Source organism: Marinospirillum celere (assembly GCF_900112235.1).
GTDB lineage: Bacteria > Pseudomonadota > Gammaproteobacteria > Pseudomonadales > Halomonadaceae > Marinospirillum > Marinospirillum celere.
Genome location: NZ_FOLH01000001.1, coordinates 513,620 through 628,962, shown reverse-complemented (window position 1 = coordinate 628,962; position 115,343 = coordinate 513,620). Strand labels below are relative to the sequence as shown.

The window sequence follows — 115,343 nt, the reverse complement described above, 5'->3', positions numbered from 1 at the left end:
AGAAGGCTTTAAACCCGAAGATCTGTTGCTACTCACCCCCTTCAAGGTGGAAAACAGCCACACCCTGCAAAGCTTTTTACAAGACAAACCGCAATACCTAAGCCGCGTGAGCAACATCTCCGCCGCTAAAGGCCTGGAAGCACGCGCGGTACTGCTACTTGATATAGGTGCCAGCGAATGGGCCAGCAAGCCACAAGTCGAGTATGTGGGGGCTTCAAGGGCCAGAGTGGTGTTGAAGATTTTTAAGAAGAGCAGTTAAGGTCTAAATGGAAAGGTGAGCGAACAAGAAAACTACCTATGCGAGAAACAGCAGCAGTAACAATACCAAGACACTGTGTTTAAAATTGCACTGCAAAATAAAGTCATTTATAAGATGTTATTAGATAACTACGAAAAATGAAGAAGCATCAAACACAATAATTTTAGGCTAAGATAATTGGAGCTAGCATGGACCTCAAAGGCGCAGCAATAAGAAGTTTTTACAATCTAACACAAGATATGACAACGAACGAAAACCAAAATTCATCAAAAACAATAAAAATACCTCACTACCAGAGACCATACAAGTGGCACGATGAAAACATAGTAAAACTCATACAAGACTGGAGCAATGAATCCGGTAGCAAATACTTTTCCGGCTCAATTGTAACCGTAGCTAAGCCAGAAGAGCATGAGCTAATAGATGGGCAGCAGCGTTACACAACAATATTTCTAGCAAACTTCATCAAGTTTTTACTTTCGCGCTTCTCTATACAAAAATCAATTACAGTAACCACCAACATAATTAACGCCCCCGCAATTGTTCCTGGCTACATAAAATCTAGAGATTACTTATTCAAATCCAATGATACAAACAACCTCGAAGAAACCATCAACGAACAAATAAGCGAAATATTTAGCAATTTAAACACTCCAAATGCCGAAGAACATATAAGCTCACTACTAAGGCAGATTGGCTTGCCAGCAGTCGATGAGGACAGTGAGAATTACAAAAATGAACACAAGATGAAACAAGAACAACTGTTCCAAGAAAATGAACTATCAATTAAATACGATAGAAGCTCATTCAACGACCACTTAATAGACGTATTAAGTCAGTGCAGAATCGTGATGGGACAGAATAATAATCTAGAAATCGAGCTCTACCATGATATTGGAAGCTTAGATTCGGAGCATAAGAAAAAGTACGCACAAGCAATACTATGCATTTTTGATGAATTTAATAGATTGGCTTTAGCCGAAGGCGAAGCACAAAACTCATTTCAAAAAGCAAGAAGAATAATAAATAAAATTGATGCATTTCTAGATCAGATATCTTTATGCGTAATTCAAACAGGATCTGCAAACGATGCATATACTTTATTTGAAGTTTTGAACGATAGATCACTTGCCCTTGATGATCTAGACCTAATAAAGAATCAATTTTATAAAAAATATGTGACATCTAACTATGAAGTGCTAAGTGAAAATGAAATCGATAAATATATCCAGCGCATGGATGAGTTATGGGTTGACAAAATCTTCAGAAATGCCGCAGACAGCAAAAGAAAACTAATTGCATACCTGGCAATTGTTTATATCACCGGTGACTCCTCGCTACTCTTTAACCGTGGCGAAGGATATAGGAGGTCTATACAGCGCCACTTAGAAAATAAAGACAATTATAGCACCGAAGACTTTGAGCGCCACTTCAATATATTCTACATTGTAAGGGTCTTGCTTGACGAAACTGACGCAAGATTTAAGTCAAGGGACTCACATGCCCTTACTGCTGAATTCGACACCTCCGCAACTAACTTTAAAAAAACAACTTTATTTTTGCTAGCACTTGGTCAAGAGGGTGTTCTCAGCGGTCTTTTCAATTTCACATTAAAATGCATAGAAGAATCAGTTGGAGTAAATCCGAGACACGAGGGCATAAACAGTATTGCTTTTCTCTTATCAAAAAATGATCGAACAAATCCAGGGAATAATTACAATGAAATGTTAACAAAAATAGAAAGCCAGTCAAAACACGTCTGGAGTTCTGCAATGTTACATAGCTCTGCCGAGGGGCCTAGAAACTTTTCAGTAAACATGATTAATCACTTTAACAGCACATCGGCAGCCGGAACGGCGCCAATGACATTTGATAGCGCAGAACCGACCGAGGAATTTAAAGCCTGGCTTTCAGACTGGAAATACAAAAACAAGAATGCACACTTAAAGATAAAAATACTATTTGCAAAGCTTATAAAGAGCCATCTAAATGACGATGGGCATCTAAACACAGCAACCATTGCTTTGAATATAAACAACGCTTCGAAGCTACAACTAGACCATATGGAGGCAAGCAATCCTGACCCACACCATATGAGTGCATATTTCACAGATGAGGACAGAGACTCTTTTGTTCACAGTTTAGGGAACATGATGCCTTTACCTGACAGCGAAAATAGAGATAAAAATAACAAGCCTTTATGTTTCTCATTCGAACACTTCAGGGAAGCAGGAATCTCACAGGGGCACTTTTTATATGATGAGGCTTTGAGTATTTTTGACAATAACTCCAAAGAAAATACTCAAGGAGATAGGGTGCCAGTCCAAAGTTTTTTTCAGCAGCGTAAGAGCAGACTGATCGAGCTTTTTGTAATGGCTGTCAGAATAAACTGATTACTACTTATGACATGTAACGCAGTACTTAGCCTGACCATAGACATCATCGATGTCTATGGTCTCTTTTTCTGGTCTCAAGGGATTGATTGCCTTGCGTGACTGAATTCGAGCTACCCGCTTTTCATGATCTGCTTTAATTTGCTCAATCCTTTCTGGCTTCATTAGCTCAGTCAGCGGTTCGCCTTCCGTCCAGGTGAAGGGTGACCCATGATCCAGAGAGTTTTTTTCGTAGCTCATGGCCTCTTGAAATGCTTCTGGGTGGCGCTCCAACAGCCCCACCCACTCGATCTTTTGCTGATAGAAGCAGAAAGTGCAGCCGCTTCGTGAGCGCCATTCATAGTAGGTTGGCCAACCTAGCCCTGAGTTTTCTAGGATTTCTGCAACTGCAGGCTTGTCGATGCCATCTTCTCTAAAAGGAAGGTGAATCTTCAGCTTTTCTTGCGTTGCGTTGTAGCCTTCTCGATAAGGCTCATCAGACCTGATGGCAACATAGCTATGGATGATTTTGCCTTCTTTAAGCATGGGTTTAACCCAATCCTCAAAGGGCTTCAACTTCATTTGGCGGGTACACCACCTAGTTTGAGCAGATGGCAAGAAGTTATTGTACTGTTTGAGCCAGTAATCAAAGTCCCTATTTGGGTTTAGTCTTAGAATTGGCTTGCCGAGGAAGCCTTCTAGCTTACCTAAATACTCATATACTTCTGGCAGCTCTTTACCAGTGTCAGTGAAGAAGTAGTCGATATCCAGTTCAGGGTGATTCTGTCGCATATAGATAGCCAAAGCAGCACTATCTTTGCCGCCTGAAAGCCCTAAAACATGCTTTTCATTACTCATTACCCAACTCCTCACTACCTATATATTCACCGCTAAGCTCAGCCAAGGCAGCTAGTAGAATTTCTTTTTTGATGGATTCAGGCGTCGCTATCTGTTTCAAGCGACTCACCAAGTCATCAACCTCTTTCTGCTCACTCTCAGCAATATGAAAATCATAGTGCAGAGGCTTAGCTCGCCCCTCTTGTGACAGGATAACTGCCAGTGATTTGCGTTTGTCTTTTCGACCCTGAACATGCGCATAGCTTTCTGTTCTGACGAACTTTTGTGCCAGGTTAGCAATCTCGATAAAAGCGCCATCAAGGTCCGCATCGACCCAGTCGCGTGGCGGTTTGTTGGCTGCAAGGCTTCCCAGCCCTTCCACAGCGACATCGCTACCATCAAAAATAGTCATCCTTCCAATAAACGCATCGACACGAAAATCGCCTGACATCTGTTTAATGTTGGTTGCACGATCATTGAGTTCTTTCAACGCTTGGGCTGAATCACTAGGTACGTGAAGCTCTGTCAACAATAAGCCAGCCATACGCTGAAGCATTTTAGGGTAAGCTTCCACCAACTCGGTTAGGGCTTCATCAATGGTATTCGTGACCGCCTTGGCCAAAGCTGGATCTTGAATATCAACGTTTTCACTGTGAAGTGAGGGTAAGTCATTGAATAAAAGTTGATTCGGGTCGCTCGCATGTTTGAAGACACTGCGCGCCTTGATTGCAAGCGCTGAAAGACGGCTAGTACGCTTGGTCCACTCAGGTAGACGGTCAAAAACTGAAACAAGGCCACGCCCGATATCGATCGGAGCAAGCTCTTGCAAAGGGTTATTAGGATCGAGCCTGCGCACCAAGTCTGCCAGGCTAGAGAGCAGATGCTTGGAAACATGCGTCAAGTCCATCCAACGCAACTGTATTGAGTCTGGATCTTTGGAAAGATAATCGACCTCAAGATCAGTAAAACTAGATTGAAAAATTCCTTCGCGATAAAAAGCAAGATGCTCTCGATTTGATAGAATGAAAGCTACGGCAAGTACCGGCATCAGCCCTTTTTTTACACCATAGGGCTCTGACTCCCATAGGGCATAAATCTCACTCATAGCGACACTGCGCTCAGAATCTTGCTCAAGTAGCTCGGCAGCCGCTTCCCAAGCGGGCAGCAAACGGGCTGCGTCTTTTTCTTTGCTAGGCTTTACAAACCCATAACCCTGCTCACCCTGGCAGTAAAGGCCGGTATTTGCTAAAAGTGACTCAAATAGCCCCCCTTCAGCAGGATAGCCGACTATGCCTAGGCGCTCTTCGCCGTTGTTAAGCACCATGGCTCTTGTTAAAGCATTCTGAGCAGCAATGGCATTGCTCGATGGCTTGTTACGGTTAAGCAGTTCGTTGCTTATTTTTGGGGAGCCATAATAGAGGGCATCAGCAACGTCAGAAGCTTTGTTGTTCAAGCTCTTAATGCTGAGGTTTTCGAGATGGGTACCATCTTTAAACCAAACCGCGTTCATCATGGCCGTCTGCAACTCTGCTTCCAGCTGATTTTGAAGCAGAATTAGCCTGCTAGTAATTTCACGGCGGGCTACCATGTCCCCCTGGATTTCAGTAGACTCGTCTCGCACCTTCTCAAGGGCTTTGAGCTCTTTAGATAAATCAATAATGGTCCAGGCCTGTGTGGGATAACCCAAAATAACCTGCTGTCCTCGTTCTTTTGCAGCAATTGTGGCCTCTACACAAAGCTCTTTTGCCTCTTCAGTACTTTCATTGGAAGTAGGTAGTGCAAGGTAGTAGAGGCCAACGACACCCTTCTCAGGCACAAAATTTAAAAGTGCCTGACCAACGCCTTCCAAAGAGCCTAGCTTTACATCAAACCAACGCAAGGCTCCTGTTTCAAAATAGTGTCGTTTGGCTAGAACAGGCTGAAGCCCAGCCATCTGTTGCAGCAGCTGAAAATCAACATCACTCACCTCTTCACGCGCTTTTTCAGTTGCTTTTTCAACATCAAAATCGCTACCCGCAAAAATTGCATAAGCGCGGGTATGTTTTCGGTAGATAATGAATGACCAGGATTTAAGGTCAGCTAGCGCTTCGTCTACGCGCTTTTTAGGCACATTAAGCGACTCACGTAGAAGCTTGGAGGTCGCATAGAGGCCAGAGCGCTCGCGGAAAAGGTCTATTACAGCAATTGTCTTTAAGAGATCAACATGAGCACTCGAGTTCGTTTGCGCTTCACACCGATCTACAACTTCGGCAGCCATCGCCCAGCGATGCCCATCAGGAGAAGCAATAATGGTTGGCTCAAGATTAATTCTTAAATAATCCCACAAGCGCGCTGGGGAGTACCTTTCTGCAGGTTCAGCTGAGGCACGAAGATAGTCCTGAAAGCCTTCAGGCTCAGCAGAGTTCAGAAAACCAAAAAGACTGCGCTGGTTTTGGCCGAAACGTCGGCGAGAAATCGGCCCTAGAAGTGCGGCTACTACAGGGTGGAGTGGCCAGGTATCTTCAAGCAACTGCGCAATATCATCACCAACCCCTGGCTTGTTTTCCTTCATTACTCCAGCCGTAGAGAGGGCCGCAGCACTCGCCCGCACGCCTTTATGTTTAGAGTGAATGGCACGAGAAAGTAAGTCGATCTGCTCTTCACCTGCTGTATTGACAGCTAAGTCAGCAAAACGCCCCTGAATCTTAGACCACTCATCACGAGCATCTCTCGACAAGCGACTTGCATACTCTTCAAATGACTGGTGAAGTATGCCTACAACAACAAGCCGGCCATCAGAGCGAGTTGCAGCCTCGGCAAGCAACTGGAAAAAGTATAAATCCTCGCCCCTGCGAGCGGCTGCCTCAAGAAACTTACCCATCTCATCAATAAAGATAACTAGACCGGATTTCTTGGCGAGGGTTGTTAGCGTCTTAATTAAACTTTTATCTGTCCAGCCAGTTGAAGGCACTGAGTTCACAAAACCCTCTTCGATGAGGGAGTCACCAATAACGCTGTGCACAGATGCTCGCTGGCCAACTACTGGCAGTATCTGCCACTGCCCCATACCTACGGGCAAGGCTTTCCATACGGCTTCTGCAGCGGGCTGCCCAACTGCTAGCGCAGCTTCCTTTCGGGTGTTCTGATCATTAGAAATCAAGTGACTCAAGGCAATAACCAGACTTGACTTGCCACACCCGTAGGGGCCTGTCCAAGTGAAGGCTGTTTGACCATTGCTAATATGCTCAGCCATTCTGATCAGAACATCAGCAGATGATTGCGGACAGATAAAGCCACTTAAAGCATCCTTATCTTGCATATCCGAGTCGATACGAATTGAGCGCTGAAACCTTCTTTCAACGTAAACTTCGCTGGCTAAACTCATTGGCCCCTTGCTCCCTGATGTTCAGTTGAATAATCCTCAGCTAAATAGAAGGAAATATCGATATCGGATGGCGGCTTACTGCGAACAAGTTGCTTCAGGCCAGCTGTCTCTGACCACCGAATGCCCCCATGAGTGAAAGCATCAATACGTGAGAGGCGATCAACCAGATCATCTTCACTGAGTTGAAAAACCTTGCCAGGTGAGCCTGGCTTGTGAGCTATAGCCTCAAAAGATAGCGTATTTGCACTAGTGCTCTTAGCCCAAAAATCAATAAGCGCAAAGGTAAAAATCCCATCACCTAGTGTCACTTTAGGGCCACGAATTATTCTAAAACCATCTTTTTTACCGATAGGCTTGATTAGACTGAGTTCTGTTAAAGGTGACTCCATGGTATCTTCATGTGTCTGCTTATTCGTGGCTGGCTTGGCTACATAGGTTCTAACGAAGCAATCAACATCTCTTTTAATCGTTGATGGCGTTACTCGTGACCAGTTACGTTCCTGTCCCAGCTTAACAAGCGCACTGACAAGTGTGTCTCGCTCAAAATGATCACCTGAAAAATGGTTAAACACCCAAAACCAGGTTGTTAAATGGGGGTTTGAGGCCAGCTTCCAATGAAGCAGCCAAAGAGTGGAAGGGTTTTCCATGAATGGGTCCATCCCCCCCTCAGCAAAAATCTTGTCACCTACAAAACCAGGCTCAGCCGCAGCCCCTTTACGTCCTGACTGAATGACATCGCATTGAGTTGCCCAGTGTCGAATTGATGCCACCATGTTCTTGCCCACGCCAAACCGAGCGATAGCAGATACATCATTGAAAATAGAGTGATTTTCATCCAGATCTCGAGTTTCTTGAACCGCGTCGTAGGCTTTTTTTAGCCATCCATAGCGCATTGGGAAGGTTTCGTGACCTGAAAGCTGAGGCACATAGCCCGTTTCAAAAAGTGAACTGCTAAGCATTTTTTCCCCTGGAGGTTGTGTCCAGGCTAGACATTAACGACTAAAGAAACTAAGGTCAACAACTGGAAGCATCCTCCAGTTGAAACAAAAAGAGCAGATAATGGCTATCGAAAAGCACGAACCTATTTATTTTGACTACCAAGCCACTACTCCTGTCGACCCAAGGGTTTTCGAAGCCATGAAACCCTATTACAAGGAAGAATTTGGCAACCCCCACTCCGATGAACATAGCTTAGGTTGGAACGCCGCAAAGGCAGTAACCAGAGCTAAAGAACAGGTCGCCAGCCTAATAAATGCACTTCCAGAAGAGGTTCTGTTTACCTCAGGTGCAACAGAGTCGAATAACCATGTGTTTGCTGCAACAATGATGGCAAACAAAACAGACCGAAGGACAATACTCATCAGCTCTATCGAGCACAAGAGCGTAAGCGAACCCGCTTTCTTCTATGCAGAGCTTCTGGGCTACAAAATAGTTGAGTTACCTGTCCACCCAACTGGTCTCATCGACATGGAATGCTATAAGAAGTTATTAGACGAAGATGTTTTGTTGGTATCGATCATGGCCGTTAACAATGAGGTAGGTACAGTGCAAGATATTCCTGCTCTTTCAAACCTTGCACATGAGCAGGGTGTCCTTTTCCACACCGATGCAGCTCAAGCGACAACCAATCAACTTATTGATGTTTTAGCATGGGATGTAGATTTCATGAGTTTCTCAGCACACAAAATGTATGGCCCTAAAGGTATAGGTGCACTATTTATACACACAGCACTACTAAGCAGCCTCCCACCACTTCTTCATGGAGGTGGCCAACAAAATGGGCTTAGAGCAGGCACACTGCCAACCCCACTTTGTGTTGGGTTTGGTGAAGCAGCAAGAATCATAGCGCGCGAAATAGAAACAGATATCATTAAATATAACAATGCCAGAAAAGCACTAATAAACGGCCTAATCAAAAACAAAATTAAATTCAAGGTAAATGGCAACTCTAGCAACACTCACCCAGGAAATTTAAGCATCACTATATTAGGTTTTAACGCATCTGAGTTAGTGAATGCCATGCAACCATATTTCTGCTTATCTACTAGTTCTGCTTGCAATAGTGGTACGAATAGCTCAAATAGCACCACTTTACAAAGGATTGGGCTAAGCGAAGATGAAATCGCATGCACACTACGAATTAGTTTTGGCAAAGAAACAAATATCAAGCAAATAAACTTTTTAACAAAAATACTTGCAAGAAATACAAAAATTAAAAAGAAAGCAATACAATAAAAAAATGCCAATATTAAAAACCACATCACCACGATCAAAATCTATAACTATATAATCGCCAGACAACTTATTGACAATGGTATAAACACCCAAGAATCCACCTAAGTTTCAACCCATTTATTAAGCCATTAAAAATACAAAAAATTAAAACATCATTCAAAACACTCTAAACTTTTTATCAAACACTCACCCTTAAGAACGATAGCGCATCGCTCTTAAATCAAATAAAAGCTGAGCAAACCTAAAGCATACATGCATCTTGCAGTCAACCTGTGAGCCTAAGGCATTAATTGTATACACCAGAAAACTACAAGCCTGAAAATTTTAATAAATCATCAATTCTTGCCATCCACAATTTTTCAAAATACACAATTTTAATAACTTTATTTTTATCATCAAATTCCAGCAAGCTGCACTCCCTAGGCCTTTCTTCACACTCTATAAAATAATTAACCAAGGGATCACTGGCAAACTTTCTCTCCTCAATATTTGAGCCTGAAAACAAGCTTAAAACTTTGTAATTTTCATCATTAACTATAAACAGCAAGTTCAAATACTCACCGCTATAACTACTAGCTACCTCCAAGCATGCAAACATACTATACTCATTAATCCAAACTATATCAGAAACAACAAAATCCTCTTTTTTTAAAACCCAATCACCTGTCTCAATTTTTATAATTGCAAAACCTCCATCTTGCCCTTCTGCAAGTGAGTAAGCAAGGCATAAAAAATTATCATCTAAAAGATATGCACTTACACCTTCATATAAGCTTGGATTAGGGTAAAGATTGAGAAGAATTTCATGCGAAGTCAGGGTGAGCTTTACACAACCATCATCTTTAACTTCAATCCATTTGACGTTATCGAAAATATCAATACCATAATCTTCTGCAAGCGAGTACGGGTCAACTTCAGGTGAATGGCGATGTATTTTTTCAATCACACTAATAGGCAGTTTTTCTTTGGCCCTATCTATGTTTAATGACAAACCATACAAATCATCTGGACAGAGATTTCCTAGCATCAGCATAGTTATTACACCTATTAGTTAAAACCCTTTAACTTCTTTTAAAAAAACAATAATTTAAAACATCTTAGACAGAGGAGTAAAGCTACTAGCCAAGTATTTGACGGGGGTGCCATTGAGCCTACCGCCTGGGTAGTAGAGTGAATCTGTTATGATTTTTTCAATGCTTGGGAGTTCTGAGTGCGGGTCTATCGCACTTAACCAAGCTGGCATCTGTAACTGGCTGATTTCCTCTATCATTTTTACCTTCCTGGATTTTTTTGGGTTCATTAAGATGCGATTTGGTGACATCTAGTATGCAAATTTTTGCAGGGCTGCGCTAGTGTACCCAATGGTTTTTTACTAAAGCAATATACCCGCAGGGTTGCGCAGATCTGAGGTAAGTAGATGTTAAACAGGTCACAGCCTATCAAAACTAAAGCGAAAGCCTGGCTGCGTCGCCGGGGGTTGATTCGTCAGTAGGGTGATAAGTATTCTAGCTTTGCTGAGCTTTCACGCAATGATTGGTATTACCAGCAAACCTCATCCGGTTTTTCATGGTCAGGGGCGCGGCAATATCTGTAATCAGGGCGAGCAAGGCGGTTTGCAGTTAGAGCTGACGCCTTTTTTAAGGCTTAACCCGCTCGCTTTCTTCAAAAGACGCCGGTTGATTAAGGTACTAAGCCACCAACTAACCGGCATCTAACTTGCGACTCAGTTCGTCGCGCCCTTCCCTCATAATGCTTCCATCAACCAACAAGAGGGTTTGGGATGGAAGCTATTATTTGGTTAGTCTTGCTGGCGTTTTTGGTGGGTCTGGTGGTGGCTACAGCCAAGAACAAGCTGGTTTTTTATAACTCTATGGGCGATTTGGTTTTATCCTTCGCGCCTTGGGGTGTGATGCTTATAGGTGCAGTCATTATTGGCTTCATGACGCCTGAGCAAAGCCAGGTGACTCAGCGGGAATGGCAGGCCTGGTTGGAGCGTAAAGATCATCTTATGGATTGGACGATGATTGCTGGTTTGGTGGTAGCCGGTGGTGTTGCCTTGCGCAGCATGGTGATCAACCAGGGCTTTTTTACCGGGCTGCTGGTTGCGCCTTTTAAGGTGCTTTATGCCCTGTTTTTGCCTTTGGTGGCTTTGGCTTCCATTGCGCAAATTTTCGGGAAGGAGAAGTCGCTGGGTATGCGTGCCCTTTGGGTAACGATTTTCGGCCTTTTCTGGTGGCTGACGGATATTCTGGTGAACGGTGACCGGGTGGCTATGGAACGCACTGCTCGCAAGTGGGAGCTGTTTGATGACTAACTCTGATTTGCACTGGGATATTATCGGTGATGTGCATGGCCAGTTGCCGCTGTTGCTTCAGTTGCTGAAGGAGTTGGGTTATGAAGCTTTGGGTGATCACTGGCGGCATTCGCAGTGTCAGGCGGTATTTGTGGGTGATGTGCTGGATAGCGGCCCTCAGATGGGTGCGACTTTGCAGCTGATTCAGCGCATGGTGCAGGCCGGTGCTGCGCGTATGGTGGTGGGTAATCATGAGCTGGAGCTGCTGGCTTTTCTTTACCGGCGTGGTTTTACCGAGTTGGCTGAAGCTGACCCTGAAGCCGTGTTGGAGTGCCTTTTGAAGAGCCTGGTGAGTGACTATATCCGCCTGGCCAGTGATCTTTCCGACCAGCCCGAAGTGCTTTGGCAGCTGCTTTGTTGGCTACAGCAGCAGCCCTTGTGGATTGATGAGCCAGAGCTGAAGGTTGTGCATGCCTGCTGGGATACGACAGCCCTTCAGACGCTACAAAAGGCAGGTGTCGCATCCCTGAAGCCCCGCGTTCTTCAAGCCTGGCTTGCCAAGGAGGAGCCGGTTTATTCGGCGTTGGAGTTGTTGGTCTGTGGCTGCCAGCAGCTGGATGCACGGCGGCAGAAAATTCGCTGGTGGCCGGATGCGCTGGCCGACTATGCACAGTTAAATTTAGCGGAAAAGCAGGCCCCAGCCGCCCTGTCCTCTAGCAGTGAGCCTGTATTTTTTGGTCACTACAGTCTGAGTTATCGCAGTGAACTGACCGTCATTAGTGACTGGCAAGTCTGCACAGATTTTGGGGCAGCCTGCGGTGGACCTTTGGTTGCTTATCGGCATCGTCGTCAGCAGCCGATCAATAACCGACATTTTCATGGCGTTTTTTTGCCGTGCTGCTAGTGCCGGGTGCCTAACAGGCTTTCCAGAAGCTCTTCATCGGTCATATCTTCATGGAAATAGACCTCTTCCATCCCAGGGATGGCCAAGACCTCTGAAATCGTTTTCGCCTTGCTGACCAGCTTTTGAGCTTCTTCATCACTTATTTCTTTGGTTTTTTTCTCATGCTTTTTTTTACTCATCGAAATACCCTCTTTAATATTTTTAACAGCTTTTGGCTGTAGAGCCATTAAAACCCAAGTGTGCGACAAGCATTGTCGCAACCACCCCATAAACTGAGTTTTAATTTTTGACCAAGGCTGGCATTATTCATCGACCTAGGGAGCCTCTGATCAACGTAATGAGCGCAGGTTAGGCAAGGCGAAATTGAACGAAAAAGCGGAGTTTACAAAGAGTAAATGAGCATTTTGAGGCCAATTTCAACACAGCATAAGCAAGCGCAATAGTTAATCAGAGGTTTCCCTGCAGAAGACTTTAACTTATACAGCACAAGGACGCCCCATGCCCGCACAGCTCGATTCTCTTCAACCTGGCCTGATGATTCTGCAAGGCAACCGCCTAGAAGATCTGCGCGATCTGCTGACAGAGTGGATTAAAACCCATCCGCTGCGCCCTCTGGAAGATGAAAGCATTCTGGTACAGAGTAACGGGATCGCCCAGTGGCTGAAGATGGCACTGGCACGGGATGACGGCGGTTGTGGCATAGCGGCGGCGATGCAGGTGGATCTGCCCGGGCGTTTTTTGTGGCAGGCCTATCGCAGCGTGTTTGATGATCTGCCGGAAATCTCACCCTATGACAAGGCCCCGCTGACCTGGCGGCTGTATCGATTGCTGAAGGACTGGCCAGCGCTGGAAGAACGCGTGCAGGAATTGGGCGAAAACCCTGAACTGCTGCAGCCCCTGAAGGGCTTTTTAAGCCAGGATGCTGACCCTCGCCGCCTGCACCAACTGGCCGCCAACCTGGCCGATTTATACGACCAATATCAGGTCTATCGCGCCGACTGGCTGGAAGCCTGGGAAGCCAACCTCCAGGGTGCTAAACAGGACGAGCTGATCACCGCCAAGGGCAAGCTGGAGCCTTTGGAAACAGCGGATCGCTGGCAGCCGCTGATCTGGCGTTTACTGGTTGCGGATATTCAACATGATTCCAGCCTGGATCAGCTAGGTAAAAAACGCTTTGCCGCAAACGAAACCGACTGGACCCGCGCCAGCCGGGCCAGCATTCACCGCGCTGTGATCAAAAAGTGCAAAGAATTTTCACCCGAAAACCGCCCCGAAGACCTGCCCCGGCGAGTGCTAGTGTTTGGTATTTCTTCCTTGCCGCGCCAGACGCTAGAGCTGTTTCAGGCCCTATCGCCCTTTACTCAAATACTGGTGTTTGCCAGCAACCCCTGCCAGCACTACTGGGGCGACCTGGTGGAAGACAAGGAGCTGCTGCGCCGTGAATACCAGCGCATTACAGAGCGTAAAATCGACGCCAACCTCAGCCCTGAAGACCTGCACCTGCAGGGCCACCCGCTCTTGGCTTCCTGGGGCAAACAGGGCCGCGACTACCTGCATCTGCTGGATGAACAGGACGAGCCAGAAAGCTACCGCGAACAAGTACAAGAGGCCGTACAGCAGAATATTGACCTCTACCGCGACCCGCTGGACGAAAGCGACAACCTGCTAAGCCAACTGCAATCCGACATTTTTGACCTGCGTCCCTTGTCAGAACGCCAACAGCAAGACACCCCAATCGACCCAGAGAAGGATCGCAGCCTGGAGTTTTTGATTGCCCACTCCCCCCAGCGCGAAGTGGAAATCCTGCACGATCAGCTGCTGGCTACCTTTGAACAGGCCCAAAAGCAGAGCAAACGCCTGCCCCCGCGTGAGGTGCTGGTGATGGTGCCGGATATCAATGTCTATGCGCCCCACATTCAAGCGGTGTTTGGGCGCTATGCCGGTCAGGGTGAGGAACGTGACCCCCGCTTTCTGCCCTTTCATATTGCCGATCAGGGCCAGCGAGGGCAGAACACCCTGCTGATCGCCCTGGAAAAACTGCTGCAACTTCCCAGCTCGCGCTTTGCTGTCAGTGAGTTGCTGGATCTGCTCGATACGCCTGCACTACGTCAGCGTTACCGGATTGCCGAAGCTGACCTGCCGCGCCTGCGTGAATGGATTCAGGGCGCGAATATTCGCTGGGGCCTGAATGCCGAACAGCGCGCCGACCTGGGGCTGCCCAAGCAAGAACAAAACACCTGGCTGTTTGGCCTGCGCCGCCTGCTGTTGGGCTTTGCCAGTGGCAGCAGCCCAGCCTGGAAAGGCATAGAACCCCATGATGAGGTGGCTGGCCTGGAAGCCGCACTCTTGGGGCCCCTGGCGCAACTCTTAAAAGACCTGGAAACCACCCGCGACCTGCTGAAAGAAAACCACACGCCCGCTGGCTGGAGCCAGGCGTTAAAAAACCTGATCGCGCGTTTTTTCACGGATACCAGCAAAGCCGATACCTGGGCGATCACCAATCTGGATATTCAACTGGAAAAGCTGGAAAAAGTCTGGGAGTACGGCAAGCTAACCGATGAGACCCTACCACTGGAAGTCATCCGCGAAGAACTGCTCAGCGCCCTGGATCAGCCCACCCTGACCCAGAAATTTCTGGGTGGCTCGATCAACTTTGCCACCCTGATGCCCATGCGCGCCATACCTTTCCAACAGGTCTGGCTACTGGGTATGAATGACGGCGACTACCCGCGTAGCGTGCGCCCTGCTGATTTTGACCTGATGGCCAAAGACTACCGCCCCGGTGACCGCTCCCGCCGTGAAGACGACCGCTACCTCTTTCTAGAAGCCCTGCTTTCCGCACGAGAAAAGCTGGTCATTAGCTGGGTCGGGCGCAATATTCGCGACAACTCCACCCGCCCGCCTTCCGTGCTGGTCGGACAACTGCGCGACCACCTGGCCGCTGGCTGGCAGGCAGCAGGCGATCAGCCTCTGCTGGATGCACTCACCACCGAACATCCTTTGCAGGCGTTTAGCCCTCGCTATTTTGTTGAACCCGATCAAGATAGTGCAGCCGCAGCCAAGGATCAGCGGCTGGTCACCTTTGCCCATGAATGGCAGCAGCTATTTATCCAGAACCCTGAAACCACGGCTACTGAAACCGACACCCTACCGGCCTGGTATCCAGAAGCCAGCCTAGCCCTGCGCCAGCTTAATGATCTGTTGCGCTGTCCTGCTGATGCCTTCTACAAGGATCGCTTGAAAATCTACCCGGAGCGTGAAGCGGAACAACTACAGGAAGTAGAAAACTTTGCATTTAGTGGGCTGGAAGCCTGGGTGTTACAGGATCAATTAATTCAACAGACCTTCCATCCAGAAACGACTCCTCAAAATTATCCGCACCAGTTGGAACAGGCGCTGGACAAGCTGGTGCGCCAGGGCACCCTGATTGAAGGGGCTTTGGGTCGACATCAAAGTCAGCAGCTCACCGAACCTTTGCTAGAGCTATTTGAAACCTGGCAACAAGAACGCAACGAGATGCTGCCTCTGGAAAAACCAATAACCGATTTGCTGAGTTTCTCAGTAGAAGGCAAGACCATCTCGCTGGAGTTAAGCAGCCCCTATTTGCTGGTCAACTCAGATGCCAGCCAGTACAGCCAATTAATTGTACAAACCAGCCGGGCTATTGAGAAAAGAAGCAAGTCCTACGCCTGGCGGAATCTGACACGGCCCTGGTTGCACCACCTGGCTGCCCAAGTGCTCGTTCAGCAGCCGGTTACAACTCAGCTGCTGACGCCCAAGGGACAGGTCACTTGGCCTGGGCTTTCCATGGAAAAGGCTCAGGAGCAGTTATCCAGGCTAGTGACCCTTTGGTGGCAAAGCATGCAAAAGCCTTTACCCACGGCCTTGAGCACAGGGATGGCATGGGTTGCCAGCCTGCAGAAAGAGCCCGACAACCTGGAGCAAGCGGCTAACAAGGCCAGCGAAGGTTTTAACAAAGACTGCGCTTCTTCAGCTCGGCTGGGCCAGGTTTTCCCGGATTTTGACTGCCTGCATGGCCAGGCCGATTTTGCCTCCGCCACCGAGGCACTTTACGAACCCCTTTATCACGCCGTTAAAACGGAGGTTAACGCATGAGCCCATCAACTGAATCGCTTAACCCACTGACTTTTCCACTCAAGGGCTCGGCTCTGATTGAAGCCAGTGCCGGAACCGGCAAAACCTTTACCCTTGCCCTGCTCTATGTTCGGCTGGTTTTGCAGCAAGGCGGCGAGTTTGCTTTTGAGCAGCCCCTGCTGCCACCCAGTATTTTGGTTGTAACCTTTACCAAAGCGGCCACCAAGGAATTGCGTGATCGTATCCGTCAGCGCCTGGTTGAAACAGCCAGTGTGTTTCGTGCTGAAAAACCTGAGGAAGCAACCCGCGATTCCTTGCTTTTGGATTTACGCCAGGCAGTGATTGATGAAGGAAAGGCTGCCGGACAAACCGAACCCGAACGCACTTTGAATGCAGCGGCCTACCGGCTGGAATTTGCAGCTCAGTGGATGGATGAAGCAGCTATTTCTACCATACATGGCTGGTGCTACCGAATGCTCAAAGAGCATGCTTTTGACAGTGGCAATCTTTTCCAGCAAGAAATCATTGAAAGTGAAGTCGAGTTGCTACAACAGGCTGCCGAAGACTACTGGCGTCACTTTTACCTGCCACTTTCTGATGACGAGCTGAGGGAAGTACTGAGCTTCTTTGATTCGCCTACAGAAACACGCAAAAAAACCCGCAAGCTACTGGATCACCTGGAGCGACTAGAGTCTCCCCAAGCCCCACCCAGTAAACTTTTAGCTCAGGCTGAAGAGGAAAAACAGAACGTCCTCAAGCCATTAAAAGAAAAATGGCTCGAAACCTTTTTACCTGCACTTGAGGGGGCTTTTGATGAAGCAAATAAGATAAATGCTTATCAAAGAGCTAAACTAAAATCCAATCTTATAAAAGGACTGTTAGATAAGATTCAAAACTGGGCTGCCAGTGAGTCAGAGCACCCAGGCATTGATTACAGTGCCAAAACCTTTCAGCGAATGGCCTTAACTCTTGATGATGCTTGGACGGATAGGAGTGCTATCCCTTGGGACAATATTGGTTGCAAAGCACTCGCCGCCTTGCCCGAGCAACTAGCTGACTTGCCTTCTCCCTATGCTGACCTATTAAGGCATGCCGCTCACTGGATGGGTGCCGAAGTCCAGAAAACCAAGAGACAACAAAGCCAAATCAGCAATCAAGATCTTTTGCATCGGCTGGATCAGGCCTTGCAAGGTGATCGTGGTGAGCAACTGGCTGAATCCATTCGCAAGCAATTCCCGGTCGCTCTGGTCGATGAGTTCCAGGACACCGACCCTGTTCAATACCGTATTTTTGATGCCATCTACTCGATTAAAGAGCCAAAGCCAGAAACTGCCTTTTTTATGATTGGTGACCCCAAGCAAGCCATCTACTCCTTCCGAGGCGCAGATATTTTCACCTATCTGGCGGCTAAAAAAGCGACAGGTGAGCGTCAATATACGCTGGGTTACAACTTTCGTTCAGCGCCCCAACTCATCGCTGAGGTCAATCATCTTTTTGCTCTGGGTGAACAACGTGCGCGGGGTGCCTTTTACTTCAAGGAGCCGGAATCAAACCCAATTCCTTTTTTTGAAGTCAAACCCGGTAAAAAATCCAAACTTTGGCTCGAAGTAGATAGCGAAGAGCAAGCCCCCCTGAACACTTGGCTGATTACTAAAGACGAAGGTGAAGATCTTACAAAGAAGCGTTATACCCAGCAAATCAGTGTAATAACAGCCGCTCAAATCACCCGCTTACTGATCGCTGCCCAAAACAAAAAAGCCTGGCTTGTTGAACAGGATGACAACGGCCAAAAGCGTCGCTTGCTGCAAGCGGCTGATATTGCCGTGCTGGTTAGAGATAGAAATGAGGCCGATGCCATCCGCCAGGCCTTGACCGAAAAAGGCGTGCCCAGTGTTTATCTGTCGGAAAGAAGCAGCGTTTACCAATCGGATGCTGCCAGCGCCCTGCTCACTCTGCTGCAGGCGATTGCTGAGCCCTATAACGATGCACGCCTGCGCGCTGCCCTGGCTTTGCCTCAACTGGATCTTAGTCTGCAAGAGTTGAATCAACTCAATGAGGATGAGCTGAGCTGGGAAGAGCGGGTTCAACAATTTGTGGGCTACCACTACGACTGGAAAAAGCAGGGCAGCCTGGCTCTAATCCATAAACTGATTAAGGATTTCACCCTGGCTGAGCGGCTATTAAAGGAACCAGGCGGTGAGCGTCAAATCACAGACCTTCTACACCTTGCCGAGTTGCTGCAAAAAGCATCCATTGAACTGGATGGTGAACAGGCATTGATCCGTCACCTTCGGGAGCAAAATCAAAATCCGGATGAAAACAGCGAGGCCCAGCAAGTGCGCCTGGAAAGTGACCGTCAGCTGGTTCAGGTCGTCACTATTCACAAGTCTAAAGGCCTTGAGTATCCGCTGGTTTTTCTTCCCTTTGCAACCAGCTGCCGTCTCACTAAATCTACTGACATTCCGCTGGAAACGCATGATGAAGAAGGGCAGTTGCAGCAACATTTGCAAAGCAGCCCCGAAATTCTTGCCCAGGCTGATGCAGAGCGTTTAGCGGAAGATCTACGCAAGCTTTATGTTGCCCTGACGCGCGCCAGTTACTGCCAATGGGTGGGGCTAGGCGAGATCCAGGATCATCAACACAGTGGTATGGGTTATTTGCTTGGCGTCTCTGAAGAGCAGCCCCTTGCAGAAGCTGTTAAAGCAGCGAAGCTTTCGATTCAGGAAGTTGCTGCCAGTGATAAGGACTTTGAGCCTGAAACCAGCAAGAAATTAAAAGAGATCAGAGCACCTCAAGTTGGCAACCTCAGCAACTGGTGGATTGCCAGCTACTCAGCCATTCACTTTCAAAGTCAGGCCGGTGGCGCGCCTGTTGAAACAACTGATGCAGAGTCGCCTGCTGAAGGCTCGATTCCAGAAGTCACTTCTGAGCCGGAAACCGCCAAGGATGAGCAGACAGAGGAAGAAAGTCGTCGTGCCTCTGAAGGCAGGGATTTAGAAAACCAGGAGCCCAGAGATGCTCACCAAGGGCCGATTACCGCAGAGAATGTGCTGCATCGTTTTCCTGCCGGGGCGACCTGGGGTACGGTGCTGCACACGCTGATGGAATGGGCTGCCGTTCAGGAATACATCCCTGCCGAGGGGCCAAAAATCAAGGGCTTTGCTGCTGTCGTGAAGGAAAATGAGGAGAGTTTCCAGGGTTTCACCCGTTTTTGCAGCCGGCGGCGTATCCAGGAAGAGCAGGTTACTCCCCTCTGGGAATGGCTGATCAGCTTCCTGAGCACCCCCTGGAAGCTGGATAGTCTGGGGCAAGGCCAGGGCTTTGCTCTGCGTGAGCTCAAACCTGCTCAATTGGCGGTGGAGCTGGAGTTTATGATTGAAAGCCACTGGGTCAATGCGCCCAGCATGGATAAGAAAGTACGGGCACAAACCCTTAACCAGGTGGAGCGGCCCGTCGCCAAAAACAACCTGCTGAACGGCCTCTTAAAAGGCTTTATCGACCTGGTGGCTGAGCACGAGGGTCGCTACTACGTGATTGACTGGAAATCCAACCGCCTGGGTCGCCAGACCGAGGATTACACCCAGGAGGCCATGCTTAAGCAGCTGCTATCGCATCGTTATGATCTCCAGTATGTGCTCTACCTGGTCGCACTGCATCGGCTGTTGAAGGCCCGCCTGCCCAACTATGACTATGACCAGCATGTCGGCGGTGCCATTTATGTGTTTTTGCGCGGCACCCAAAACCCACAAACCCAGGGGCTGTTTTGTGACAAGCCGCCCAAGGCACTCATCGAAGAGTTAGATGCCCTCTTTGCCCCGAAAGAAAAAGAACAAGGAGCGACGCTATGAACGCATTAGTCACTAGACTGGAAGACTGGGTAGAAAAAGGTGCACTAAGACCCCTGGATTTGGCCCTGACCCGCTTTATTCATGAACAGGAACCCCAAGCCAGTGAAGCTTTGCTTCTGGCCACTGCCCTGCTAAGCGAGGCCAACGGCCATGGCCATGTCTGCCTGGATTTGCAGCAGGTGCTGGCCAAACCTGAGAAGCTGCTCAGCCCCGCTGATGAGCCGGAGGAAGCATCCCAGACATCGAGTATAGGGGGGCAACTTAAAGAACAGCTCAAAGGCTGGACGCTGGAAAGCTGGGTTCAAGCCTTACTAGACAGTGATGCAGTGGCCGATGAACGGGCGACTGATCAGCCTCAAGCTGCTTCCAGCCCCCTGGTTCTGGCAGGGAGTAAAGAGCGCCCACTGCTTTACCTGCGCCGCTACTGGATGTATGAGCGGCAGATCGAGCAAGGCATCACCCAGCGCCTGGCGCTTCAAACCCCCTGGTCGACTGAAAAACTGCGCTCCCTGCTGGATCAGTTGTTTAGTGACAAAAAACAAACGCCCGACTGGCAGAAGATTGCCTGTGCACTGGCAGCGCGTTCGGGCTTTGCCATCATCACCGGGGGGCCAGGTACAGGCAAAACCACCACCGTAGTACGCCTGCTGGCCCTGCTGCAAGGGCTACAACTTCAGGCCGGAAAACCACCGCTGAGCCTTCGTTTGGCTGCACCCACCGGCAAGGCGGCAGCGCGTTTGAGTGAGTCCCTGGCTGGTAGCGTGCAAAGACTGGATCTCGGTGCTGATCTGGCCAGAATCCAGGAACAAATACCCACCGAGGTTTCCACCCTGCACCGGCTTCTGGGCAGTCAGGCGAGAACTCGCCATTTTCGGCATCATGCCGGTAATCCTCTGGCCGCCGATCTGGTGGTCGTTGATGAAGCCTCCATGGTCGATGTGGAAATGCTGGCCAAACTGTTGGATGCACTAGCGCCCACAACCCGCCTGATTCTGCTGGGCGACAAGGATCAGCTGGCCTCAGTGGAAGCGGGCTCGGTACTGGGCAACCTCTGCCTGGAAGCAGACCAGGGCAATTACACCCCTGCCACTGCAGGCTGGCTAGAAGAGGCTACTGGCGAGCAACTGCCCCCAACCCTCTTGAGTGAAACAGGCAGCGCCCTGGCTCAGGCCACCACCCTGCTTCAACACAGTTATCGCTTTAATGACTATCCAGGCATTGGTGCCCTGGCTGTAAGCGTTAACTCGGGCAAGGCCAGTGTTGGAGAATTGAAAGGGATTTTTAATAGTTACGAGCGCAAAGCCAAGGAGGCGGCAACCAAACATAACAACCTGCAACTGATCAAACTAGATACCAGCCGCCAACAGCAAAGTGATTCAAAGCAAGCGGACCCCTGGGCTGCCTTAAAAAGCCTGGTTCGCGATGGCTATAAAGGCTTTCTGGAAACCCTAATTAACAAGCGCCCCACCGGCACAGCAAGTCGTGAAGAACTGGATGCCTGGGCATTGAGTATTTTTTCTGAGCATAAAAAATTCCAGCTTCTTACTGCCGTGCGCCGTGGCCCCTGGGGAGTAGATGCACTCAACCAACTGACACTTAGTGCTCTGAAAGAAGTTGAAAAACTCAAACCCCTGCTTGGAAACGGCAACTCACCCTGGTACTCAGGGCGGCCGGTACTGGTCACCCGCAATGACTACAGCCTGAAACTAATGAATGGGGATATTGGCATCTGCCTGGAATGGCCGACCCAGGATGAAACAGGACGCAAAGTGCTAAGAGTCGCCTTCCCCGATGGCCAGGGCGGCGTACGCTGGGTACTACCCAGCCGCTTACAAGGCGTAGAAACCGTATTCGCCATGACAGTCCACAAGTCCCAGGGCTCGGAATTCACCCACACCGCCCTGGTACTCCCTGACCGCCACAACCCGGTACTCACCAAGGAACTACTCTACACCGGCATCACCCGCTCCAGCCAAGCCTTCACCCTGGTCTACAGCGATGAAGGAACTCTGGAAACGACCCTTAAAGGCCGCGTAGAACGGGCAAGTGGTTTGGGGTAGAGGGGTGAAACTTACCGTTTTCAAAGTGGCCAACTTGTATTCTGCCATCTGGGGCAAGCTGCTTCAGCTCAGTGAAGAGGTCATCGGCCAACGTCACCTGCTTGACGAGTTTTGTCTCAAGCCTCAGCGATGAAGATGCCTTAGACATGAGCTTGCTTCATTCTGGTTGACATCAATCAATTGTAGCTGAGCTTTACAAAATTAAGAAACGCTTAAGCATCAAGGTCACTGACCTGAAAGATGCTAACAGCCAATCTACCTATCACAGTTTTTTAGAAGCAGAATCACACCTGGATAAGCGTAGTTGTCACCGCAGATATCCGGATTGTCGCTCAGTAGTTGATTACGCATTTCTTTGGGAAAGCACCAAGCTGCCGCGTGGTAATCATTGCCCGCAAGAACTTCATCAACCCAAGCTTCAATCCAGTCAGATGGTGTTTCTTCTGATTCCATACGGCTCAGGGCACGCTTAATTGTCAGGTTAGGCACGACAAACACTGCACCCAAGCCAGTCAACTCGTAGCTAGCTTTCGCACTCTTGGCATCCTTGACAGCAGCAGCCATACACTTGGAGACACTAGAGATCAAATCAGTATGCGCATCCATCGAAATCTTGAGCATTTTGGCCTCAACAATTTCTTCTGTTTTTTCGTCCTGACACAACCAAAGATCAATTCGGCCATTCCATTTGGGGCGATGCTTAACGCCCTTCACAGACTGGAACTCTTCTAAAGCAATACCGCCAGAGCGCCAAGCAGCAGAAGCGATGAGCCCTACATTAGCCTGTTCTGTATAAAGATAGGGGGCATCCTGTCCCTCATACACCCGACAATACCGCTCAACTTGTAAAACCCACTCCTCAAGTAGTCGTGGCCAATGACTCAGGCCGCGTTTTTGCTTGACATAGTAGCCGTTAATTGTGTAATTCATTTTTACCAGCTCGTTGATTAATGATATTTAGCGGTCAATTACAAGACATATTTTATTGGCTTTGGAAATTAAAAGTTTCTCCGCAAAAGATCCATGATACCTTCAATCAATTCATAATTATCACCCTCATCACACAAAACACCCGTCAGAAGGTTCATATCAGATGGTGGTATATGTGAAACAACCTTATAGTAATAAGGGATATTTTTTATTTCACTTAAAAAGCCTAGCGATTCGTTAGAGCCGGCTGAATTCTCTTTCTTATCTTTTAGTAGAGCAACAACAAAAATCACTTTGAAAGACTTTAACACTGCTTGCTTACCCATATGATAAAAATCGTTTTTTAATCTTTTGTAGCGCTCATCATTACCATTAAAAGCATCAGCATTGACAACGTATACAACCAAGTCAGAGTGATCTATTTTATCTTTTAGCACTCCCACGTCTGACTCATCATCAAACGACCAGTTATCACAAGTTACTATTACTTGAACTCCTCTCGAAGTTTTTAAATAAAAATAATTTTCCTCACCATTTGATAGGTGTTCGATCAACTTGGTTTCCCCTGATCCTCTAGGTCCAGTAAAAAGAATATTTTTTTTGTAATTACTAGAAGATCCCTGATCACGAGAAGCTAAATTCAAAATACCCAAACCCACTGATAGAGAGGACAGAGGAGATAGAGGAATACGAGAAACTAAATATGTGCTTCCTTGTTTCTTGCTAGCATTATTTTTTTCATTTTTATTCATGAATCTCAATTTTATATAGAATTTAATTTATGTGCTGCACAATTCAAAAGACAACATGAGCTAACAGCTCAACATCAAAATATCCTTCAGTCTCCATGCTAGCCTCAGCCTTGGCTCCAAATAACGAAGTCATATCAATATTAGCTGCCAGCTCAATATTTCTTCTTGATTCTGAGGATATATTTATTTTCAAAGACCTTTCTCTCACTAAATTATTCGAATTGGAGCGCAGGCTCAGCAAGTTCATGAAGTTCTCATCTTGGCTCAGCTTATATTTATAAATCAGCTTTCTAGCTGCATCTATTTGTGCTTCGCCACCTTCAAAAGTAGCCCCCATCTCTAAAAGGTTTTTAAGTTTTTCTTGTGTAGTGAACTTACCTTTAATGCCACCACCGATTTTTCCTTTTGGTGTTACAGCATGAGCGGACACACTAGCTAGTGCCTTAGAGTCATTAGTAGCGATATCAACTTGACTCACTTCTACTTTCTTAGCACCAAGCAGTTGGCAAAGCTCTAAAAATAAGTAGTTTTTTCTCACAGCAAACTGCGGCAGAGCTTCTTCACGAAATCCATATGAATCCATTTCAAATGGGTTTTGTACTAGAATCTTACCCGGTCTCAGCAAATCTTTTTCAATCAAATCAAGTAGGATTGGATTTTTAGGCGGGTTTTTGTAAACCTGATCTTCATCATATTTATAATAAGAAATCTCATCTGGCGCAAGTAAATCTTTAGCTTCCTGGCTCGACCTTAGCTCTTCAAGCTCATGTTCGCGTAAAACCAAAAGAACGCGGCGCTTATAAGGATTTGCTTCTAGTTCATTCATTATCGCCTCACCCCTTCAAATGATTTTCTATTTTTTCGATCAACGCTTTCACATATTTTTCTTTCTTCATCGAGCCGCAAACTACTTTTAGGTCACATGCTGAAACCTGGGCTACAGCTTTTTCAAAATCAGGAAGTTTTGTTATTGCTGAATGAACATCATCAAAGCTATTAATGTTACTTTTATTGTGTAACGGCTTCTCACAGTGAGTAACAATCAGCAAAATCTTATAATCTGCGTCACCTTCATCATGACCCACTTGCTTTCCAATGTGATAAAAATCACTCTTAAAGCGACTATACTGATTTTTATTACCTTCAAATGCATCATACCGAACAACATAAACAACTGTTTCTGAGTTAGCCACCTTTTTTTTAAGCTCACTAGCATCATTTTCTTTATCAAATGACCACTCATCTATCTCAATATTAATAATGGCGTTATTGCCAGCTTGTATCTTAAGTTTATTCTCACCATTCGCAATGTAGTTTATCAGCGTAGTTTTTCCAGATTCCTTCGGACCTGTAACCAAGACTTTATTATTAATTTCTTTTTTATTTTCGCTTTCATCCGAATCTGAAAATAAATAGTAGCTTGCAGCTGCAACAACTGCAGCGCCTGCGCCCCATAAAGCGATGGGTATTATAGGAAGTGGCATTTTTTTACTCCTCTAACAGTGCTCTTGTTAAAAAAATCCCAGGCCATCCTGCAGCATTCTTCCCGGTTAGGTTCGAAGAAGAGTGCAGGGTAGTGGACGGCGCGTTCTGTTGGGCATTCGTGCAGGGTGACGTCGTGCCAAGTTTTGCTGATACTGTTGGCTTGTAAGTGTTGGGTGACTTCCCAGCCAAGGAGATATTTTGTGCTGTTTGGTCGGGTGTTTGGATAGCTTGGTGGGTGCCTTTGGTAGACCTTTGTTGTAATGTGGTCTAAGAGGCACTGAGCGCTTTTAACACTAACCAACTCCGACAAGCCATCATCATTTGTGGGATCAACACGGCGTACAACCCATTCACAGTCGCATACCAATACGCGCGCGTCTGTTTCATTAGGTGAGGAAATGGCTGCGTTGTTTCGAGCTGAAGCTAGATGCGACATGCTTCCGTTCCCTTGTCGGCGGGTTTCCTATAGATGCAGGCATCATACGACATAGAAAAAGGCTTGTCAGCTATTAGAGCAGAGGAATTGGCACGTCATTTTGATATTGAAGACAGTAATCGCTTTAATAACCCTGCAGGCCCTTTCGGCTCTTCTACAACGCGCTTTAGCATTGGGCTGCCGCACTTAGGGCACTTAGTTGGCCACTCTTCAGGTGTCAGCACATCACTATAGGGTGCGAACCTTTTTTTCCAACCACACGACAGACAGTGAAAGGTATAGGGCTGCAGGGGTATTGGCATGAAATTATCCTTTTCATTCAGGCTTCGTTTGGCCATCTGATGGGTTTGGGGTGTCTTTTGCATTCCATGCCTGTTCGACTGCATCTGCAAGCTTCTCAATGCCCTCTTCCAGTTCATCGCAAACATCATCAATGACTTTCAGGCCCTTTTCACAAGCTTCTTCAAACTCATCCGGGTTTTTTAAAGCATCTTTCTCTTTCAGTATTATGTAGGTGAGGCCTGCACCAACCGCAGCACCAAGCATTGCAGCCAGAGTACACGAACTATCACGAATCATAGTAAGACTCCTTTTCGACTTTTAGTGACCAGCACCCAAGAGATGCTATAACGACCATTATCGATACTTAAGCGTCATTTTGTGTCGCCTTAGATACATTAGAGTGCATTATGATTTAATCACTTAACTGCCATCCCGTAGAAATCGTTAAGCTTGCTAAGTGTTTGTTTAATCTCCTCCACCCACTCCTGGGGCTCATGAACATGAATCTTGTCATTCAGCCCATGAATCCACCAGAGGGTTTCTTTGTCCTGCACTACATTGGCTTCCAGCCGCTCCCATTCACTCCCTTTTATCGGGGCGAGGGTTTGTTCTTCGCTCAACGGGGTTTCTTTTAAGATCCAAGCCAGTTGCGGGTGAACATCGGCAATCAGCTGGGTAGTGCCTTCCTCTGTTTTCCAGGTCAAAGCACCGCTTTGAATGTAGGCGTCTAAATCAAATTCAGGATGAGGGTTGCTGGGCCGATCTAACAAGGTCGCACTCTGTAATCGGTGCAAGGCAAAGTGGCGCAGGTTGTCATAACCTTCGACCTGAGCAATCAGGTAGCTGAGCGAATAGCGTGACACCAGTCCAACTGGATGCAGGGTAAAAGTCTTGGCTTTTTGCTGGGCGCGGCTTAGGTAGGTCACTTCAAGCTGTTGCTGATGCAAGAGGGCTTCGCTAACTTTCGACCAGATTTCATCTTTTAAGGGGGCTGGGATTAAAGCCTTGCCGTTGGGTAGTGCCCGTACCCGCTTGGCCCAGCCTGCCAGCTGGTTATGTTCTAGGCTATCGAGATGCTGACGAGCGGCTTGAAACTGTGGCTTGAGCTGGTCAGCAACGCTGGCTGGCAACAGGCTTCTCAGTTGTTCTTCTGCAAGGCAGAGGGTCAGAGCTGCGGGAGTGTCGAGCTCGGGCAGATTGATCTGGGCATCAGCAATGAAGCTCCAGCGAAACGGGCGCACCGATTCATCACAGATCAGCGGAAAGTGACTGGACAGTTTTTCTTTAAGATCACGCTGGAGTGAGCGCAGGTCAATACTAAATCCACGGTCGGCAAGCTTGCCTTGCAGTGTTGTTGTGGCAATGCGTCCGGGGTGGCGAGGTATTAACTGCAAGGTGGTGAGCAACCTGAGCAGTGTGTCCTTGCTTTCCGACATTCCTTAATCTCCTTGTCTGGGTAGGGAACACTCTAAAGACTATAATGCCTAAAATAAACATGTAAAACGTTATGAGGTGTCGTTCTTTAGTTTTACGTAAAAATATAGCAGCAAAACGACATTCAATGTCGCTTTATCCGGTAATATTGCATTGATCAATCAGCTTATGCTTTAAATAGAGCAGCTTGCCTCAACAGGATGTGAGATGAACCAAACCAGCTTTTCTAAGCCCAAGCCTTTGGCTATATCGACCCGGCACCGCATTATCCCTTGCCGACCTGGCAGCTCTGATAGTGCTCATCGCGTTATTATTGTTAATGGTTTTTTAACGCAGGACGATCAGGAAGCCAAAGATTGGCTGGAAGCCCTTTCTGCCTTCAGGCAGACTACGCCTGTTCACTATTTTACCTGGGAGTCCAAGTCCAAAAAGGAGCTTGTGGAGTTTGGCGCTGCCCTTGCTTCTGCCAAAGGTGCGCAGCGGCTGGTGCGTTTGGCGATCAACCCCTGGCATACGGCGATGTTGAATGCTCAGCTTGCCGGTCAGAAGCTGGCTGTGCAAATTCGCGAGCAAGGTGTGCCGGTGACTTTAATTGGCCATTCACTCGGTGCGCGAGTTGTGTTTTCTGCACTTCTGGCTCTGGCTGCTCAGCCTAAGCCCTGGGTTGATCATGCGGTACTGCTTGGCGGTGCGGTTGGCCGTAGTAAAGAGAAGAAGTGGTGTAAAGCCGCCTCTGCGGTGCAAGGTCAGTTGCATAACTGCTACTCGGACAAGGATTATATTCTCAAACATTTGTACCAATGGGTTAACCTGGGTATGTCGCGTCCTGCGGGGTTGGGTGAGGCAGTTGGCCCGACCGTCAATCATGACTTTTCCGATCTGGTTGAGGGACACACCCGCTGGATTGCTAACTTGCCTGAGGTTTTGAATCGCATCGGGCTTCGATAAAACAGGCAGGGTTTGAATGTCATTTTTTCTGCAAGGCATGGCGCTGGGTTTGTTTATGATTAGCCCTGTCATGCTGATGCTGGGGATTTATAACCCCGGCTGGGTACTGCCTAAGCACAGGAACCCTGGCCGCTTCCGGGTGATCGGCACCTATGCCTTTATGCTGCCCGTGATTAGTTTTTTCCTGGGGGTGAGTACCTTTTGGGGTGGTTTTGGCCCCACTTTGCTAGGCTGGTTAACGGGTGTTTTGATGCCAGTAATGATCAAACTACTGGTCGATGCCGGTTATGAGCAGGAATTAAATGCTCAGCGGCGCAAAACTCAAGATGACCTGGCTGAAAAAAGAAAGCAGGCCGCCATGCAGGAAAACCAGGAGAGAGGCACCTCTGAACTGAAGGCCAGTCACCTGACACGCCAGGATGACCCCCTACTCCATCGCCTGGCAGCCTTGAAGGAGATTTTGCGAGGCTACCCCCAGCTTTTAGAAAAGCCGCTTTACTTGCAGCAGCCGGATCGTTTTTACAGCCGTTACCTGCAACTAGCGAACTTGTTGGCCAGGCGTTTTCAACCCGATGAAATCACCGCCCGACGGCTCCGGCAGTTGGCTTTGCGCTCTTTGCAGTATGCCGTGGATCGTTTTGAGGCCATGGAGCCTTTGCTGGGCAGTTTGCAGGGCCTGGATCAAGAGTACGTCAAACGACGCTTGCAGGGGGCTCGCCATCAGGCTGAAAAGCAGGCATTGGAAGATCGTCAGCGCTTGATCGAGCAGTTGCACAATCGGCTTTTGGAATTGATGGCAGAAAATGAAATGGCACTAACGACTTTGGATACCACCCTGACCTCCCTGGCCAGCATTAATACCGATCAGCGCGGGGGCACAGAAGCGGCCAACCAGGCTCTCAATGAGTTGAAACGCTTCAGTGAGCAGTTAAATGAATACGATCGCTCGGTTATGAGCTAACACTGGATGAGGATATCAAATGCTTGCTTTGCCATCACCGGAAAGTATCGACCAACAAATCCAGGACGAGCTGGAAGCAGCTTCCCAACAGGCCATACCCGAAGTTAAACCGGATGCCTGGCTAAGTCAGTTACTGGAAAAGAGTACGCAGGATCAAAGGGACACGGTTGATCAGCTCGGGCTACCACTGCAACAAGAGGCGCGTCAGCAAAGCGAGCTGTTGCAGGCACCTTTGCCGGAACTGGCCGCAGCTGCACGTGATGGTGGCCCTGTTGCCCGGCTGCTGGAGCAACTTCAGCGCAAGATGCAGGCACTTGATCCCCAGCAGCAGCAACTGGAAGCGCGTGGCTTTCAGGCTTTGCTGAATCGTCTGCCGGGAATGCCCAGCCCTTTGCAGCGGTATTTCCGTCAATTTGAGACAGCTCAGGAGGCTTTGAATCAGATTCTGGAGGCTCTGGAGGCGGGTAAAGAGCGGCTTAAGCGCGATAACCTGACACTGGCCAAGGATCAAAAAGCCTTGAAGGACACCCTGACAGCCCTGCACCAGCAAATCCTTTTCACACGCGAAGTGGATCAGCATTTACAAGAGCGCATCACGACAGCCTCTGAGCCTGAAGAGCAACGCTGGCTGCAGGATGAATTACTTTTCCCCTTGCGGCAGAGAACCCTGGATCTTCAGCAGCAGATGAGCGTCTGCCAGCAGGGGGTTATTGCCCAGGAAATCATTATTCGTAACAATCGCGAGCTAATACGGGGTGTGGATCGCGCCCTGAATGTCACTCTCAGCGCCTTGCAGGTGGCCGTCACTGTTGCTCTGGCCCTCAGCAATCAAAAGCTGGTGCTGAATCAGATCGCAGCGCTCAACGATACCACCAACCAACTGTTGGCAGGCACCGCACAGCAGTTGCGTCAGCAGGGCGTGGATATTCAGAAGCAAGCCAGTAACACGCTGATTGATCTGGACACCCTGGAAAAGGCTTTTGAAGACATGCTGGGTGCCCTGGTTGAGCTACACACCTATCGCAAAGATGCCCTACCCCTGCTTGATGAACAAATCGATCGACTTGCGGCTTTGAATGCCAGGGTTGCCGCCACTTCTTAGCAGCTTATTAAACGGGCTAAAGCTGCAGAAGCAGCGAGCTTTACTCATAAAGGCGCTATTGTTTTGAAAATCCCGGATTTGCTCATATCTCTAACCAGCTCAAAAGCTTCCAGAGCCTGGATGGGATCAACAGCATCCAGATTGTTAAAGTTAATGGCGGCAAAGGCTATACGCTCTACCCGAACCGAAATCAGATAGTCATCTTCTTCATGCCCGGTGGCCGAATCCATACGCTGGGTGTAGCCGGACAGTGTAATAGTCTGAATGCTGGGCAGGCTCGCAAAAGCCGTACCCAACACTCTGAGCAGAACGGCATGTAGGTGATGAGCATATTCTTGGCGCAATTGGGTCTGACTTTTACTGGTGATCACCAAGCGTAATTCTCGCGCGCCAAGGCGGGCTTTCTTGTCAGGAAACTGATCCATCCCTGGCAGGTCAACATCGATCGCCAAGTGACGACCCTGCTCCCCCACTTCAAAATCAATCAGGGTTTCACGGGGCCAGTCCAGTGCACTAAGCTCAGCTTCGAGTACCTCACCCATTAACTTGGTTTCCGTTAATAGGCGCTGCGCAAAGGCGGCATCCTCCTCGGCCTGCCCTTTTAGGTGTTTGTCTTTTCGCTCTCGCCAACCCTGCATTTGTTTTTGGTACTCGGTTTCTACAGCCTCTTGTTTTAGCCGGTGTTGCTCTTGATCCACTTGCCATTGCTGATCCGCCTGTTGCCACTGGTGATGGGCTTCTTCCCATGTACGGGTTTTACTGGCAGCTCGTCCCGGCCAGAGACGCTCCCACCAGCGAATTTCAAAAGCAGGTGGTGGCGTGGGTCGACTGGGAATCGCTTCAAACCGTGGCTTTTGTGGGCTTGGCTCAGTAAACGGCAGGATTTCATAAGAGGGTGCTGGGGCATCCGGTGCAAGTGTATCCAGATGAAGGTTCTGCAGCAGGTCCATATCGCCATTGATTCGCTCACATTCTATTTCCAGCCACTCCTGAATGTCTTCGCGATAATCCTGCAGCAGACGTCGCCGTACATTACCGGTTATTTCTTGGTGATTTACATCCTCAATGCGCAACTGGCCCTTGTCATTCAGGATCAATCGAACGCGGGCCATTTCAGATGCACCATCTTGCAGCTCTTGTTGGTGCTGGTGACGGTACTGGCGGGCTTCTTCTTCCTGAGCTCTTTGGCGCTGACGCGGAGTTTTATCCAACCGGGTGCGGTAAGACAAGCCTGAACCAGGCAAACCCACATTGCCGTGCACGCCTCGCTGTCCGGCAGTTACTGTGGCACCACGCACACCAGCAGATAGACTGACACCCCGCTTACCAAAATTCAGTCGAATACCCGGAGCTATACGCAGATGCTGACGAAAACGAAATGCCATGGTTACTCCCCAGGCCTGGACTCATGCAAAAACTCAATTATAGTCGAATTTGAGCTACAAGAAGGGCAAGCCTGGACAGGACATTCATGCGCTGCCAAATCATCCTGTTTAGGAACAATCACTTTCTCCCACCCGCAACAAGAGCACTTAATCAAAAAAGATGATAATTTTGACGGCATATAAAATTCCTTATTTTCAACTCTTGAAGTAAACCTCTTGACTCAGCACCAAGTCGTCATAGAAAACTTGACAGCATTGAGAGATATTAAGTTAACAAATAACAATAGAGACTTCAGATAGAATAATAAGTCATGCCTGCGACAATCACCGACGCCTAAATGAAGAAGCAGGGTACACCTTGCTTGCAAGAGCCTTAAAAATGAGTGCCGATTTGATGACATTGCTAGTTTTGACAGTTGGGTGCATTCTAACCCCTATCTTTCTGTGGCTGGGTCTTCGACACCGCAGTAAAAAATAGCGGCACCAGCCAAACTGTGGCCCGATCACTCCAGCAAGTAGAAAGCATCTTTAGTTCTCAGGCAACGCAGGATATATTCCTCCCCATCCAGCAAACCTGCCAACATGGGCGCTTCCCTGCCCGGCTCCAGGGATTCTGCAACATCGCTACCCAAAGCAACCAGGTGGTTCAGAAACTTGCGCGTCTTGCCAAAGGTTTCCTGCTCCTTCTCAACGCCAGGAAGCACCTTCTGCCAAACGCTCTCAGAAATCCTGCAGATAAGACTGGGGTGCTCTCTGCGACTGGCTAGGGGTACACTAATGAACGTCTGCTTGTCCAAGTCGTGAAACTGGGCAGGTGTGCCTCGCCGCTCTTTAACAGGTAAATCAATCACTGCAGCTCTGGGCATTCTCTTCATCCTATGAAAAACACAAGTGCTTCTGATCATAATATGAAGTGTGCAAAAAAACGATCGGCTAACACTGGCTCTGTGCCCAAAGGTGTGCTCAGAATTGGGTAAGAGGTCAGTTTAAAAATTGATGGTAGAGGTCAGCGATTTCAGGTAAAGGTCAAAAGCGTGCCCATGAGTGTAAAGGTCATTTTTGAGTAAAAAAACAGAGGTCAGCGTCAGAAATGGGCACAATTTGGGCACAATCTGGGCACATCGAGCCCCAACGAAAAAACCGAGCACTGGGCTCGGTTTTTAAGTCTCTGATTTCTCAGAATTTTTTTGGTAGGACTAAGCGGACTCGAACCGCTGACCTCTACCATGTCAAGGTAGCGCTCTAACCAGCTGAGCTATAGTCCTAAAATCGGTTGAAGGCGTTGCCTTTCAATGGCTGCGTATTATAGGTGCGAGCGGCTGAATTGCAAGCCTTTTTTCTGATATTTTTATTTTTCCTTGCCAATTAATTTGGATCTGAACTATATTTTAGTTCGTATACAAACTAATTGGCCGAAACCCATGGATCAACGTCTTTTCTATTTGCTTAACATGGCCCGTCACCGGGTTTACCAACACGCTGATCATGAAGCACGTGATCAGCTTGGGGTGGGTGTAACTCAGTTGGGTGCCCTTTTTCTGATTGCTCGCAATCCTGGTTGCTTACAGAAGGATCTGGCCGATCAGCTCAATCTCAATAATCCAGCGCTCACTGGCTTGGCAGGTCGCATGGAAGAGAATGGCCTGATACGTCGCCAACCCTGCGAACAGGATAAGCGTGCTTCACGCCTGTATTTAACCGAGCTGGGCAGTAGCAAAATCCAACAGGCCCGGCCACTGATCGATCAGTTAAATGCCGCACTGACAGAAGGCTTCACGCCTGAAGAAATTCAGGTCGTGCTGCGTTTTCTTCACCATCTGCTAAAAAACTTCTAATTGGAGCTATTCCATGAACTCTCTTAGCAATGACAGCCGTTACCAGACCCTTGAGCTTAGTATCCGCGATCAGCGCTCGATCAGTCTGCGTTTGTTTGCAGCCTCTGGTGAGCCTCGCGCACTGGTGATTATCGCTGGTGCTATGGGTGTTCCTCAGGGATGCTATGAAAAATTTGCCTGTTTTCTGCAAAGCCAGGGGCTAATAGTCATAACCTTTGATTACTTTGGTACCGGTGATTCACTGCAGGGCCACCTGCGTGATTGCACAACGGATCTGATTGAGTGGGCGGAACAGGACTGTAGCGCGGTGATTCGTTATGCCCGAGAGCACTACCCCCAACTGGACACTCATTGGATAGGCCATAGCGTTGGCGGCCAGCTGCTGGGCTTGATTCCAGAAGTGAATCAGTTGTCCAAAGCCATCACCATTACCAGTGGTAGCGGCTACTGGCGTCAAAACTCCGCTCCGACTCGGCGTATTGTTTGGCTGCTGTGGTTTTTCATCGCCCCGGTGAGTGTTCGTCTGCTGGGTTACTATCCGGGTGGCCGCCTCAAGATGGTTGGTGATCTGCCCGGCCAGGTGATGCGCCAATGGCGTCGTTGGTGCTTAAACCCAGAGTATATGGTTAGCGCGGAAGGTCAGGAAGTCAGGGCAAGGTTTGATCAGGTGAAGATCCCTATTCATGGTCTGGCTTTCACGGATGATGAAATGCTCAGCCCCCTTAATATTAAGTCCCTGCATCGTTTTTTCACCCAGGCAGAGGTTGACCTTAAATTCCTGGCTCCCAAAGATATTGGTGAAAAACGTATTGGGCACCTGGGCTGGTTTCGTGAACGCTTTCAGGAATCCATTTGGAAAAATCAGCTACTGCCCTTGTTGAATACTTGATCATTCAAGGTAAGGATTAGATGCCGTAATCCCGTTCGACTTTGGAAAGCATTACCATGACAGCAATCCAGGCCATGCTGAGACTTAGCAGAAACAATAAATCGCCACCCACCAAAAAACCCAAACTGTAAGCCGGCGTTGCAACAAGCAGGGTTACCCAGAAACGCCAATGGTTTTTACCCAACAGCAGGTACAAGGGCACCACCAGCCCATAAAAGAAAAGAAATCCCTTGTAGATTACTTCAGCAAACAACAAATCCAACCAGGGCAAGGACTCGTTGACCAGAGCATTCAGCACAAAGATCAAAAGCAGCAGATAAAGGCCACCCAGTAGCAACAATGGTCGCCAGCTCGTATATGAGAAGCGCTGCATTTCTTTAAGGTGAAGTGCGCTTGTAAAGGCTGTCTGCATCACTATAAACGCCACTAGCGGCCAGAGTAGCGCTACATCCAGGCTTTTCCCTTCAATCAAATCCATCAGTGTCTGGCTGTAGAAGAAGACAAACATCAGCAAGAGGAAAAAGAAGCCACCAAAACCCAGCGTAAAACTCAACTTGGGATGAGGACTTTGTTGAAATGCCCGGTGAAATGTCAGGTCCAGATAAGGTGAGAAGGCAAATCCCAACACCAAAGGAAGCAAAGTATGCCATCCGCCTGGCTGTAAGGTGCCTGAAGCGAACTGAAAATTCATGGGTAGATAGCTAGCCCACAAGAGCATAGACAGTAAAAAGACCCCCACAGCCGCCCAAGTAATGATGCGATTGGCCTGATAAAAAAGACCAACCAGCAGTAACATTACCAGTAATAGCCACCAGCCAACCAAGGTGCTGATCCAGGCCACAAAAAACAGCTGAAATGCCAAAGTCACCTGAGAAAATAGCTTGAGCAGCGAGCGATGAGTGACCAAAAAAGCCTGCTGGCGTTGTCTGTTCATCACCCAACCAAAAGCTGCCGCACCCACTAGGTTGGCGAGTGTAAAAACAACCAGGCTGACCCAGCCATAATCGCGCAGCAGCAACACCGGCAAAAAAGCACCAATACACCAGAACCAGGAAGAAGCCAGATAAAACGCATACAACAGGGATGCAGGCACCTTTACTCCCCCACCGGCCAAACTTTGAAACTGATATTGCCTGAGCCTATGCGTTTACCCGTCGTGGTTTTTGAAGACGCCCGATAGAGCTTGATCGTCAGGTCCATTCTAAATTTTTCACCAGCGGCACGTTTTGCTTCCAGCTCGGCCTGATCATGATCCACCTTGAAAATCACCGGGTCACTGCTGGGTAACAAAAAACGGTAATCTAAACGAGTACAGACCATTCTATATTCGCCCTGGGTGAGCATAAAAAGATAAGCACCCGCGGCCAACTCACTGTTACCCAAAATCGCCGCACCCGACTGAGTACCGTACCAGTTGGCATTAAAGCGCTTTTTGGGCAGATAAGCGTAAAAATTGGCAGGGTCGTAATTCACCTTCAATCCACTACGAGCGATAAAAGGCATAAATACCAGGGCAAGCACCCGATTCAGAAAAGCGTACTTGATACTCAGCTTATTCAGCTTGATTTCCCAAGCAGGGGGTAAGGCCACAGCCATGAAGGCATCCTGTTAGCAGCGAAAACAACAATTTACCATGCCAAGCAAGCTGAGAGACTAGATCTGCACTTAATCAATAGGGCACCATGGTTTCGTAGTCTTCGGTGAAATCACCTGTGATCATCAGAATTTTCTTGCTCATATCCGGGTCTCCTATTGTTGTTGTACCCGGATTAAGCCTGCCACAAGGTTTCTAACCCGTGGTATTAGATGATTACTACCTGCCTTAATTTTTCAGTAAACGGGCCCGAAAGTTTCTGCCTTTCAATTTGCCCTGGGTCAGAAGTTCAAGCGCCAAGCGGGCTTGCTGGCGTTCTATGGCAACGAAAGAGCGACGGGCGGTAATTTGAATTTTACCAATTTGCTCGCCATCCAACTGGTCACTGGCCGTTAAGGCACCCAGAATATCACCAGGACGCAGCTTGTCTTTCTTGCCACCATCAATCAACAGGGTTTGCATGGGTGCTGGTTTGGGTTTTTGTTGGCCCTGGCCCATCGCAGGTAGATCTTCGGGAAGAATCGGTTGCTGCAAGTAGTCGGCCAAAGCATCCAAACGAAAGCTTTCAGCATCAGTGAACAACGTGGAAGCCACACCCTGCTCCCCTGCCCGTCCGGTGCGACCAACCCGGTGAACGTGCACTTCCGGGTCCAGCGATAGCTGATAGTTGAAGACCGCATCCAGGGCGGCAATATCCAAACCTCGCGCAGCGACATCGGTTGCCACCAGAATGCTGATGCTTTTGTTAGCAAACTGAATCAGGGTTTGATCCCGGTCTTTTTGCTCCATATCGCCATGCAGGGCCTGGGCACTAAACCCGGCTTGAACCAGGGAATCGGCTACTTCCTGGGTTTCTTTGCGGGTAGTGCAAAAGACAACACTGGAAGCCGGTGCAAAATGCAGCAAGAGCTGCTGGAGTGCATCCAAACGCTGTTTTTCACTTTTCAGTCGATAGAAGTGCTGGCGAATACTGCTGGAATCATGCTCAGCCTCTACCGTGACCCTTTCCGGCTTGTTTAAATAACGTGCTGCCAGACTGGCAATTTTTTCCGGAAAGGTGGCACTGAATAAAAGGGTCTGGCGTGTTTTAGGCAACTGTTCAACGATGGCATCCAGAGTGTCCTGAAAGCCCATATCCAGCATGCGATCGGCTTCATCAAGAACCAATAAATTGATTTTATCCAGGCGCAGGTTTTCTTTGCGCAGGTGATCGTCAATTCGCCCTGGTGTGCCAACCAGAATATGAGCACCCTGCTTCAGGGATTGCGCTTGAGGACCAAAAGGCTGGCCGCCGCAGAGGGTCAAGACTTTAACGTTGTGCAGGCCCCTTGCCAGGCGGCGGATTTCATTAGCCACCTGATCGGCTAATTCACGGGTTGGACAGAGTACTAGGGACTGAATATGGAAGTTTTCTACCTGCAATTTTTGCAGCAAACCCAAACCAAAAGCTGCGGTTTTTCCGGAACCGGTTTTAGCCTGGGCGATCAGGTCTCTATCCTGCAATAACAAAGGCAGGGATTCGGCCTGAATGGGTGTCATTTTCAGGTATTCAAGGCTGGCCAGGTTATCCAGCAATTCGGTGCGCAGGGGCAGTGTATTAAAAGCAGTCAAAGAAGTATCCGCTGGTCGTCAAATTTAGGGTTGTTAAGGTTTAATGCATGGATTTTCGTGACATCAGCTTTTCCAGCTGTTCTTTATCAGGGCGATGAATAACACCCTTCTCAGTAACAAGGTAGTCCACCAAATCAGCTGGGGTCACATCAAATACGGGATTGGCAACCGCCACTTCGGCACCTATCCTTTGATCCGCTACACAAAGCACTTCGTCGGCATCACGCTCTTCCAAAGTGATTTCATCACCGGTTTCCAATTCCATATCAATGGTACTGGTCGGCGCAACCACCATTAAACCCGCACCATGATGCAGAGCTTGAATGGCCAATTGGTAGGTGCCTATCTTGTTGGCAACATCGCCATTGGCAGTAATGCGATCCGCCCCAACAACCACCCAGCTAATAGGGTGGGTTTTTAGCTGATGAGCCGCCGCAGAATCAACATGCAATAACGCTGGAATACCTTCTTTTTCAAGCTCCCAGGCAGTTAAACGCGAACCCTGCAACCAGGGACGGGTTTCATTAACATGGACTCGCTCAATCAATTTTTTATCCCAGGCAGCCCGAATAACCCCCAAGGCTGTACCATAGCCCCCGGTTGCCAAGGCACCTGCATTGCAATGGGTCATTACATCACGACCATGATCTTGGTTGGATGCCAGCACTTCAGCCCCCAACTTACCCATCAACAGGTTGGCTTCCTGATCAGCCTGATGGATGGCTCTGGCAAAAGCCGCTAAGGGCGCAAAAGGATTCTGATCTGACTTTAAGGCATCCACTTGTCTACGCATTTGTTTGAGCGCCCAGGCCAGGTTAACAGCAGTTGGACGACTGGCCTCCAGAGCGGCCAAATCTTCTTGAATGGCTTCCTTCCAGCTTTGTGGCTGTTCGGCAAAACGCTGTCTGGCAGCCAAGGCAACGCCATAGGCTGCGGTAATTCCAATAGCCGGTGCACCACGCACCAGCATGGCTTTAATGGCCTCAACCACTTCTTCAACCCTGTTGCACTTCACCCAGACTTCCTGTTGGGGCAGAAGGCGTTGATCCAGCAGGTAAAGTTCTTCTTCCCGCCAGTCAATTGCCTTTACTTTCAGGGTTGAATCAGGTGTCATAGTACTTCCTTAAATCGTATTCATTAATGGCCACTAAACAGCGTGGCGCGAAAGTATACCGGAAAACCCATGCCCAAGACTGCAAAAGACACTGCAGACCAACTGCTTTTTCCGCAATGGCTGCTGACGCTGGATACTCAGGCGAAAGACCAAGGCCTGGAGCCCAAAGAAAATCAGGCGGTTGTTCTTTCAGGCACGAAAATTATCGATATCCTGCCGCAAAAGCAGGCTCTTCTAGCCTACCCCCACCTGCAACCTCAGCATTTGCAGCAACAGCTTTTGATGCCTGGCCTGCACAATATGCATGGGCATGCTGCAATGAGCTTGTTTCGCGGTCTGGCTGATGACCTTCCCCTGATGACCTGGCTGGAAGAACATATCTGGCCTGCCGAAGGACGCCATGTTAGCGACGAATTTGTTCGCAGCGGAACCCGCCTGGCAATTGCAGAAATGCTGCTAAGTGGCACCAGTTGTTTTAGTGATATGTATTTTTTTCCGGAAGTTGCCGCCGAAGTCGCTCAGGAAATGGGCATGCGAATTCAGGTGTGTGCTCCGATCATTGATTTCCCTAACCCCTGGTCTGAAAACCCGGATCAGGCGCTGGACAAAATACAGGCCCTGCATAGCAAGCATCAAGATTCAGACCTGGTCGAAGTCGCTTTTGGCCCCCATGCCCCCTATACCGTCTCTGACCCTACTTTAAAGAAGCTGGTTGAAATCAACCAAAAACTGGGGTTGCGTCTGCAGATGCATGTTCATGAGACGGCTTTTGAAGTGGACAAGGCAGTAGAAGATAACGGTATAAGACCTCTTCAACGCCTGGATAAGCTGGGGCTTTTGGACAGCAACTTTATGGCTGTCCATCTGACCCAGTTAAATGCTGAAGATATTCAGTTGCTGGCAGCAAGGGGCGTCACTGCCGTGCATTGCCCGCAATCCAACCTCAAGTTGGCCAGTGGCTTCAGCCCCATTGAACGGATGCGCCAGGCTGGCATTTCTGTTTGTTTAGGGACTGATGGCGCGGCCAGTAACAATGATTTGGACCTTTGGGCTGAGATGCAAACAGCGGCCCTGCTGGCTAAGGCTGTTGATCAAAATGCGGCAGCTGTTCCTGCCGGTTATACCCTGCAAATGGCAACCGTAATGGGCGGTCAGGCACTTAGCAGCCAGCCTTATAGCGGTCAGCTACGTAAGGGCTTTGCAGCAGACCTTTGTAGTCTTAAACTGGACACTCCTGATTGCTGGCCAAGCCATCATCTAATTTCCCAACTGGTTTATGGCCGTATGGCCGATAAGGTTCACCAGGTGTGGGTAGCCGGTCAGCAAAAAGTCAGTGAAGGCCGTTTGCTGGGCGTGGATCTACAGCAACTGGAAGATGAAGCCAAGTATTGGCAAAACCGAATTCAAGCGTCTTTTCAATCACAGGACACCCAAGCATGAACTCTGCAGAAAAACCCAGCAATGTTGATTCCAGTGAAATTGCCAAATTTGAAGCCTTGGCTTCGCGCTGGTGGGATCCTGAAAGTGAATTTAAACCCCTGCACGACATCAACCCCCTGCGCGCCAACTGGATTGATGAAAAGGCAGGCGTGGCTGGCAAGAAGGTTGCCGATATTGGTTGTGGCGGCGGTCTGCTTTGTGAAGCTTTAACCCAGCGTGGTGCGCAACTGACCGGCATCGACATGGGCGAGGCCCCTCTGGCTGTAGCTCGTTTGCATCAGCTGGAATCGGGCCTGGAAATCGATTATCGTCAGATGACAGCAGAGCAACTGGCTGAGCTGGAACCCGAAAGCTTTGATGTGGTGACCTGTTTGGAAATGCTGGAGCATGTACCTGACCCGGCAGCAGTCATTCAAGCCTGTGCACGCTTGGTCAAACCTGGTGGTCACGTCTTTTTCTCGACGATCAACCGCAACCCCAAATCCTATTTATTTGCGATTATCGGTGCTGAATATGTACTTAACATGCTGCCCAGAGGCACTCATGAGTACAACAAATTTATCAAGCCTTCAGAAATGGGCCAGTGGGTTCGTGCTGCGGGTATGGAAGTTGAAGAATTAATGGGAATGACCTACAACCCTTTAACCAAACGTTATAAACTGACTCCTCATGATGTTCAGGTTAATTACCTGATGCGAGTCAGCAAACCTCAATAATACTGGAGCCTGTGTAGTGCAAACCCTTGCTGAACAAAAGGAACCTCCGAGTTACAACGCCAGTGCTGAACAAAGCATTCAAGCTGTCCTCTTCGATCTGGATGGAACCCTGGTTGATACTGCCCCAGATCTGGCACTGGCGTTAAATCGTTTACGTGAAGAAAACGGCTTGGAGCAGCTGCCCTTTGAGAAAATCCGCGATCAGGTTTCCAATGGTGGCAATGCCCTCATTCAACTGGGCTTTAATGTTAAGGTTGGCGACCCTGATCACCCTTCGCTGCGCCAGCGTCTGTTGGACCTTTACCAGGAAAAAGTAGCCGAACACAGCCGTGTTTTTGAAGGCTTGGAAAAGCTGCTGGAACGCCTGGAAAAACAACCCCTGCCCTGGGGTATCGTCACCAACAAGCCACGCATCTACACGGACCTTTTGGTTAAGGCTTTAAAGCTGCATCCGCAGGTTGTTGTCTGCCCAGAAGACTTGGGCGTTAGCAAGCCTGACCCTGCCCCCCTGCTTTTTGCAGCCCGCCAGCTGGCGATTCCACCCGAAAACTGCCTGTATGTTGGTGATCATGCCCGAGACATAGAGGCAGGCGTTAATGCGCGGATGCAAACGCTGGTTGCAGGCTTTGGCTATATTGGGCTGAATGAGAACCCAGCCCACTGGGGTGCTGACTTTATTGCCACCAGTGTAACCGAGCTAAACAGCTGGATAGATAGACGCCTGGATAGCTAAGCAGCGGCTCTTAAAGGAACTGGACAAACAGAGGAATCAGAAAAGCACTGAGCAGGCCGGTCACGCCCATGGCCAGGCCAGCAAAGGCGCCAGCCAGGTTGCTCAGCGTAAAGCTTTGCGCAGTACCAAAGCCATGAGCAGCCAGGCCTAGCGCAAACCCCTGAGCCGCATGATCCTGAATTTTCAATAAACGAAAGATGGGTGGCCCCAAAACACAGCCAATCGCACCGGTAATCAAAACAATACCGGCGGCCAGGGCCGGGAAGCCGCCTGTCTGTTCTGCTATCCCCATAGCAATCGGCGAAGTCACCGACTTGGGCAGCAAGGACATGAGCGTGGCCTCTTCCCCGCCCAAAAGCTTAACCAACACTGCAGTAGAACCCACGGCAGTGATAATCCCGGCCACACAAGCCAGCATCAAAGGCAGAAACTCCTTCTTAATGCGCTCGCGATGATCATAAAGCGGCACGGCCAAGGCAACGATCGCAGGCCCCAGTAGAAAATGAATAAACTGAGCCCCTTCAAAGTAATCCGCATAGGCTGTTGAAGTCAGCAGCAGGAAGCCAATAATCAGTGCGATAGCGACCAAAACCGGATGTAACCAGGGAGTGCCGCCAGCGCGGCGATTCAACCAGACCGCAAACATAAAGGCGACCAGGGTTAGCAATAGATAGAGAACCTTACTAGCCGTCAGAAAAACCCAAATTTCTGAAAAAACTTCCGGTATTTCACTGATCATTGCTAGCCCCCAGGTATTTCTTCAGGCCCTGCAATACCAAAACGGTAACTGCAAGTGTCAAAGCAGTACTGACAATCAGGGTGATGGCAATGACCCCAAAATCCTGCTTTAAAAGCAGTCCATGATTGATTAAGCCCACCCCAGCTGGAACAAAAAGCAGGGGCAGATAGCGCAAAAGACCTTCGGAGGTTTGACGGGTGGGTTCAGGAACCTGTTGACGCAGCAAGAGAAATAGCAACAGGAAAGCCATGCCCAATACCGGGCCCGGGACCAAAATCCCGGTCACAAGGACCAGAATTTCACCCAGCAATTGAAAGCCAAGAAGTACAGCAAAACCTTGGAGCAACACTTTATTTTCTCACCTTCTTTACACGCTGGCGTTTAATTAAAGACCACGGTTTTATTGCCGTAAACCAAAACGCGATCTTGAAGATGCCAGGCCAGCCCTCGGGCAAGAACACTCTTTTCAACATCCCGGCCCAAGCGCACCATATCTTCAGCCGTCTGACGATGGTTCACCCTGACTGTATCCTGATCAATAATCGGTCCAGCATCCAGCTCTTCGGTGACATAGTGGCAGGTGGCACCAATTAACTTAACACCCCGCTCATAAGCCTGGTGGTAAGGCTTGGCACCGGCAAAAGATGGTAGGAAGCTGTGGTGAATGTTGATAATCCGGTGCTGATATTTTTCACACAAAGCAGGCGGAATAATTTGCATATAGCGCGCCAAAACAACGCAATCGGCTGCAAACTCATCAATCAGGGCTTCAACCTGAGCGTAGGCTTCCTGCTTGTTGTCCTTGTGGACGGGCACATGATGAAAAGGAATACCATGCCATTCAACTAGTTCACGCAGGGTTTCATGATTGGAAATAACAAGGGGAATCTCACAATCCAGCTCGCCACTTTGCCAGCGGTGCAGCAGATCAACCATGCAATGGGACTCTTTGGAACACATGAGCACGACCCGCTTTTTGATTTCTGAATCGCTAATATCCCATTCCATCTCATATTCGCGGGCAATGGGGCCAAAAGCGGTACGAAATTCATCCAAACCAAAAGGCAGTGAAGAAGCACGAATTTCGTGGCGCATGAAAAAGCGGTTGACTAGCAAATCTGAGTGATGGTTGGCTTCAGTAATCCAGCCACCATACATGGCCAGAAAGTTACTGACCTTGGCAACGATGCCAACACGGTCAGGGCAAGAAATAGTCAGAGTATAGGTGCGTTCCATCGGTTATCCGCTTTTTGATGATTCAAGTGTTCTTAGGAAAGCGCGCATTATAACCTGTTAGATCACAAGTGAATACGCCAGCAAACCAGCCAACAAGAGTGTCACCACGGCAAGCAGAAAACCCACGCCAGCCCAGCTTTGCATCAGATCTTCCAGGCGCTGTAAACGCCCTGTCCAACCCGACCAATTGACTTGTGGACAGCGCCAGGGCAACCTAAAACTTGGCAAAGTTGCTGGCAACCAAAGCTTCCAGCAAACAAGCACCAACCCAGCCAGCAAAACCGGCAACCAGGCTTTAACCCACCCCTCAAGAGAAAACCAACTGATTTCCAACAGGGACAGCGAGCCCAACCAGCCATAACCAACCGTAGCCAGAACACCCAGCCACCAGACCCCCTGTTCACTGATGGATAAACCAGGCTTAGAGGTGTCGACTGGCTGATTCGCCAACAAGACCAGTAAACGCCCCAGCAAGATGGCTGTTGCCAGGCTGGAGGCAAAAAGAATCCCTGCTGGCACTCCAACCAGGTCAAAGCTGATTTCCAGGCTGGATTTAACCCGATAGCCGCCGGTTAAAGGCACCCCAACCAGGGTTAGGGCTGCCAGTAGCAGGCCGGCTCTAACCCCCTGTTGTTGCGATACCTGCGCCCTTTGCGCCAGGCCAACACCCAAAAACAAAACCGCCTTGGCAAACGCATGGGTGGCAACCAACAAGAGCAGGCTTGCCAACACCCAAGCCTCCTGCTGAGGGTCATCCAAACCCAGAAGAACACCCAGTAAGGCGGTCATGAGTCCCATTTGGCTGATGCTAGACCAGGCCAAGAGGCTTTTTTCCTGCCGCTGCATCAAACCGCGAACAACCGCATAGAAGGCTGCAATCAATCCCAAAAGTAAGAGCCCCTCACTCCAAGACACTACAGCTGATTGTTCAGGGAAGAGTCTAATCCAACCCAGCACACCCGCTTTGATCATCAAACCTGACAGCAGAGCGCTGGCCGGTGCGGGTGCAACCGGATGAGCCAGAGGCAACCAGATATGAACACCCAGCATACCTGCCTTGATTGCCAAGGCCACGGCCAGTAACACCAGGGCAATGGAAGGTAAATCTTCCTGAGCCAGAGCCGCTATCGACAAATCAAAGCCGGCAAGAAACCCCAAGGCGGTAAAGAAGGCCAGCTCGCCAAAGAGGCTCATGCCCAGATACAGGCGTCCAGCAGCCAGGGCCTGAGGAGTGGCGGAATAGATCACCAGCCACCAACCCAAAAAACTCAGCAGAGCAAAGGCGATATAAAAGGTCAGCAAATCCTGGGCAAAAATAAGCAACAAATTCAACAACCAGCCCACCAGCAACAACAACTGAAGTTGCCGACCTTCCTGCCAGAAAATGCTTAGGGCCAGACCCAGCGGCCAGAGCAGGAGTACGGGCCAGAAAAGCTTTTGCCCTACGGCATCCAAATGCAGGGCTGCAAATACCTGAAACGGCTGCCAACCCAGCATCAGACTGCCAAGCAGCCAACTGCATAGCGCAGTAAACAGGGTCAGCCAAGCTAAGGATTGAGCCCGCCAATCAGGACGTGGCAGCGGCAAGCCTTTAGGAGTTTTTTTCCAGGCAAATTGCATCACCCGGAACAAGTAGATTGCAGTCAGCAGGGTTCCCAACAACAGCAAAAAAGCCGTCCAATAATCAGCAACCTGAAGAGCAGCTTGCAATAATTGCCATTTGCCAACGAAGCCCGCTGTCGGCGGGGCTCCCAGCAGGCTGATGCTAGCCAACGCAAAGCCGATCCAGGCAACAGGCAAGACACCGGCACTGCCTTCCAAACGCTTTAAAGAATCACTGCCATACACCAGTATTAAAGCACCGGCCGCCATAAACAAAGCCGCCTTGGCCAAACCATGCGCCAGCAGAAAGACCAGGGCACCCTGCCCTTGCAGGCTGGTCCAGACCGCCTGGGTTGTCTCAGGCACCAAGACCAGTAGCATCAGGGCAAAACCCAGTTGTGACAGGGTGGAATAAGCCAAAACCAGTTTAAGCTTGGGCTGCAAAAATGCCAGAACACCACCCCAGACCAGCGCCAAAGCCGTTAACAGACTAAATGCCCAGGTGACACGATCCAGAAGTAGCAGAAAAGGCCCCAGCCACAAGCGCCACAAGAGATAAACAGCCACCGCCACGACAACAGATGACAAAACTACACTAACCGGGGCCTGGGCCCTGGAGTGGGCATTGGGTAGCCAAAAATGCAGGGGTACTACCGCCGCCTTCAGCAACAAACCCAGCGTCATCAGCAAAGCAGCCAAACTGGTTAGGCCATCGGCTTCCAACAGGCCTTGTAACAAGAGCAGATCCAGCGTGCCTGTCTGACCATAGATTAAGGCTACGCCCAATAAATAAAACAAAGAAGCCAGCAAGGAAGCCAATAGATAATCCATGGCTGCCTTGCCTTCAGGATCATTGCGGGATTGAGCAACCAGACCCACCGCAGTCAGAGTCACCAGTTCCAGGGTGACATAGAGATTAAACAAGTCTGCAGAAATCACCAGGGCATTCATGCCGCCCCAAAGCAGCCACCAAAGCGGCCAATAGTAGTTGGAACCACCCAAGGAACGCCCCATTAGCAAAGCCGCCAGGCTGGCCAGGGCACTAATGCTATTTAAGGTAACCAGCATCCAGGCCGCCGGTTCATCCACTAGCCATTGAATGCCCAAAGGGGTTGCCCAACCCCCTACCGCCAAAGTCAAGGGCAGATCAACAGCTTGAGCACTCCCTGCCACGGTCACATAACAGGCTAAGAGCATCACAGGCAGCCCCAGTAACAGCAGCATACCTGGGCGTAGCAAGCGAATAAAAGCCAAGATGGCCAGTATCAGCGGCCAGCTAACCAGAAGGGCTAAAGCCAGCGGCCAGTGGGCGGCCAGAGGCAGCTCACTCATCAGCACCTCCTTGTTTTTGCGGCTGTCGGCGCCGCCGGGCATCGGCCGCATGTAAAATCAGGGCCAGGGCAACGGCAGTGGTACTGACAGACACCACTATGCCGGTCAGCACCATGGCATGAGGCACTGGGTCCAGGTCTTCTGCCTGACGAGCAATAACCACCAGGAGCAAGAATACAGCACTGCCCAAGACATTGATCGCAAGCAGTCGCCGGATCAAATGCTTGGCGGTAAAAAGGCCGAGCAAGGCCAGCCCTACCAGGGCAGCCGCCAAAAGCGCATAGATCACCATCATGAACTGGGCTCCCCATACAGATAGAAAGCCATCAACATCAGTGCAATCGACAAGGCTGTTCCCACTTCCACCAGCAAAATCAAGGCACCTGCCCAGGCCACGGGTAGTTGGTAAAACACGCCAGTGGCGGCCAAACCACCCAAAGCCAAGAGCAAGAAGAGGGCTAGACCAGCCACCAGCAGCAAACGCAGAAGACGCTGATGATCTTCCTGCTGCATCCAGTGAACGCCACCGGCAAGGAGAGTCAAAATGCCTCCGGCACCCAGGACTGCCCCGGCTGGAAAGGCCCCACCCGGGGCGTGAGCCCCTTGCCACAATAAATAGATGGCGACCAACAGAAAGATGGGATGTAAAAGAGTCGCCAGGGCAGGCAAACCCGGCAAATGTGCTTTGGGAGCTTCAGGAACGACTGCTTCACCCAGGGACCAGATAAAAATAACCGCTGACAACATAACGGCCACTTCCAGCAGAGTATCGAATCCACGCAGATTCAAGAGTACGGCCGTCACTGGGTGGGTTGCTCCGGCACGGTCCAGTTCGGCTTCCACTTCTGCAGCCAAACCCGGAGCGGGCAGCTCCCAACTGACCCAGGCCAACCAAATCATCATCAAAAGCAACACCAGGCCACCAGACCAAAAAGCCGAAGAACGCCAGGGCAGAGCCCGAAAAGAAGGTGAGTCGGTATCTTCTAATCGGCCCAGGGCCGAAAGTAACAGGGCTCCGGTAACTCCCGCCCCTATTGCTGCTTCAGCCAGGGCAATATCTGGTGCTTGCAGGCGTATCCACACCAGAGAGATCAGCAGGCCAAAGACCATGAAACTAATGACTCCACGAAACAGACTGGCTGCAAAAAGGGTCTGCCAAGCCAGCCAAAAAACACCTGTAGCAAGCAGCGCATCAAAAAGGAGATACTCATTCATGGCTTGTCCTTAGCAGACACCTGAAGCTGCACCGGCTTTTGTTCACCCAAGTCAGGCTCCAGGCCTGCAGCATAGGCTGTTCCTGCAACCAGGGTAGCGCCTATACTGGAAGCCATCAGCATCAGCACCCAGATCAGCAGGTATTTAAGCGCCATTGCCAAACTGGGTGCCTGCAAAGCCAAGCCCATACACACCAGCCCCAAACCCAGAGTATCTGCCTTGGTCAGGGCATGCAGGCGTGCATAAACATCCGGAAACCGAAGCAGACCCAGGGTGCCAGCAACTAGAAAGCCCACCCCAAAAGCCAGACTAAGGTGACTGATTCCCAGCAGCAGCTCACTGATCATCATCAAGCTTCCCATGACGTTTGAGCACCGACCAGGTGCGGGTGGCAAAATTGGCAACCGCCATAGCAGCCAGCAGAGCAAACAAGAGTGCCACATCCAGCAAGGCTTCCGTCGCCGTCACTACCCCCAACAGCAGTACCATCACCAGGCTGGAAGTGGAAATCAGTTCAACCGCCAGCATGCGATCAGCTGCCGTTGGCCCCTTGAGCACCCGCCAAAGACCAATACCCGCATTTAAGAGTAGTATCAACAGTAACAACAGCAGGAAGCTTGCATTCATAGGCGGCTCCTAACGGCTGGGCTGACCGGCACACCATAGAGATCGGCAACATCAACCTCCAGGCGCAAAAGTTGATTCAAGGTTGACGGTTGAAAATGCAAGAGATGTACATGCAGGCAATCTTGATCAGGCAAAAAACGCAGGGTGAGCGTACCAGGAATCAAATTGATCAAACTGGCCATAAAGAGCTGGGCTGGACCAGGCGGCAGGCAAGACCAGGTGTAATCAATCAAGCGGCTATTCAAAGCCTGGTGGGGTGACAAAGCAAGTCTGGCGACTTCCCAGCCCCCTCTAGCACTAAGTAGTAGAAACCGGGGCAAAATACGCAGGAAGGGTAACAGGCGCCAGCGCCAGGGCTGGCTACTTGGCAATACTGGAGTGATCCAGGCAACTAACAAAACAGCAGGCAGGCCCCACCACCAGGAATTGGCCTGACCCTGGCTGATGATCCACCAGACCAAGGCCAATAGCAGGCTACGTAATAAAAATCCCGGCCTGGGCCACCAACGCATAAAATCTCCCTGACAGGTTAGAGCTCGGCGCTGTGATAAACCGTTTGCACATCATCGAGATCATTGAGTAGATCAAGGAATTTTTCAAACATCGGGCGATCTTCTTCATTCAGTGGTGAAGTGGTCTGCGGCAGGAACTGAATTTCATCCATATCAAAATCCAGCTCCCCAAAGGCACTTAAAAGGGCCTGACGGGCTTTGGCATAATCGGTATGGGGTGCAAAAACAGTAATCTGGCCTGCTTCATTCTCAATATCCGTGACATCCACATCGGCTTCCATCAAAGCATCGAGAACAGCCTCTTCATCATCACCGGCAAAAGCAAAGATCGCACTATGATCAAACATATGGCTGACACTGCCTGGCGTGCCTATCTTGCACTTGGTTTTGGTAAAACACTGGCGTACATCACCAAAGGTTCGGTTCGGGTTATCCGTCAGGCAATTAACAATGACCATAATATTGCCAGGACCAAAGCCTTCATAACGGGCCACTGCAAAGTCTTCCCCACCGCCACCTCTGGCTTTTTCCAGAGCCTTGTCGATTACGTGGGCTGGCACCTGATCTTTTTTGGCTCTATCCAAGAGACCCCGTAAAGCCAGGTTACCTTCGGGGTCGGCACCCCCGGATTTGGCTGTGGCATAGATTTCACGTCCATACTTGCTGTAAACCTTGGTTTTTGCAGCAGCCGTTTTGGCCATGGATTCTTTACGGTTTTGGAAGGCACGTCCCATGAAGTTTACCTGTTTGATCAAAAATTAAAGACAATCAGTTTACTACAATTTTTTACTTCTGCACCCAGCTTTCCAAGCACCAACAAGTTGCACTTAAGCACTTGAGCCGAGCTAGCTGCACCATAATAGTGCCGCTTACTAGTCGCAAACGCGACCTTTCGGTCTGGTATAACTTGGTATCTTTCTTGCAGAAGCTGTGTCCATTAATTCTATGTTATTGTCAGAGGAAATTGTGCGGATGTCTCATTTTGAACTGCCATACCACTTAATCACCGGCATCCAAGGGAACCCTCAGTCCATGCGAATTAACAGTCACTTTCAGCCTATAGTCAGTTTGACGCACCGGCGCGTGGTTGGCTATGAGGCATTACTGCGGGCTACTTATGATAACAATCAGCCTTGCTCTCCCGTTGAAGCCTTTAATCTTGCTCAGCTTGAAAACCGTATTCAGCAATTTGATCGCCAGTGTATTGCCAATCACCTGAACAACTTTGCTCAACTCAACAGCGACAACCAATGGCTGTTTTTAAACCTACGCAGCGAAACCATTAACCCCAACAATCTGCGCTCTGATCTTTTGGAGCGCTTTCTCAAGCGTCAGGGATTGGGGAGCGAGCGGATGGTGCTGGAAATTCTTGAAGATGCCGTCAGTGATCCAGTGCTCTTGCAGGAATTTGTACAGCACTACAAGGATGCAGGCTTCTTGATTGCCATCGATGATTTTGGTACTGGGCAATCCAATTTTGACCGCATTTGGCAGCTGGAACCCCATATCGTCAAGCTCGACCGCTCGATGTTAGTCAATGCACGTAATAGCCCAAGACGCCAGCGCTGGCTGTCGCGCTGTGTTGCTCTGTTACGTGAAACCGGCGCCCTGGTATTGCTGGAAGGTGTGGAAACTGAAGAAGATGCCCTACTGACTCTGGACAGCGAATGCGATCTTGCCCAAGGCTTTTATTTTGCCCGACCCTCACCCGAGGGAAGCTATGAAGAGAAAGCACTTTCCCAGAGCATTCAATCCCTTCATCAACATACCCTTCATGCCCAGCTCCAACGCCAGCATACCCAAGCACGCAAACAGGGCACCCTACAAACCCTACTTAAAGAAACCGCAAAAAGCCTGGAGCAGGATGTCGATTTCAAAACCGCTACCCAACCCTTACAGGCCCATGCAGCCATAGAGCGCATCTATTTGTTGGATGCGGAAGGCGTACAAATTGTTGAAAACCTGCATCCAGGCGGTGCGCCTCTACCAACACCTGCCTATGCACCCTTAAACCGGGGTGCCGGCGCCCTCTGGGCAAGACGCAGCTATTTCCGCGATGCACTGGAAAACCCAGGTCAGGTCCAGGTTTCAGCACCTTATCTTGGCCTGCCAGACGCCACTCTGGACATTACCCTTTCAGTTGCCATCTACGTGGGAACCAGTAATCGCCTGCTGGTACTCTGTGCTGACTTGCCTGCATCCTGGCTGGAAAACTACTGACCTTTTGCGGTGCAACTTGCCCTGCTTAGGCCTGTGCGACTAAGATTGCTGTAAACCCCTTTGTTTACAAGGAATTTTTATGGTTGCCACGGTCGCATCTGATGAACCGGCGTTTCGCTTAAAGCCGGTCCGTCTGGGCATAGATACCCATCAGGAACTGGTTGTTTATCTCCGACGCAATAGCCACGTTTGTCGCTCGGAAGGCTTTACCTCCAGCAGTCGCGTACAAATTCGCATTGCTGACCAATCAATACTCGCCACCCTCTCTATCGTCAATGATAACGGCCTGCTGAATCCCGGTGAAATGGGGTTATCCGAATCTGCCTGGGCACGCCTGTCGCCCACTGCGGACAGTGAAGCCCATATTCGCCACCCGGATCCGGTGCTTTCACTCAGCCACTTAAGACACAAGGTCTATGGCAATCGTCTAAATGAAGCCCAAACTCAGGAAATCATTAATGATATCGTGGCTGGTCGCTATTCAGATGTTCACCTTTCCAGCTTTGTTACAGCCTGTGCTGGTGACAACCTGGATCAGGAAGAAATCATTGCCCTGACTCAAGCCATGTTGCGCTCAGGCCGTCAACTGGACTGGGGACAACCCAAGGTAGTTGACAAGCACTGTGTCGGCGGGCTCGCCGGTAACCGCACCACACCCATCGTGGTCGCCATAGTTACTGCCTGTGGTGCCATCATGCCGAAAACCTCCTCTCGGGCCATTACCTCGCCTGCAGGCACGGCTGACACCCTGGCCACCATGACACAGGTTGACCTGAGCCTGGAAACCCTTCAAGACGTCGTGAAACGCTATGGCGGCTGTTTGGCCTGGGGTGGCTCAGTCAACCTATCACCTGCCGATGACATACTCATTCGTGTTGAGCGGATGCTGGATCTGGATAGTGAGGGGCAGATGGTTGCTTCAGTGCTCTCCAAAAAAGCCGCTGCCGGATCGACTCATGTGTTGATTGATATACCTGTCGGCCCCACTGCCAAGGTGCGTTCTGATGAAGCCGCTGAACAGCTGAGCCGCCATCTCATCACCACTGGCAAGGCTTTGGGCTTGGAAATTCAGGTTATCCTCACAGATGGCACCCAGCCGGTTGGCCGAGGCATAGGACCGGCACTGGAAGCCAGGGATCTGTTGGCGGTATTGCGCAATCAAGCCGATGCGCCTCAGGATCTACGGGCAAGAGCCCTAACCCTGGCTGCACAATTGCTGGAAATGGCTGGGCTGGCTCAGCCAGGCAAGGGACCGGAAATGGCCAAGGAAACCCTGGACACTGGGAAGGCCTTACAGCAGTTTATGGCTATTTGTGAAGCTCAGGGCGGTTTCAGTGAACCTGAATTGGCCCCCTACCAATACAACTGGCATAGCAAAAAGCCAGGCACAGTGACCACGATTGATAATCGCCAGCTCTCGCAACTGGCCAAGCTGGCTGGTGCGCCGGAAGATCCGGCTGCGGGAGTCACTTTGGAAGTCAAACTAACCGATGAAATTAAAAAAGGCCAGTTACTGATGACCCTGCATGCTGATAGCCCTGGAGAGCTGCAGTATGCTGTCGAGTTTCTGGAAGCTCACCCGGAAATGATTGGAATCAGCGCATGAACAAGCCCCCTATAATTTTTAACCTGGACCTTTTTTTTGAAAGCGCCGAGGACACGCCTTCCACAATTGCCGACAACCTGATTGAAGAACTGGGCGCTGTCACCGGCCATCTGGATTATCGTCATTTTCCGGATGGGGAAAGCTACCTAAGGGTTGAAAGCGAGGTTAATGGTCAGGATTGCTTGCTGGTCTGTAGCCTGCACGACCCCAACCCCAAGTTTCTTCCACTGATTTTTACTGCCGAAGTGCTCCGCGAACTCGGTGCCAAGCGTATTGCCCTGGTGGCTCCCTATTTAAGCTATATGCGCCAGGATAAACGCTTTAAGTCAGGTGAATGCATCACTTCCAGACACTTTGCCAGCCTGGTTTCACGCAGCTTTGATTTTCTGGTTACCGTAGACCCCCACTTGCACCGCTACCAAAGCCTGGATGAAATCTACGGCCTAAAAAGCCTGGTGCTGCAATCTGCACCCAGTGTCGCCCAGTGGATTACCCAACAGGTTTATAAACCCCTGCTTTTAGGGCCTGACAGTGAAAGTGAACAATGGGTTGCTGAAGTAGCCCGCCTGGCTGACGCCCCCTTTGAAGTACTTGAGAAGGTTCGCAGCGGCGATCTGGATGTCGAGGTTTCCGTGCCTCATGTCGATCAATACCTGGATCATACCCCGGTCCTGGTCGATGACATTATTTCCAGCGGCAGAACCCTGCTCAACACTCTGGAGCACCTCAACAAAGCAGGCATGCAGCCTGCTGTTTGTATAGGTACGCATGGTTTATTTGGTGCCAATGCCTGGGAGCTGTTAAAAGCAGGCCCTACCCAGAAGGTGGTGACCAGCAATTCGGTACCCCATCCATCCAATGCCATCGACCTGGCTCCTGCCTTGGCCGAGGGCCTCAAGACCTGGCTTACCGGGAGTTAACCAAGCAACAAGCCCACGCCTGCGGCTAAAATCAGGAGTGGGAAAATCAGCAGGGTGACCCAACTGCCATTGATGATCATCGAGCGTTGCGGCACCTTGCCACTACCGAAAATAATCGCATTGGGTGGCGTGGCAACCGGTAGCAGGAAAGCGCAGGAGGTAGCCACGGCAATCATGACCGCAATGACCAGGGGGCTGATTTCTGGAACCATGCCGGTAAACAAGGGAATCAACAAGGCTGCACTGGCGGTGTTGCTGGCGACTTCGGTCAGAGCCAGAGCAAAGAGAATCATCAAGCCGATCACCAACAATGGGGGCAAGGTGCTAAAGGCACCACCCAAGAGCTGAGCAAGCCATTCGCCTGCTCCACTCGCACCCAAAGCAGCACTCAGGGTAATACCACCTCCAAAGAGCAGCAACACGCCCCAGTCAGCACTTTTTTCAATTTCGCGCCAGCTGGCCAAGGCAAAGGTATGCAGAAGAATCAGCGCAAGTAGCGCCACAGCTGAGTCATAGCCACTTTCGATGCCCACTAACTTGCCCAAGGGTGCACCTGCTACCCATAACACAACTGTCAACAAAAATACCAATAACATTCCCGTATGGCGACCCGTCCATTCCACCTGACTTGCAGTCACACTCACTTCGGCTTTTAAAGCAGGCTTCAATACCCAGCGCAGCATCATATCCATAGCAGGTAAGAAGACGACCACCAAGGGCAACCCCCAAAGTAACCATTGCCCAAAACTGATACCCATTGCCGAAGCCGCAATGGCATTGGGTGGACTGCCAACCAGGGTGCCTATACCGCCAATATTGGCGCTAAAAGCCACGCCCAGGAGCACATAAATCCAGGTTGAACGGTAACGATCCATCTCTAACGGAGCCAACAAACCCAGGGCCAGGGGCAGCATCATGGCCGCCGTTGCGGTATTGCTGATCCACATGGATAGCAAAGCCGTCAGAGCAAATAACCAGCGTGCAGCCTTGCCCAGCTCGCCGCCTGCTTTTTGCATCACCCAGGAGGCCATCCAACGGTCCAGGCCTTGTTGACGCAAACCAGCAGCGAGCGCAAAACCGCCTAAAAACAGAAAGATAATTGGGTCTGCAAAATGGGATACCGCTTTGGGCAGAGTGAATATTCCTGTCGCCGTTGCCAACAAAGGAACCAGTAAAGCAGTTACACTGACATGCAAGGCTTCCGTCAACCAAAGCCAGGCAATCATGACCAAGATTGCCAAACCAGCGGCCACTTCGCGCTCTACCGGTGCTAAAAAATAAACGGCTAGAAAACTCAAGCTGGCAAGCAAGCAGTGTAAAAGACGCACAGAAACTCCAAAGGACTTAAGAAAAGCAGGGATTTTAGCCACTTCAAAGCAAAAAGATAGAGCAAAATCGCTTAAAAACGCAAAAGTCAGGAACTGACAGGGCAAATTTTTGCCATAATCTATATTTATGGCTTTTTCCACTATAGGCGCATTGATTGTCGCAGGTTGAAGCCTATAATCGCCGCCATAATAAACTGGATGGGGTTAATTGACGATGACAGCAAAGCAAGTGGACGTGCTGCTGATAGGTGCCGGAGCCATGAGCTCAACCCTCGGCATGCTTCTTAAGCAGCTGGATCCCTCACTGAAGATGGCCATGGTCGAAAGGCTGGACCAGGTCGCCCAGGAAAGCACTGATGCGCTTAACAACGCAGGTACTGGCCATGCCGCCTACTGTGAGCTGAACTATACACCTCAGCTTGAAGATGGCAGCATCGATACCACGAAAGCGCTAAACATCAACTCAGCTTTTGAAATGAGCTTGCAATTCTGGTCTTATCTGGTTGAAGAAGGCTCTCTTCCCGCACCCAGCAACTTTATCAACCCAACGCCTCACTGCAGCTTTGTCTGGGGTGACGAAAATGTTGCCTTCCTGCGCAAGCGTTATGAAACCCTAAGCCAACATCACCTCTTCCGGGATATGGAATACAGTGAAGAGCCCGCTCAAATTACTGAGTGGATGCCACTGATTATGAAATCCCGCAAACCAGGCGAAAAAGTTGCTGCTACCCGTGTAGCCTATGGCACTGATGTCAACTTTGGTGAACTCAGCCGCAGCCTGGTGAGCAATCTGGTCAAGCAGGAAGACTTTGATCTTTTCCTCAGCCATTCGGTTGAAGGCTTACGTCAGAGCAAAGATGGCAGTTGGCGGGTTATCCTCAAAGATATGGCAGCCGGCCAAAGTAAGGTAATTGATGCCAAGTTCATCTTCATAGGTGCTGGCGGTGCAGCCCTGCCTCTACTGCAAAAATCCGGCATTAAAGAAAGCAAAGGCTATGGTGGTTTCCCGGTCAGTGGTCAATGGCTGATCTGCAATAATCCAGAAGTCATTGAGCAACATGCCGCCAAGGTGTATGGCAAACCACCACTAGGTGCGCCTCCCATGTCGGTTCCTCACCTGGACACCCGCATTATCAACGGCAAAAAAGCACTGCTCTTTGGCCCCTTTGCCGGCTTCACGACCAAATTCCTTAAACAGGGTTCTTTCCTGGATCTGGCCTGCTCGGTACGTGCCAACAACCTGCGTCCTTTGATGTCGGTTGGGGTAAACAATCTGGATCTGACCCGCTATCTGATCAGTGAATCCCTGCAGTCCCATGAAGCCCGCGTTAAAGCCCTGCAGAAATACTTCCCTGAAGCCAGAAAAGAAGATTGGCAGCTATCCATTGCCGGTCAGCGCGTGCAAATCATCAAAAGAAATGAAAAAGGCGGCGGCAAGCTGGAATTTGGAACCGAGGTTATCGTTTCCGAAGACAAGAGCATTGCAGCCCTGCTGGGTGCCTCTCCTGGCGCTTCTACTGCGGTACAAGCCATGTTGCAGGTGATAGAGCGCGCCCATCCAAAACTGCTTGCCAGCGATGAAGGCCAGCGCATGATCAAAGCCATGATTCCTTCCTATGGCGAGAAACTGGCCGAAAATGAAGCCCTCTTAAAAGAAGTAAGAACCAGAACCCTGGCAACACTGGAATTGGAAAAAAGTTCCAAAGCCGAACCCGCCAGAGGGGTTGCTTGAAAAAACAAGTGAGCAAGCAAAACTTGGCCCGCTGTTCACAGCGGGCTTTTTTATGATCAGGTTCTGGGCAGAGTGACACCACGCTGGCCCTGGTACTTTCCTTTACGGTCTGCATAGGACACATCACAGATTTCATCACCACCAAAAAAGAGCATCTGGGCAACCCCTTCATTGGCATAGATGACCGCGGGCAGCGGCGTGGTATTGGAGAATTCAAGGGTCACATGCCCTTCCCATTCCGGTTCCAAAGGCGTGACATTGACGATGATACCGCAGCGCGCATAGGTGCTTTTACCCAAACAAACCACCAGAACATCGCGGGGAATGCGGAAATACTCCACAGTTCTTGCCAGTGCAAAGGAATTGGGTGGAATAATGCAACGATCCCCTTTCACTTCAACAAAGCTTTTATCGTCAAAATTCTTGGGATCAACAATGCTGGAATTGATATTGGTAAAAATCTTAAATTCATCAGCACAGCGCACATCGTAGCCATAGCTGGAGGTGCCATAAGAAATAATTTGCTGGCCTTCTGCTTCACGCACTTGACCCGCTTCAAAAGGCTCGATCATGCCTGTTTCCTGCGACAGGCGGCGTATCCATTTATCCGATTTTATGCTCATGCTGCTCTCCAGGCTCACGGCCTCTTAATCTTCAGCGAAAAACCGGGCTATTCTAGCAGAACAAAGATGTTAAAATCCTCTGTTTTGATCACCGCCAAACCGATTCACGCGACTGGGAAAAACCGCCTTCATGAAAATTGTAAGCTTCAACATCAATAGCCTGCGTGCCCGTTTCCACCAACTTGAAGCCCTGATCAACAAACACCAGCCTGATGTGATTGCACTTCAGGAAACCAAGGTCAATGATCCAGACTTCCCGCTCCAGCAAGTTGAAGCCCTCGGCTACCATGCCGACTTTCACGGCCAGAAAACCCACTATGGTGTTGCCACCCTGTCTCTGAAAAAGCCAGAAGCCGCTCAGAAAGGCTTTCCCACAGATGATGACACCGCCCAACGCCGCCTGATCACGACCCGCCACCTCTGTCCGGATGGCAAGCCTTTGACCCTGATCAACGGCTATTTTCCTCAGGGTGAAAACATCAAGCATGAAGTGAAGTTTCCGGCCAAACGCCGCTTTTATGCAGATTTGCAACAGCTGTTGGAAGCCAACTTTACGCCAGAAGACCGAGTACTGGTGGTTGGTGACTTTAATATTTCCAGCACTGATTTGGATATCGGCATTGGTGAAGAAAATCGTAAACGCTGGCTGAGAACGGGTAAAACCAGCTTCCAACCTGAAGAGCGCCAATGGATGCAAAAGCTGTTAAGCTGGGGGTTGATCGATACTTATCGGGAGCAACACCCTGAAAACAATGAGCTTTTTAGCTGGTTTGATTACCGTAGTAAAGGCTTCGACGATGACCCCAAGCGCGGCCTGAGAATTGATTTACTCCTTGCCAGCCATGGCTTGGCTTCCTACTGCAAGGATACCGGTATTGATTATGATATTCGTGGTATGGAAAAGCCCTCAGACCACGCCCCAGTCTGGAGTCAGTTTGATTTTCAATAACAGCCAAGCACTTAAGGATTAGCTGCCATGCAACAACTGGTGACCCAAACCCTGCTGCCATTGATTTTGGCGCTGGTGATGCTCGGTATCGGCTTGGGATTAACTTTCAGAGACTTCAAACAAGTCATTCAGGCACCCAAGGCCACAATGCTGGGCCTGTCTCTCCAGTTGCTCCTGCTGCCTGCTCTGGCTTTATTGTTGATCCTGCTGTTGCCGCTAAACCCAGTGGCAGCAGCCGGGCTTTTCCTGGTTGCCCTCTGTCCGGGTGGTGCCACCTCCAACCTCTTCTCCCTGATAGCCAGGGGCGATGTTGCCTTGAGTGTCACCCTTACCGGTATTACCAGTCTACTGACTCCCCTAACCCTACCCTTGCTGTTTTTGGGTTACTTACACTTCAACCCTATCCGCGTTGACAGCTTCCTGCTGCCTTTGGGTGCAACCATTCAACAGCTGGCAATGATCACCCTCGTCCCAGTATTACTTGGCATGCTCGTTCGGCAAGGTTTTCCTGACTGGGCGCTAAGCATTCAGCCTGCTATCAGGCGTTTTTCAGCCCTGATCATGATCCTGATTGTTATCTCCCTTATGGCTACGCATCTACACTTGGCAAGGGATCTATTCAGCTTCCAAGCTCTGGCAATTCTGCTCTTGAGTAGCTCAGCCATCCTCAGCGGCTATTTCCTGGCTGCCAAAGCCGGGCTTAAGGATCAACAAAAGCGAACCCTGGGCCTGGAAGTGGGCGTGCAAAATGCTGGCACCGCGCTTCTGGTTGCCTTAACCCTTTTGCAAGAACCTGCTTTGGCGCTGGTTCCACTGATGTATGGCATCCTTATGAATCTGCCGGCTTTCAGCTTTGTCTATTGGCTGTACAAAAAAGACCAACTCCCTGAAAAAGCGGCCCTGGCTCGCCATTCCAGCTCTCTCTAAGGATAGATTTTAATGCTTTTCCACTGGCTTCTGGCCTTGAGACCCAAAACCCTACCGGCTTCGGTAGCCCCAATTTTGCTGGGTAGCGCCTTGGCAGCATCGGAAGGCAACTTCAGCGGATTTATTTTTTGGCTTGCGATGATATGCGCACTCAGCCTGCAAATTGCCGTTAATTTTGCCAACGACCTTTTTGATGCTGCTTCAGGGGTAGATACAGCTGAACGCTTGGGACCGGTCAGAGTCACTCAAGCCGGATTAATTCAACCGCACCAGCTGAAACTGGGGCTGGCAGGCATTCTGTTGCTGGCTGTCCTCAGCGGTTTGATGCTGGCAGCCTGGGTGAGCTGGTGGCTGTTGCCTCTGGGGCTGGCATCCTTGCTTGCAGCCCTGGCTTATAGTGGTGGCCCCAAACCCCTGGCTTCGCTGGGTTTAGGTGAACTCCTGGTGCTGATCTTTTTCGGCTGGGTAGCGGTTATGGGGAGCTATTATCTGCAAAGCCTCAGCCTCAACCTGGAAGCTTTTATCTATGCCAGCCTTTTGGGGGTCTGGAGTGCCAGCATCATGCTGGTCAATAATATTCGTGACCGCATTACTGATGCTAAAGCCGCCAAGCGGACTCTTGCCGTCCGCTTGGGTGATACCCATGCCCGACGTCTTTATCAAGGCCTGCTCATCAGCGGCCTGAGCCTTCACTGGCTGGCTAACCCTGGACTCAGCCAGCTCTCTTGGCTCCCTCTGTTGCTAACCAGCCCGTTGGTGCTTTTCCTGCTCTGGGCCATTCAACGCTGGCAAAGCAGAGAACTCAACCGTCTACTGGCCCTGACCGCCTTGCTGGTATTGATTTATGCACTAGCCCAATCCTGGATTCTTGCTAAATAAAGTCCATGATCGGGATTTTCACCTCCAGGCGCTCTGGGTCTACAGCCTTAAGGATTTTTTCATCCTCCCCAGTCTGAGCAAGATCCAAGTCTTCAACGGGTAAAAACTGCTTAAGTTTAGAGTGATAAACCACCCTTACACGCGGCTGTGACTGCTGAATGGGGTTAGGTTCAATGACTATCGCCAAGCAACCTGATTCCAGTAGAACCAAGGAGCCCACCGGATAAATACTCAAGGCCCGAATAAACTGATAAACCAGCTTACGATCCAGGTGGTCATCACTCCACTCCACCAGTCTCTTCATAGCCACAGTCGGTGTCATGCCCTTATGGTAGACACGGTCTGCTGTAATCGCATCATAGACATCACAGACGGCTGCCATGCGTCCATAAAGGCTGATCGCTTCTTTACTCAAACGTCTTGGGTAGCCCGTACTGTCGAGTCGCTCATGGTGTTGGGCGCAAATTTTGATGATCATCTGATCAACCGCGATTTGATCCAGATAAGCCTCACCAAAGTTAACGTGTAACTTCATGGTTTCCCATTCATCGGCTTCCAGCTTGCCCGGCTTATGCAAAATCTCATCCGGCACCTGGACTTTACCAATATCATGCAACATGCCACCCACGGCCAGTTTGCGGACAGTTGCCAGATCAAAGCCCATGGATTTACCCAGAATACTGAGCAGGATGCCAACATTCAGGGAGTGTTCCATCAGGTACTGGTCTTTATCACGAATACGCGACAGGCAAGCCAAAGCATTCTGGTTACGGAAGATAGAGTCAACCAGCTGCTCGGCAACATCCTCTACTTCCTTGACATCAATACTCGTGCCGGAGCGCACTTTATCCATCACCCCGTCGACAACCTTTAAGGCTTCACCATGGATGCGTTTAGCTTTGTCCTGCTCATCTTCCAAACTGACACTGACCTGAGGTGCTGACGGGCTGCTCACCCCGGACTGTTCCTGCTGAGCAATGACCTCAGCCACTTTAGTAACAGGCCTGGGCGTTACTTCCTTGGCCTGCCAACCAAAACTGTCTTCGGAGGGCTGACTAGCTGCAACTTCCAAAACATCCTCGCCACGCAAAGGATCGATGGTAATGTAGTCAATCCCCCGGGCCCTTATCTTTTCAATGACTTCAGGGCGGCGAATTAGGCCTGATTTCGTTCGATTTCCCTCCGGAACCCACTCGGTGTTTTCATCAGAAATAAACATCCCTACACGCAACTGATCGACCGAAATCACTTTGACCATTCAGCACCTTCTGTCTGGCAAGCCAGATTGAAAAATAAGATAAAATCTTAGTGTTACTCTAGGTCCATTGTATAAACCACAGCAACTACTTTTATATCTATTTAAGCAGTTGTTAATCTTCATGCATTCAAGAGATCACCAACTTGTTCAAACAGGAGACCCTATGGTCACCCAGCCTAACCACTTCTGCCCCTGTAGTAGTAACAAAGACTACGGCCTTTGCTGTCAACCGCTACATGAAGGTGAAGCGGCCCGCACTCCCGAACAACTCATGCGCTCTCGCTATACGGCTTATGTACTGCAATTAAGCGATTACCTGCTCGCCACCTGGCACCCCGATACCCGCCCCGAACAACTGGATCTCAGCAGCAGTCCCGACTGGCAAGGGCTAGACATCGTGTCTTACAGCCAGCAAGGCACCCAGGGCAGAGTTCACTTCAAAGCCTGGTATCAGGGTGGCAAGGGCCCTGAGTGTATAGAGGAAGAGTCCCGCTTTATCAAACAAAAAGGCCGCTGGTACTACCTTAATGGCCTAATCAGATAGCTTGGAAGGCCCTTAAAATCTAAAGCGACGCAATTGCTGCTTAACTGCTTCCGCGGCCTCTTCAAGCTTGGAGCTGCTTTCTTTGGCGTCTTTAGCCTGATATGTCAGCTGGCTAGCTTCCTGATGCAAGTCTTTGAAGCTTTCCAGAAGCGTCCGGGTGGCTGCACTTTGCTCTTCCGCTGCTGCGGCTATCTGGGTGGAAGCTTCTTCAATCTCATCGCTGGAAGCTTGAACCTTACTTAAAGCACGACTGGATTCTTCTGACTGATTCTTGCAGCTACTCATAACACTCTGGCTTTTATTCAAGGCAGTAATGACTGACCGGGTTTTCTGGTTGAGATGATCCAGTACAGAGTCAATTTCTGCCGTTGCTGTTTGAGTGCGCGTGGCCAACTGACGAACCTCATCGGCAACTACCGCAAAACCACGCCCCTGCTCCCCCGCACGGGCCGCTTCTATGGCAGCATTCAGAGCCAACAGGTTGGTTTGTTCAGAAATCTCATTAATGGTGCTAGTCATGCTAATAATTTCTTCATTAGCCGAGCTCAATTCCTGCAAGGTTGCCAGTGTGTGATTAAGCTGTTGCTCCAGCTGAGTGATCTGATTCGCACTGTTGTTCGCTGCCTCGGCCGACTCTGTAACCTGGCTGGAACTTAGGCTACTGCTTTGAGCTGCATTTGTTGCCAGATCAGCAACCTGGGTAGCGGCAGCGGTAATCTGATCCAGGGCACTGGCGGCCTGATTAAGCTCTTGCTGCTGATTCGCTACAGTGGTATCAACCAGCTCAATCAACTGTAAATTCTTCTCACTGAGCTGATCCATTTCATCAACCTGCAGTGCCGTTTCGGCAATAGCTTGCTGAGTGCTGCTTTGCAGGTGATTCAAGGTTTGCGCCAGGCGCCCCACTTCATCTTTACGGTTAAGGTCAAAACGCCGAGTCAAATCACCATCAGCAGCCGTGGTTTCAGCCAGTTGAGTCAATTGTATTAAAGGACGTGCGAGGTGAGAGGCAACCCAAGCCATTAGCAATAGGGCTACAGCAGCAGTGATCAAACCAATTAAAAACTGAATCAGAATTTGCTGATTGAACTCCTGCTGAATGAGCCGGCTTTGTTCTTCTACTTCAGCCAGAGCGACATTCAAGGGTAAGCGAAACTCTATTGCCCAGGGCGTACCAGCCTCCTGAAGCGGCATGGGCACCAAAAGAATAACGTGACCTTCCTGTATCCAGCTGGATTTCTGGCCCTGGGTTACCAGCTCCTTCAGATCATCCCAGCTTTGACTCATTCCCTGTGCTTCACTGTAGTGAGTTCCGACTTGATCAGGTTGCTCGGTGTCGGCTGCTAAAAACCCATGGTGAGAAACCACCCTTAATTGAGAGTGACCCGCATACAAAGAATCCTGGATGCGTTCCGCCAGTCTCTGGGCAAAAGCCATGGAAAAATCGGCACCAGCCATTCCCAGGAAACGGCCATTCACCTGTACCGGTGTAACGGCTGAGGCCATGAGCGTCGGAGTGCCCTGTACATCCCAAACACCGGGATCGGTAATACAGAGAGAGCCTTGGTCACGCGGACATTGATACCACTCGTGGGCTCTCAACCCCCATTGGTTGGTGCTATTGTCATCGAGTCCTTGAGTGGCTACAGGGCGTGCTCCATAGGTACCGTCAAGGCTGCGCGTCCAATAAACACCGAAGCGACCCTGATCGTCAGAATGGTGCTGATTGCCAGCATAATCGGCATCCTGGCCATCAACAGCATTAGGCTCCCAAACCAGATAGGTTCCCACTGGGCTGTCGTAAGCTTCCAATGCATGGCGCACCAAGTGGCTCCAATCTTCACGGCTTAACTTGCTAGCTGCATCCGCTTTTATCAAGCCAGCGAGAGTATCAGACAAGCCTTGAGCAACAGCGGCAACCTGACCAATGCGTTGCTCCATCTCCAGAGCTTCGTTGCTCAAGCGCTGTTCTAGCTGGTTGATAAGCTGTTCGGTAAAAAAGCTTTCGGAGCGCTCTTGGTTACTCTGTGCAAGATTATTCAAGCTGAATGCACTGTAAGCAGTAATGGCTAATACAGCAGTAATTAGCCCGAGCGCAGAGAAAAACAGAAGTTGATGACGCAGTGAGGATTGCAGCATAGACTATTGTCCCTAATATTAGTGGATCACCAGATCCCTAGTAACATGGCATGGAAGCCAATATACACCCTGAACAGGGTCCTACAAATAACAGGAGATTAACAGAAGATTAATGGATTAGAACTCACCGTAAGCGATATGGCTAAACAACATTATGCACCTGCAAAAGCGCCAGGAAGAGACCCAACAGGTGATTGATGCCATCCAAAACTGGTTAAAGAAAAGCCTGGAACACACCCTGCCCAAGGGCAAGCTGGGTACTGCCTTGACCTACCTGCACAATCAATGGGATCACCTGACACTGTTCCTGAAAGACAGCCGTATCCCGCTGGACAACAACCCGGCAGAAAACGCCATCCGCCCCTTCGTGATCGGACACAAAAACTGGCTGTTCAGTGATCCTCCCAAAGGCGCTCAGGCCAGTGCCAACCTCTACAGCCTGATCGAGACGGCAAAAGCCAACAACATCGAACCCTACACCTACCTCTGCAGGGTCTTCGAGCAGTTGCCCAGGGCAGAAACTGAAGAAGACCTCCACAAACTGCTGCCCTGGAGCTGAGTCCTTCCCTATATACAGAATAGGGAAGGAAAAACCACACAATCAAGAAAGGTGAGAGCCTCACCATTACAAATGGTGGGAAGCTATCAGTAGTCGTCAAGGTGGGGTTGCTGGCTCGCTTACTGAACTCAAAGCTGTACTGGCGTGTTTTTCTGGGGTTGTTGTATCGCGGCATTGTAGCACCTCCAGTGGTGATTGAAGGTATCCACTAAAACGGAGCAAGTACAGCATCCGCGTGACGCGAATTGTTAGATTATTCTCGAAGTCCCTCACCAAATTTGACTGCTTCGCCCCTAGCTTTTTTTTCTAATATTAGCCGAGGCAACACTTGCGATGTGTATTTCACAAAAGCAAACCATTGAGCTGCCAAAAATATCAACACACAAGTTATAGCTGAAAAATAGTTGACTAAGTCCAAAACAAAAAGGAAAGGCGTGGTTGCTATGAGACCTGCAATAGAAAGCAATCCAAGGCCACTTAACATCGATACCTGCCGCATATATTTTTTCTTATCATTTGCCGCTTCCTTTGCTATATATATCTTCATTGCCTGGCCACTTTTCTCAACATCGCCATACTTTTTATTTAGTCTCGCAACATATCCGCTCATATCTCTTAGCGTGGAAAGAAAGTCATATATTTTTGACTGTAAATATCTGTAAACCGTTATTGTGATCAGCAATGACATTAGAGAAATTATGTATTCAAGGGTGCTGGCTTTTTTAAATATAGATGAGTCGCCAACCGCCAAGTCATGAAGCCCTGAAGTTAGAAACTGATGCCAAGCTCCTCCGGCACCATTTTCAAACAAGAAGCTCACAAAAAACAAATACAAAGAGAATGCCACAACCTCAAAGAAACTGAAAGACCAGCCAGTTTCTTCTGCATACTTTTCTTTGAGAGATTCGACTAGATCAATCATCATGACCCCATGAGGTCGATGAAATAGATGTCGCCAGCATTCGGATCGAAAGCACCATATTCAATGATAGGCGCTCCAATAAACACCATTTCGTCATTATTCCCTAAGTACGGATGAGCTTTTAAAAAATCAGAATCATCCGCAAACCTAATCGTCAATGTTTTGTCATTTTCTTGGTTGACTATTTTCCCATTTAACAGTTGCCGATCTAGCTGCCTGATTCTAGCTACATAAATGACGGGTTCGCCAATCTGCCTTTTTGATATTATAGAGTGGAAGCGAACACTCCTGAACCGATTAAATTGATATTTTTCAGTTCTACTGCCTTCCGCAGTTATTTCAAGAAGGCTATCACCAGAGCTTTGCGAGCGAATCATTGATAGAACTTGATCAATCTCCCTATTTATTGAGCGGTCCGCATAACCTCTAACAACATGATTCCCGGGGTTCTCCAAAATATATTGGAATGAGGAGGGTTCTATAACCCCATTTTCAATTTGATTTTTTCTATTGGTTACCTGTTGCTGGAGCGAATCGGAAACCTCTTCCCCTTCTTGGAGCACCCGATCCATTGCGGGGCCAAGCGCAGAAGAAATGCGATCAACTATCGCTTTACCAGAATCAGACAATAACTTCTGAACAAAACCACCTTCCTCAGGATATAGCGCAATAAAGTCAGCTTCGTGATAGTCATCGGCCTTCATCCTCGCATGCTTCCAGAGGTTCCCGTACTTAAGGTCGAGGAACGCCCTATCTACCGCATTCTGTGTGTGAACGAGTGACCTTCCCAATGTACGAGCGGAAACAAAATGATTCGAAACGATATCTCCATCAAAATGGAGGGTCAGGCTTGAGCTCATAGCTATCCCATTCTTTAAAATCTAACTCTTAAGCGGTTATGCGGACGGCGCAGCTGTCGCATAACCGCATGTTGAACGGCCGCTGGCTCAGAGGTGGGGGCTAGGGAGTTTGCTTTTTCAGATCCGGCTTTCCCTGGCCTTTTGCTGTCTGGGCGGGCGATCCCTTCAGGCTGTTTTTTGGTCGCTTTCAGGCTTTTTTTGCTGCCTCTGCGATCATCTCTACTGACTTTTTACCGGTTTTCCTTTTTGAGCGCAAGGGCATGGGTCAACTCGGGTTCAAGCGGTTGTTTTCCTGGACAGGGTTCAGTCAGCCTGCTTCTACTCAACTGCTGTTTAGTGCAAGCTCTTCTGGCGCGTCATCCCTTTTTGCTGTTCCAGGGGTTTTAACCACTGGACTCTGGCAGTTGGGGCAACAGAGCAAGCTGGTTTTACCCCTGTTCCAGGTTTGTCTTGAGGGGCCTGGTAGGGTTTGATTTGTTTTCGGATGCAACAACCCCTTCCCTGGGGTTGTCGGCGGGGTCAAATCATCAGCTGCCAGAAGCGTCTTTGGCGATGATTTCTTTCCATTTGGCGGGGCCGATGTTGTGGATGGAGTCACCTTTAACATCCACGGCAACGGTGACGGGCATGTCTTCTACGTCGAATTCGTAGATAGCTTCCATTCCCAGGTCTTCAAAGGCGAGGACTTTGGCATTTTTGATGGCCTGGGCAACCAGGTAGGCAGCACCACCCACAGCCATCAGGTAAACGGCTTCGTTGTCACGAATGGCATCAATGGCAATGGGGCCACGTTCGGATTTGCCGATCATGCCCAGCAGGCCGGTTTTTTCCAGTACGGTGCGGGTGAATTTGTCCATGCGGGTTGCTGTGGTGGGGCCAGCAGGGCCAACCACTTCTTCACGGACAGGGTCTACCGGGCCTACGTAGTAGATAAATTTGCCATTCAGATCAACAGGCAGCTCTTCACCCTTGTTGATCATATCCACCATGCGCTTGTGAGCCGCATCACGGCCAGTCAGCATTTTGCCGGACAGCAGCACCACATCACCGGGTTTCAGGTCTTTCACTTCTTCACGGGTCACGGTGTTGAGGTTGATGCGCTTGACGCCCTCACCCACTTCACGGGTGACTTCAGGCCAGTCTTCCAGTTTGGGTGCTTCCAGGGCAGCAGGGCCGGAGCCATCCAGAACAAAATGAGTGTGGCGGGTGGCGGCACAGTTGGGAATAATCGCCACTGGCTTGTTGGCGGCGTGGGTGGGGTAGTCTTTTACTTTGACATCCAGCACGGTAGTCAGGCCGCCCAGGCCCTGGGCACCGATGCCGAGTTTGTTGACCTTGTCGAAGAGTTCCAGGCGCAGTTCTTCAGAACGGGTTTCGGCACCTTTTTTCTGCAGGTCATGAATATCAATGGGTTCCAGCAGGGCTTCTTTGGCCAGCAGCATGGCTTTTTCTGCCGTGCCACCAATACCGATACCCAGCATGCCAGGTGGACACCAGCCTGCACCCATTTTAGGAATCTGTTCCAGTACCCATTCCACGACATCATCAGAAGGGTTGAGCATGGCAAATTTGGATTTGGCCTCAGAGCCACCGCCTTTGGCAGCAACGTGAACATCAACGGTGTTACCGGGAACCAGTTTGACGTGGATGATCGCCGGGGTGTTGTCCTTGGTGTTGGCACGCTTGCCATCAGGATCAGCCAGAACCGAGGCGCGCAGAACATTGTCGGGCAGCAGGTAGGCTTTACGTACACCTTCGTTGACCATGTCTTCTACACTCATGGTCGCGCCTTCCCAGCTTACATCCATGCCCACTTCAAGAAATACGGTGACGATGCCGGTATCCTGACAAATAGGACGATGGCCCTGGGCACACATGCGTGAGTTGATCAGAATCTGGGCCATGGCATCCTTGGCAGCAGGTGATTCTTCACGCTCGTAGGCTTCATTCAGGGAGTCGATGAAGTCTTTTGGATGATAGTAGGAGATGAATTGCAGAGCATCGGCAACACTCTGAATCAAGTCGTCCTGGCGGATAACGGTCATAAACGAGTCCTCTTGGTCTGTTATATCGCGCGCAAGTATACCACCCTGACTTTTGCAGACCAGCCAGTCATAAGTCGTAGCAATAAGGCTGGCTGTCAGCGGCCGGTTACTGTAAGCTGATCCCACGTCTAACAAGACGCTCTTCTATTTTACCGAGATTCCCTTATTCAATGACTTTTTCCTCTCTGGGCCTAAGCGCCCCGATTCTTGCTGCCCTGAAAGACCAAGGCTATACCCACCCTACCCCCATTCAAGCCCAAGCTATTCCTGCGATTATGGAAGGCAAGGACATGATGGCGGCTGCCCAAACAGGCACAGGCAAAACGGCTGGTTTTACGCTGCCTATTCTGGAGCGCCTTTCCAAAGGCCTGCCCGCCAAGTCAAATCAGGTGCGTTGTTTGATTCTGACACCGACCCGCGAGCTGGCTGCTCAGGTCGCAGAAAGCGTGGCTCTCTATGGTCGTCAGCTGCCGTTGAAATCTGCCGTGGTGTTTGGTGGCGTTAAGATCAATCCACAGATGATGAAGCTGCGTCGCGGTGCCGATATTCTGGTTGCCACTCCCGGACGCCTGCTGGATCTTTATAATCAAAATGCAGTGAAATTTGATCATCTGGAAGTTTTAGTACTGGATGAAGCTGACCGTATGCTGGATATGGGCTTTATTCACGATATCAAACGAATTTTGAAAGTTCTGCCACCGAAACGCCAGAACCTGCTGTTTTCAGCAACTTTTTCAAAAGAAATTCGCACTCTGGCTAAAGGCCTGGTGAATAATCCGGTTGAGATTTCTGTCAGCCCTCAGAATTCCACCGCTGAAAAAGTCGAGCAGAGTGTTTATCTGGTTGATAAAAAACAAAAGCCAAGTCTGTTGGTCAAACTGCTGGTTGATAACGGCTGGGGCCAAACGCTGATTTTCACCAAAACCAAGCATGGTGCCAACAAGCTGACCAAGTACTTGGAAGAAGGTGGTTTCAAGGCGGCAGCGATTCATGGCAACAAAAGTCAGGCCGCTCGTACCAAGGCTCTGGCCGGTTTCAAAGACAAGAGTATTCAGCTGCTGGTTGCTACCGATATTGCTGCTCGGGGCTTGGATATTGATCTCCTGCCACAGGTCGTCAACTATGAGCTGCCCAATGTTGCTGAAGACTATGTACACCGCATTGGTCGTACTGGTCGTGCAGGTGCCAGCGGACAGGCTGTTTCCCTGGTCGCCAGTGATGAAGAAAAGTTGCTGAAGGGTATTGAGCGTTTGATCAAACAGAATCTGCCACGCACTAAAACACCTGGCTATTCGACCAATCCCCAAGCGGCCAGCCCTCCAGCACGCCAGCCCGCTAAGCCGGGAAATCGTTCTTCCAGACCCAGGCGCTCAGCCAAGCCTGCGGCCAAGAAAGTGGCTACCGCTGGCTGACAAAACAGGGGATTTCATTAACAATAGAGGCAAGCAAAGCAAGTGGAGCCTTAAATGGATGGAGTTTCCGGCCAACCCAGAATTCTAAGTCAGGCAGAGGGTTCAGTCCTTCTGGGAGACTGGACCACAGCCAGACTCACACAATGGTTGCAACTGGAAAAACGCCTGAACAAGCTGGCCGTTTCCGAGCTACGGCTGGAATGCGGCCAAATGGATACCAACGGCGCTTTGGTCTTTATGAAGCTGTTTGGCAACAACCCAGACCACTGGCCCCAAGGATTAACCACCGAGCAACAAGCACTTTTGGAGCTGGTTGATAAACGCCAGGCCAAGGTTCCCAAACAAACACGCCTGAATACGCTGGCTGATCTGGGTTATCGCACTCTCAATAGCCTTCGTCATGGCCGTGAATTGCTTGATTTTCTCGGTCGCTTAACGCTTGCCCTGCTCAACCTGCTTCGCCACCCCCAACGTTTAAAAGCCAAACTGGTGCTGGATGTCATCCAACGCGATGGCCTTCATGCAGTCCCTATTATTGCCTTGATGGGCTTCTTATTGGGCGCAGTCGTGGCCTGGCAAGGTGGACTGCAATTAAAAACCTATGGCGCCAACATCTTTATTGTTGAGCTGGTTGCTATTACCCATTTACGGGAACTGGGCCCGCTGATTGCAGCTATTTTGGTTGCTGGACGCTCAGGTTCTGCCTATGCCGCGCAAATTGCCACCATGAATATGAACCAAGAGGTTTTAGCCCTGAAAAGTCTCGGCCAGGACCCCTATGCCTGGTTGGTTATTCCCAAATTGCTGGGCTTACTGATTGTTTTGCCCCTTTTAACAGTCATGGCCAATCTGGCTGGGCTGGGTGGCGGGATGCTGGTAGCCAGTGTTCAGTTGGATGTTAGCCCCACGGCTTTTTGGAATCGTCTGGGTGATGAAATTGATGTTGCCCACTATTGGATTGGCCTGGTTAAGGCTCCGGTTTTTGCTTTAATTATCGTCACTGTAGGCTGTATGCAGGGCATGCTGGCTCGGGGCGGCGCTGAGGCTGTTGGCCATCGCACGACCCGCAGCGTAGTGCAGGCCATTTTTCTGGTCATCGTAACCGATGCTGTTTTCTCCATCATTTTTAGCAATATAGGCTGGTAAAGCGATGGATAAACCAAGCCCTATTATTGAGCTCAGCAATATCAAAACCCGTTTTGGTATGCAGCGTATTCATCAAAATCTCAATCTCCAGGTCTTACAGGGAGAGCGGCTGGCCTTAGTTGGTGGCAGTGGTTGCGGTAAGTCAGTCTTGCTGAGCGAGCTGGCCCTGCTCACAGAACCAGAAGCCGGTAATATCAAGCTTTTTGGTCAGAATGTGAAGAAACTGAGCACTGCGGAACTCAAGCTCATGCGTACCCGGATGGGTATGATGTTTCAACAGGGTGCGCTTTTTACCAGCCTGAGCCTTTTAGAAAATGTCATGCTGCCTCTGCGTGAGCATCAAAAACTGCCTGAAAGCCTGCTTAAAGAATTAGCAATGCTTAAAATCCAACTGGTCGGACTACCAACCAATGCAGCCCACAAGCTACCTCAGGAGCTGAGTGGCGGCATGCTCAAACGGGCTGCTGTAGCGAGAGCCCTGGCACTGGACCCTAACTTGCTATTATTAGATGAGCCTACAGCTGGCCTTGACCCAGCCAGTGCGAGTGCTTTTGATGAACTCATTTTGGATTTACATGCCAAACTGGACCTAACCTTGATACTGGTAACCCATGATTTGGATTCTTTATGGCGGGTGACGGATCAGGTTGCTTTTATTGGACGCAAAAGGGTGCTAGCCAAGGAGCCTATGAAAACACTCATCAACAATCAGGATCCAGATATCAGTCACTATTTTGCCAATACCCGAGCCAATCGGGCGATGACCAGTCAGCTGACGCGAGGTGAAACCTCATGAATCCAAGAATCAATTACACGCTGGTTGGCGCTTTTGTGGTTGTTTTGATCCTTGCCGGTCTTGGGATTGCCAGTTGGATGACTCATGAAAGCCGCTCTACAGACCGCCTGCCCTATGTAACCTATTTTTATGATTCGGTTTCCGGGCTAAATGAAAGAGCTCAGGTTAAGTATCGCGGCGTTCCCATCGGCTATGTTGACAAAATTTCTTTGGTCAATGACCCCAATGAACGGGTTGAGCTGCGACTGATGCTGGATGCAAACGCCCCCATACGTTCAGATACTTTTTCGACCCTTCAGCACCAGGGAGTTACAGGCCTTCTCTTTGTTGAGCTGCAAAGCAGTAACTCCAGAGGCACACGCCTAGTCACCAGCAGGGACAACCCAGCAGAAATACCCAGCCGCGCTTCACGTTTAGTGCAGTTTACCGATAGCCTGGATGAGCTGAGTGACAAACTTGGCAGCCTTTTACAATCTTTCAACCGGGTCAGTGATCAGTTGGAGATGATGACCAACCCGGAAATGCGTGAACAAATCCTGGGTTTGATGCAAGCCAGCCAACAGCTGGCGACAACGGCTGAGCAGCGCTTGCAGGAAGTGAACCCAAAAACTTATGAAAAACTGGCAACCACTTTGGAAGAACTCACTTATGAGTTAACCCTAAGAGCACGTCAACTCCCCGACCAGTTGGACAGTCTGGAAAAAGGACTGAGCCGTCAGCTTGAAACCTTGCAACTCCAGCTACAACACCTGTCCGAAGATACCAGCACCAGTGCCCGACAACTGGCACCGACGCTACAACAGGCTGAACGCCTGCTGGAACAGTTAAGGCTGGAAAGTGGCAGCTGGCTGAGAGGTAATCAGATTCAACCCCGAGGACCCGGAGAATGAAACCTTTTTATCTGCTAGGCGTCATCCTTGTAACCGTGACTATGAGCGCCTGCACGCTACTGCCTGAACCTGAGCCGACACCACGACTTCTTCAGTTGCAGGCTTTAACTCTACAGCAGGAAGGCGACCAGGAGCCCAAGCACCAAATCCGCTTGGCAGTGGAAAGACCCCTAGCCAGTTCTCCCCTGAGACAAACAGACCTTTGGTATCAGGATCAAGATTTTGTGCTGATGCCTTTTAGTCGCCATCTTTGGACAGAAAGCCTAGACCAGCAAGTCCAGTCCTTGCTGGCCGACTATCTGGCGGCCCAGTCCTGGTCCAAAGCGGTTAGTCTGGATACTCCCGGCTTCCGGTCCGATTATCGTTTACGTGTTCATCTTCAGCATTGGTATCTGGATACCCGCCAGGAAAAACTAATCATTAGCCTGCAGGCCAATCTGCTCAACAGCCAAGGCAATAGCCTCTTGCAACACCAGTGGCGAGGCGAACAAGCCGTTACCGAACTCTCGGCTCCAGGGCTGGCTCAAGCCAGTCAGGAGTGGCTGCAAAACTGGGCAGAAGACCTAAATCAGCGGTTGGAAGCCTATTGGGACAAATCAATCTGAGTATAATTATCATTTACAAATCTTAATGAATCTGCTAGCTTTAGTAGAGTTAAGTGCCTTTAATCCGGGTAATTTCTGCCCTTCCAACCAACTGAATTGAGCCAGGCTAAACCTTTCAATGACCACCAGTGCTGCTAGCTACATTTACAGGATATGGGGGCAAAGACCGCCGTTTTACATCCTGATCCCTTCTGTAGTTGCTGCACTGGCCATGGTGCTCCCGCTTTTTTATTTATTTTTACGGGCTTTTCAGGCAGATAGCGGTGAACTGGCTGAGTTGATTCTGCGTCAGCGTAATCTGGATTTACTTTTTAATACCTTGAAGTTGACTCTGGGTGTTTTGGTTCTCACCACTCTGATGGCCCTACCCACTGCCTGGTTAGTGACCCGCACCGATATCTCCTGCAAACGGCTGATTACTATTCTGGCCGTGGTTCCGCTTGCCGTTCCCGGCTATGTCATGGCCTACGCCCTACTAGGCCTGGGTGGGCACTATGGTGTTTTTGCCCAGCTTTTTGGCTGGGAATTGCCACGCATTCAAGGCTATACCGGGGCTGTTCTGGCACTGAGCCTGTATACCTTTCCTTATCTTTTTCTAAACCTAAGGGCCACTTTTCTGGGGTTTGATCGCAGCCTGGAAGAAAGCGCCCAGTCCTTTGGTTACAGTCAAAGAGCTATTTTCTTCAAAATACTTCTGCCGCACATGGCTCCTGCCCTGATGGCCGGCTGGCTCGTTATTGGTCTTTATGTCATGGGTGATTTTGGGGCAGTCGCTCTAATGCGCTATGAAGCCTTCAGTTATGCCATTTATACCCAGTATTCCAGTGCCTTTGATCGCATCTATGCTGCCTGGCTGTCCCTGATGCTGCTGGCTCTGGCAGGCAGTTTTGTGTTGATGGAAACCCTGGTTCTCAAACGTAAACGTCTAGCCAGTGTCGGTAGTGGCATTGCCCGACCCAAGGCCGCCAGCAAACTGGGCTGGAAGGCCTTACCTGCATGGGTCTACCTGGCCGTGATCTTTCTAAGCTCGATCGGCTTGCCAGTTATGATTCTGTCCTATTGGTTGTTTCTTTCGCCACCCGATCTCAGGTTCTTTTTAGAGGTGCCCGGCACCTTCCTGCGCTCGGCAAGTGCGGCCCTACCTGCCGCCCTGGTTGCAGCAGGTTTTGCTCTGCCTATTGCTTATTTATTGGTGCGCTATCCTTCACGCATCTCCACAGCTATCGAAAGATCCACCTATATAGGCTATGCCCTACCGCCGCTAACCCTGGCCCTGGCCATGGTTTTCTTTGCCCTGCATACCGCTTATTTCCTCTATCAAACTCTGGCACTGCTCATCTTCACCTGGGCACTGGCTACCCTGGCTCTGGCGATGGGCCCGATTCGCAGCTCTTTAATGCAAACCCGAGCTAACCTTGAGGAAGCCTCCTTCTCGCTAGGCCATGGGCCTGTTAGCACCTTTTTCCACGTCATTTTTCCACGCCTGCGGCGGGGTATTCTGGCTTCGATTGCCATCGTTTTCCTGTTCTGCATGAAAGAGCTGCCGATTACTTTCCTGTTAGCACCAACCGGCTATACCACCCTGGCTGTTACGGTTTTCAGTCGCACCTCTGAAGGCCTGATGGCGGAAGCAGCCCCCTTTGCAGCAGCTATTGTCATTTTTTCCAGCCTCTCTGTAGGCATGGTCCTTAATCGCGAGGGCAAGCAATGAATTCGATGCATAAAGTTGCAGCCGACCAGCAAGCCTTGATGGCCGTTGAAGGCTTAAGCAAGCGTTACCAGGAAGGCAATGATCTTGCCGTAGAGCAAGTCAGCTTTCAGCTCTATACAGGTGAAATTCTGGCGCTTCTGGGGCCTAGTGGCTGTGGTAAAACCACCACCCTACGTATGCTGGCAGGCTTTGAGCATCCTACAGCGGGTCAGATTTACCTGCATCGCAGAGATGTCACTGAGTTGCCCCCACAAAAACGCAATATCGGAATCGTTTTTCAGGATTACGCTCTTTTCCCGCATATGTCACTGCTGCGCAATGTCACCTTTGCAATGCGCCATCTGCCCAAGTCTCAACAACAAGACAAAGCCATGCAGTGGCTGGAACTGGTTGGACTTACCGATTATGCCAAGCGTTATCCGCATGAGCTTTCTGGTGGTCAACAACAAAGGGTTGCCCTCGCCCGTACCCTAGCTGCGGAACCTGAGCTGGTGTTATTGGATGAGCCTTTTTCCAACCTGGATGCAGCGCTGCGTGAAAGTACCCGTAAAGAAATGCGTAGCCTCTTCAAGGAAGCTGGCACTTCAGTAATCCTGGTCACTCACGACCAGGCCGAAGCCATGACTTTTGCCGACAAGGTAGGAGTGATGCAGAAAGGCCGACTGATTCAAATGGATACACCCCAGCAGGTTTATCAGCATCCAGCCAATGCCTTTGTTGCCAAATTTTTAGGGCACACCAACCTGCTTCCTGGGCGGGCCCTGGGTGGCTTTGCAGAGACGCCTCTGGGCAATATCAATCTGCATACGGCCAGCGAAGGCGATGTTCAGCTCTCGTTACGTCCAGAAGATTTGGAACTAACTGCCAGTGATAATCCTCAGGCAGCAAGGGTCGTTGATCGTGAGTTTAGGGGCCACGACTACCTTTATGTTTTGGAGCAGGATGGCGTGCAATATTGCGCCATTACACCCAGCCATAATTATTTTGAAGTCGGTAGCCATGTCACCCTGGCTTCAGCCCGCCAGGCTTCCGTCCTACCCTCAGCAGGCCTTTGATTCTGCAGCAGCCAGCTCGGCAAGACGCTGTTCAAGATTTTGTCGGGCGCTTTGCTGCCAGTCTTCAAAAGGGTTATCCCAGGCCTGACAAAGAGCATCAAACAGCTCTCGGGCTCGCCCTTGCAACTGCCCGGCAAACAACAGCTTCCAGGTCAGTTGATGCACCGCTTCTTCAAAACTTCGAGTATCACCCGGCTGGCCAGACAGGTTATCGGCACTGATGTTAAAGGGACGACCACTGGCCAGGGTAAAGCACTGCTCATAAGCCTGCGGGCGCACTTCAACTTTTTCAAAACTTCTTTGTTGAGCGGCTGAGCGTCCATCAGGAACATACCAGTAGCCAAAATCTTCCAGCTGACGCCTTTCCTGACCAGCAACACACCAATGAGCCAATTCATGCAGGGCACTATTGAAAAAGCCCCGGGCAAAAATGATCTGATGGTCCTTGCCAGTTTTACTGGCAGGCAGGTAGAGAGGTTCTTCGCCACCGCGCACTAGTCGCGTCTGATAACGCGAATAAAAGACGTCTTCAAACAACTTGATCAGCTTTTCACACGCTTGATATTCTGGATCTTGGTTACTCAACATGCATCCCACACCAAATCAATCAATTGAAGGCGCTGATTCTACTCATTTTATGCAGACCAAACAGTCTATTTTTTGGAAATTAGTGTATCCTGCGCTGATTCTTACTTTTTTCTGATTTAAAAACTCATGCGCAACTCCCGCTTTTGGCAACTCAATAAACCCCTGCTTCTTCTGGCCCTGCCCCTCCTGGGCGCCCATTTGGCACAAACCGGGATGGGTGTTGTGGATACCCTGATGGCAGGCCGGCTCAGCGCTGTTGATCTGGCTGCTGTCGCCGTGGGCACCAGTGTTTTCGCGCCCATCATGCTACTGATTTTTGGCACCCTGCTGGCAACCACACCGCTGGTAGCTCAAGCCGCTGGTGCCCAACAGTTGCAAAGCCTTGCTGAGAAGGTTCACCAAGCGACCTGGGTCAGCTTGGTCATGATTCTCCTGGGTTGGGTGGTTATGACCAACAGCTATCTGGTTTTTAACTTTATGGGCGTGACTCCTGAAGTTGCCAATTTAGCTTCAGGCTATCTCAAAGCCTTGACCTGGGGTTTGCCAGCTTTAGCCTTTTTCCAGGTCTTGCGCTGTCTTTGTGAAGGCCTCAATCATGCTCGTCCGGTTCTTTTCATCAGTCTTTTCGGGCTAGTGGTCAATATTCCTGCTAATTATGTTCTGATATACGGCAAACTTGGCTTTCCGCAACTGGGCGCTGTTGGCTGCGGCTATGCAACCGCACTGAGTTTTTGGGTGATGGCTTTATTGCTGAGTGGCTATGTGCATTTCAATCAACGCTACCGGACCTTTAACATTTTCTCCTCCTGGCAGGCACCCCGCTTCAAGGTTATCGGCCATATTTTTTGGATTGGCTTACCCATAGGACTGGCTATTTTTGTTGAAGCCTCGCTGTTCACAACCATTGCCCTGTTTATTGGAGGTTTGGGCGAAGTTGTGGTAGCCGGCCACCAGGTGGCTTTTAACTTTACTACCTTGATCTTTATGGTTCCGCTCAGCCTGGGCATGGCACTCACTGTCAAAGTGGGTCACGCTCTTGGCTCTAACCAGGCTGCCCTGGCACGTGAAGTCGCCTGGCAGGGCGTGCTTTTATGTAGCCTTATCGCCCTCTTGTCAGCGCTCTTTATGTGGTTTTCTGCACCCTGGGTTGTCAAACTCTACTCAGAAAACCATCAGGTCCAGCTACTTGCTGCAAGCCTGATTCAGCTGGCTGTGCTTTACCAGGTTTCTGATGCCTTACAGGTCAATGCTGCGGGCGCGCTTAGAGGCTACAAGGACACCCGCGTGGTTATGGTTATTACTCTGGTTGCCTACTGGGTTCTCGGCCTGGGTGGTGGCTGGTGGCTGGCTCTCGGAGACAACCCTTGGGGCCCTCAGGGAGTCAAAGGCTTCTGGTATGGTCTGATTATTGGATTAAGCTTTGCTGCGGTGCTGTTATTGTGGCGGTTAAAATCGACCAGTCAGGCAGCTATCAATCATTAAGTGAACAAGGAGAAACCCATGAAAAACTACCTAGCCTTCTTCGGTGGTTTGTTATTAACTCTAGGCTTGGCTACCAGCGCCACTGCGGGTAATTGGGCACCCCAAGCCCATTTGAAAACTCAGGGCGAAGCAAAAATAACCCTGCAAGCCGACCGCATTGATATTCATGCCAACTTCAGTAGTGAGCACCAGGATTCCCGCCTGGCCTTACAGGAACTGGAGTCCCGTTTTGGCAATCTGCTGCGCAACCTAAGACGCCAACTACCGGATGAAGCCCGTTTGGAAGCCGGCCAGGTCCGCGTTCACCCCAAACAACAGCGCCGTGATGAAAGCTGGCAAATTGTGGGCTATACCGCAACCCGCGATTTGAAAATCCTGGATTTACCCGTTGAAATGGCTGGCGAATGGATTGAGAAAATCAGCCAGGGCGAACCTACCCAGCTAGGCCCTCTGCACTACCACAGCACTGAAACGGCCAGCCAGCGCAATCCCGCTTTGCAGGCGGCTATTGAAGATGCCCAAGCCAAGGCTGAAATCATGGCGAGCACCTTGGGTCAGACTCTGGGTAAGGCACTTCAGGTTGAAGAAGTTTCCGGCCCAGGCATCCAGCCCCGTTCAGCTGTGATGAGCGCCACTAGCGCACGCGAATCAGCGCCGGTGATGGAACCTGGCTTGGTGGAAATCTCTGCGCAGGTCAGAGTGGTATTTGAGCTGCTCGATTAATCTTTACTAATCAACCGGTAACAGGCTAGAATACTGTATAGAAAGCTAGTGCTGGTCAGCCGACCAGCTGTATATCCATCTAACTGGATACCCTTTCAGCCAATTACCGGGAATTGAAGCCATGCAAAAACTGACCAAACGCCAGCAAGAAGTGCTGGATATCGTTAAGCAAACGATGCAGGAAAGAGGAATGCCACCCACGCGGGCAGAAATTTCCAAACTGCTTGGCTTCAAATCACCCAATGCCGCGGAAGAGCACCTTAAAGCGCTGGCCAAAAAAGGGGCGATCGAAATGATGCCCGGCACTTCTCGCGGGCTGCGCTTGCCTAAAGAGCCGCCCAAGGAAGATGGTTTACCTGTTTTGGGCCAGGTTGCTGCGGGTAGCCCTCTGCTCGCCCAGGAGAATATTGACTTTCATCTTCAGTTGGACCCGAACTCCTTTTCACCCAAAGCAGACTACCTGCTCAGAGTGAAAGGCTTGAGCATGAAGGATATCGGTATTATGGAGGGTGATCTGCTCGCCGTTCATCGCACTCAGGAAGCGCCTAAGAATGGCCAGCTGGTTGTTGCCCGTATTGATAATGAAGTCACCGTCAAACGCTTTAAACAGGAAGGGAGTACCGTTTGGCTACTGCCTGAAAATGAAGACTTTCAACCCATTCAGGTTGATCTGACCCAGGGCAGCCTGAACATTGAAGGCCTAGCAGTTGGCTTGATTCGTGATAGCTTTAACCAAAACCTGCAGTGATAGTTTCTACTGGCTTGCACGCCAGTTATTGCTCCAGCAGCTGTTCACGCAGTTCCTGGAGCAATTCTTTAAGGGCCTTAAGCATCAGACTTGCTTCGGCCAGCTGTTTTTCTTCCAAACTAGCAAAATCTTCTTCTGCAACCAGCGGAATCAGGCTGGGCTGGGTCTCTTCAGCAAACTCAGGCATCCATTCGCCCGCTTGAGGCGCCTCATCAGCAGCTGGAGTCTGCCTCAACGCTTTCAAAGCGGGCTCCAGGCGACTTAACGGGTGGACCGGGTCTCTCCAGGCCCCCTGCAAGTGTTGCAGCTCAGGGAGCCGCTGTTGACGCTCCTCGGCCAGGTTTTGCAAGTCCTCAGGCCGACTAACTGCCTGTACCGGCAGACGGTAAACCGCAGCCACTTCTCTGAGAAAGGCTAACTGGGCAGCTTCCAAAGCATTCAAAGCAGCTTCATGGCAGGCTTGCTGCCAAGCGACAAGATTCAACTCATTTTCAGACTGCTGAGCTGCTTTAAGCAGCAACTCAGCCTGATAGAGTTTTTGATTAACGCGTCGACGCTGCGCCTGAATCACTACTTTTTACCTGCTGACTTGTCTTCAATACGCCACTGGCTGCCATCCCAGAAAGCCCGGAAGCCGGTTGATTTACCATCCTTTTCAGCCTGAACATACTGCTCTTTGGATTTGCGTGAGAAGCGAACCACGGTAGGGTTACCTTCCGAATCAGCTTCAGGAGCCTCCAAAATATAGTGATGCTTGGGATCAATTTCATCCTTATGCGGCTTGATTTCACTCACCAAGGGCGGACGGGTTTCCCTTTTCTTGGGAAACTGGCTGGCCGCCAGGAAAAGCCCACTGGCACCATCTCTTAACACATAGTGATCATCAACCTTTTGGCACTGTAGCTCAGGCATGGGCACCGGATCCATTTTGGGGGGTGCAGGCTCACCATTTTTCAACAGCTTGCGGGTGTTCTTGCATTCACTATTGGTGCAACCAAAGTATTTGCCAAAACGGCCGGTTTTCAGCTGCATTTCGCTGCCACATTTGTCGCACTCTATCGTTGGGCCATCATAACCCTTGAGTTTGAACTGGCCTTCTTCTATCTGGTAGCCATCACAATCCGGACTATTGCCGCAGATATGCAGCTTGCGCTTTTCATCGATAATAAAGCTTTCCATAGCTGTACCACACTTGTGGCAGCGGCGCTTGGCTCTTAGAGCCTGGGCTTCAGCTTCATCATCGGCATCGGCCGCTACAAACTCATCCCCTGGCATCAGGTTGATAGTTGTTTTACAACGCTCTTTGGGAGGCAACGCATAGCCTGAACAACCCAGAAAGGTTCCCGTCGAAGCAATTCGGATTTGCATATGACGGCCACAAGTCGGGCAATCAATATCGGTATCTACTGGCTGGTTGGGTCGCATTCCTTCGCTGGATTGGGCTTTTTCCAGCTGCTGCTTGAAATCTGCATAGAAGCGATCCAACAAACGCTTCCATTCTTCGCCACCTTCAGCAACCGCATCCAGCGAGTCTTCCATACGGGCTGTAAAGCTGTAATCCAGCAAATCCTGAAAGGATTCCACTAGGCGATCAGTGACGATATCACCCATCTTTTCCGCATAAAAACGGCGGTTTTCCAGCTTCACATAACCGCGGTCCTGAATCGTGGAAATAATCGAGGCATAGGTGGAAGGACGCCCGATACCCCGTTTTTCCAATTCTTTTACCAGGGCAGCTTCGGTAAAACGTGCGGGTGGCTTGGTAAAATGCTGCTTGGGTTCCAACTGGTTCAGCTTCAGTTGTTCACCCACTTTTACATCCGGCAGCTCCTGGTCTTCTGCCTGCTTGCCAGAAGGTGGCTGAATGCGGGTGAAACCATCAAACTGCAATACCCTACCCTTGGCTTTCAGTTCATAGTCGGCAGCTTTAACCGTCATGGTCGATGACAGGTAGCGAGCCGGCGGCATCTGACAGGCCACAAATTGCCGCCAGATCAACTCATAAAGACGCTGGGCGTCCCTTTCCATACCGGTAAGGTCTTTGCCCTGCAGCTTAACATTGGATGGCCGGATCGCTTCGTGTGCCTCTTGAGCCCCTTCTTTGCTGGAGTAGGAGTTGGGCTTCTCTGGCAGGTAGCGTTCACCCAATTCTTTGCCTATCCAATTGCGGCAATTTTCCACTGCTTCCTGAGAAAGGTTGGTGGAGTCAGTACGCATATAGGTGATATGCCCGGCCTCATAAAGTCGCTGAGCAAGAGTCATGGTCTTTTTAACTGAAAAGCCCAGACGGGTACTGGCTGCCTGCTGCAGGGTTGAAGTGATATAAGGAGCACCAGGACGGCTGGAAGTTGGCTTGTCTTCGCGGTCCGCAACCTGATAGCTGGCTGGCTGGAGTTCGGCTAAAGCCTGATCCGTTTCTTCTTTATTACCAGGCCGGAAGGTTTTTCCAGCCTTCTTCACCACCATGCAGGACAGGAGGCTTTGCTTCTGGTTTTCCAGGTGGGCCGCTATATCCCAGTATTCTTCGGGAATAAACGCACGAATTTCTCTTTCGCGCTCGACAATCAGGCGTACCGCAACTGATTGCACTCTGCCAGCTGAAAGGCCTCGCGCCACCTTAGACCAGAGCAGCGGCGATACCATGTAACCAACCACCCGGTCCAGAAAACGCCTTGCCTGTTGCGCATTCACCCGGTTGATATCCAAGCGCCCAGGATCTTCAAACGCCTGGGTAATCGCCTTTTTGGTTATTTCATTGAATACCACTCGACGATAGCGGGTGTCATCTCCGCCCAGAGATTCGCGCAGGTGCCAGGCAATGGCTTCCCCTTCGCGATCCAAATCCGTTGCCAGATAGATGGTGTCGGCATCTTTGGCGAGTTTTTTAAGCTCACTAACAACCTTTTCCTTACCAGGCAGGATTTCATAATGGGCTTTCCAACCCTGCTCAGGGTCTATCCCCATGCGGGCAACCAACTGCTCTTGTGCCTTCTTCTTTTTGTCCGTAGTAGTGCTTTTTTTGCCTCCCGCTTTGCTGCGGTTGGTCTTGCCACTGCCACTAACTGGCAGATCGCGGATATGACCGACACTGGATTTGACAATAAAGTCGTTACCCAGATATTTGTTGATGGTCTTGGCTTTGGCCGGTGATTCGACAATGACCAGTGATTTACCCATTCCTGTGACTATCCTGTAAAAATGAAATATCGGATGCAATCCAAGTAACCAGCTTAGGTATGAAAACTGGCGAAACCGCTAGATTTCAGACGTAACCTGGCCCAAAAGGGCACTACAGTAACCTAGCATTGGTCAGGTTTCCAGCCTGCTACGAATAAAAGTGACTGACAGCCTCCTGTAAAAAATGGTAGAAAAGGCCTTCAATCCAGGAGAACAAAATGCATCCAAAACCCTTTCTAGCAGGCGCAGCCCTTTTGCTGCTGGGAACACTGTCAAGCAACCTACATGCAGATGCAGGCCAGATTACAGGCACTTGGCAATGCCAGCAACGTTTACACCCTGACCCTCAAGTGATAGTACAACTGGACTATGAGCACCAGTTTTCCCCGAATCGACAATTTAATCTCGGGGGAAGCCTGCAAGCTGAATTTGCCGGAAACCAGCTACTCTATCGCTTTCGTGGTGATGGTGACTGGAGCATCGAAAACGGCCATCTACTCATCGAAACCCGCAACAGTGAATTTCGACCCGACAATGCCACCGCCCAGCAGTTTCATGACCTGGGTATCCTCAAAGCCGACCAATTTAACAACGCACAAAGCAGTGACCGTTTTGAAATCCTGCAACTAACCAATCGTGACCTTCACCTCAAGCATACACGGGAAAATTTCATCACCCGGTGTAAGCGCGGTTAGCGGCCAAGCCTTGAAATTCTATTTTTAATCTAAGATACTTCTCTCCTCTTTATATTACGTTAAGGTGACCCTTAGAGGAGAGACCAACAACACAGAATACCTTTTTGATATATAGGTTAAGCCATCCCCATCACTTAAGGCGCTCAGCCTTGAAACTCAAAGGTTGCGCGGCTACGGATGTAACCCGGATCATAAGGAGAAGCTGGATGCACAGATCCATTCCAGGCTTAAAAACCATCTCAATTTTCTTAACTCTTATTTCCTTGTCGCTACCTGCCCATTCAGAGAACAAGGATTTTAGCTACTTACAACTTGGCTTCAGCATCCTAACACTGAATGAAGAAAGTCAGGTGACAACCAGCCACCAAAGCCAAGAGAGCTTTAGCCGCTTACCTGGACTCAACATTTCAATATCTTTACAGCCTGTAAAACCCCTATTTGCATTTTATGAAACTGAGTATTTTATGGACAGGGAAGGGGGTGCTGAACTTACTGTCAAAAGATCTTATTATGGTGGTGGAACCCAGTTAACTTTATCGAATAACTTGGATTTATACGGAAAACTCTATCGAGTAAAGCGTGAGGTTGAAGCTTGTGGATCCAGTTGCTCAAGTGCTAACAATGATGGAAGGGGAAGCGACCTAGGGTTTATCTACCGGTTTGATCATTCGCTTGCTTTCAAACTAGGTTACAAAAACTTAAACCTAGATGTAAAGAATGATTCCGCCATTCATGCAGCCTTGGACATCAGAACCAATAGCCGCCGCAACTACTATTTAGCCTTTACTGACTACGACGATCGGCAGCTTACTCTTGCTTGGCGCTTTCACTTTTAATCACTCCAGCACTCTACACCTAGATAAGGAAATTTATGAAAAAGCATCTATCATGTTTACTGCTCTTAGCACTAACCTATTCATTTAGCAGCCTGGCTCTTGCTGAGAAAAATAGCGACAATAAAGAAAAGATAAAGCGATGGCCTACTGCTACCTATATGTTAGGCAGTGATGCCAGCTTTATCTCAGTCGGTCTTGGTGGATGGCAAGATGAAGGGAAAACTTTCCAAAACATCTATATAAGCCATTTTGAAGTCGAAGATACACTTAAAGTGAATGGAGTTAACCTAGGCAAGCAAGAGTACAGTTCGACTCGGCTAGGTGTTTTTGCAGATACTTTTAGTTATGACGACACACCAAAAAAGAGCCCTCCTGTTGCCTTATCCGGTGGCGCTTTTATTTATAAAAATGAATCAGAAGGCCCTATTGATCGCTATGGCATAGGAGTAACCATGCATCTAGGGCACCTGCTAACACCTAAGACCAAAGCTTACCTAGGTGCTGATGTGATGCTTGAACCTTTCAGTACCAACTGGGATGCCAATGCATTTCTTGAATATGATTTTCAAGCTGGCCTAACACAAAGAGTAACCTCTTTTCTCGACATCATGGCTATTTATCGCAAAGGTGGCAGCTGGGATGCCAGAACCGACTCATCTCACTATTCCGTTGCACTAGCAGGACTTAGAGTTGCCTTTTAATGCTTTGACAAACAGAGCGTCATCTGCCCGAATGCCAGGTCAGGAAGCTATCGATTAGGTAACGTGAGATGGCCTTTTTGGGTGGTAATTCGGGCAATTGGTCGAGGGGGAACCACTGGGCATCTTCAATTTCCTCTTCTTCCAATTGAATATCACCACCCTGGTACTCAGCCCAATAACCCAGCATCAATGAATGTGGGAAGGGCCAAGCCTGGCTGCCCAGGTAACGTAGATTACCGACCTGAACCCCTACTTCTTCTTTAACTTCACGATGCAAAGCCTGCTCTGCCGACTCCCCTGTTTCAATAAACCCAGCCAGGGTGGAGTAAACTCCAGGCGCAAAACGTGGGCTACGTGCCAATAGCAGAGCATCTTCACGCCAAACCAGGGTAATGATGCAGGGAGCGACCCGAGGGTAGTGACGCAGATGACAACGGGGACATTCGCGGGAAAATTCATCGTTTCTGGGTCGTGTAGGGGTTGCACAACGTCCACAGTAACGATGCTGCTCATCCCAAGAGGCCAGGCCTGCTGCAGTGGCAAGTAGATCAAACTCTTCGGCACTGGCCTGAAGCAACCAACTTCTTAATCCGGGCCAGTCCTCTTTTTTGGCTTCAGCAGGTGTGGCAACACGAATCAGCAAAAGACGCTCTTTCCAGCGTCCCATCACCACCAGGCGGGCATGTTTTTCAGGGTTATAGAAGGTGGGTTCCAGCCATGCTGGCAGCTGTTGTTCAGCTGAGTTAACCGCCTGAATACGCCCTGCTCCCCAGTGAAACAAAGCCACAGGCTCACCCGGCTGAGGGCGCAGGGGGCCGCGCTCAAAGTCTGTCAGTGGAAGCTGCTGGGGAAAGTCAGCCTGCAAAGAGTGCCACATTAGTTATCCTGCTCCATCCAAAGGCAGTGTCCGGCCTTTTGTTGCAATTCTTGTAATTTAGCTTGGTGGGCCTGGATTTCCAGATCACTAGGTTGAATGACTTTTAAGGCAGGGCGCGATGCATCCAACGGCCTTCTGCTAGTGGTTGAGCCCGAACGACTGCCAGACAAGCCTTCACTGTCATCACTTAAAGAAAGGGCTGTTTGACCCCCAGTCATATTTAGATAAACATCAGCCAAAATTTCCGAGTCAAGCAAAGCGCCGTGCAGGGTTCGGCCGGTATTGTCGACTTCATAGCGTTTACAAAGCGCATCCAGGCTGTTTCTTTGCCCGGGATGGCGTTGCCGCGCAAAGGTCAGGGTATCAAAAATGCTGCAATAATCAGCCAGGCGTCCATAGCGTTTTTCACCCAAGGCCTGATTCAGCGACTCCAATTCCGCATCGATAAACCCCACATCAAAGGGCGCGTTATGAATCAGCAGCTCACCCCCTTTGACATATTCCAAGAAGTCATCGGCTACTGCTGCAAACAAAGGCTTGTCCTGAAGCATTTCCCAGGTGAAGCCATGCACACGTGCCGCTTCTTCGTCAACTTCCCTTTGCGGGTTCAGGTAAACATGGAAGTTGTTGCCGGTAAACTTGCGCCCCACCAGCTCAACACAGCCGATTTCTATTAGCTTGTGCCCATCTTTGGGGTCAATACCCGTGGTTTCCGTGTCCAGTACTATTTGTCTCATAACTAACCTTTTTTACCTTTCTTGCATCTGCGGATCAGTGACACCCCGATTTGCCAGCTCATCAGCCTTTTCATTGCCTGGATCTCCGGCATGTCCCTTCACCCAGCGCCAGTCAATAGAATGCTGGTTGGCTTGTTCGTTCAAACGCAGCCAAAGGTCTTTATTTTTAACTGCACTACCGCCTGCGGTTTTCCAGTTTTTGCGCTTCCAATTTGCCATCCACTGGGTGATGCCCTGGCGTAAATATTGAGAGTCAGTATGCAGCTCAACGTCACAAGGACGCTTCAGGGCTTCCAGCGCCTTGATAGCAGCCAGTAGCTCCATACGATTATTGGTGGTTGGATTTTCTCCACCCCAGAGGCTTTTTTCCTTGCCGCCATAACGAAGCCAGGCACCCCAACCACCTGGGCCAGGGTTACCTTTACAGGCTCCATCAGTATAGATGATGACTTTTTGTGATTCTGACATAAACTCTGCTTAACGATTTTTAAGACTATTGCGGGTTGGGGAGCTTACCGGCTGCAAAGGCAGCCAGCCAGTTTTTTTCCATGCCGGTATAGGTCTAAGAGGACTACCGATTCGCTTTTTAATGCGTAGTAGATAAATACCGGCCAGGGGCCAGTCTTTATTGTCCAGCCGCTCATCCCAGGAGCGCAGCTTTTGCTGAATACGCAAGCGGTTACACGGAGGACGATGAAATAACTGCTGCTCACTTTCTTTTTTAAGATCCAGAAATTCCAGCCAATCAGCTAATTTGGCCTGACTGATCAAATCAGCCTGTTTGAGGTTTCTTAGCGGCTCTGCCTGCATAAAGGCGGGTAGCATGCGCGCCAAACCCCAAAGACTAACTGGGTTAAACCCGATTAGGATTAGCTCCCCTTTTGCCAAGGTAACCCTGGCCGCCTCTTTTAAAAGCGCATGAGGCCTGGCAAAAAGCTCCAGTGAATGCTGCAGGATAACCAGGTCCATAGAATCATCAGGTAAAGGCAGCGCTGCCGGGTCAGCAATCAGGCACGAATCCTTTTCAGCCACTTCCAATGAAGGCCGCCATTCCAGGTGATGGCGAATACCTGCATCTTTTAAAATTGCTTCACCTGGCAGGCTTCCCAACAGTAATAGATGGTAGCCTCGGGCATTTTCCAACAGAGGTTTGAGCATTCGGGTTTCTGTCGCCAGGACTTCTTGACCCAGGGTCGAGGCCCAAAATGTCTGCCAAGCCTGCCAAACTTGTTGATTAAGTTGCGCCTGCTGACTTTGCACACTCATAACATCTGCCGTAAAGTAATCTAATAAACAAAACTAGGAATGAAACCATGCTTGATGTTATCGCACTTCCAGCCTTTAGCGACAATTATATCTGGTTACTCCGCTTAAGAGGTGACAAGCGCTGCTGGGTTGTTGATCCCGGTGAGGCTGCACCCGTTCAACGCTATATCCAAAGCCAGGACCTTCAGCTTGAAGGTATACTCCTAACCCACCATCATCCTGATCATATTGGCGGAGTTGAAGAGTTGGCCCAGCCTTCAACAACAATCATTGGATCCTTTCAGGACGTTTATCGTCTTCCCAAGCTCAGTCTTCAAGTGGCCGCTGGTGATCGCTTCCAAGTCTTGGGTGAAACAGTTCAAGTCATGGAAGTTCCCGGACACACCCTTGGCCATCTGGCCTTTTATATTGCCGACCAGTCACCCCCACTGCTTTTTTGCGGCGATACCCTTTTTGCAGGCGGTTGTGGAAGGCTCTTTGAAGGCACACCTGAGCAGATGCATGCCTCCCTTCAAAGTTTAGCCCAGTTACCTGAAAAAACGCTGGTCTTTGCTGCCCATGAATATACTTTGAAAAATTTGCAGTTTGCACTTGAAGTGGAACCAGGCAACCAGGCCCTTCAAGAGCGCTATCAAGCCTGTGAAAAACTCAGGGCTGAACATAAGCCCACCCTTCCTTCTACTATTGTTGACGAGAAAGCAACCAACCCTTTTTTAAGAGTTGAAGTGCCTGAAGTGATTCAATCGGCCAGCAACAAGGCACAACAAACCTCTTTAAAAGAGCCCGTTGACGTTTTTGCAACCCTCAGAAAATGGAAGGATTCGGCTTGATTAACCTTTGTTCACCAGGGATTACTTGTGAGATGTCTTTGCCATGAATAGAATGGCAGCTGTTTTTTAATTCAAACCTCAACGATGACAGCTAAAAATTTCCTATGCCCATTTCTATAAAGCCTTTACTTTTGCCACTGGCTAAACATTGCAACTTCAGACCCTGTCCGCTGTTTTTAATCTTGGGCATCAGCCTCGTCGTTAGTGGCTGCCAAAGCCTGATGCTGGATCCTGAAGCTCAGGCAGCGCGGCAAGCAGAAAGGGAGCGCCAACAGCAGGAGCAGGAAGCGCAAGAACGCCTTGCTTTGGGTTCCAGTCTGTGGAGTCAACTCGAGTCCACCCAAAAGCTGTCCAGCTATCGTTTTCACGATGACCATCAAGGCTTATCCAGCCTGCTGGCTATTAATGAAGGCCCTGACTGGCGTCATTGGAAGGAAGCCAGTCTCCCCGAATACGATCTCTGGGATCGGCTGCGTGAAAACTTTGCCATGGACATCAGCAACCAGAGCCCCAGAGTCCAGGCTCAACTCAACTGGTATCGGCGCCACCCAGGCTATCTGGATAGAGTGGCCGCCCGTGCCAACCGTTACCTCTTTCATGTCATTGAAGAAATAGAACGCCGTGGACTTCCCGGTGAACTGGCCCTGCTGCCCATCGTGGAAAGTGCCTATGATCCTTTTGCCTATTCACATGGACGCGCTTCAGGCATGTGGCAATTCATTCCTGGCACTGCACGTTATTTTGGTTTGGATAACAACTGGTGGTATGACGGGCGCAGGGATATTATTGCATCGACTGATGCTGCTTTAACTTATTTGGAACGCCTCTATAACCGTTTTGGCGACTGGCATTTGGCTCTGGCTGCTTATAATGCTGGGGGTGGCAACGTCAATCGTGCGATCCGCAACAACCGCAACCGTGGTGGCGATGGCAACTACTGGAACCTTTCCACTCTACCCGCTGAAACCCGGGCCTATGTTCCAAAAATGGTTGCACTATCCCAACTGGTCAGAGATCCAGAAAGACACGGTGTAGCTCTTAAGTCGCTACCCAACCAACCCTATTTTGCAGAAGTCGATATCCAGGGTCAGCTGGATCTAGCCAAGGCTGCTGAGCTCGCTGAAATCAGCATGAATGAGCTTTATCTGCTAAACCCTGGCTTTAGCCAGTGGGCAACCAGCCCTGACGGACCTCACAAGCTGTTGGTCCCTTATCAACATGCGAGCCTGCTGAGAGAAAATCTAAAGGAATTGCCGCCTGAAAGACGCATGAGCTGGCAACGTTACCAGATTCAGTCCGGTGACAGCCTGCTGACTATTTCCAACCGATTCAATACCACTCCTGGAATGATTCGTGAAGCCAATCAACTGAGAGGCGATATTATCCGGGCGGGCAGTGAGCTGTTGATTCCTATTCCTAGCCAAAACGCCAGTGAGTATGCTCTTAGCGAGAACCAGAGACTGCAGCGTCATCAAAATGTACGCCGTAATGGTGAACGCGTCGAGCATATCGTGCGCTCAGGTGACAGCTTCTGGAAACTTGCCAGAAACCACAGTGTCTCAGTTAGGGAGTTGGCAAGCTGGAATAACATGGCACCAGGCGACCCTCTCATGGCGGGCCAACGTCTGGTGATCTGGTCACGTTCAGATAATGCCCAGGCACTGGCCAACAACAATAGCCGCAGTGTCATGCGTAGGGTCACTTATCAGGTTCGATCAGGCGACAGCTTGGCTAGAATTGCTAATCGTTTCAAAGTTTCAGTGAGCGATATAAGCCGCTGGAATAATATCAATCCCAATACTTATTTGCAGCCCGGTCAGAATCTGACCCTGCATATTGACGTCACCCGGAACTAATTAGGAGAAACCATGCCGGAAACCAGGTTGTCCTTCATAGGCTTAAAAGGTGTTTTGACCCCTCTCCTGTTTTTCGGTCTGATTGGATGGACTTCAGCAGCCCTGGCAGAGGAGTGCGTACCTGCTCTGGCTTTGCATGGTGAACCCAAATACCCGGCTGATTTTGAGCATCTGGATTACGTCAATCCGAATGCACCCAAGGGCGGCCGTATGCGTCAGGCAACTCTGGGCACCTTTGACAGCCTCAACCCTTTTATTATTCAGGGCACCCCCGCCACTGGCCTGGGCAACCTTTACGATAGCCTGACTTACAACACCTCGGATGAACCCTTTACCGAATATGGGCTGCTTGCTAAATGCATGCGCCTGGACGCTGAAGGCAAATGGATTGAATTTCAGCTCCGCGAAGAAGCCAGATTCAATGATGGCCAGCCGGTTACTGCCGAGGATGTTGCCTTTACTTTTGAACGGCTAAGAACCCAAGGGCGCCCCTTCTATCGTGCCTATTATGCCGATATCACTGAGATTGAGGTTCTAGATAGCCAGCGAATACGTTTTCAACTGGGTAATGTGAACAATCGTGAACTACCACTAATCATCGGCCAGGTTCCCATACTGCCCAAACACTACTGGGAAGACAGAGACTTCCGACAGGCAACACTTGAAAAGCCTGTTGGGAGTGGCCCTTACGAAATTGCTGAAGTAGACCCTGGCCGTCGCATTGTTTATCAGCGGGTTGAGGATTACTGGGGTGCCGATCTACCCGTTAATCGGGGGCGCCATAATATTGATCGGCTGGTCGTGGATTATTATCGTGATGCCACGGTAGCCTTGGAAGCCTTCAAAGCAGGCCGTCTGGACTTCCGACTGGAAAACATTGCACGCAACTGGGCCGAAGGCTATTCCGGCCCCGCCCTTTCCCGTGGCGATATCGTCTTGGAGAGCATTCCCCACGAAAACTCTTCGGGGATGCAGGGCTTTTTCTTCAACACCCGCAAAGATGTTTTCAAGAACCCCAAGGTTCGTCTGGCGCTGACACAGCTCTTTGATTTTGAATGGACCAACCAGCAGCTTTTCCATAATGCTTACACCCGTACGCTCAGCTATTACAGTAATTCTGAACTGGCCGCTGAAGGGCTGCCCGAAGGCAAGGAACTGGAACTGCTTGAAACCTTCCGTGACCAGCTGCCAGAAAGCGTTTTCACCACTCAATATACCCTCCCGGAAACCGATGGCAGTGGCAATATTCGTGCACAGATGCGCAAGGCCTTAAGCCTACTGAATGAAGCCGGTTGGACCATGGAAGGCCGTCGTCTGGTCAATAGTGAAGGCCAGCAGCTGCGCTTTGAAATTCTGCTGCATGACTCTTCCTTTGAACGGGTGGTCTTGCCCTGGCGTCAGAATCTGGAAAGAGTCGGTATTCGTATGGATGTCAGGGTCGTTGATGTCACTCAATACCTAAACCGCCTGCGCGAATTTGATTTTGACATGACGGTATCGACACTGGGTCAGAGCCTTTCTCCTGGCAACGAGCAAAGAGAGTACTTCCACTCTGAATTTGCCCAGGCCAGCGATGGTCGCAACCTTTCCGGTATTGAAGATCCAGTGGTTGATGCCCTGGTCGAAAAGCTGATTTCCGCCAAGGATCGTGACACCCTGATCCAAACAACCCGAGCGCTGGATCGTGTACTTCTTCACGGTCACTATGTGATTCCGCATTGGCATCTCAATGAGTACCGTGTGGCCCGACACAAGAGCATTCAAATTCCAGAAGTACGTCCACCCTATGGCCTGCCAACCAGTGCCTGGTGGGTTGAGGAATAAGCGCCGGCAATGTATCCCTATCTCTTAAGACGTCTGGCACTGATACCACCCACTCTGCTGGGCATTCTGCTGCTCAATTTTGCCATCATCCAGGCTGCACCCGGCGGCCCCATCGAGCAAGTGATGGCTCAAATGGGGGGCATTGACTCCATGAGCAGCACCCGGATGGATTCCTCAGCAGCTTCCGAAGTTTCCCGTAGTGATGACTCCAGCTATCGCGGCTCGCAAGGCATAGATGCCCAGTTTATTGCTGAGCTGGAACAGCAGTTTGGTTTTGATAAGCCGGTGCATGAACGCTTTTTCCTAATGGTTGGCAATTATCTGCGCTTTGATTTAGGTGAAAGCTTTTTTCGGGGACGCAGTGTTGGTGAACTGATCCTGGAAAAAATGCCGGTATCCATTTCTTTGGGGCTTTGGTCCACGCTATTGATTTATCTGATTTCCATTCCCCTGGGTATCCGTAAAGCCATCACTCATGGTAGCCGCTTTGATGTCTGGACTTCTTCAGTGGTTATCGTTGGCTATGCCATCCCTGGCTTCTTATTTGCCATACTGCTGATTGTATTGTTTGCCGGTGGCAGCTATCTGGACTGGTTTCCTTTACGCGGTCTGACTTCGGATAATTTCCACGAACTCAGCTTGTTTGGGAAAATTGTCGATTACTTCTGGCACCTGACGTTACCGGTGCTGGCAATGACTATTTCCGGCTTTGCTACCTTGACCCTGCTGACCAAAAACTCCTTTCTGGATGAAATTCACAAGCAGTACGTCCTAACCGCACGCGCCAAGGGTGCTACCGACCGCCAGGTACTCTATGGACACGTGTTTCGCAATGCCATGCTGATTATCATTGCCGGTATGCCAGCCGCCCTGGTCAGTATCTTTTTCACTGGTTCACTACTGATTGAAGTGATCTTCTCCCTGGATGGCTTGGGGCTCTTGGGCTTTGAAGCCGTTGTCCAAAGGGACTATCCAGTGGTTTTTGGCACCCTCTATCTGTTTACTCTGATCGGTTTGCTGCTCAAATTAATCAGTGATCTGACTTATATGCTGATCGACCCACGTATCGACTTTTCTTCCCGGGAGCAGTGAGGAATGAGTCAAGGCTTGATGTTATCCCGACTTTCACCGCTTAATCAGCATCGCTGGCAGCTGTTTAAGTCCAACCGCCGGGCCTGGTGGTCACTATGGATTTTCCTGTTTATATTTGCGATCAGCTTAATGGCCGAATTAGTCGCCAACAGCAAGCCACTAGTGGTGAATTATCAGGGCAGTTTCTACTTCCCCTTGATAGAAGACTACCCGGAAACCACCTTTGGCGGCGACCTGCCAATTACAGCTGACTATCGCGATAGCTACCTGGCCGAACTCATCACTGAAGAGGGCTGGATGCTGTGGCCCATTATTCGCTTTGGGGCTTCCACTATTAATTATGAACTCACCCAACCAGCACCTACGCCCCCCTCAGCAGAAAATTGGCTGGGCACTGATGATCAGGGACGGGATGTTATGGCCCGAGTCATCTATAGCCTGCGGCTGTCCATCCTGTTTGCGCTGATTCTCACTCTGGGCAGTAGTGTGGTGGGTGTTATGGTGGGTGCCCTTCAGGGCTATTACGGTGGCCGCTTGGATCTTTGGGGGCAGCGTTTTATTGAAATCTGGACTGGCTTGCCGACCCTTTTTGTTCTCATCATTCTGTCCAGTATTATCAATCCCGGTTTTTGGTGGCTACTGCTGATTCTCTTACTCTTCAGTTGGACAGCCCTCGTCGATCTGGTTCGTGCCGAATGCCTACGCGCCAGGAACCTGGAATATGTGCGAGCTGCCCGTGCCCTGGGCCTGCCCAACCGGCAAATTATTTGGCGTCATGTGCTCCCCAATGCTCTGGTGGCCACTCTGACCTTTCTACCCTTTCTCTTTACCGGGGCCGTTACCACTCTGACCGCTCTGGATTTCTTAGGCTTTGGCATGCCCCCGGGCACCCCCTCGTTGGGTGAACTGGTTGCTCAGGGCAAGACTAATCTGCATGCCCCCTGGCTGGGCATCACTGCTTTTATGACGCTAGCGATTCTGCTGACTTTACTGGTTTTCATCGGTGAAGGCGTCAGAGATGCTTTCGACCCCCGTAAAACCCTGGCACCTCGGGAGAAGAAAGCATGAAGCGGCCACAACTGAGCTTTCGCCAGTTAAAAATCACTTTTGGTGACAATGCCCCGGCACTGGATTCTTTGGATTTGGATCTGTATGCCGGAGAAACCCTGGCCCTGGTTGGTGAAAGTGGCTCCGGCAAATCTGTGACGGCCCTGGCCAGCTTGGGACTACTGCCCGAGAATGCAAAGGTCAGCGGCAGTATTCTTTTGCAGTCTCAGCAATCAGAAGCCAGTTTGGATTTGGTGCAACTGCCCGAATCCAAGCTGCGCCCCCTGCGTGGCAAGCGTCTGGCGATGATTTTCCAGGAACCCATGACTTCACTGAATCCCTTGCATCGGGTTCACAAGCAGATAGCAGAAACCCTGCGTTTGCACCAGGGATTGGTGGGGCAAGCGGCTTATCAGCGCTGCCTGGAGCTTCTGAAAGCAGTCCGCTTACCTGAGCCGGAACGCCTGGCCCAGGCTTGGCCTCATCAACTCTCTGGTGGGCAAAGACAGAGGGTCATGATTGCCATGGCGCTGGCCAATAACCCTGACATCCTGCTGGCTGATGAACCCACAACAGCCCTGGATGTAACCGTGCAAAAGCAGATTTTGGATCTGCTCAAGGATTTGCAACAGGAGTTTGGCATGGCCATTCTCCTGATCACCCATGACCTTAATCTGGTCCGTCAATATGCCGATAGAGTCAGTGTTCTCCACCAGGGCAAGCAGGTAGAAACCCAGTCCACAGCAGCTCTCTTTGAAAGCCCGCAGGAAGCCTATACCCGCCATCTGCTAGCCAGCGAGCCGACAGGGAGCCCCTATCCGGTTCCAGGTAACCAACCCCTGCTCCTCGGCAAGAATCTACGTGTTGAATTTACCCGGGCCAGCAACTCCATTCTGCCTTGGAAAAAAAAGCCCCCTTTTGTTGCCGTTGAAGACTTGAACCTCGAACTCAGGCCCGGTGAGACTCTAGGCATCGTTGGGGAAAGCGGCTCCGGCAAAACCACTCTAGCCCTGGCCCTGCTGCGTCTGCAGTCGATGGCCCAAGGCACTATTCAACTGGAAGGACAGGCACTGGAAGGCCTTGACCAGAAGGCTTTATTGCCCTGGCGTCGCAAGATGCAGGTGGTCTTTCAAGACCCCTATGGCAGCCTTAGTCCACGTATGAGTGTCGCCGACATTGTTGCCGAAGGCTTGAAGCTCCACCATCCAGAGCTTTCAGCTGAAGAAGTGGACACCCAGGTCTGTCAGGTTTTGCAGGAAGTTGGCTTGGAAACCGCTGTTCGTCATCGCTACCCCCATGAATTCTCAGGCGGCCAGCGGCAACGTATCGCCATTGCCCGCGCCCTGATTTTAAAACCCCGGCTTTTGGTTTTGGATGAACCTACTTCTGCTCTGGATAGAAGTGTTCAGGCTCAGGTCATTGAGTTACTCAGAGAACTACAAAAACGCCACCAGCTGGCTTACCTTTTCATTAGCCATGATTTAAGGGTCGTTCGCGCCCTGAGTCATCGGATAATGGTGATGCAAGCGGGACGCTTAATCGAAGAAGCCGCTACCGAACAGCTGTTCAGCCAGCCGCAACAGGCTTATACCCGTCAGTTGCTTTTGGCGGCAGGTTTCACTAAACAGTAGATAAAACTAAGTTTTTTGACTGGATAACTAGCCACTTTGCTGCACTAGCGTTAAGCTAGCCTTTTTTCTTGAAGGATCCCGACAGGGACGCTTATGCAATCCTCGCCCAGGCACCAGATTCCTAACATCCAAAGTCGATCGGATAGACGTCAGGAGCTTTCTCCCCTGTATCAGGGTTTTGAGTGGTTGGCTCCCATTCTCAAACTCTTGGGAATGTTTTTAATTCTCTTGGGTAGCTTTAAACTGGCACCGGTTGTTCTGCTATTTGTTGAAGGCCAGCAGGAAGATACTCAAGTTTTCTTTTATTCCATGTTGTTTACGCTCCTTTGCGGCGGCGTAATGGTGGCGTTAGGTTCCCTGGCTCCTTTTAATTTAAGGGGCCGGCAGATCTTTCTGCTGACTTCACTGAGTTGGATAGTACTCAGTTTTTTTTCCTCTTTTCCGCTGCTCTTTGGCTCCACACAACTCAGTGTGGCCGATGCCATGTTCGAAACCATTTCCGGACTGACCACAACGGGTTCGACGGTTTTATCCGGCCTGGACACCATGTCCCATGGCATTCTTTTATGGCGTGCGATTCTCCAGTGGCTGGGTGGGATAGGCATCATTGTCATGGGTATGGCAATCCTGCCCTTCTTGCAGGTAGGTGGTATGCGCCTCTTCCAATCTGAGTCCTCTGACTGGTCTGAAAAAGCCATGCCGCGTTCCGGAACCATTGCCAAGGCGATCGGCAAGGTCTACCTGGGCCTAACCACTCTGTGCATTATCAGTTATTGGTTGGCGGGAATGAATGGCTTTGATGCTCTGGTGCATGGCCTGACCACTTCGGCTACCGGGGGCTTTGCCAACTATGATGCCTCCATGGGTCATTTTGCCGATACCCCGTGGATCCTCTGGATCACCATCCTCTTTATGTTTTTGGGTGCCCTGCCTTTCGTGCTTTATGTGCACATGATTCAAGGGCGTCCTTTGCCACTGCTGAAAGACTCTCAGGTAAGGGCCTTGGCCAAAATCCTGATCAGCGCGGTTGTTCTCATGACCCTTTACCTGATGACTCAGCACAACTGGCCCTGGTTTGAAGCACTTACCCACGCCGCCTTTAATGTTACCTCTGTGGTTACAACCACCGGTTATGCATCCACTGATTACAATGCCTGGGGCACTTTCGCGGTTATCTTTTTCCTCTATTTGATGTTTGTCGGCGGCTGCTCAGGTTCGACCAGTGGTGGTTTCAAGGTCTTCAGACATCAGTTGTCGATTATGCTGATGCGTAATCAGATGATGGCTCTGCTCCATCCCCGCGGGGTCTTCTCACAAAACTATAATGGCCGTCATGTACCCGATGATGTTATCCGTTCCATGGTCGCCTTTGCGTTTTTCTTCTTTGCCACCATCGCCGCCCTGGCTCTGGCCTTATCCTTTATGGGGCTGGACTTCCTTACCAGCTTTACAGCTGCAGTGAGTGCAGTTGCCAATGTCGGACCCGGCTTAGGCGATACAGTCGGACCTGCCGGCAACTTCTCGAGCCTGCCGGACCTTGGCAAGGCCATGATCTCACTGGGTATGATTCTTGGTCGTCTGGAAATCGTTACCTTTATGATCCTCTTTACCAGAGCCTTCTGGCGCGCCTAGATACAGCTGTTTTAAGGAGTTTTGCTATGAAAATCATTATTCTCGGTGCCGGACAAGTCGGTGGCACCCTGGCTGAGAACCTGGCCGGTGAAGAAAATGACATCACCATTGTCGATACCAATCCTGACCGTCTGAGAGATCTGCAAAACAAGCTGGATATCCGCATCATCCAGGGCAAAGCTTCTTTCCCAGCGGTTCTGCGTCAAGCCGGCTGTGCTGATGCTGATATGGTCATCGCTGTCACCAATTCGGATGAAGTCAACATGGTCGCCTGCCAGGTTGCCCATGCGCTTTTTAATACCCCCAGCAAGATCGCCCGTGTTCGCTCCGCAGCCTATCTATCCCGCAAGGGCTTGTTCAGAACCGAGCGCGGCTTTGATATCGATGTTTTGATCAGTCCTGAACAGGTGGTCACCAATCATATCCGACGCCTGATTGAATACCCCGGCGCTTTGCAGGTTCTGGATTTTGCCGGTGGCCTGGTGCAGTTGGTTGCCGTTAAGGCCCACCGGGGTGGCCCTCTGGTCGGTCAACAGCTGGCTGCACTGCGCCAGCATATTCCCAATGTAGACACCCGAGTGGCAGCTATTTATCGCCAGAATCAGGCGCTGCTTCCTAAAGGGCATACTGTTATCGAAGAAGACGATGAAGTCTTTTTTATTGCGGCACGCAAGGATATACGTGCTGTTATGAACGAAATGCGTCGAGTCGACCACAGCTATAAACGCATCATGATTGCCGGTGGTGGGAATATCGGTGAGCGGCTGGCAGAAAGCCTGGAAAAAGAATACCGGGTTAAATTGATCGAGTTCTCTCCATCTCGCTGTGTCGAGCTAGCCGAAAAGCTGGAAAGAACCGTAGTGCTCAATGGCACGGCTACTGATAAAACCCTCTTGCAGGAAGAAGCGGTTGAAGAAACCGATATCTTCTGTGCAGTAACCAATGATGATGAAGTCAATATCATGTCATCTATGCTGGCCAAGCGGATGGGTGCTGGCAAGGTGATGACCTTGATCAATAATGCCGCCTATGTCGATCTGGTCCAGGGTGGTGAAGTGGATATTGCCTTCTCGCCCCAACTGGCAACCATTGGCAGCCTCTTAACTCATGTTCGCCGGGGCCAAGTTAAAAACGTTCACTCTCTTCGCCGCGGGGCAGCCGAGGCCATAGAGGCGGTAGCCATCGGTGATGAAAAAAGTTCCAAGCTGGTTGGCAAGCCTATTGAGCAAATCCAGCTTCCCGAAGGGGTGACCATCGGCGCCCTTGTCCGTGATAAGGAAGTTCTGATTGCCCATGATGACCTGGTTATCCAGTCCGATGACCAGGTCATCCTGTTCTTAATCGACAAGCGCAAAATTCGTGAAGTGGAACAGCTCTTTGCAGTGGGTATTACCTTTATTTAAATTGGCTTTCAAACTTTAAGCTTATCCAGCTGTTGGTTCACTTGCTCAACAACCTGGATCATTTGATCACTAAGCTGCTCAACATCTTGCCCCAAGGAAGCCAATACCTGGCCAGCCTGTTCAATGGAGGTGATATTGCGATTCATCTCATCATTGACTTGATTCTGCTCTTCTGCAGCAGCAGCCACTTGAGTAATGTTGTCTGTCACTCCAGCGATGCTTGTGGAAACCGCTTCCATTTTTTCCCAGGAGTCGCTGGCTTGTTCGACAGCCTGCAGGGCCCTTTCACTGCTCTGAGTAATCTGCTTCACCGAAACCTTAACCTGTTCCTGAAGCTTTTGGATCAGCGCCTGAATTTCAGCTGTTGAGCTTTGGGTGCGTGCAGCCAAGCTGCGAACCTCATCAGCAACCACTGCAAAACCCCTTCCCTGGTCACCGGCACGGGCTGCTTCTATGGCCGCATTTAAGGCCAGTAGGTTGGTTTGTTCGGCTATGCCTTCAATTACCTCAATAATACCGGTGATATTGTCGCTACTCGCCGCCACATCACTAACCCGGCTTTTGGCTTCTTCCATGTCCTTGGCGACTTCACGCACTTCAGTAACAGCGCTATAAAGAACATTACGTGCATTTTGTAAACCCTGATTCGCCGCTTCTGTTTCTGTGGCTGTTTCTGATGCCAAGCGAGCTACCTCTTGCGCCGTAGCCGACATTTGATTCATTGCTGAAGAGATACTTTGCATTTCGTTTTGCTGATCATCAGTTGCAACTGAAGCCTGATTAGCCGTAGCCTGCATCTTCTGGCCCTGTTCCTGGAGCTGGTTTGCAGAACCTTTTAAGCTGACGATCATATTGCGCAGCTTGTGAGTGAAGCTATTAAAGCCTTTTGCCATGCCTATCAATTCTGCATGGCGGTTAACCTGCAATTCTCGCGTCAAGTCGCCTTCAGCACCGGCAAGGTCTTCAAAGAGTTGCCGCATTTGCACCATAGGCTGGGTGGTATAACCAAGCCAGATACTGACAATCAAAATCGCCAGCAATAGTAAGACAGCACCTGTCACGGCCATGGACAGAGCGGCTGATTGATAGCCAGAAACCAGCAGTTCCTGTAATTCATGACTGGTTGCGTAGGCAATGGTTTGAGGCACACTAACCAGTAGCGTCCACTCCTCTTCAACCGCTTCAAAACGAAGATCGCGGCGTATCCAAACCTGATCTTGATCATGGGTCACTTGATTTCTTCGCAGGTTGGGCATGAGCTCAGAAAGCTGAGTATCCACCTGTTCAAGGCGCTCACCCAGGCGATTTGGGTATTTCGAGCTAGCTATTAGAGTTTCTTGGCCACTCAATAATAGGAAGTCGCCTTTTCCCTGGTAAAAATCTTCCTGAAATCTCTGAATCTGTTCCTGAACCTGGGGAAGGTTTAAATCAACACCAGCAACACCACGAAACTCATTATTGACGACAACAGGATAAACCAGAGAGGTCAGCATAATCTCCAACCCTTCCTGCACCTCATATAGATAGGGGTCAATAATGCAAGGCTCCAGGCTATCACGGCTACACAGGTACCATTCCGACTCACGAATACCAAATTCGTTGAGGGTTTCATCATATTTAAAAGAAGAATCAGGTGTACGCAAATAGATGACTTCAGAGCTATCACGTGCCCAGTAGATTTCCAGTTCACCAGTATCTGAATTCGACTCTTGAGTCCCACCAGCAAGAAAAGCATCCATGCCATCATACCCATCGCGTTCAAAATGAAAATAAACAGATCCCAAATGCTGATTGGCAACCAGAATATCACCCGCCAGGGTACGCAAGCTTTCTCGATTGATGCGATTGCGCCCTTCAGGGTTACCTCTTGCGGTATTGCTCAATACCTGACTCATCATCGCAGGCACATCGAAGCTGCGATCAATCAGGTCACCCACCTCATCAGTTAACAAAGCCGACGCATCACGAAGGTTTTGCTGAACCAGTTCTTCCAAGGCAGAAGAGGCCTGGTCGACCGCCCTATCACCCGTTGTATGCATGGATTGCCAACCCATGAGCACAACCACCAACAGAGTAATAAACATTGCCAGGGCGGTACCCAAAACCAGCTTCAAGCGTAGGGATATTTTTTGCATAGGAGATCTCAGTGAATAAAAAGGCTTTATAGTTGTTATAGCTAAAAACTGTTAAAAAACCACTAAAACTTGGGCTAAATTAGCTCTTACCCCCAAAACAACCAGACTTGATAGCCCACAAAACAGACCAGAAGGCCAAAGCCTTCAAAGCGGTTGATTCTTTCATGGCCCTTACGCCCCAAAGCAACCAAAAGAAGTAGCAGGGTTAAACCCACCATAACCGGGAGGTCCCGCCAGAGAATAGATGCATCCAAGAGGCTACCACTGGCCAAGAGCGCCGGAATGGGTAGTACTGCAAGCAAATTGAAGACATTGGAGCCAATAATATTACCCAGCACCAGGTCAGACTCACCGCGCTTGGCTGCCGCCAAACTGGCTGCCAATTCGGGCAGGCTGGTTCCCACAGCAACCAGGGTCAAACCAATAACCAACTCACTGATTCCCCAAGAGAGTGCCAGCTCAACCGCCCCCCAAACCAATAAACGCGAACTCGCTATCAGCAGTAATAGGCCCACAAGCATCCAAATCACGGCCTGGGTCAGACTCAGAGGCTGAAGATGACTTTCCACCTCTTCCAGTAGAACGTCACTTTGCCCCTGGCGCGCCAACCGATAGCTATAGCCCATAAAGGCAAACAGACCTGTCAGAAGAACAACCCCTTGCCACCAGGCAAGCTGCTGAGTCAATAACAGCGCGCTGGCGGCAAACGTGACCACTAACAACAAAGGAATTTCTTTACGCACCAACCCTGTTGCCACAGGTACAGGTGCAATGAGTGCCGTTAACCCCAAAATCAAAGCAATATTGGCAATATTGGAACCCAGAGCATTTCCCACGGCCAAACCGGGTTTGGCTTCCAAAGATGCCTGGACAGCAACCAGCATTTCAGGAGCTGAAGTACCAAACCCCATCAACAGCATACCGATCACCAGGATAGGAACACCCAGCTGTTTGGCAGTAACACTAGCGCCAAGCACAAAGCGATCTGCACTCCAGACCAGTAGAGCTAAACCCAAGATGACGGCGAGCCATTCAATCAACAAGTGGTATTACTCCAAATCAAAAGGCAGGCATTTTAACCCAACCTAAGGCCTTGGTCGCCTTTCCATAAGCAAAAGAAGACACTAGACTGAACCCAAATAATAAAATATTCAGGAGTGATGTTATGGCACGGGTTTTGGTTGTCGATGATGAGCCCAACATCGTTTTATCCCTTGAGTTCTTGATGCAGCAGGCGGGCTTTGAAGTCACTACTGCAGAAGATGGCGAGAAGGCCTTGGAACTGGTTAGCTCAATCAATCCAGATATCCTCCTGCTTGATATTAGCCTACCCGGCATCAGTGGCTTTGAGGTATTGGAAAATCTACGCGGCCAGGATGCTTTCAAACGCTTACCTATTATCATGCTAACCGCTCATGGACGTGAGGTTGAAAAAGAAAAAGGTCTCGCTCTCGGAGCTGACGACTATGTCACCAAGCCTTTCTCCACCCAGCAACTGGTTGAAAAAGTAACCAAGCTGATCCAGGAAAAAGAAGGTGGCAACAAGGGAGTTTGAACCATGCCCCATCGTCAAAAGTTGCTGGGTCTCTGGTTATTATTGACCGGAAGCAGTTTGTTTTTGGGTCTACTGGGCGGGCTCTGGTTAGATGCCCAACTAGAACCCCAAGGTCATGAAAGACTCCTCCTTTGGATCGCCTGCCTCGCGGCAGGAACTCTGCTACTCCTGGCCGGCATTCCGCTGGAAATTCGCTTATTCCGCCCGCTGCGCCACCTTCAAGTCCAACTGGCCCGCCTAGCTGCCAACCCGGATGCCCAACATGACTATCCTCCTGAAGGCTGGCTGGTTAGTTTACAGCCAGACTTGGAAAAACTCCGCCATGGTTGGCGTAACGATAGAGCTCTACTCAGTGAAGCCAGAATTCAAGGCGCCAAGGATGCCGCAAGGATTCGTCAGGAACTAGAAGCACTGTTGCAGGTTTTAAAAGTCCCCTTGCTCTTATGCGACAGCCACCAAAGGCTATTGTTATTCAATCCAGCGGCTGAACACCTTTTTGCGGACAACCCTGCCCTGGGGCTGGGCAGGCGTTTGGATGAATTATTACCGGCTCCCAGTCTTTTGGATGCTCTGCAGCATCTGCCCAAAGATGGCAGCTCTCGCCAACTATTGTTGCCTCAAAACCAGCGCTGGTTTCTTTGTGATCTGCGCCGGGTTATTGCTAGCCAAGGAGAAGCACTGATTACCCTGGAGGATGCAACCGAACGCCAACGCAATGATCTACGCTGGCGTAAACCCTTAAGCAGTCTCCTACCCGCCCTTCGCGGGCATGCAGCCAACCTGGCCACGGCTGGAGAAGTGCTCAGTAGCGGCAATACCAGCCCAGACCTTAACTCTCGCTTGCAAACGGCCATGCATCAGGACAGCCAGGCGCTCAGCGGCCTGATTAATGAACTGGCCCAACTACTGGAAAGCCTGCATTTGGAGCAAGGTCGCCTCTCTGACACCTGGTCCAATGATCTTTGGCAAGCCTTAGTGCCCAGCCTTGAACCCCAGCAACTCACCTTGACGCCCATTGGTATTCCAGTATGGCTAAGAGCAGATAGCCCTAGCCTGCTTGCCCTGCTCCAGCGGTTACTTGGCGAGCTCAAGAAGGCAACTGGACACAGCAACTTTGAAGCAGAAATTCAACTGGGTAACAACCGGGTTTACCTGGATCTGATCTGGAAGGGTGAACCCTTAAGTCTCACTCTTTTGCAGGAATGGCAGGAATTAACCCTGACGGATGAAGACCTGTCACCCCGCCTGGGAGATATTCTTCGTCGTCATTCCAGTGACTGGTGGAGCCTGGCTGATGGTGATCGCACTCATGCCCGGCTTCGTTTGCCTTTACCTGCAGCGAAAAGAGTTTACCCCCCGCCACCGGCAGTTGAGGCACGGCCTGAATTCCATGATTTTAGTATTGCAGATTTACCCGCACCGACTGATGAGCTAGGCCAACTGCGTCTTGACCAACTGGAAATGGTGGTCTTTGATACAGAAACCACCGGCTTGGAATTACGCAAAGGCGATAAGGTGATCAGCGTCGGGGCCTGCCGCCTGCTCAAGGGACGTCTCTTGGCTCAGGAAACCTTTAATCAAAAGGTCAACCCTGAGCGCCCCATTCCACCTGCCAGCACGCGAATTCATGGTCTGACAGATGCCGACGTTGAAAAGTGTCCACCACTCAAGGTGGTTTTACCCAGATTCCGGGAGTTTGTCGGCAACGGTATTCTAGTTGCCCACAATGCCGCCTTTGATCTACTGGCTATCAATGGCGAAGCAGAAGAACTGGGGCTGAAATTCAATATGCCCGTTCTGGATACCCTTTTACTGTCCAGAGGCCTGGATGAAAACCTGGAAGGTCATGGCCTGGATGATTTGGCCGAACGCTTTGGGCTCAGCTTTCCACCTGGCACCCGGCACACTGCCTTAGGCGATGCCCGAGTAACGGCGGAATTACTCCTGGCTCTGCTACCCCGCTTGGAGGCCAGAGGTATCCTAACGCTTAACGATGCCTTGAAACTACAAAACCGCATGGTAGAAAAATCATGAAAGCCCCGATGAATCACAGCAGACTGGTTGGCTTGACACTACTTGCCTGTTTGTTTTTCATGCCTCCACTGCTACTGATTTTTGACCGTCCCTCATCAAGCGGCTTATCTTGGCTTCCTGTTTATATTTTCATTGTATGGTTGATCATTATAGGCTTGGCAGCCTGGATTCTGGAGGGTAGCAGGGATGAGTGACTGGGTCACCCTGGGCGTTGCTTTCAGTTATTTGGCGATTCTTTTCCTGATTGCTGCCTGGGGTGATCGCCGTGCGGAACAGGGGCGATCAGTCATCAATTCACCGGTCGTTTATACCCTTTCAATTGCAGTTTACTGCACAGCCTGGACCTTTTATGGCAGTGTTGGCCGAGCAACTGATTCCGGCCCCAGCTTCCTACTGATTTATCTGGGCCCAACCCTGGCCATGCTTTTGGGTTGGATGATGTTCCGAAAAATGATTCGTATCGCCCGCGCCCAGCGGATCACCTCTATTGCCGACTTTATCAGTGCCCGTTATGGTAAAAGTGGCCCACTAGCAGCCCTGGTCACCCTGATTGCTGTCGTTGCAATCATGCCCTATATTGCTTTACAACTGAAAGCCATCACCGTCAGCCATGCTGTACTCAGTGGCTACCCTCTACTACCCACAGATATTAGCGGCGAAAACTTTTGGATCGATAAATCTTTATGGATCGCATTGGTATTGGCTGTTTTTACCATCCTTTTTGGAACCCGCCACCTGGATGCCAGTGAACGTCATGAAGGCATGGTCGCTGCCATTGCCTTTGAATCCATTATCAAACTAGTTGCTTTCTTAGCTCTGGGCCTGTTTGTGGTGTTTTCGCTCTACCAAGGCCCCGCTGACCTTTTCAGGCAGGCAGCAGACCATCCTGGTCTTATCGACAGTATGGGTCTGGATGCTGTTCCTGGTGGCGCTGTAGGCTGGGTGGGCACCCTGGTACTGGCAACCCTGGCTTTTATAACCCTGCCCCGTCAATTCCAGGTACTGGTTGTCGAAAATGTTGATGAACAGCACCTCAAAAAAGCCAGTTGGATGTTCCCTCTCTACCTGGTTGCCATCAATCTATTCGTTATTCCCGTTGCCTTTGCCGGTGTCCTCCTGGGTGGTGCAGCTCAGGAACCGGATAGCTTTGTCCTCACCTTACCCCTGGCTGCCGGACTTGAAGCCCTGCCGTTGATTGTTTTTATCGGCGGTTTGGCTGCAGCCACCGGGATGGTCATCGTGGAGACCATAGCCTTGTCGACCATGGTCAGTAATCACCTGGTCATGCCTTTGCTACTACGTTGGAAGTGGCTACACCTGGACCCCAGCCGCAATCTAAGTGGCTGGCTGCTGGGAATTCGCCGTATTGCCATCCTGATCATTCTGCTCTTGGGCTATCTTTACCATGCTCTCATTGGTGAATCCTACAGTCTGGTGACCATAGGGCTGGTTTCTTTCGCAGCAGCTGCCCAATTTGCCCCGGCACTGTTATTGGGGCTTTATTGGCGCGGAGCCAATGGCCTGGGCGCTACTCTCGGCTTGATTGGCGGCTTCCTGGTTTGGGCTCACACCCTGTTGATTCCAGGCTTTGCCCAATCTGGCTGGCTATCCATGACCCTAATTGAGCAAGGCCCCTGGGGGATTGAATGGCTCAAACCCTATAGCCTGTTTGGGCTTGAAGGCTGGGATATTTACACCCACTCGCTGTTTTGGAGTCTTCTGGTCAACTTGGGTTTTTTAATTGGTATCTCCCTATTCACGCGGCAAAATAGTCTTGAACAAACCCAGGCCGCACTGTTTACAGAAGGCCTCAGGCCCGATGTGATGCAAACCCCACTTTGGCTGGGACAAACAACAAGGGGTGAGCTTTATCAACTGCTGAATCGCTATCTGGGAGTCAACACCACGTTTAAAGTCTTCCGTAACTTTGATCCAGAACGCAAACCCGGAGCCGATGATGAACTAATAGCACCACCCGATTTAATCGGCCAGGCTGAACAGGCACTCACCGGGGCTTTGGGTAGTGCATCCGCGCGGGTGTTGATTAACTCGGTAGTTCGTGGTGAAGCTCTAGATCTGGAAGCAGTATTAAGTATTCTGGATACCACCACTCAAACCCTGGAATACAACAAGCGCCTTGAACAAAAATCAACAGAGCTGGCCCGAATTGGCGAGGAACTGCGTTCAGCCAATGAACGCTTAAGAGAACTCGACCGACTGAAAGATGAGTTTGTTGCCATGGTTAGCCACGAACTCCGCACCCCCCTGACATCCATCAGGGCTTTTGCTGAAATTTTGCGGGATAGCCCGGATGTTGCAACAGACAAGAAAAACCACTTTCTGGGAGTAATTGTTAAAGAAAGCGAACGCCTTTCACGCCTGATTGAAGAAATTCTCGACCTGGCTCGCCTGGAATCTGGCCGTATGCGTCTCAACCCTGAAAGGCTGGATTTTAAACAATTGGCTCAGGATTCTGCCGATGCCATTACCCAGCTCTACCAGGAGGGTCAGGTGGCTCTGGCAGTCGAGCTACCCGAGGATGCCGCCTGGGTGGTCGCCGACCCTGACCGTTTGCAACAGGTAGTTATTAATTTATTGGATAACGCTCGCAAATTTGCTGACCACAACCAGCCACAAGTAAAGCTGAAACTGCAAACCTGGAAAAAACATTGGCGACTTTCCGTGGAAGACAATGGCCCGGGTATTGCTGAAGAAGAAAGAGAAAAGGTTTTTGAAAAGTTCCACCAAATCCAGCAACAGCATGGCAAGGGAAATGATAAAAGCCGTCCCAGAGGTTCAGGACTGGGGCTACCTATCAGCCGTGGTATCATCGCCCACTTGGGTGGGCGCCTGTGGGTTGAAAACCCTCAGGAACTTCAGGGAGCCCGTCTGATTATTGAACTGCCCCGTGCTCCAGAGCAGCCACCACCCAGCTTTGAAGAAAGCGTCTGACCCTGCTCTGGCCTGCCGGTTGTTTTGTGCTATTCTAGTTTGCAGATGTTAAAGCAAGGAAAACCATGCCAAGAAACCGATCGCTAGCAAATACTCTGTTTGTACTCTTAATGCTTGCGGTAATTTCCGGCAGGGTGCTCTTTCCTTTTAACCAACCACCCTTGCAAGTCCATGCAGATGGTAGCCTGGAAATCTGTAGCTGGCAGGGTTCTGGAGAACGACTTTTTTTTAGTCCTGATGGCGAGCCCCTGGAATCCAAGACAGGTCCTTCCTTATGCCCAGCTTGCATACTTTCAACGCCAGTAACCGGGCCCAGTTCCCTTAACCTTAGCCTCACCCCTGGATCTCAAAACTGTCCAACTCCAAAAAACCTGGCTAACTTGCCCACAGACCTGCTTCCTGTCTTTTTAGCCCGCGCACCTCCTTCCAGCCTCTCGACCAATAGCTAACCTGATCCGTCTGTATCTACGAGAGCAACTTATGAAAACCAACAAAACACTACTTCTCGGTGGCGTGGCTGTTATTGCCCTGATTGCAGCCGTACAAATCTGGAGTGGACTCAATCAACAACCCGAGCAGACAGCTCTGGCTGAAAAACCGACCGGAGCCCCTTTCACGCTGCAAAGCAAAGAGGGTGAAGTTTCTTTGAGTGATTTAGAAGATAACCAACTGGCACTGATTTTCTTTGGCTATACCTGGTGCCCGGATATCTGCCCCATGTCCATGGTGTTTTTGTCACGCGCCCTGGAAAACCTGCCCGGAGATGTCAGGGACAGAGTGCAGCCTATTTTTATTTCCGTTGACCCTGATCGCGACACACCCGAAAGGCTACAGGCCTATGTCGAATTTTTTGATGCCGGCATCCTGGGCGTAACTGGCGATAAAGACTATTTGCAACAGCTGGCCAGCGAATATGGTGCCTTTTACCGCAAAGTCGAGATGGATTCAGCCATGGAATATGCCGTCGATCATACCTCTGATTTTTATTTGGCAACCAACAAGGGCGAACTCATCACCACCCTATCGCATAATGTCAGTGGTAATCAGCTCAACGAGACCCTAACCAAGGCTCTGGCGGAAATACAATAACAGGACAAGCTCATGAAAAAACACCTTCAACTAGCAAGCTGGCTACTTCTCCTGGTCGCCAGCTTTCAACTGCAAGCCATGGATATTCAGGTCAAAAACCCTCATGTCAGAGCCGTGCCACCAGGCAGTCAGGTCACAGCTGCCTTTATGGAATTGCATAACCATGGCAGTGAAAAAAGGGCCCTTGTTGATGCCAGCAGCCCCGTTTCAGCAGCCGTGGAACTGCATACGCATACTGAAGTTGACGGGGTTATGCAAATGCGTCGCGTCTCTCAAATTGAGCTGCCCGCTGGTGGTGTGGCCCGGCTGGAACCCGGTGGCTTACACCTGATGCTGATTGATCTACACAGTGGTTTGAACACCGATACCCAGGTTGAAATAACTCTGACACTGGATGATGGCAGCCTAATTGAGCTTAACCTGCCGGTAAAACGGGTTCATGGACATCAAGGTGGCCACCAGCAGGACAGTCATCAGCATCACTAAGTGAGATACTTTAAGCCGAAGTTGCCGCTTTACGGGCCCTTTTAACCAGGGCCCGTATTAATTTCAAGTCCTGCTTGAGGAGCACCTTCTGGCGTCCAGTTAATTGGCGAGTATCGATCCAGTTATCAGCCTGGCGACCCGCTTCCAGACTGGCCAGCTGAGCACTTAACAAGAGCTCTTGTAAGTGCTCCAGACTGGCCAAAAGATCGCTCGCCTCCTCTGAAGATACCCAGCCCTCCGCTAATAAAAGAGTTAAACGCTCTCGAGTAGTCACTCCGGCCAACAGGCCTTGAGTCAGGCAAAGCAGGCGCACGCTGGTTTGCAGAGGCAGCAGCCCCTGACGCTTTAAATTCAAAGCATATGAATGAGGTGCTTCCTGATCATCGCTTGCCAAGCGCTCAAAGGTGTCCAGAGCAACAGGAATTTCATCAAGCAGCTCTCCCATTTCATGCAAAAAACCACTGGCTTTGGGTACTAGGCGTTTCAGTTCCTTGCGGAAAGCCTTTTCCAGAGCCGCTTCACCGTAGACACAGCTAAAATCCAAGAGAATATTGGAAAGCTGGACTCGTTTAACAATTCGTCCTGCTGTCCAGATTTGCATCTGGGTTTTCCATTCTTTCAAAGGCTTACGCCATAGCGGCCAGCGGGCCATCACATGGCCTTTACACAAGGGAATACCCACTTGATCCAGCTTGTTGGTAAAGCTTTCTCCCAGGTGTTGAAACCAGGTATCAATTTCCTGGTGGCGACTTTCAGGATAATCCTCAATGATCATGGCATTATCCTGGTCTGGCCTTAACAAGCTCTCCTGGCGCGCTCCTGAACCCAGCAGGAGCACGCAAAATTTTCTGGGTGGCTCACCCCAGCCATAACGGTTCATTTCATCCAGAGACTCCTTCAGTGCCCGACGATACAGCCAAGCATTATGATCACTGATCAGCTGACTGATCCTCCAAGCCGGTAAATCCAAGCGTCGAAAAGCCTTAACCAACTCCAGCTGCCAGGATTTGATCTGGTCGACTTTCAAATTTCCAGAAAACTGTTGTAAAACCTCGTTCAAAGGCTGGATCAAATAATCGGATGAGGACGGGAATTCAGTTTCCAAACTCTGGAAAAGCTGTCGCCAAGGTGACGAACGGGCCAGAAATTGCATAGAGCCTCCTTGTTATTCTTAGGGTTATTTTAGTCAGCTCCGGCAATAAAGCCCAATCCTTCCGGCATAAAAAAACCGCCATCTCAGTGGCGGTTTTTGCTGAACTCACAGAAGAAACCTGATCAGTCCAGTTTGCGGCCTTTGCTGGCAGCAATTCTCAGACGCAAAGCATTCAGCTTGATAAAGCCTTCAGCATCCTTCTGATCATAAGCGCCAGCATCATCTTCAAAGGTTGCAATACTTTCATCAAACAGGGTGTCGTCAGAAACACGGCCCACAGGAATGACATTGCCCTTGTAAAGCTTGACCTTCACCTTACCGTTAACCACTTCCTGGGATTGATCAATCATTTCCTGCAGCATGCGACGCTCAGGGCTCCACCAGTAGCCGTTATAAATCACTTCGGCGTAGCGAGGCATCAACTCATCTTTCAGGTGAGCCACTTCACGGTCCAGAGTGATGGATTCTATCGCACGGTGGGCTTTGAGCATAATAGTGCCACCGGGTGTCTCATAGGCACCACGGGACTTCATGCCCACATAGCGGTTTTCAACGATATCCAGACGACCAATACCATTGGCACCACCCAGTTTATTGAGCTTTTCCAGCACTTCATGAGGCTTGAGGCGTTCACCATCAATAGCAACGATATCGCCCTTCTCATAAGTCAGTTCGATATAAGTAGGTTCATCGGGTGCCGCTTCAGGGCTAACACTCCAGCGCCACATTTCTTCTTCAGGTTCCGCCCAGGGATCTTCCAAAATGCCGCCTTCATAGGAGATGTGCAGCAGGTTGGCATCCATGGAATAGGGGGATTTGGTGCCCTGCTTGGCAAAATCAACCGGGATATTATGCTCTTTGGCATAGGCCATGAGTTTTTCACGCGACAAGAGATCCCATTCGCGCCAGGGAGCAATAACTTTGACACCCGGCTTGAGTGCATAGGCACCCAATTCAAAACGCACCTGGTCATTACCCTTGCCCGTGGCACCGTGGGAAATGGCATCAGCACCTGTTGCATTGGCAATTTCGACCAGACGCTTGGCAATCAAGGGACGTGCTATGGACGTACCCAGCAGGTATTCACCTTCGTAAACGGTGTTGGCACGAAACATGGGGAAAACATAATCCCGAACAAATTCTTCGCGCAGGTCCTCTATATAGATTTCCTTAACACCCATTTGCTCGGCCTTGGCACGTGCAGGTTCCAACTCTTCACCCTGACCCAGGTCAGCGGTAAAGGTTACCACCTCACAGTTATAGGTATCTTCCAACCATTTCAGAATGATCGAAGTATCCAGACCACCGGAATAGGCCAACACCACCTTTTTTACATCTGACATATAAGCTCCTTAGCTGCCCTGCCGGGCTAAAAGGCATGAAAAACCAGAAAGGGGCTGCCTGGCAGCCCCTAAAATTTGATGGGTATAAGTATAACGCAAGCGGCGTCAGAACCGAAGTCTAGAAGAGAGGCCGAATATCCAGTTCACGTTCCAATTTAATGGTAACCCGGCGGTTTTTATAGCGCCCATCCTGGGTACGATTATCCGCTATCGGGTAACGCTGACCATGAAACTGGGTCGTAATTAAATCTTCCGACAAGCCTCTAGCAACCAGATAACGAGTCACGTTTTGGGCTCTTTCATGAGAAAGCTCACGATTGCGAGTGCGGGTTCCCGTTGAATCTGAGTGACCGTCCACATGCACCCGTTCAATTTCAGGATCAGCGTGGACATAGCGAACCAGCAAATCCAGTTTTTCTCTGTCGGCAGCACTTAAACTATTATTACCAACATTGAAGTTGATCATTATATCGCCAATCTGATCATAATTAACAGGCAGCAACTGTGCCTGACAGGCCTGGAAATCTGCAAAAGCCTGATGAAAACGGACTGGTGTCATACTGGCCCGACGGCGCTGAACACGCTCATCGGCTGCCGTTTGAACCAAAGACGGCATCCGCCCCTGGCGCAGGGATTCAAGAATTAATTCCGTCTCTTGAGTACCGATTTCCAATGGATAATCGGTGGTTTCCAACTGGTAATAACCCAGGTTGCGAGTACCTAAGCCAGGCTGCCAATCAGGTGCCAGGGCGACCAGATCAACACGCCCTCTTCTCAAGGCATGTCGAAAGGTATCAATTTCCAGGCGGATTTCTTCACCAGAGCGGTGAATAAAGCGGGCAGCGCCAAAATCAGGAATATAATGATTGAGTTCACACTGCAACTGAGAAGGTTCACTTGCCTCCCAGAGACCATCTTGGTAACCACCCTGCCAATTGGTAGCCGCTGCAGGGGCAGCCATCAGCAAAAGACAGGGTGCCAGAAGGCTGCCCAACCAATGCTTGGCAGGTTTCTTTTTGGGAAAGCTGGAATACTCACTTGCCTGCTGAGCTGTCACTGGGTCATTCCTATGCTAAATAATGACTGAACCAAGGATATTACTTTACACCAGCTGAATCGGCCGTCCCAGCAGAAACTTTAGTAAAAAGCATGTTAAGCTAGGCGGATCAAGCGATTAGCTTACAGCAATCAGGAGTTCTACGTGACCAGTCAGCCCAACAGCAAGCATCCCATGTCTCGTCGTTTTCGTGGTTACCTGCCTGTGGTGGTCGATGTAGAAACAGCTGGCTTCAATTCACAAACCGATGCCTTGCTGGAAGTTTCAGCAACCACCTTGACCATGGATGAAAATGGCATCCTGCTGCCTGAGCAATCCATGTCCAAGCACCTGATTCCTTTTGAAGGTGCCAACATTGAAAAGTCAGCACTGGAATTTACCAAGATCAATCTGGAAAGCAGCTTTCGACAGAGCATTGCCATGGACGAGAAAGAAGCGCTTAGCGAGATTTTTAAAATGGTTCGCAAAGCCATTAAAGCCCATGACTGCACTCGTGCCATTCTCGTTGGACACAACGCCAGCTTTGATTTGGGCTTTATTAATGCGGCGGTGGAGCGCTGTAATATCAAGCGCAACCCGTTTCACCCCTTTTCCAGCTTTGATACAGCCACTCTGGGAGCTTTAGCCTTTGGCCAGACGGTGCTGGCCAAAGCCTGCCGGGCAGCGGGAATTGAGTTTGACAACAAAGAAGCTCATTCAGCAAGCTATGATACTGAAAGAACCGCTGAACTCTTCTGCACGGTGGTTAATACCTGGCATGAACTGGGTGGTTGGGAGCTTGCACTCAGAACCATGCCAGAGCAGATTTGATCAGGCGGCTGAAGCAGCAGCCTCTTCGACCATCTTCTGCAGTTCACCTTGTTGATGCAGATCAAGAATGATGTCATTACCACCGACCAGCTCACCATTCAGCCATAGCTGAGGGAAGGTTGGCCAGTTAGCATATTTGGGCAGCTCTGCACGAATATCCGGATGCTCTAGAATATTGACAAAGGCAAATTTCTGACCACAAGCCATTAGAGCCTGGACAGACTGCCCTGAAAAACCACACTGAGGCATCTGGGGCGTTCCCTTCATATAGAGAAGGACAGGGTTGCTGCTGATTTGCTCTTTAATGGTATCCAGCGTTGTTGACATGAAGATTCACCTTTTGATTAATAAAACAAGTGGGCATTGCCAGTTTTTAGCTAATACCTGACTAACCCAGTCAATTTTAGCTGGCTAAGGTGGTATTTAACAAGTTACATGGAAAATTTAGTCCCCTTCTTGCCAGTGATCAGGCAAGTGCTTAGACTGGATCTTTTTTCTCGGGTTCAAGGCCCTTAACTCTATTAACGAGGATATCTGCACCATGGCCGACACTGCCCTGATGCACACCTATGGTCGTTTACCTATTGCTTTTGCTTCTGGCAAGGGCGCTTGGTTAACGGATACAGAAGGCAAAACTTACCTGGATGCACTCAGCGGAATCGCTGTTTGTGGCTTGGGCCACTCGCACCCTGCAGTTACCCACGCGATTTGCGAGCAGGCGGGCCAACTGATTCACACCTCCAATCTCTATCAAATTCCCATCCAGGAAGCCGCAGCCCAAAAACTCACCCAGTTGAGTGGTATGGAGCGTGTTTTCTTCTGTAATTCAGGTGCCGAGGCCAACGAAGGCGCGATTAAACTGGCCCGCCTGCATGGCCACAACCGGGGTATCGACAAACCTCAGATTTTGGTCATGGAAAATGCTTTTCATGGCCGCACCCTGGCAACCTTGACAGCAACCGGTAACCGCAAGGTTCAAGCAGGTTTTGAACCTCTGGTCAGTGGTTTTATCCGCTGCGCCTATGATGATCTGGAAGCAGCACGCAGCATTCTGGAAAGCCGCCAGGATATAGCGGCCATTCTGGTGGAGCCCATACAGGGCGAAGGTGGCCTGAAAGCAGCTTCAAATGAATTCCTGCAAGGCTTGCGTCAGCTTTGTGATGACAAGGACATGCTGTTAATGTTTGATGAAGTGCAAACAGGTAATGGGCGTACCGGTCACTACTTTGCCTTCCAGCGCTTTAATTGGAAGCCAGACGTTGTTTCTACAGCCAAAGGGCT

General features: G+C 50.0%; 101 protein-coding genes and 1 tRNA gene (2 of these 102 running past the window's edge). 54 read left to right on the top strand and 48 right to left on the bottom strand.

Translation table 11 applies throughout. The annotated features are described in order from the left end of the window. Positions 1–259, top strand: the 3' end of a protein-coding gene (locus BM185_RS03000; protein WP_177203450.1) for a nuclease-related domain-containing DEAD/DEAH box helicase. Its footprint begins 1,403 nt before the window's first position; 259 of the gene's 1,662 nt are visible here — the last part of the coding sequence; its start codon lies beyond the left edge, outside the window; its stop codon occupies positions 257–259. Between the two features lie 188 nt (positions 260–447). Next, positions 448–2,652: a DUF262 domain-containing protein gene (locus tag BM185_RS02995; RefSeq protein ID WP_091959033.1), complete on the top strand. Its 2,205-nt coding sequence runs from the start codon at positions 448–450 to the stop codon at positions 2,650–2,652. A gap of 3 nt (positions 2,653–2,655) precedes the next feature. On the opposite strand, the gene BM185_RS02990 is transcribed toward BM185_RS02995, so the two are convergent. From BM185_RS02990 to BM185_RS02980, 3 genes are read right to left on the bottom strand one after another with little or no spacing between them, the layout of a single operon-like run. After that, positions 2,656–3,489 (bottom strand): phosphoadenosine phosphosulfate reductase family protein, encoded by an 834-nt coding sequence (locus BM185_RS02990; protein ID WP_091959030.1) that lies wholly within the window; start codon positions 3,487–3,489, stop codon positions 2,656–2,658. Next, the gene (locus tag BM185_RS02985; RefSeq protein WP_091959027.1) at positions 3,482–6,832 is read right to left on the bottom strand and encodes an ATP-binding protein; all 3,351 of its coding nucleotides are present in this window, start codon (positions 6,830–6,832) and stop codon (positions 3,482–3,484) included. Before BM185_RS02985 ends, BM185_RS02990 begins: the two co-directional genes overlap by 8 nt. After that, positions 6,829–7,758 (bottom strand): DUF4007 family protein, encoded by a 930-nt coding sequence (locus BM185_RS02980; RefSeq protein ID WP_218149363.1) that lies wholly within the window; start codon positions 7,756–7,758, stop codon positions 6,829–6,831. Before BM185_RS02980 ends, BM185_RS02985 begins: the two co-directional genes overlap by 4 nt. Positions 7,759–7,891: 133 nt before the next feature. On the opposite strand from BM185_RS02980, the gene BM185_RS02975 reads away from it, so the two are divergent. Then, positions 7,892–9,067, top strand: a complete 1,176-nt coding sequence (locus BM185_RS02975) for a cysteine desulfurase family protein (RefSeq protein WP_091959020.1) — start codon at positions 7,892–7,894, stop codon at positions 9,065–9,067. Positions 9,068–9,374: 307 nt separating this feature from the next. Here BM185_RS02975 and BM185_RS02970 read toward each other — a convergent pair whose 3' ends face one another. Beyond that, on the bottom strand, positions 9,375–10,100 hold the full coding sequence (locus BM185_RS02970; protein ID WP_091959017.1) for a hypothetical protein: 726 nt from the start codon (positions 10,098–10,100) through the stop codon (positions 9,375–9,377). A 478-nt stretch (positions 10,101–10,578) separates the two neighbouring features. Between BM185_RS02970 and BM185_RS02960 the strand changes: the two genes are divergently transcribed. From BM185_RS02960 to BM185_RS02950, 3 genes are all read left to right on the top strand, one after another. After that, complete coding sequence (locus BM185_RS02960; protein ID WP_177203449.1) at positions 10,579–10,782, top strand: hypothetical protein; 204 nt, start codon at positions 10,579–10,581, stop codon at positions 10,780–10,782. Between the two features lie 65 nt (positions 10,783–10,847). Beyond that, positions 10,848–11,381 carry a hypothetical protein gene (locus BM185_RS02955; protein WP_091959009.1) on the top strand — a complete coding sequence of 178 codons (534 nt, stop codon included), beginning with the start codon at positions 10,848–10,850 and terminating at the stop codon, positions 11,379–11,381. Next, positions 11,374–12,264, top strand: a complete 891-nt coding sequence (locus tag BM185_RS02950; RefSeq protein WP_091959006.1) for a metallophosphoesterase — start codon at positions 11,374–11,376, stop codon at positions 12,262–12,264. The genes BM185_RS02955 and BM185_RS02950 overlap by 8 nt, the downstream gene beginning before the upstream one ends. On the opposite strand, the gene BM185_RS02945 is transcribed toward BM185_RS02950, so the two are convergent. Further along, the gene (locus BM185_RS02945) at positions 12,261–12,443 is read right to left on the bottom strand and encodes a hypothetical protein (RefSeq protein WP_143089470.1); all 183 of its coding nucleotides are present in this window, start codon (positions 12,441–12,443) and stop codon (positions 12,261–12,263) included. The two genes, BM185_RS02950 and BM185_RS02945, sit on opposite strands and share 4 nt — an antisense overlap. Before the next feature lie 319 nt (positions 12,444–12,762). On the opposite strand from BM185_RS02945, the gene recC reads away from it, so the two are divergent. The 3 genes from recC to recD are packed head-to-tail and all read left to right on the top strand — an operon-like array spanning position 12,763 to position 22,267. Beyond that, complete coding sequence (gene recC / locus BM185_RS02940) at positions 12,763–16,380, top strand: exodeoxyribonuclease V subunit gamma (RefSeq protein WP_091959000.1); 3,618 nt, start codon at positions 12,763–12,765, stop codon at positions 16,378–16,380. After that, complete coding sequence (gene recB, locus BM185_RS02935; protein ID WP_091958997.1) at positions 16,377–20,207, top strand: exodeoxyribonuclease V subunit beta; 3,831 nt, start codon at positions 16,377–16,379, stop codon at positions 20,205–20,207. The genes recC and recB overlap by 4 nt, the downstream gene beginning before the upstream one ends. After that, positions 20,204–22,267 carry an exodeoxyribonuclease V subunit alpha gene (gene recD / locus BM185_RS02930; protein WP_091958994.1) on the top strand — a complete coding sequence of 688 codons (2,064 nt, stop codon included), beginning with the start codon at positions 20,204–20,206 and terminating at the stop codon, positions 22,265–22,267. Before recB ends, recD begins: the two co-directional genes overlap by 4 nt. Before the next feature lie 255 nt (positions 22,268–22,522). Here recD and BM185_RS02925 read toward each other — a convergent pair whose 3' ends face one another. The 6 genes from BM185_RS02925 to BM185_RS02895 form a co-directional block, all read right to left on the bottom strand. Further along, positions 22,523–23,197, bottom strand: a complete 675-nt coding sequence (locus BM185_RS02925) for a hypothetical protein (protein ID WP_143089469.1) — start codon at positions 23,195–23,197, stop codon at positions 22,523–22,525. 68 nt (positions 23,198–23,265) lie between these two features. Beyond that, positions 23,266–23,949 carry a hypothetical protein gene (locus tag BM185_RS02920; protein WP_143089468.1) on the bottom strand — a complete coding sequence of 228 codons (684 nt, stop codon included), beginning with the start codon at positions 23,947–23,949 and terminating at the stop codon, positions 23,266–23,268. A gap of 43 nt (positions 23,950–23,992) precedes the next feature. After that, positions 23,993–24,775 (bottom strand): hypothetical protein, encoded by a 783-nt coding sequence (locus BM185_RS02915; RefSeq protein WP_091958985.1) that lies wholly within the window; start codon positions 24,773–24,775, stop codon positions 23,993–23,995. A 7-nt stretch (positions 24,776–24,782) separates the two neighbouring features. After that, positions 24,783–25,433 (bottom strand): hypothetical protein, encoded by a 651-nt coding sequence (locus BM185_RS02910; protein WP_091958982.1) that lies wholly within the window; start codon positions 25,431–25,433, stop codon positions 24,783–24,785. 752 nt (positions 25,434–26,185) lie between these two features. Next, complete coding sequence (locus tag BM185_RS02900) at positions 26,186–26,449, bottom strand: hypothetical protein (RefSeq protein ID WP_091958977.1); 264 nt, start codon at positions 26,447–26,449, stop codon at positions 26,186–26,188. A 119-nt stretch (positions 26,450–26,568) separates the two neighbouring features. Next, entirely contained in the window at positions 26,569–27,588 is a 1,020-nt protein-coding gene (locus BM185_RS02895) for a helix-turn-helix transcriptional regulator (RefSeq protein ID WP_091958974.1), read from the bottom strand. 205 nt (positions 27,589–27,793) lie between these two features. Between BM185_RS02895 and BM185_RS02890 the strand changes: the two genes are divergently transcribed. The 3 genes from BM185_RS02890 to BM185_RS02880 are packed head-to-tail and all read left to right on the top strand — an operon-like array spanning position 27,794 to position 30,597. Then, complete coding sequence (locus tag BM185_RS02890; protein ID WP_091958971.1) at positions 27,794–28,534, top strand: DUF726 domain-containing protein; 741 nt, start codon at positions 27,794–27,796, stop codon at positions 28,532–28,534. 16 nt (positions 28,535–28,550) lie between these two features. Continuing rightward, positions 28,551–29,495, top strand: a complete 945-nt coding sequence (locus BM185_RS02885) for a hypothetical protein (protein WP_091958968.1) — start codon at positions 28,551–28,553, stop codon at positions 29,493–29,495. 19 nt (positions 29,496–29,514) lie between these two features. Continuing rightward, a complete protein-coding gene (locus tag BM185_RS02880) occupies positions 29,515–30,597 on the top strand; it encodes a toxic anion resistance protein (protein ID WP_091958964.1) in 1,083 nt (360 codons plus the stop codon). A gap of 44 nt (positions 30,598–30,641) precedes the next feature. On the opposite strand, the gene BM185_RS02875 is transcribed toward BM185_RS02880, so the two are convergent. The 3 genes from BM185_RS02875 to BM185_RS02865 form a co-directional block, all read right to left on the bottom strand. Then, a complete protein-coding gene (locus BM185_RS02875) occupies positions 30,642–31,982 on the bottom strand; it encodes a DUF4236 domain-containing protein (RefSeq protein ID WP_091958961.1) in 1,341 nt (446 codons plus the stop codon). Positions 31,983–32,485: 503 nt separating this feature from the next. After that, positions 32,486–32,848, bottom strand: coding sequence for a hypothetical protein (locus BM185_RS02870; RefSeq protein WP_091958958.1), 363 nt, complete (start codon positions 32,846–32,848; stop codon positions 32,486–32,488). A gap of 322 nt (positions 32,849–33,170) precedes the next feature. Beyond that, positions 33,171–33,247: transfer RNA gene (locus BM185_RS02865), tRNA-Val, on the bottom strand. Between the two features lie 156 nt (positions 33,248–33,403). Between BM185_RS02865 and BM185_RS02860 the strand changes: the two genes are divergently transcribed. Beyond that, complete coding sequence (locus BM185_RS02860) at positions 33,404–33,817, top strand: MarR family winged helix-turn-helix transcriptional regulator (protein ID WP_091958955.1); 414 nt, start codon at positions 33,404–33,406, stop codon at positions 33,815–33,817. Positions 33,818–33,830: 13 nt separating this feature from the next. Beyond that, on the top strand, positions 33,831–34,706 hold the full coding sequence (locus BM185_RS02855) for an alpha/beta hydrolase family protein (RefSeq protein WP_091958952.1): 876 nt from the start codon (positions 33,831–33,833) through the stop codon (positions 34,704–34,706). A 16-nt stretch (positions 34,707–34,722) separates the two neighbouring features. On the opposite strand, the gene BM185_RS02850 is transcribed toward BM185_RS02855, so the two are convergent. From BM185_RS02850 to mtnA, 4 genes are all read right to left on the bottom strand, one after another. After that, positions 34,723–35,799: a hypothetical protein gene (locus tag BM185_RS02850; RefSeq protein WP_091958948.1), complete on the bottom strand. Its 1,077-nt coding sequence runs from the start codon at positions 35,797–35,799 to the stop codon at positions 34,723–34,725. A gap of 2 nt (positions 35,800–35,801) precedes the next feature. Next, on the bottom strand, positions 35,802–36,302 hold the full coding sequence (locus BM185_RS02845) for a hypothetical protein (RefSeq protein ID WP_091958945.1): 501 nt from the start codon (positions 36,300–36,302) through the stop codon (positions 35,802–35,804). A 226-nt stretch (positions 36,303–36,528) separates the two neighbouring features. Continuing rightward, positions 36,529–37,911: an ATP-dependent RNA helicase DbpA gene (gene dbpA / locus BM185_RS02840; RefSeq protein ID WP_091958942.1), complete on the bottom strand. Its 1,383-nt coding sequence runs from the start codon at positions 37,909–37,911 to the stop codon at positions 36,529–36,531. 40 nt (positions 37,912–37,951) lie between these two features. Continuing rightward, a complete protein-coding gene (mtnA, locus tag BM185_RS02835) occupies positions 37,952–39,025 on the bottom strand; it encodes an S-methyl-5-thioribose-1-phosphate isomerase (RefSeq protein ID WP_091958939.1) in 1,074 nt (357 codons plus the stop codon). Positions 39,026–39,094: 69 nt separating this feature from the next. On the opposite strand from mtnA, the gene BM185_RS02830 reads away from it, so the two are divergent. From BM185_RS02830 to BM185_RS02820, 3 genes are read left to right on the top strand one after another with little or no spacing between them, the layout of a single operon-like run. After that, on the top strand, positions 39,095–40,465 hold the full coding sequence (locus tag BM185_RS02830; protein WP_091958936.1) for a TRZ/ATZ family hydrolase: 1,371 nt from the start codon (positions 39,095–39,097) through the stop codon (positions 40,463–40,465). Further along, positions 40,462–41,181: a bifunctional 2-polyprenyl-6-hydroxyphenol methylase/3-demethylubiquinol 3-O-methyltransferase UbiG gene (ubiG, locus tag BM185_RS02825; RefSeq protein WP_091958933.1), complete on the top strand. Its 720-nt coding sequence runs from the start codon at positions 40,462–40,464 to the stop codon at positions 41,179–41,181. The genes BM185_RS02830 and ubiG overlap by 4 nt, the downstream gene beginning before the upstream one ends. 16 nt (positions 41,182–41,197) lie before the next feature. Then, positions 41,198–41,914 (top strand): HAD family hydrolase, encoded by a 717-nt coding sequence (locus BM185_RS02820; RefSeq protein WP_091958930.1) that lies wholly within the window; start codon positions 41,198–41,200, stop codon positions 41,912–41,914. A gap of 10 nt (positions 41,915–41,924) precedes the next feature. Here BM185_RS02820 and BM185_RS02815 read toward each other — a convergent pair whose 3' ends face one another. From BM185_RS02815 to BM185_RS02770, 10 genes are read right to left on the bottom strand one after another with little or no spacing between them, the layout of a single operon-like run. Further along, on the bottom strand, positions 41,925–42,653 hold the full coding sequence (locus tag BM185_RS02815; RefSeq protein ID WP_091958925.1) for an LrgB family protein: 729 nt from the start codon (positions 42,651–42,653) through the stop codon (positions 41,925–41,927). Continuing rightward, entirely contained in the window at positions 42,643–43,002 is a 360-nt protein-coding gene (locus tag BM185_RS02810; protein WP_342713668.1) for a CidA/LrgA family protein, read from the bottom strand. Before BM185_RS02810 ends, BM185_RS02815 begins: the two co-directional genes overlap by 11 nt. Positions 43,003–43,034: 32 nt before the next feature. Continuing rightward, on the bottom strand, positions 43,035–43,889 hold the full coding sequence (purU, locus tag BM185_RS02805; protein WP_091958922.1) for a formyltetrahydrofolate deformylase: 855 nt from the start codon (positions 43,887–43,889) through the stop codon (positions 43,035–43,037). A gap of 57 nt (positions 43,890–43,946) precedes the next feature. Next, positions 43,947–46,823, bottom strand: coding sequence for a proton-conducting transporter transmembrane domain-containing protein (locus tag BM185_RS02800; RefSeq protein ID WP_177203448.1), 2,877 nt, complete (start codon positions 46,821–46,823; stop codon positions 43,947–43,949). Further along, positions 46,816–47,118, bottom strand: coding sequence for an NADH-quinone oxidoreductase subunit K (locus BM185_RS02795; RefSeq protein ID WP_218149362.1), 303 nt, complete (start codon positions 47,116–47,118; stop codon positions 46,816–46,818). Before BM185_RS02795 ends, BM185_RS02800 begins: the two co-directional genes overlap by 8 nt. After that, the gene (locus BM185_RS02790) at positions 47,115–48,038 is read right to left on the bottom strand and encodes a hydrogenase subunit MbhD domain-containing protein (protein ID WP_091958916.1); all 924 of its coding nucleotides are present in this window, start codon (positions 48,036–48,038) and stop codon (positions 47,115–47,117) included. The genes BM185_RS02795 and BM185_RS02790 overlap by 4 nt, the downstream gene beginning before the upstream one ends. Then, positions 48,035–48,388 (bottom strand): monovalent cation/H(+) antiporter subunit G, encoded by a 354-nt coding sequence (mnhG, locus tag BM185_RS02785; RefSeq protein ID WP_091958913.1) that lies wholly within the window; start codon positions 48,386–48,388, stop codon positions 48,035–48,037. Before mnhG ends, BM185_RS02790 begins: the two co-directional genes overlap by 4 nt. Next, positions 48,375–48,665, bottom strand: coding sequence for an MrpF/PhaF family protein (locus BM185_RS02780; protein ID WP_091958910.1), 291 nt, complete (start codon positions 48,663–48,665; stop codon positions 48,375–48,377). Before BM185_RS02780 ends, mnhG begins: the two co-directional genes overlap by 14 nt. Then, positions 48,662–49,177 (bottom strand): Na+/H+ antiporter subunit E, encoded by a 516-nt coding sequence (locus BM185_RS02775; protein WP_091958906.1) that lies wholly within the window; start codon positions 49,175–49,177, stop codon positions 48,662–48,664. The genes BM185_RS02780 and BM185_RS02775 overlap by 4 nt, the downstream gene beginning before the upstream one ends. Before the next feature lie 17 nt (positions 49,178–49,194). Next, positions 49,195–49,911 (bottom strand): YebC/PmpR family DNA-binding transcriptional regulator, encoded by a 717-nt coding sequence (locus BM185_RS02770; RefSeq protein ID WP_091958903.1) that lies wholly within the window; start codon positions 49,909–49,911, stop codon positions 49,195–49,197. 238 nt (positions 49,912–50,149) lie between these two features. On the opposite strand from BM185_RS02770, the gene BM185_RS02765 reads away from it, so the two are divergent. The 3 genes from BM185_RS02765 to BM185_RS02755 all read left to right on the top strand — a co-directional run bounded on the left by BM185_RS02765 (position 50,150) and on the right by BM185_RS02755 (position 53,923). Beyond that, complete coding sequence (locus tag BM185_RS02765; protein WP_091958900.1) at positions 50,150–51,397, top strand: EAL domain-containing protein; 1,248 nt, start codon at positions 50,150–50,152, stop codon at positions 51,395–51,397. A 79-nt stretch (positions 51,398–51,476) separates the two neighbouring features. Further along, positions 51,477–53,003 carry a thymidine phosphorylase family protein gene (locus BM185_RS02760; RefSeq protein ID WP_091958897.1) on the top strand — a complete coding sequence of 509 codons (1,527 nt, stop codon included), beginning with the start codon at positions 51,477–51,479 and terminating at the stop codon, positions 53,001–53,003. Beyond that, positions 53,000–53,923, top strand: coding sequence for a ribose-phosphate pyrophosphokinase (locus BM185_RS02755; RefSeq protein WP_091958894.1), 924 nt, complete (start codon positions 53,000–53,002; stop codon positions 53,921–53,923). Before BM185_RS02760 ends, BM185_RS02755 begins: the two co-directional genes overlap by 4 nt. Here BM185_RS02755 and BM185_RS02750 read toward each other — a convergent pair. Then, on the bottom strand, positions 53,920–55,251 hold the full coding sequence (locus BM185_RS02750; RefSeq protein WP_091959883.1) for an SLC13 family permease: 1,332 nt from the start codon (positions 55,249–55,251) through the stop codon (positions 53,920–53,922). The two genes, BM185_RS02755 and BM185_RS02750, sit on opposite strands and share 4 nt — an antisense overlap. 214 nt (positions 55,252–55,465) lie before the next feature. Between BM185_RS02750 and mqo the strand changes: the two genes are divergently transcribed. Continuing rightward, positions 55,466–56,983 carry a malate dehydrogenase (quinone) gene (gene mqo / locus BM185_RS02745; protein ID WP_091958891.1) on the top strand — a complete coding sequence of 506 codons (1,518 nt, stop codon included), beginning with the start codon at positions 55,466–55,468 and terminating at the stop codon, positions 56,981–56,983. 56 nt (positions 56,984–57,039) lie between these two features. Here mqo and dcd read toward each other — a convergent pair whose 3' ends face one another. After that, on the bottom strand, positions 57,040–57,606 hold the full coding sequence (gene dcd / locus BM185_RS02740) for a dCTP deaminase (protein ID WP_091958888.1): 567 nt from the start codon (positions 57,604–57,606) through the stop codon (positions 57,040–57,042). 130 nt (positions 57,607–57,736) lie between these two features. On the opposite strand from dcd, the gene xthA reads away from it, so the two are divergent. Genes xthA through BM185_RS02725 form a run of 3 tightly spaced genes read left to right on the top strand, consistent with a single transcriptional unit; the run spans position 57,737 to position 60,361 of the window. Then, positions 57,737–58,555 carry an exodeoxyribonuclease III gene (gene xthA, locus BM185_RS02735; protein ID WP_091958885.1) on the top strand — a complete coding sequence of 273 codons (819 nt, stop codon included), beginning with the start codon at positions 57,737–57,739 and terminating at the stop codon, positions 58,553–58,555. A gap of 27 nt (positions 58,556–58,582) precedes the next feature. Beyond that, a complete protein-coding gene (locus BM185_RS02730) occupies positions 58,583–59,482 on the top strand; it encodes a bile acid:sodium symporter family protein (RefSeq protein ID WP_177203447.1) in 900 nt (299 codons plus the stop codon). A gap of 12 nt (positions 59,483–59,494) precedes the next feature. Further along, entirely contained in the window at positions 59,495–60,361 is an 867-nt protein-coding gene (locus BM185_RS02725) for a 1,4-dihydroxy-2-naphthoate polyprenyltransferase (RefSeq protein ID WP_091958882.1), read from the top strand. Here the strand turns inward: BM185_RS02725 and BM185_RS02720 are convergent. Then, entirely contained in the window at positions 60,354–61,619 is a 1,266-nt protein-coding gene (locus BM185_RS02720) for an HD-GYP domain-containing protein (protein WP_091958879.1), read from the bottom strand. The genes BM185_RS02725 and BM185_RS02720 overlap by 8 nt on opposite strands. 163 nt (positions 61,620–61,782) lie before the next feature. Here BM185_RS02720 and BM185_RS02715 point away from each other — a divergent pair, with 163 nt between their 5' ends. Continuing rightward, complete coding sequence (locus tag BM185_RS02715; protein WP_091958876.1) at positions 61,783–62,163, top strand: YchJ family protein; 381 nt, start codon at positions 61,783–61,785, stop codon at positions 62,161–62,163. A 12-nt stretch (positions 62,164–62,175) separates the two neighbouring features. Here the strand turns inward: BM185_RS02715 and BM185_RS02710 are convergent, their stop codons facing one another. After that, positions 62,176–64,302, bottom strand: coding sequence for a methyl-accepting chemotaxis protein (locus tag BM185_RS02710; protein ID WP_091958873.1), 2,127 nt, complete (start codon positions 64,300–64,302; stop codon positions 62,176–62,178). 154 nt (positions 64,303–64,456) lie between these two features. Here BM185_RS02710 and BM185_RS02705 point away from each other — a divergent pair, with 154 nt between their 5' ends. Next, entirely contained in the window at positions 64,457–64,861 is a 405-nt protein-coding gene (locus BM185_RS02705) for an IS66 family transposase (protein ID WP_091958870.1), read from the top strand. Between the two features lie 253 nt (positions 64,862–65,114). On the opposite strand, the gene BM185_RS02700 is transcribed toward BM185_RS02705, so the two are convergent. The 3 genes from BM185_RS02700 to BM185_RS02690 all read right to left on the bottom strand — a co-directional run bounded on the left by BM185_RS02700 (position 65,115) and on the right by BM185_RS02690 (position 68,688). Next, entirely contained in the window at positions 65,115–65,786 is a 672-nt protein-coding gene (locus BM185_RS02700; protein WP_143089467.1) for a hypothetical protein, read from the bottom strand. After that, positions 65,783–66,487, bottom strand: a complete 705-nt coding sequence (locus BM185_RS02695; RefSeq protein WP_143089466.1) for a hypothetical protein — start codon at positions 66,485–66,487, stop codon at positions 65,783–65,785. The genes BM185_RS02700 and BM185_RS02695 overlap by 4 nt, the downstream gene beginning before the upstream one ends. A 683-nt stretch (positions 66,488–67,170) precedes the next feature. Then, on the bottom strand, positions 67,171–68,688 hold the full coding sequence (locus tag BM185_RS02690) for a fumarate hydratase (RefSeq protein ID WP_091958861.1): 1,518 nt from the start codon (positions 68,686–68,688) through the stop codon (positions 67,171–67,173). 170 nt (positions 68,689–68,858) lie between these two features. On the opposite strand from BM185_RS02690, the gene BM185_RS02685 reads away from it, so the two are divergent. From BM185_RS02685 to BM185_RS02655, 7 genes are all read left to right on the top strand, one after another. Next, positions 68,859–70,100, top strand: coding sequence for a DEAD/DEAH box helicase (locus tag BM185_RS02685; protein ID WP_091958859.1), 1,242 nt, complete (start codon positions 68,859–68,861; stop codon positions 70,098–70,100). Between the two features lie 54 nt (positions 70,101–70,154). After that, positions 70,155–71,246, top strand: coding sequence for an MlaE family ABC transporter permease (locus BM185_RS02680; RefSeq protein WP_091958857.1), 1,092 nt, complete (start codon positions 70,155–70,157; stop codon positions 71,244–71,246). Between the two features lie 4 nt (positions 71,247–71,250). After that, entirely contained in the window at positions 71,251–72,042 is a 792-nt protein-coding gene (locus tag BM185_RS02675; protein ID WP_091958854.1) for an ABC transporter ATP-binding protein, read from the top strand. Next, positions 72,039–72,932 (top strand): MlaD family protein, encoded by an 894-nt coding sequence (locus BM185_RS02670; RefSeq protein ID WP_091958851.1) that lies wholly within the window; start codon positions 72,039–72,041, stop codon positions 72,930–72,932. The genes BM185_RS02675 and BM185_RS02670 overlap by 4 nt, the downstream gene beginning before the upstream one ends. Then, complete coding sequence (locus BM185_RS02665) at positions 72,929–73,537, top strand: ABC-type transport auxiliary lipoprotein family protein (RefSeq protein WP_091958848.1); 609 nt, start codon at positions 72,929–72,931, stop codon at positions 73,535–73,537. Before BM185_RS02670 ends, BM185_RS02665 begins: the two co-directional genes overlap by 4 nt. Before the next feature lie 118 nt (positions 73,538–73,655). Continuing rightward, the gene (locus BM185_RS02660; RefSeq protein WP_218149361.1) at positions 73,656–75,248 is read left to right on the top strand and encodes an ABC transporter permease; all 1,593 of its coding nucleotides are present in this window, start codon (positions 73,656–73,658) and stop codon (positions 75,246–75,248) included. Between the two features lie 5 nt (positions 75,249–75,253). Further along, positions 75,254–76,303, top strand: a complete 1,050-nt coding sequence (locus BM185_RS02655; protein ID WP_218149360.1) for an ABC transporter ATP-binding protein — start codon at positions 75,254–75,256, stop codon at positions 76,301–76,303. Here the strand turns inward: BM185_RS02655 and BM185_RS02650 are convergent. After that, positions 76,289–76,891, bottom strand: a complete 603-nt coding sequence (locus tag BM185_RS02650; RefSeq protein WP_091958842.1) for an elongation factor P hydroxylase — start codon at positions 76,889–76,891, stop codon at positions 76,289–76,291. The genes BM185_RS02655 and BM185_RS02650 overlap by 15 nt on opposite strands. 126 nt (positions 76,892–77,017) lie before the next feature. Here BM185_RS02650 and BM185_RS02645 point away from each other — a divergent pair, with 126 nt between their 5' ends. The 3 genes from BM185_RS02645 to lexA all read left to right on the top strand — a co-directional run bounded on the left by BM185_RS02645 (position 77,018) and on the right by lexA (position 79,844). Then, complete coding sequence (locus BM185_RS02645) at positions 77,018–78,373, top strand: MATE family efflux transporter (protein ID WP_091958839.1); 1,356 nt, start codon at positions 77,018–77,020, stop codon at positions 78,371–78,373. Between the two features lie 18 nt (positions 78,374–78,391). After that, positions 78,392–79,096 carry an SIMPL domain-containing protein gene (locus tag BM185_RS02640; protein ID WP_091958836.1) on the top strand — a complete coding sequence of 235 codons (705 nt, stop codon included), beginning with the start codon at positions 78,392–78,394 and terminating at the stop codon, positions 79,094–79,096. A 121-nt stretch (positions 79,097–79,217) separates the two neighbouring features. After that, a complete protein-coding gene (lexA, locus tag BM185_RS02635) occupies positions 79,218–79,844 on the top strand; it encodes a transcriptional repressor LexA (RefSeq protein WP_091958833.1) in 627 nt (208 codons plus the stop codon). A 25-nt stretch (positions 79,845–79,869) separates the two neighbouring features. Here the strand turns inward: lexA and BM185_RS02630 are convergent, their stop codons facing one another. Beyond that, positions 79,870–80,415: a DUF6586 family protein gene (locus BM185_RS02630; protein ID WP_091958830.1), complete on the bottom strand. Its 546-nt coding sequence runs from the start codon at positions 80,413–80,415 to the stop codon at positions 79,870–79,872. Continuing rightward, positions 80,415–83,021, bottom strand: a complete 2,607-nt coding sequence (topA, locus tag BM185_RS02625) for a type I DNA topoisomerase (protein ID WP_091958827.1) — start codon at positions 83,019–83,021, stop codon at positions 80,415–80,417. Before topA ends, BM185_RS02630 begins: the two co-directional genes overlap by 1 nt. A gap of 218 nt (positions 83,022–83,239) precedes the next feature. Between topA and BM185_RS02620 the strand changes: the two genes are divergently transcribed. From BM185_RS02620 to BM185_RS02610, 3 genes are all read left to right on the top strand, one after another. Continuing rightward, on the top strand, positions 83,240–83,716 hold the full coding sequence (locus tag BM185_RS02620; protein WP_091958824.1) for a hypothetical protein: 477 nt from the start codon (positions 83,240–83,242) through the stop codon (positions 83,714–83,716). A gap of 206 nt (positions 83,717–83,922) precedes the next feature. Further along, positions 83,923–84,552, top strand: coding sequence for a hypothetical protein (locus BM185_RS02615; protein ID WP_091958821.1), 630 nt, complete (start codon positions 83,923–83,925; stop codon positions 84,550–84,552). 35 nt (positions 84,553–84,587) lie between these two features. Further along, a complete protein-coding gene (locus tag BM185_RS02610; RefSeq protein ID WP_091958817.1) occupies positions 84,588–85,253 on the top strand; it encodes a hypothetical protein in 666 nt (221 codons plus the stop codon). Between the two features lie 19 nt (positions 85,254–85,272). Here the strand turns inward: BM185_RS02610 and nudC are convergent, their stop codons facing one another. Genes nudC through BM185_RS02590 form a run of 4 tightly spaced genes read right to left on the bottom strand, consistent with a single transcriptional unit; the run spans position 85,273 to position 88,133 of the window. Then, a complete protein-coding gene (nudC, locus tag BM185_RS02605) occupies positions 85,273–86,130 on the bottom strand; it encodes an NAD(+) diphosphatase (RefSeq protein ID WP_091958814.1) in 858 nt (285 codons plus the stop codon). Next, positions 86,130–86,867, bottom strand: a complete 738-nt coding sequence (gene dnaQ / locus BM185_RS02600; RefSeq protein ID WP_091958810.1) for a DNA polymerase III subunit epsilon — start codon at positions 86,865–86,867, stop codon at positions 86,130–86,132. The genes nudC and dnaQ overlap by 1 nt, the downstream gene beginning before the upstream one ends. A gap of 12 nt (positions 86,868–86,879) precedes the next feature. After that, entirely contained in the window at positions 86,880–87,335 is a 456-nt protein-coding gene (gene rnhA / locus BM185_RS02595; protein ID WP_091958807.1) for a ribonuclease HI, read from the bottom strand. Positions 87,336–87,344: 9 nt separating this feature from the next. After that, positions 87,345–88,133 (bottom strand): class I SAM-dependent methyltransferase, encoded by a 789-nt coding sequence (locus tag BM185_RS02590; RefSeq protein WP_091958804.1) that lies wholly within the window; start codon positions 88,131–88,133, stop codon positions 87,345–87,347. 47 nt (positions 88,134–88,180) lie between these two features. On the opposite strand from BM185_RS02590, the gene gloB reads away from it, so the two are divergent. The 8 genes from gloB (at position 88,181) to trkA (ending at position 99,448) form a co-directional block, all read left to right on the top strand. Then, positions 88,181–88,963, top strand: coding sequence for a hydroxyacylglutathione hydrolase (gene gloB / locus BM185_RS02585; protein WP_091958801.1), 783 nt, complete (start codon positions 88,181–88,183; stop codon positions 88,961–88,963). Positions 88,964–89,184: 221 nt separating this feature from the next. Then, complete coding sequence (locus tag BM185_RS02580; protein WP_177203446.1) at positions 89,185–90,819, top strand: lytic transglycosylase; 1,635 nt, start codon at positions 89,185–89,187, stop codon at positions 90,817–90,819. Positions 90,820–90,831: 12 nt separating this feature from the next. Continuing rightward, a complete protein-coding gene (locus BM185_RS02575; protein WP_091958794.1) occupies positions 90,832–92,643 on the top strand; it encodes an extracellular solute-binding protein in 1,812 nt (603 codons plus the stop codon). Positions 92,644–92,652: 9 nt separating this feature from the next. After that, positions 92,653–93,735: a microcin C ABC transporter permease YejB gene (locus tag BM185_RS02570; protein WP_091958791.1), complete on the top strand. Its 1,083-nt coding sequence runs from the start codon at positions 92,653–92,655 to the stop codon at positions 93,733–93,735. A 3-nt stretch (positions 93,736–93,738) separates the two neighbouring features. Next, positions 93,739–94,803 carry an ABC transporter permease gene (locus BM185_RS02565; protein WP_245751658.1) on the top strand — a complete coding sequence of 355 codons (1,065 nt, stop codon included), beginning with the start codon at positions 93,739–93,741 and terminating at the stop codon, positions 94,801–94,803. Beyond that, positions 94,800–96,413 (top strand): ABC transporter ATP-binding protein, encoded by a 1,614-nt coding sequence (locus BM185_RS02560; RefSeq protein WP_091958788.1) that lies wholly within the window; start codon positions 94,800–94,802, stop codon positions 96,411–96,413. Before BM185_RS02565 ends, BM185_RS02560 begins: the two co-directional genes overlap by 4 nt. A 93-nt stretch (positions 96,414–96,506) precedes the next feature. Then, positions 96,507–98,045, top strand: a complete 1,539-nt coding sequence (locus BM185_RS02555) for a TrkH family potassium uptake protein (protein ID WP_091958785.1) — start codon at positions 96,507–96,509, stop codon at positions 98,043–98,045. Positions 98,046–98,071: 26 nt separating this feature from the next. Beyond that, positions 98,072–99,448, top strand: coding sequence for a Trk system potassium transporter TrkA (trkA, locus tag BM185_RS02550; RefSeq protein ID WP_091958781.1), 1,377 nt, complete (start codon positions 98,072–98,074; stop codon positions 99,446–99,448). 8 nt (positions 99,449–99,456) lie between these two features. On the opposite strand, the gene BM185_RS02545 is transcribed toward trkA, so the two are convergent. Then, complete coding sequence (locus BM185_RS02545; RefSeq protein WP_091958777.1) at positions 99,457–101,583, bottom strand: methyl-accepting chemotaxis protein; 2,127 nt, start codon at positions 101,581–101,583, stop codon at positions 99,457–99,459. A gap of 86 nt (positions 101,584–101,669) precedes the next feature. After that, positions 101,670–102,626, bottom strand: a complete 957-nt coding sequence (locus tag BM185_RS02540; RefSeq protein WP_091958774.1) for a calcium/sodium antiporter — start codon at positions 102,624–102,626, stop codon at positions 101,670–101,672. Positions 102,627–102,748: 122 nt separating this feature from the next. Here BM185_RS02540 and BM185_RS02535 point away from each other — a divergent pair, with 122 nt between their 5' ends. The 5 genes from BM185_RS02535 (at position 102,749) to BM185_RS02510 (ending at position 109,699) form a co-directional block, all read left to right on the top strand. Then, the gene (locus BM185_RS02535; RefSeq protein ID WP_091958771.1) at positions 102,749–103,138 is read left to right on the top strand and encodes a response regulator transcription factor; all 390 of its coding nucleotides are present in this window, start codon (positions 102,749–102,751) and stop codon (positions 103,136–103,138) included. A gap of 3 nt (positions 103,139–103,141) precedes the next feature. Further along, on the top strand, positions 103,142–105,172 hold the full coding sequence (locus BM185_RS02530) for a 3'-5' exonuclease (protein WP_091958768.1): 2,031 nt from the start codon (positions 103,142–103,144) through the stop codon (positions 105,170–105,172). A 186-nt stretch (positions 105,173–105,358) separates the two neighbouring features. Beyond that, positions 105,359–108,124 (top strand): sensor histidine kinase, encoded by a 2,766-nt coding sequence (locus BM185_RS02520; RefSeq protein WP_091958760.1) that lies wholly within the window; start codon positions 105,359–105,361, stop codon positions 108,122–108,124. 480 nt (positions 108,125–108,604) lie between these two features. Continuing rightward, complete coding sequence (locus BM185_RS02515; RefSeq protein WP_091958757.1) at positions 108,605–109,213, top strand: SCO family protein; 609 nt, start codon at positions 108,605–108,607, stop codon at positions 109,211–109,213. Between the two features lie 12 nt (positions 109,214–109,225). Continuing rightward, positions 109,226–109,699 (top strand): copper chaperone PCu(A)C, encoded by a 474-nt coding sequence (locus BM185_RS02510; RefSeq protein ID WP_091958754.1) that lies wholly within the window; start codon positions 109,226–109,228, stop codon positions 109,697–109,699. A gap of 10 nt (positions 109,700–109,709) precedes the next feature. Here BM185_RS02510 and BM185_RS02505 read toward each other — a convergent pair whose 3' ends face one another. The 3 genes from BM185_RS02505 to BM185_RS02495 all read right to left on the bottom strand — a co-directional run bounded on the left by BM185_RS02505 (position 109,710) and on the right by BM185_RS02495 (position 113,252). Continuing rightward, on the bottom strand, positions 109,710–110,852 hold the full coding sequence (locus tag BM185_RS02505; protein ID WP_091958750.1) for a DUF294 nucleotidyltransferase-like domain-containing protein: 1,143 nt from the start codon (positions 110,850–110,852) through the stop codon (positions 109,710–109,712). 122 nt (positions 110,853–110,974) lie between these two features. Beyond that, a complete protein-coding gene (locus tag BM185_RS02500; protein ID WP_091958748.1) occupies positions 110,975–112,195 on the bottom strand; it encodes an argininosuccinate synthase in 1,221 nt (406 codons plus the stop codon). Between the two features lie 118 nt (positions 112,196–112,313). Further along, positions 112,314–113,252 carry a MotY family protein gene (locus tag BM185_RS02495; protein WP_091958745.1) on the bottom strand — a complete coding sequence of 313 codons (939 nt, stop codon included), beginning with the start codon at positions 113,250–113,252 and terminating at the stop codon, positions 112,314–112,316. 174 nt (positions 113,253–113,426) lie between these two features. Between BM185_RS02495 and rnt the strand changes: the two genes are divergently transcribed. Further along, positions 113,427–114,062 (top strand): ribonuclease T, encoded by a 636-nt coding sequence (rnt, locus tag BM185_RS02490; RefSeq protein ID WP_091959872.1) that lies wholly within the window; start codon positions 113,427–113,429, stop codon positions 114,060–114,062. Here the strand turns inward: rnt and grxD are convergent, their stop codons facing one another. After that, positions 114,063–114,389: a Grx4 family monothiol glutaredoxin gene (gene grxD / locus BM185_RS02485; protein WP_091958742.1), complete on the bottom strand. Its 327-nt coding sequence runs from the start codon at positions 114,387–114,389 to the stop codon at positions 114,063–114,065. Positions 114,390–114,603: 214 nt separating this feature from the next. Here grxD and BM185_RS02480 point away from each other — a divergent pair, with 214 nt between their 5' ends. Beyond that, positions 114,604–115,343, top strand: the 5' portion of a protein-coding gene (locus BM185_RS02480) for an aspartate aminotransferase family protein (RefSeq protein ID WP_091958739.1). Its footprint extends 451 nt past the window's final position; the window shows 740 of its 1,191 coding nt (coding positions 1–740); its start codon is at positions 114,604–114,606; its stop codon lies off the right edge, out of view.

Coding starts and splice junctions, on each gene's coding strand:
- BM185_RS02910 (WP_091958982.1), bottom strand. CDS start 25,433: ATGCCACTTCCTATAATACCCATCGCTTTATGGGGCGCAGGCGCTGCA.
- BM185_RS02510 (WP_091958754.1), top strand. CDS start 109,226: ATGAAAAAACACCTTCAACTAGCAAGCTGGCTACTTCTCCTGGTCGCC.
- trkA (WP_091958781.1), top strand. CDS start 98,072: ATGAAAATCATTATTCTCGGTGCCGGACAAGTCGGTGGCACCCTGGCT.
- BM185_RS02565 (WP_245751658.1), top strand. CDS start 93,739: ATGAGTCAAGGCTTGATGTTATCCCGACTTTCACCGCTTAATCAGCAT.
- BM185_RS02665 (WP_091958848.1), top strand. CDS start 72,929: ATGAAACCTTTTTATCTGCTAGGCGTCATCCTTGTAACCGTGACTATG.
- BM185_RS02725 (WP_091958882.1), top strand. CDS start 59,495: ATGCTTTTCCACTGGCTTCTGGCCTTGAGACCCAAAACCCTACCGGCT.
- BM185_RS02615 (WP_091958821.1), top strand. CDS start 83,923: ATGCACAGATCCATTCCAGGCTTAAAAACCATCTCAATTTTCTTAACT.
- BM185_RS02920 (WP_143089468.1), bottom strand. CDS start 23,949: ATGAATAAAAATGAAAAAAATAATGCTAGCAAGAAACAAGGAAGCACA.
- topA (WP_091958827.1), bottom strand. CDS start 83,021: ATGGGTAAATCACTGGTCATTGTCGAATCACCGGCCAAAGCCAAGACC.
- BM185_RS02720 (WP_091958879.1), bottom strand. CDS start 61,619: ATGGTCAAAGTGATTTCGGTCGATCAGTTGCGTGTAGGGATGTTTATT.
- BM185_RS02890 (WP_091958971.1), top strand. CDS start 27,794: ATGAACCAAACCAGCTTTTCTAAGCCCAAGCCTTTGGCTATATCGACC.
- gloB (WP_091958801.1), top strand. CDS start 88,181: ATGCTTGATGTTATCGCACTTCCAGCCTTTAGCGACAATTATATCTGG.
- BM185_RS02555 (WP_091958785.1), top strand. CDS start 96,507: ATGCAATCCTCGCCCAGGCACCAGATTCCTAACATCCAAAGTCGATCG.
- BM185_RS02575 (WP_091958794.1), top strand. CDS start 90,832: ATGCCGGAAACCAGGTTGTCCTTCATAGGCTTAAAAGGTGTTTTGACC.
- BM185_RS02645 (WP_091958839.1), top strand. CDS start 77,018: ATGCGCAACTCCCGCTTTTGGCAACTCAATAAACCCCTGCTTCTTCTG.
- lexA (WP_091958833.1), top strand. CDS start 79,218: ATGCAAAAACTGACCAAACGCCAGCAAGAAGTGCTGGATATCGTTAAG.
- BM185_RS02545 (WP_091958777.1), bottom strand. CDS start 101,583: ATGCAAAAAATATCCCTACGCTTGAAGCTGGTTTTGGGTACCGCCCTG.
- BM185_RS02530 (WP_091958768.1), top strand. CDS start 103,142: ATGCCCCATCGTCAAAAGTTGCTGGGTCTCTGGTTATTATTGACCGGA.
- rnhA (WP_091958807.1), bottom strand. CDS start 87,335: ATGTCAGAATCACAAAAAGTCATCATCTATACTGATGGAGCCTGTAAA.
- BM185_RS02610 (WP_091958817.1), top strand. CDS start 84,588: ATGAAAAAGCATCTATCATGTTTACTGCTCTTAGCACTAACCTATTCA.
- recB (WP_091958997.1), top strand. CDS start 16,377: ATGAGCCCATCAACTGAATCGCTTAACCCACTGACTTTTCCACTCAAG.
- nudC (WP_091958814.1), bottom strand. CDS start 86,130: ATGTGGCACTCTTTGCAGGCTGACTTTCCCCAGCAGCTTCCACTGACA.
- BM185_RS02715 (WP_091958876.1), top strand. CDS start 61,783: ATGGTCACCCAGCCTAACCACTTCTGCCCCTGTAGTAGTAACAAAGAC.
- BM185_RS02560 (WP_091958788.1), top strand. CDS start 94,800: ATGAAGCGGCCACAACTGAGCTTTCGCCAGTTAAAAATCACTTTTGGT.
- dnaQ (WP_091958810.1), bottom strand. CDS start 86,867: ATGAGACAAATAGTACTGGACACGGAAACCACGGGTATTGACCCCAAA.
- BM185_RS02505 (WP_091958750.1), bottom strand. CDS start 110,852: ATGCAATTTCTGGCCCGTTCGTCACCTTGGCGACAGCTTTTCCAGAGT.
- BM185_RS02655 (WP_218149360.1), top strand. CDS start 75,254: ATGCATAAAGTTGCAGCCGACCAGCAAGCCTTGATGGCCGTTGAAGGC.
- BM185_RS02800 (WP_177203448.1), bottom strand. CDS start 46,823: ATGAGTGAGCTGCCTCTGGCCGCCCACTGGCCGCTGGCTTTAGCCCTT.
- BM185_RS02500 (WP_091958748.1), bottom strand. CDS start 112,195: ATGTCAGATGTAAAAAAGGTGGTGTTGGCCTATTCCGGTGGTCTGGAT.
- BM185_RS02895 (WP_091958974.1), bottom strand. CDS start 27,588: ATGTCGGAAAGCAAGGACACACTGCTCAGGTTGCTCACCACCTTGCAG.
- BM185_RS02830 (WP_091958936.1), top strand. CDS start 39,095: ATGCCCAAGACTGCAAAAGACACTGCAGACCAACTGCTTTTTCCGCAA.
- BM185_RS02685 (WP_091958859.1), top strand. CDS start 68,859: ATGACTTTTTCCTCTCTGGGCCTAAGCGCCCCGATTCTTGCTGCCCTG.
- BM185_RS02845 (WP_091958945.1), bottom strand. CDS start 36,302: ATGGCTGTGGCCTTACCCCCTGCTTGGGAAATCAAGCTGAATAAGCTG.
- BM185_RS02875 (WP_091958961.1), bottom strand. CDS start 31,982: ATGGCATTTCGTTTTCGTCAGCATCTGCGTATAGCTCCGGGTATTCGA.
- ubiG (WP_091958933.1), top strand. CDS start 40,462: ATGAACTCTGCAGAAAAACCCAGCAATGTTGATTCCAGTGAAATTGCC.
- BM185_RS02730 (WP_177203447.1), top strand. CDS start 58,583: ATGCAACAACTGGTGACCCAAACCCTGCTGCCATTGATTTTGGCGCTG.
- recC (WP_091959000.1), top strand. CDS start 12,763: ATGCCCGCACAGCTCGATTCTCTTCAACCTGGCCTGATGATTCTGCAA.
- BM185_RS02985 (WP_091959027.1), bottom strand. CDS start 6,832: ATGAGTTTAGCCAGCGAAGTTTACGTTGAAAGAAGGTTTCAGCGCTCA.
- dcd (WP_091958888.1), bottom strand. CDS start 57,606: ATGAGCATAAAATCGGATAAATGGATACGCCGCCTGTCGCAGGAAACA.
- BM185_RS02870 (WP_091958958.1), bottom strand. CDS start 32,848: ATGCCCAGAGCTGCAGTGATTGATTTACCTGTTAAAGAGCGGCGAGGC.
- BM185_RS02660 (WP_218149361.1), top strand. CDS start 73,656: ATGACCACCAGTGCTGCTAGCTACATTTACAGGATATGGGGGCAAAGA.
- BM185_RS02670 (WP_091958851.1), top strand. CDS start 72,039: ATGAATCCAAGAATCAATTACACGCTGGTTGGCGCTTTTGTGGTTGTT.
- BM185_RS02590 (WP_091958804.1), bottom strand. CDS start 88,133: ATGAGTGTGCAAAGTCAGCAGGCGCAACTTAATCAACAAGTTTGGCAG.
- BM185_RS02880 (WP_091958964.1), top strand. CDS start 29,515: ATGCTTGCTTTGCCATCACCGGAAAGTATCGACCAACAAATCCAGGAC.
- BM185_RS02705 (WP_091958870.1), top strand. CDS start 64,457: ATGCACCTGCAAAAGCGCCAGGAAGAGACCCAACAGGTGATTGATGCC.
- BM185_RS02815 (WP_091958925.1), bottom strand. CDS start 42,653: ATGATCAGTGAAATACCGGAAGTTTTTTCAGAAATTTGGGTTTTTCTG.
- mtnA (WP_091958939.1), bottom strand. CDS start 39,025: ATGACACCTGATTCAACCCTGAAAGTAAAGGCAATTGACTGGCGGGAA.
- BM185_RS02915 (WP_091958985.1), bottom strand. CDS start 24,775: ATGAATGAACTAGAAGCAAATCCTTATAAGCGCCGCGTTCTTTTGGTT.
- mnhG (WP_091958913.1), bottom strand. CDS start 48,388: ATGATGATCAGTGAGCTGCTGCTGGGAATCAGTCACCTTAGTCTGGCT.
- BM185_RS02990 (WP_091959030.1), bottom strand. CDS start 3,489: ATGAGTAATGAAAAGCATGTTTTAGGGCTTTCAGGCGGCAAAGATAGT.
- rnt (WP_091959872.1), top strand. CDS start 113,427: ATGTCTCGTCGTTTTCGTGGTTACCTGCCTGTGGTGGTCGATGTAGAA.
- BM185_RS02860 (WP_091958955.1), top strand. CDS start 33,404: ATGGATCAACGTCTTTTCTATTTGCTTAACATGGCCCGTCACCGGGTT.
- BM185_RS02710 (WP_091958873.1), bottom strand. CDS start 64,302: ATGCTGCAATCCTCACTGCGTCATCAACTTCTGTTTTTCTCTGCGCTC.
- BM185_RS02515 (WP_091958757.1), top strand. CDS start 108,605: ATGAAAACCAACAAAACACTACTTCTCGGTGGCGTGGCTGTTATTGCC.
- BM185_RS02900 (WP_091958977.1), bottom strand. CDS start 26,449: ATGATTCGTGATAGTTCGTGTACTCTGGCTGCAATGCTTGGTGCTGCG.
- BM185_RS02790 (WP_091958916.1), bottom strand. CDS start 48,038: ATGAATGAGTATCTCCTTTTTGATGCGCTGCTTGCTACAGGTGTTTTT.
- purU (WP_091958922.1), bottom strand. CDS start 43,889: ATGGAACGCACCTATACTCTGACTATTTCTTGCCCTGACCGTGTTGGC.
- xthA (WP_091958885.1), top strand. CDS start 57,737: ATGAAAATTGTAAGCTTCAACATCAATAGCCTGCGTGCCCGTTTCCAC.
- BM185_RS02520 (WP_091958760.1), top strand. CDS start 105,359: ATGAGTGACTGGGTCACCCTGGGCGTTGCTTTCAGTTATTTGGCGATT.
- BM185_RS02570 (WP_091958791.1), top strand. CDS start 92,653: ATGTATCCCTATCTCTTAAGACGTCTGGCACTGATACCACCCACTCTG.
- BM185_RS02950 (WP_091959006.1), top strand. CDS start 11,374: ATGACTAACTCTGATTTGCACTGGGATATTATCGGTGATGTGCATGGC.
- BM185_RS02760 (WP_091958897.1), top strand. CDS start 51,477: ATGGTTGCCACGGTCGCATCTGATGAACCGGCGTTTCGCTTAAAGCCG.
- recD (WP_091958994.1), top strand. CDS start 20,204: ATGAACGCATTAGTCACTAGACTGGAAGACTGGGTAGAAAAAGGTGCA.
- BM185_RS02795 (WP_218149362.1), bottom strand. CDS start 47,118: ATGATGGTGATCTATGCGCTTTTGGCGGCTGCCCTGGTAGGGCTGGCC.
- BM185_RS02975 (WP_091959020.1), top strand. CDS start 7,892: ATGGCTATCGAAAAGCACGAACCTATTTATTTTGACTACCAAGCCACT.
- BM185_RS02700 (WP_143089467.1), bottom strand. CDS start 65,786: ATGATGATTGATCTAGTCGAATCTCTCAAAGAAAAGTATGCAGAAGAA.
- BM185_RS02765 (WP_091958900.1), top strand. CDS start 50,150: ATGTCTCATTTTGAACTGCCATACCACTTAATCACCGGCATCCAAGGG.
- mqo (WP_091958891.1), top strand. CDS start 55,466: ATGACAGCAAAGCAAGTGGACGTGCTGCTGATAGGTGCCGGAGCCATG.
- BM185_RS02970 (WP_091959017.1), bottom strand. CDS start 10,100: ATGCTGATGCTAGGAAATCTCTGTCCAGATGATTTGTATGGTTTGTCA.
- BM185_RS02580 (WP_177203446.1), top strand. CDS start 89,185: ATGCTGGATCCTGAAGCTCAGGCAGCGCGGCAAGCAGAAAGGGAGCGC.
- BM185_RS02640 (WP_091958836.1), top strand. CDS start 78,392: ATGAAAAACTACCTAGCCTTCTTCGGTGGTTTGTTATTAACTCTAGGC.
- BM185_RS02535 (WP_091958771.1), top strand. CDS start 102,749: ATGGCACGGGTTTTGGTTGTCGATGATGAGCCCAACATCGTTTTATCC.
- BM185_RS02695 (WP_143089466.1), bottom strand. CDS start 66,487: ATGAAGGCCGATGACTATCACGAAGCTGACTTTATTGCGCTATATCCT.
- BM185_RS02690 (WP_091958861.1), bottom strand. CDS start 68,688: ATGACCGTTATCCGCCAGGACGACTTGATTCAGAGTGTTGCCGATGCT.
- BM185_RS02780 (WP_091958910.1), bottom strand. CDS start 48,665: ATGAATGCAAGCTTCCTGCTGTTGTTACTGTTGATACTACTCTTAAAT.
- BM185_RS02955 (WP_091959009.1), top strand. CDS start 10,848: ATGGAAGCTATTATTTGGTTAGTCTTGCTGGCGTTTTTGGTGGGTCTG.
- BM185_RS02775 (WP_091958906.1), bottom strand. CDS start 49,177: ATGCGTTGGTGGCCCAGGCCGGGATTTTTATTACGTAGCCTGCTATTG.
- BM185_RS02995 (WP_091959033.1), top strand. CDS start 448: ATGGACCTCAAAGGCGCAGCAATAAGAAGTTTTTACAATCTAACACAA.
- BM185_RS02650 (WP_091958842.1), bottom strand. CDS start 76,891: ATGTTGAGTAACCAAGATCCAGAATATCAAGCGTGTGAAAAGCTGATC.
- BM185_RS02855 (WP_091958952.1), top strand. CDS start 33,831: ATGAACTCTCTTAGCAATGACAGCCGTTACCAGACCCTTGAGCTTAGT.
- BM185_RS02925 (WP_143089469.1), bottom strand. CDS start 23,197: ATGAATTACACAATTAACGGCTACTATGTCAAGCAAAAACGCGGCCTG.
- BM185_RS02680 (WP_091958857.1), top strand. CDS start 70,155: ATGGATGGAGTTTCCGGCCAACCCAGAATTCTAAGTCAGGCAGAGGGT.
- BM185_RS02755 (WP_091958894.1), top strand. CDS start 53,000: ATGAACAAGCCCCCTATAATTTTTAACCTGGACCTTTTTTTTGAAAGC.
- BM185_RS02770 (WP_091958903.1), bottom strand. CDS start 49,911: ATGGGACGTGCCTTCCAAAACCGTAAAGAATCCATGGCCAAAACGGCT.
- BM185_RS02885 (WP_091958968.1), top strand. CDS start 28,551: ATGTCATTTTTTCTGCAAGGCATGGCGCTGGGTTTGTTTATGATTAGC.
- BM185_RS02945 (WP_143089470.1), bottom strand. CDS start 12,443: ATGAGTAAAAAAAAGCATGAGAAAAAAACCAAAGAAATAAGTGATGAA.
- BM185_RS02620 (WP_091958824.1), top strand. CDS start 83,240: ATGCATCCAAAACCCTTTCTAGCAGGCGCAGCCCTTTTGCTGCTGGGA.
- grxD (WP_091958742.1), bottom strand. CDS start 114,389: ATGTCAACAACGCTGGATACCATTAAAGAGCAAATCAGCAGCAACCCT.
- BM185_RS02675 (WP_091958854.1), top strand. CDS start 71,251: ATGGATAAACCAAGCCCTATTATTGAGCTCAGCAATATCAAAACCCGT.